The sequence below is a fragment of the Streptomyces sp. TSRI0107 genome (genome assembly GCF_001905845.1).
Taxonomy (GTDB): domain Bacteria; phylum Actinomycetota; class Actinomycetes; order Streptomycetales; family Streptomycetaceae; genus Streptomyces.
On sequence record NZ_LIVZ01000013.1, the window covers coordinates 111202 to 224905 of the forward strand.

The 113704-nt window shown below is 70.7% G+C and carries 102 protein-coding genes and 3 pseudogenes (2 of these 105 running past the window's edge); 51 read left to right on the plus strand and 54 right to left on the minus strand.

What is annotated here, in order from left to right; translation table 11 throughout:
* The 3 genes from AMK31_RS31275 to AMK31_RS31285 form a co-directional block, all read right to left on the minus strand.
* Nucleotides 1-484: the 5' end (the start) of an MFS transporter gene (locus AMK31_RS31275; RefSeq protein ID WP_198948604.1), read on the minus strand. It extends 890 nt beyond the left edge of the window; only the first 484 of its 1374 coding nucleotides appear in the window; it begins with the start codon at nt 482-484; the stop codon falls past the left edge of the window.
* A 106-nt stretch (nt 485-590) separates the two neighbouring features.
* Entirely contained in the window at nt 591-2156 is a 1566-nt protein-coding gene (locus tag AMK31_RS31280) for a mucoidy inhibitor MuiA family protein (RefSeq protein ID WP_073944075.1), read from the minus strand.
* Between the two features lie 8 nt (nt 2157-2164).
* A complete protein-coding gene (locus AMK31_RS31285; protein WP_073944076.1) occupies nt 2165-4273 on the minus strand; it encodes a DUF4139 domain-containing protein in 2109 nt (702 codons plus the stop codon).
* A 302-nt stretch (nt 4274-4575) separates the two neighbouring features.
* Between AMK31_RS31285 and AMK31_RS31290 the strand changes: the two genes are divergently transcribed.
* Nucleotides 4576-5457, plus strand: a complete 882-nt coding sequence (locus AMK31_RS31290; protein WP_073944077.1) for an SDR family oxidoreductase — start codon at nt 4576-4578, stop codon at nt 5455-5457.
* 49 nt (nt 5458-5506) lie between these two features.
* On the opposite strand, the gene AMK31_RS31295 is transcribed toward AMK31_RS31290, so the two are convergent.
* From AMK31_RS31295 to AMK31_RS31305, 3 genes are all read right to left on the minus strand, one after another.
* Nucleotides 5507-7069: a TROVE domain-containing protein gene (locus AMK31_RS31295; protein WP_241842792.1), complete on the minus strand. Its 1563-nt coding sequence runs from the start codon at nt 7067-7069 to the stop codon at nt 5507-5509.
* A 290-nt stretch (nt 7070-7359) separates the two neighbouring features.
* Entirely contained in the window at nt 7360-9777 is a 2418-nt protein-coding gene (locus AMK31_RS31300) for an ABC transporter permease (protein ID WP_073944078.1), read from the minus strand.
* Nucleotides 9774-10463: an ABC transporter ATP-binding protein gene (locus AMK31_RS31305; protein WP_073944079.1), complete on the minus strand. Its 690-nt coding sequence runs from the start codon at nt 10461-10463 to the stop codon at nt 9774-9776. Before AMK31_RS31305 ends, AMK31_RS31300 begins: the two co-directional genes overlap by 4 nt.
* Before the next feature lie 220 nt (nt 10464-10683).
* On the opposite strand from AMK31_RS31305, the gene AMK31_RS31310 reads away from it, so the two are divergent.
* On the plus strand, nt 10684-11982 hold the full coding sequence (locus AMK31_RS31310; protein ID WP_073944080.1) for a sensor histidine kinase: 1299 nt from the start codon (nt 10684-10686) through the stop codon (nt 11980-11982).
* Nucleotides 11979-12665: a response regulator gene (locus tag AMK31_RS31315; protein ID WP_073944081.1), complete on the plus strand. Its 687-nt coding sequence runs from the start codon at nt 11979-11981 to the stop codon at nt 12663-12665. The genes AMK31_RS31310 and AMK31_RS31315 overlap by 4 nt, the downstream gene beginning before the upstream one ends.
* 36 nt (nt 12666-12701) lie before the next feature.
* On the opposite strand, the gene AMK31_RS31320 is transcribed toward AMK31_RS31315, so the two are convergent.
* Nucleotides 12702-14465, minus strand: coding sequence for a carboxylesterase/lipase family protein (locus tag AMK31_RS31320; protein ID WP_241842772.1), 1764 nt, complete (start codon nt 14463-14465; stop codon nt 12702-12704).
* A gap of 200 nt (nt 14466-14665) precedes the next feature.
* Between AMK31_RS31320 and AMK31_RS31325 the strand changes: the two genes are divergently transcribed.
* On the plus strand, nt 14666-16102 hold the full coding sequence (locus tag AMK31_RS31325) for a hypothetical protein (RefSeq protein WP_073944082.1): 1437 nt from the start codon (nt 14666-14668) through the stop codon (nt 16100-16102).
* A gap of 46 nt (nt 16103-16148) precedes the next feature.
* The gene (locus tag AMK31_RS41130; protein WP_073944083.1) at nt 16149-17516 is read left to right on the plus strand and encodes a WD40 repeat domain-containing protein; all 1368 of its coding nucleotides are present in this window, start codon (nt 16149-16151) and stop codon (nt 17514-17516) included.
* Nucleotides 17517-17545: 29 nt separating this feature from the next.
* Here AMK31_RS41130 and AMK31_RS31335 read toward each other — a convergent pair whose 3' ends face one another.
* The 9 genes from AMK31_RS31335 to AMK31_RS31370 all read right to left on the minus strand — a co-directional run bounded on the left by AMK31_RS31335 (nt 17546) and on the right by AMK31_RS31370 (nt 29308).
* Nucleotides 17546-20818 carry an ATP-binding protein gene (locus AMK31_RS31335; protein ID WP_079187017.1) on the minus strand — a complete coding sequence of 1091 codons (3273 nt, stop codon included), beginning with the start codon at nt 20816-20818 and terminating at the stop codon, nt 17546-17548.
* Between the two features lie 183 nt (nt 20819-21001).
* The gene (gene xdhC, locus AMK31_RS31340) at nt 21002-21832 is read right to left on the minus strand and encodes a xanthine dehydrogenase accessory protein XdhC (RefSeq protein WP_107468778.1); all 831 of its coding nucleotides are present in this window, start codon (nt 21830-21832) and stop codon (nt 21002-21004) included.
* Nucleotide 21833: 1 nt separating this feature from the next.
* Nucleotides 21834-24245 carry a xanthine dehydrogenase molybdopterin binding subunit gene (gene xdhB, locus AMK31_RS31345; protein WP_073944085.1) on the minus strand — a complete coding sequence of 804 codons (2412 nt, stop codon included), beginning with the start codon at nt 24243-24245 and terminating at the stop codon, nt 21834-21836.
* Entirely contained in the window at nt 24242-25717 is a 1476-nt protein-coding gene (locus AMK31_RS31350; protein WP_073944086.1) for a xanthine dehydrogenase small subunit, read from the minus strand. Before AMK31_RS31350 ends, xdhB begins: the two co-directional genes overlap by 4 nt.
* Before the next feature lie 333 nt (nt 25718-26050).
* A complete protein-coding gene (locus AMK31_RS42450) occupies nt 26051-26437 on the minus strand; it encodes an alpha/beta fold hydrolase (RefSeq protein ID WP_385312038.1) in 387 nt (128 codons plus the stop codon).
* A complete protein-coding gene (locus AMK31_RS41755) occupies nt 26430-26672 on the minus strand; it encodes a hypothetical protein (RefSeq protein ID WP_241842774.1) in 243 nt (80 codons plus the stop codon). Before AMK31_RS41755 ends, AMK31_RS42450 begins: the two co-directional genes overlap by 8 nt.
* 90 nt (nt 26673-26762) lie before the next feature.
* Nucleotides 26763-27209, minus strand: coding sequence for a DUF6188 family protein (locus tag AMK31_RS31360; protein ID WP_338013055.1), 447 nt, complete (start codon nt 27207-27209; stop codon nt 26763-26765).
* A 30-nt stretch (nt 27210-27239) separates the two neighbouring features.
* Nucleotides 27240-28046: a hypothetical protein gene (locus tag AMK31_RS31365; protein ID WP_073944088.1), complete on the minus strand. Its 807-nt coding sequence runs from the start codon at nt 28044-28046 to the stop codon at nt 27240-27242.
* Nucleotides 28043-29308 (minus strand): glycosyltransferase family 4 protein, encoded by a 1266-nt coding sequence (locus AMK31_RS31370; RefSeq protein ID WP_073944089.1) that lies wholly within the window; start codon nt 29306-29308, stop codon nt 28043-28045. Before AMK31_RS31370 ends, AMK31_RS31365 begins: the two co-directional genes overlap by 4 nt.
* Nucleotides 29309-29636: 328 nt before the next feature.
* Between AMK31_RS31370 and AMK31_RS31375 the strand changes: the two genes are divergently transcribed.
* The 6 genes from AMK31_RS31375 to AMK31_RS31400 are packed head-to-tail and all read left to right on the plus strand — an operon-like array spanning nt 29637 to nt 35318.
* Nucleotides 29637-31523 carry an ATP-binding protein gene (locus AMK31_RS31375; RefSeq protein WP_073944090.1) on the plus strand — a complete coding sequence of 629 codons (1887 nt, stop codon included), beginning with the start codon at nt 29637-29639 and terminating at the stop codon, nt 31521-31523.
* Nucleotides 31520-31927, plus strand: coding sequence for a roadblock/LC7 domain-containing protein (locus tag AMK31_RS31380; RefSeq protein ID WP_073944091.1), 408 nt, complete (start codon nt 31520-31522; stop codon nt 31925-31927). The genes AMK31_RS31375 and AMK31_RS31380 overlap by 4 nt, the downstream gene beginning before the upstream one ends.
* Nucleotides 31924-32271 carry a DUF742 domain-containing protein gene (locus tag AMK31_RS31385; RefSeq protein WP_073944092.1) on the plus strand — a complete coding sequence of 116 codons (348 nt, stop codon included), beginning with the start codon at nt 31924-31926 and terminating at the stop codon, nt 32269-32271. The genes AMK31_RS31380 and AMK31_RS31385 overlap by 4 nt, the downstream gene beginning before the upstream one ends.
* Nucleotides 32252-32878: a GTP-binding protein gene (locus tag AMK31_RS31390; RefSeq protein ID WP_385312030.1), complete on the plus strand. Its 627-nt coding sequence runs from the start codon at nt 32252-32254 to the stop codon at nt 32876-32878. The genes AMK31_RS31385 and AMK31_RS31390 overlap by 20 nt, the downstream gene beginning before the upstream one ends.
* On the plus strand, nt 32875-34089 hold the full coding sequence (locus AMK31_RS31395) for a cytochrome P450 (protein WP_073944093.1): 1215 nt from the start codon (nt 32875-32877) through the stop codon (nt 34087-34089). Before AMK31_RS31390 ends, AMK31_RS31395 begins: the two co-directional genes overlap by 4 nt.
* 2 nt (nt 34090-34091) lie before the next feature.
* Nucleotides 34092-35318, plus strand: coding sequence for a cytochrome P450 family protein (locus tag AMK31_RS31400; protein ID WP_073944094.1), 1227 nt, complete (start codon nt 34092-34094; stop codon nt 35316-35318).
* A 95-nt stretch (nt 35319-35413) separates the two neighbouring features.
* On the opposite strand, the gene AMK31_RS31405 is transcribed toward AMK31_RS31400, so the two are convergent.
* The 6 genes from AMK31_RS31405 to AMK31_RS42200 all read right to left on the minus strand — a co-directional run bounded on the left by AMK31_RS31405 (nt 35414) and on the right by AMK31_RS42200 (nt 41449).
* The gene (locus AMK31_RS31405; protein ID WP_073944095.1) at nt 35414-36601 is read right to left on the minus strand and encodes a S1 family peptidase; all 1188 of its coding nucleotides are present in this window, start codon (nt 36599-36601) and stop codon (nt 35414-35416) included.
* A 158-nt stretch (nt 36602-36759) separates the two neighbouring features.
* A complete protein-coding gene (locus AMK31_RS31410; RefSeq protein ID WP_073944096.1) occupies nt 36760-37497 on the minus strand; it encodes a TetR/AcrR family transcriptional regulator in 738 nt (245 codons plus the stop codon).
* 100 nt (nt 37498-37597) lie between these two features.
* Complete coding sequence (locus AMK31_RS31415; RefSeq protein WP_073944097.1) at nt 37598-39244, minus strand: amidohydrolase; 1647 nt, start codon at nt 39242-39244, stop codon at nt 37598-37600.
* Between the two features lie 125 nt (nt 39245-39369).
* The gene (locus tag AMK31_RS31420) at nt 39370-40872 is read right to left on the minus strand and encodes an APC family permease (protein WP_073944098.1); all 1503 of its coding nucleotides are present in this window, start codon (nt 40870-40872) and stop codon (nt 39370-39372) included.
* A gap of 314 nt (nt 40873-41186) precedes the next feature.
* Nucleotides 41187-41357, minus strand: a complete 171-nt coding sequence (locus AMK31_RS41760; RefSeq protein ID WP_241842793.1) for a zinc-binding dehydrogenase — start codon at nt 41355-41357, stop codon at nt 41187-41189.
* Nucleotides 41318-41449, minus strand: a complete 132-nt coding sequence (locus AMK31_RS42200) for a hypothetical protein (protein WP_274535983.1) — start codon at nt 41447-41449, stop codon at nt 41318-41320. The genes AMK31_RS41760 and AMK31_RS42200 overlap by 40 nt, the downstream gene beginning before the upstream one ends.
* Before the next feature lie 355 nt (nt 41450-41804).
* On the opposite strand from AMK31_RS42200, the gene AMK31_RS31430 reads away from it, so the two are divergent.
* Nucleotides 41805-42122, plus strand: a complete 318-nt coding sequence (locus AMK31_RS31430) for an SDR family NAD(P)-dependent oxidoreductase (protein WP_241842775.1) — start codon at nt 41805-41807, stop codon at nt 42120-42122.
* A 319-nt stretch (nt 42123-42441) separates the two neighbouring features.
* On the opposite strand, the gene AMK31_RS31435 is transcribed toward AMK31_RS31430, so the two are convergent.
* Nucleotides 42442-43506, minus strand: coding sequence for an LLM class flavin-dependent oxidoreductase (locus tag AMK31_RS31435; protein WP_073944101.1), 1065 nt, complete (start codon nt 43504-43506; stop codon nt 42442-42444).
* Nucleotides 43506-44033, minus strand: coding sequence for an SRPBCC family protein (locus tag AMK31_RS31440; RefSeq protein WP_073944102.1), 528 nt, complete (start codon nt 44031-44033; stop codon nt 43506-43508). Before AMK31_RS31440 ends, AMK31_RS31435 begins: the two co-directional genes overlap by 1 nt.
* Nucleotides 44034-44217: 184 nt before the next feature.
* Between AMK31_RS31440 and AMK31_RS31445 the strand changes: the two genes are divergently transcribed.
* The 8 genes from AMK31_RS31445 to AMK31_RS31480 all read left to right on the plus strand — a co-directional run bounded on the left by AMK31_RS31445 (nt 44218) and on the right by AMK31_RS31480 (nt 52545).
* The gene (locus AMK31_RS31445) at nt 44218-44715 is read left to right on the plus strand and encodes a winged helix-turn-helix transcriptional regulator (RefSeq protein ID WP_073944103.1); all 498 of its coding nucleotides are present in this window, start codon (nt 44218-44220) and stop codon (nt 44713-44715) included.
* A gap of 53 nt (nt 44716-44768) precedes the next feature.
* Nucleotides 44769-45344, plus strand: coding sequence for an SMI1/KNR4 family protein (locus AMK31_RS31450; protein WP_073944104.1), 576 nt, complete (start codon nt 44769-44771; stop codon nt 45342-45344).
* A gap of 164 nt (nt 45345-45508) precedes the next feature.
* Complete coding sequence (locus AMK31_RS31455) at nt 45509-45973, plus strand: hypothetical protein (protein WP_143204274.1); 465 nt, start codon at nt 45509-45511, stop codon at nt 45971-45973.
* Complete coding sequence (locus AMK31_RS31460) at nt 45970-49245, plus strand: ATP-binding protein (protein WP_073944106.1); 3276 nt, start codon at nt 45970-45972, stop codon at nt 49243-49245. Before AMK31_RS31455 ends, AMK31_RS31460 begins: the two co-directional genes overlap by 4 nt.
* A gap of 98 nt (nt 49246-49343) precedes the next feature.
* A complete protein-coding gene (locus AMK31_RS31465; RefSeq protein ID WP_073944107.1) occupies nt 49344-49811 on the plus strand; it encodes a hypothetical protein in 468 nt (155 codons plus the stop codon).
* A 183-nt stretch (nt 49812-49994) separates the two neighbouring features.
* Nucleotides 49995-50276 (plus strand): polyprenyl synthetase, encoded by a 282-nt coding sequence (locus tag AMK31_RS31470; RefSeq protein ID WP_073944108.1) that lies wholly within the window; start codon nt 49995-49997, stop codon nt 50274-50276.
* Nucleotides 50269-51321 carry a polyprenyl synthetase family protein gene (locus AMK31_RS31475; protein ID WP_073944109.1) on the plus strand — a complete coding sequence of 351 codons (1053 nt, stop codon included), beginning with the start codon at nt 50269-50271 and terminating at the stop codon, nt 51319-51321. The genes AMK31_RS31470 and AMK31_RS31475 overlap by 8 nt, the downstream gene beginning before the upstream one ends.
* A 60-nt stretch (nt 51322-51381) precedes the next feature.
* Nucleotides 51382-52545 (plus strand): oxygenase MpaB family protein, encoded by a 1164-nt coding sequence (locus AMK31_RS31480; RefSeq protein ID WP_073944110.1) that lies wholly within the window; start codon nt 51382-51384, stop codon nt 52543-52545.
* Nucleotides 52546-52598: 53 nt separating this feature from the next.
* On the opposite strand, the gene glpK is transcribed toward AMK31_RS31480, so the two are convergent.
* Nucleotides 52599-54113 carry a glycerol kinase GlpK gene (gene glpK, locus AMK31_RS31485; protein WP_073944111.1) on the minus strand — a complete coding sequence of 505 codons (1515 nt, stop codon included), beginning with the start codon at nt 54111-54113 and terminating at the stop codon, nt 52599-52601.
* A gap of 44 nt (nt 54114-54157) precedes the next feature.
* Nucleotides 54158-54931: an IclR family transcriptional regulator gene (locus tag AMK31_RS31490; protein WP_073944112.1), complete on the minus strand. Its 774-nt coding sequence runs from the start codon at nt 54929-54931 to the stop codon at nt 54158-54160.
* A 272-nt stretch (nt 54932-55203) separates the two neighbouring features.
* On the opposite strand from AMK31_RS31490, the gene AMK31_RS31495 reads away from it, so the two are divergent.
* The 3 genes from AMK31_RS31495 (at nt 55204) to AMK31_RS31505 (ending at nt 57561) form a co-directional block, all read left to right on the plus strand.
* On the plus strand, nt 55204-55629 hold the full coding sequence (locus AMK31_RS31495; protein WP_073944224.1) for an ATP-binding protein: 426 nt from the start codon (nt 55204-55206) through the stop codon (nt 55627-55629).
* Nucleotides 55630-55757: 128 nt separating this feature from the next.
* Nucleotides 55758-56366, plus strand: a complete 609-nt coding sequence (locus tag AMK31_RS31500; RefSeq protein ID WP_073944113.1) for a DJ-1/PfpI family protein — start codon at nt 55758-55760, stop codon at nt 56364-56366.
* A gap of 73 nt (nt 56367-56439) precedes the next feature.
* Nucleotides 56440-57561 carry a PP2C family protein-serine/threonine phosphatase gene (locus tag AMK31_RS31505; RefSeq protein ID WP_073944114.1) on the plus strand — a complete coding sequence of 374 codons (1122 nt, stop codon included), beginning with the start codon at nt 56440-56442 and terminating at the stop codon, nt 57559-57561.
* A 43-nt stretch (nt 57562-57604) separates the two neighbouring features.
* Here AMK31_RS31505 and AMK31_RS31510 read toward each other — a convergent pair whose 3' ends face one another.
* The gene (locus tag AMK31_RS31510) at nt 57605-58207 is read right to left on the minus strand and encodes a GPP34 family phosphoprotein (RefSeq protein ID WP_073944225.1); all 603 of its coding nucleotides are present in this window, start codon (nt 58205-58207) and stop codon (nt 57605-57607) included.
* 260 nt (nt 58208-58467) lie between these two features.
* Nucleotides 58468-59016: a hypothetical protein gene (locus tag AMK31_RS31515; RefSeq protein ID WP_073944115.1), complete on the minus strand. Its 549-nt coding sequence runs from the start codon at nt 59014-59016 to the stop codon at nt 58468-58470.
* A gap of 95 nt (nt 59017-59111) precedes the next feature.
* Here AMK31_RS31515 and AMK31_RS31520 point away from each other — a divergent pair, with 95 nt between their 5' ends.
* A complete protein-coding gene (locus tag AMK31_RS31520) occupies nt 59112-59810 on the plus strand; it encodes a CPBP family intramembrane glutamic endopeptidase (protein WP_073944116.1) in 699 nt (232 codons plus the stop codon).
* A gap of 175 nt (nt 59811-59985) precedes the next feature.
* Nucleotides 59986-61053, plus strand: a complete 1068-nt coding sequence (locus AMK31_RS31525; protein WP_198948605.1) for a Vgb family protein — start codon at nt 59986-59988, stop codon at nt 61051-61053.
* Nucleotides 61054-61116: 63 nt separating this feature from the next.
* On the opposite strand, the gene AMK31_RS31530 is transcribed toward AMK31_RS31525, so the two are convergent.
* Both AMK31_RS31530 and AMK31_RS31535 read right to left on the minus strand, forming a co-directional pair.
* Entirely contained in the window at nt 61117-61650 is a 534-nt protein-coding gene (locus AMK31_RS31530; RefSeq protein ID WP_073944117.1) for a hypothetical protein, read from the minus strand.
* A 211-nt stretch (nt 61651-61861) separates the two neighbouring features.
* The gene (locus AMK31_RS31535; protein WP_073944118.1) at nt 61862-62332 is read right to left on the minus strand and encodes a MarR family winged helix-turn-helix transcriptional regulator; all 471 of its coding nucleotides are present in this window, start codon (nt 62330-62332) and stop codon (nt 61862-61864) included.
* Nucleotides 62333-62425: 93 nt separating this feature from the next.
* On the opposite strand from AMK31_RS31535, the gene AMK31_RS31540 reads away from it, so the two are divergent.
* Nucleotides 62426-62887, plus strand: a complete 462-nt coding sequence (locus tag AMK31_RS31540) for an ester cyclase (RefSeq protein ID WP_073944119.1) — start codon at nt 62426-62428, stop codon at nt 62885-62887.
* A gap of 51 nt (nt 62888-62938) precedes the next feature.
* On the opposite strand, the pseudogene AMK31_RS31545 reads toward AMK31_RS31540, so the two are convergent.
* Nucleotides 62939-63250 (minus strand): annotated as a pseudogene (locus AMK31_RS31545) (hypothetical protein); the annotation flags it as partial.
* Here AMK31_RS31545 and AMK31_RS41770 point away from each other — a divergent pair.
* A pseudogene (locus AMK31_RS41770) lies at nt 63243-63365 on the plus strand (VOC family protein); the annotation flags it as partial. The pseudogenes AMK31_RS31545 and AMK31_RS41770 overlap by 8 nt on opposite strands.
* 297 nt (nt 63366-63662) lie before the next feature.
* On the opposite strand, the gene AMK31_RS31555 reads toward AMK31_RS41770, so the two are convergent.
* Nucleotides 63663-64829, minus strand: coding sequence for an alpha/beta hydrolase family protein (locus AMK31_RS31555; protein WP_073944120.1), 1167 nt, complete (start codon nt 64827-64829; stop codon nt 63663-63665).
* 371 nt (nt 64830-65200) lie between these two features.
* Nucleotides 65201-65809, minus strand: coding sequence for a TetR/AcrR family transcriptional regulator (locus tag AMK31_RS31560; protein WP_241842777.1), 609 nt, complete (start codon nt 65807-65809; stop codon nt 65201-65203).
* A 177-nt stretch (nt 65810-65986) separates the two neighbouring features.
* Between AMK31_RS31560 and AMK31_RS31565 the strand changes: the two genes are divergently transcribed.
* The 4 genes from AMK31_RS31565 (at nt 65987) to AMK31_RS31585 (ending at nt 70122) form a co-directional block, all read left to right on the plus strand.
* The gene (locus AMK31_RS31565; protein WP_073944122.1) at nt 65987-66796 is read left to right on the plus strand and encodes an alpha/beta fold hydrolase; all 810 of its coding nucleotides are present in this window, start codon (nt 65987-65989) and stop codon (nt 66794-66796) included.
* Nucleotides 66797-67228: 432 nt separating this feature from the next.
* Nucleotides 67229-67897: a hypothetical protein gene (locus AMK31_RS31575; RefSeq protein ID WP_143204275.1), complete on the plus strand. Its 669-nt coding sequence runs from the start codon at nt 67229-67231 to the stop codon at nt 67895-67897.
* Nucleotides 67898-68362: 465 nt separating this feature from the next.
* Nucleotides 68363-69277: a YceI family protein gene (locus AMK31_RS31580; RefSeq protein ID WP_073944125.1), complete on the plus strand. Its 915-nt coding sequence runs from the start codon at nt 68363-68365 to the stop codon at nt 69275-69277.
* Nucleotides 69278-69468: 191 nt separating this feature from the next.
* Complete coding sequence (locus tag AMK31_RS31585; RefSeq protein WP_073944126.1) at nt 69469-70122, plus strand: YceI family protein; 654 nt, start codon at nt 69469-69471, stop codon at nt 70120-70122.
* Between the two features lie 77 nt (nt 70123-70199).
* Here AMK31_RS31585 and AMK31_RS31590 read toward each other — a convergent pair whose 3' ends face one another.
* Nucleotides 70200-71258 (minus strand): phosphotransferase family protein, encoded by a 1059-nt coding sequence (locus tag AMK31_RS31590; protein ID WP_073944127.1) that lies wholly within the window; start codon nt 71256-71258, stop codon nt 70200-70202.
* 764 nt (nt 71259-72022) lie between these two features.
* Between AMK31_RS31590 and AMK31_RS31595 the strand changes: the two genes are divergently transcribed.
* Both AMK31_RS31595 and AMK31_RS31600 read left to right on the plus strand, forming a co-directional pair.
* Entirely contained in the window at nt 72023-72793 is a 771-nt protein-coding gene (locus AMK31_RS31595; protein ID WP_073944128.1) for a hypothetical protein, read from the plus strand.
* 52 nt (nt 72794-72845) lie between these two features.
* Nucleotides 72846-73355, plus strand: a complete 510-nt coding sequence (locus AMK31_RS31600) for an SMI1/KNR4 family protein (RefSeq protein WP_143204276.1) — start codon at nt 72846-72848, stop codon at nt 73353-73355.
* A 732-nt stretch (nt 73356-74087) separates the two neighbouring features.
* Here AMK31_RS31600 and AMK31_RS31605 read toward each other — a convergent pair.
* Nucleotides 74088-74402, minus strand: a complete 315-nt coding sequence (locus AMK31_RS31605) for a hypothetical protein (protein WP_073944130.1) — start codon at nt 74400-74402, stop codon at nt 74088-74090.
* 337 nt (nt 74403-74739) lie between these two features.
* On the minus strand, nt 74740-75246 hold the full coding sequence (locus AMK31_RS31610) for a hypothetical protein (protein ID WP_241842778.1): 507 nt from the start codon (nt 75244-75246) through the stop codon (nt 74740-74742).
* Nucleotides 75247-75421: 175 nt separating this feature from the next.
* On the opposite strand from AMK31_RS31610, the gene AMK31_RS41775 reads away from it, so the two are divergent.
* Nucleotides 75422-75574 carry a hypothetical protein gene (locus AMK31_RS41775; RefSeq protein ID WP_241842779.1) on the plus strand — a complete coding sequence of 51 codons (153 nt, stop codon included), beginning with the start codon at nt 75422-75424 and terminating at the stop codon, nt 75572-75574.
* A 263-nt stretch (nt 75575-75837) separates the two neighbouring features.
* Here AMK31_RS41775 and AMK31_RS42455 read toward each other — a convergent pair.
* Nucleotides 75838-76008 (minus strand): annotated as a pseudogene (locus tag AMK31_RS42455) (transposase); the annotation flags it as partial.
* 490 nt (nt 76009-76498) lie between these two features.
* Between AMK31_RS42455 and AMK31_RS31625 the strand changes: the two are divergent.
* On the plus strand, nt 76499-77179 hold the full coding sequence (locus AMK31_RS31625) for an XRE family transcriptional regulator (protein ID WP_073944131.1): 681 nt from the start codon (nt 76499-76501) through the stop codon (nt 77177-77179).
* A 45-nt stretch (nt 77180-77224) separates the two neighbouring features.
* A complete protein-coding gene (locus AMK31_RS31630; protein WP_073944132.1) occupies nt 77225-77821 on the plus strand; it encodes a DinB family protein in 597 nt (198 codons plus the stop codon).
* 124 nt (nt 77822-77945) lie between these two features.
* On the opposite strand, the gene AMK31_RS31635 is transcribed toward AMK31_RS31630, so the two are convergent.
* From AMK31_RS31635 to AMK31_RS31645, 3 genes are all read right to left on the minus strand, one after another.
* On the minus strand, nt 77946-78332 hold the full coding sequence (locus tag AMK31_RS31635) for a hypothetical protein (RefSeq protein ID WP_241842780.1): 387 nt from the start codon (nt 78330-78332) through the stop codon (nt 77946-77948).
* A gap of 418 nt (nt 78333-78750) precedes the next feature.
* Nucleotides 78751-79020: a hypothetical protein gene (locus AMK31_RS31640; RefSeq protein ID WP_073944133.1), complete on the minus strand. Its 270-nt coding sequence runs from the start codon at nt 79018-79020 to the stop codon at nt 78751-78753.
* 317 nt (nt 79021-79337) lie between these two features.
* Nucleotides 79338-79883, minus strand: a complete 546-nt coding sequence (locus AMK31_RS31645) for a hypothetical protein (protein WP_143204277.1) — start codon at nt 79881-79883, stop codon at nt 79338-79340.
* A 24-nt stretch (nt 79884-79907) separates the two neighbouring features.
* Here AMK31_RS31645 and AMK31_RS31650 point away from each other — a divergent pair, with 24 nt between their 5' ends.
* The 4 genes from AMK31_RS31650 to AMK31_RS31670 all read left to right on the plus strand — a co-directional run bounded on the left by AMK31_RS31650 (nt 79908) and on the right by AMK31_RS31670 (nt 83338).
* Nucleotides 79908-80168: a DUF7660 family protein gene (locus AMK31_RS31650; RefSeq protein ID WP_241842781.1), complete on the plus strand. Its 261-nt coding sequence runs from the start codon at nt 79908-79910 to the stop codon at nt 80166-80168.
* Between the two features lie 829 nt (nt 80169-80997).
* A complete protein-coding gene (locus AMK31_RS31660) occupies nt 80998-81777 on the plus strand; it encodes a bestrophin-like domain (protein WP_073944135.1) in 780 nt (259 codons plus the stop codon).
* A 185-nt stretch (nt 81778-81962) separates the two neighbouring features.
* Entirely contained in the window at nt 81963-82751 is a 789-nt protein-coding gene (locus tag AMK31_RS31665) for a helix-turn-helix transcriptional regulator (protein WP_073944136.1), read from the plus strand.
* A gap of 32 nt (nt 82752-82783) precedes the next feature.
* Entirely contained in the window at nt 82784-83338 is a 555-nt protein-coding gene (locus tag AMK31_RS31670; protein WP_073944137.1) for a DUF3291 domain-containing protein, read from the plus strand.
* 684 nt (nt 83339-84022) lie between these two features.
* Here the strand turns inward: AMK31_RS31670 and AMK31_RS40775 are convergent.
* Nucleotides 84023-84187 carry a hypothetical protein gene (locus AMK31_RS40775; RefSeq protein WP_158074562.1) on the minus strand — a complete coding sequence of 55 codons (165 nt, stop codon included), beginning with the start codon at nt 84185-84187 and terminating at the stop codon, nt 84023-84025.
* A gap of 523 nt (nt 84188-84710) precedes the next feature.
* A complete protein-coding gene (locus AMK31_RS31685) occupies nt 84711-86114 on the minus strand; it encodes an NAD(P)-binding domain-containing protein (protein ID WP_073944140.1) in 1404 nt (467 codons plus the stop codon).
* A gap of 751 nt (nt 86115-86865) precedes the next feature.
* Here AMK31_RS31685 and AMK31_RS31690 point away from each other — a divergent pair.
* Nucleotides 86866-87240: an ArsR/SmtB family transcription factor gene (locus tag AMK31_RS31690; RefSeq protein ID WP_073944141.1), complete on the plus strand. Its 375-nt coding sequence runs from the start codon at nt 86866-86868 to the stop codon at nt 87238-87240.
* A 599-nt stretch (nt 87241-87839) separates the two neighbouring features.
* Here the strand turns inward: AMK31_RS31690 and arsB are convergent.
* Nucleotides 87840-88931, minus strand: coding sequence for an ACR3 family arsenite efflux transporter (gene arsB, locus AMK31_RS31695; protein WP_073944142.1), 1092 nt, complete (start codon nt 88929-88931; stop codon nt 87840-87842).
* A complete protein-coding gene (locus tag AMK31_RS31700; protein WP_073944143.1) occupies nt 88928-89236 on the minus strand; it encodes an ArsR/SmtB family transcription factor in 309 nt (102 codons plus the stop codon). Before AMK31_RS31700 ends, arsB begins: the two co-directional genes overlap by 4 nt.
* 37 nt (nt 89237-89273) lie before the next feature.
* Here AMK31_RS31700 and AMK31_RS42325 point away from each other — a divergent pair, with 37 nt between their 5' ends.
* From AMK31_RS42325 to AMK31_RS31720, 5 genes are all read left to right on the plus strand, one after another.
* Entirely contained in the window at nt 89274-89642 is a 369-nt protein-coding gene (locus AMK31_RS42325) for a hypothetical protein (protein ID WP_338013056.1), read from the plus strand.
* A gap of 43 nt (nt 89643-89685) precedes the next feature.
* Nucleotides 89686-90105, plus strand: coding sequence for an arsenate reductase ArsC (locus tag AMK31_RS31705; RefSeq protein ID WP_073944144.1), 420 nt, complete (start codon nt 89686-89688; stop codon nt 90103-90105).
* A gap of 429 nt (nt 90106-90534) precedes the next feature.
* Nucleotides 90535-90738 (plus strand): hypothetical protein, encoded by a 204-nt coding sequence (locus AMK31_RS31710; protein WP_073944145.1) that lies wholly within the window; start codon nt 90535-90537, stop codon nt 90736-90738.
* Complete coding sequence (locus AMK31_RS31715; RefSeq protein ID WP_079187004.1) at nt 90735-91319, plus strand: RNA polymerase sigma factor; 585 nt, start codon at nt 90735-90737, stop codon at nt 91317-91319. The genes AMK31_RS31710 and AMK31_RS31715 overlap by 4 nt, the downstream gene beginning before the upstream one ends.
* Nucleotides 91320-91354: 35 nt before the next feature.
* Complete coding sequence (locus AMK31_RS31720) at nt 91355-92134, plus strand: hypothetical protein (protein ID WP_143204278.1); 780 nt, start codon at nt 91355-91357, stop codon at nt 92132-92134.
* A 78-nt stretch (nt 92135-92212) separates the two neighbouring features.
* Here the strand turns inward: AMK31_RS31720 and AMK31_RS31725 are convergent, their stop codons facing one another.
* Nucleotides 92213-92773 (minus strand): putative immunity protein, encoded by a 561-nt coding sequence (locus AMK31_RS31725; protein WP_073944147.1) that lies wholly within the window; start codon nt 92771-92773, stop codon nt 92213-92215.
* A 277-nt stretch (nt 92774-93050) separates the two neighbouring features.
* Here AMK31_RS31725 and AMK31_RS31730 point away from each other — a divergent pair, with 277 nt between their 5' ends.
* The 3 genes from AMK31_RS31730 (at nt 93051) to AMK31_RS31740 (ending at nt 100841) form a co-directional block, all read left to right on the plus strand.
* Nucleotides 93051-99599, plus strand: a complete 6549-nt coding sequence (locus AMK31_RS31730; protein ID WP_241842782.1) for a non-ribosomal peptide synthetase — start codon at nt 93051-93053, stop codon at nt 99597-99599.
* A 151-nt stretch (nt 99600-99750) separates the two neighbouring features.
* Nucleotides 99751-99960, plus strand: a complete 210-nt coding sequence (locus AMK31_RS31735; RefSeq protein WP_073944149.1) for an MbtH family protein — start codon at nt 99751-99753, stop codon at nt 99958-99960.
* A gap of 65 nt (nt 99961-100025) precedes the next feature.
* The gene (locus AMK31_RS31740) at nt 100026-100841 is read left to right on the plus strand and encodes a methionyl-tRNA formyltransferase (protein ID WP_073944150.1); all 816 of its coding nucleotides are present in this window, start codon (nt 100026-100028) and stop codon (nt 100839-100841) included.
* 258 nt (nt 100842-101099) lie between these two features.
* On the opposite strand, the gene AMK31_RS31745 is transcribed toward AMK31_RS31740, so the two are convergent.
* From AMK31_RS31745 to AMK31_RS31780, 7 genes are all read right to left on the minus strand, one after another.
* Nucleotides 101100-101900 (minus strand): hypothetical protein, encoded by an 801-nt coding sequence (locus AMK31_RS31745; RefSeq protein ID WP_241842783.1) that lies wholly within the window; start codon nt 101898-101900, stop codon nt 101100-101102.
* Nucleotides 101901-102027: 127 nt separating this feature from the next.
* Nucleotides 102028-103050, minus strand: coding sequence for a hypothetical protein (locus AMK31_RS31750; protein ID WP_073944152.1), 1023 nt, complete (start codon nt 103048-103050; stop codon nt 102028-102030).
* 713 nt (nt 103051-103763) lie between these two features.
* Nucleotides 103764-104162: a PPOX class F420-dependent oxidoreductase gene (locus AMK31_RS31760; RefSeq protein ID WP_073944153.1), complete on the minus strand. Its 399-nt coding sequence runs from the start codon at nt 104160-104162 to the stop codon at nt 103764-103766.
* A gap of 99 nt (nt 104163-104261) precedes the next feature.
* Nucleotides 104262-105425 (minus strand): hypothetical protein, encoded by a 1164-nt coding sequence (locus AMK31_RS31765; protein ID WP_073944154.1) that lies wholly within the window; start codon nt 105423-105425, stop codon nt 104262-104264.
* Nucleotides 105422-106573, minus strand: coding sequence for a hypothetical protein (locus AMK31_RS31770; RefSeq protein ID WP_241842784.1), 1152 nt, complete (start codon nt 106571-106573; stop codon nt 105422-105424). Before AMK31_RS31770 ends, AMK31_RS31765 begins: the two co-directional genes overlap by 4 nt.
* Nucleotides 106574-107026: 453 nt before the next feature.
* Nucleotides 107027-107335 (minus strand): hypothetical protein, encoded by a 309-nt coding sequence (locus tag AMK31_RS40530; RefSeq protein WP_143204279.1) that lies wholly within the window; start codon nt 107333-107335, stop codon nt 107027-107029.
* A gap of 126 nt (nt 107336-107461) precedes the next feature.
* On the minus strand, nt 107462-107872 hold the full coding sequence (locus AMK31_RS31780; protein WP_073944155.1) for a DUF6069 family protein: 411 nt from the start codon (nt 107870-107872) through the stop codon (nt 107462-107464).
* A gap of 325 nt (nt 107873-108197) precedes the next feature.
* Here AMK31_RS31780 and AMK31_RS31785 point away from each other — a divergent pair, with 325 nt between their 5' ends.
* Nucleotides 108198-109127, plus strand: coding sequence for an SDR family oxidoreductase (locus AMK31_RS31785; protein WP_241842785.1), 930 nt, complete (start codon nt 108198-108200; stop codon nt 109125-109127).
* Between the two features lie 332 nt (nt 109128-109459).
* Here AMK31_RS31785 and AMK31_RS31790 read toward each other — a convergent pair whose 3' ends face one another.
* A complete protein-coding gene (locus tag AMK31_RS31790) occupies nt 109460-109864 on the minus strand; it encodes a Zn-ribbon domain-containing OB-fold protein (RefSeq protein WP_385312446.1) in 405 nt (134 codons plus the stop codon).
* A 260-nt stretch (nt 109865-110124) separates the two neighbouring features.
* Between AMK31_RS31790 and AMK31_RS31795 the strand changes: the two genes are divergently transcribed.
* Nucleotides 110125-112296, plus strand: a complete 2172-nt coding sequence (locus AMK31_RS31795; protein ID WP_073944157.1) for an ATP-binding SpoIIE family protein phosphatase — start codon at nt 110125-110127, stop codon at nt 112294-112296.
* Between the two features lie 59 nt (nt 112297-112355).
* On the opposite strand, the gene AMK31_RS31800 is transcribed toward AMK31_RS31795, so the two are convergent.
* On the minus strand, nt 112356-113704 hold the 3' portion of the coding sequence (locus tag AMK31_RS31800) for a glycoside hydrolase family 15 protein (RefSeq protein ID WP_073944158.1). Its footprint extends 547 nt past the window's final position; only the last 1349 of its 1896 coding nucleotides appear in the window; its start codon lies off the right edge, out of view — the gene reads right to left on this strand; its stop codon occupies nt 112356-112358.

Sequence of the window (113704 nt, forward strand, 5' to 3'; positions counted from 1 at the left end):
CGAGCACGCCGCCCAGCAGCGGTCCGGAGGAGGCCGCGATGCCCGCCATCGAACCCCACACCCCGAAGGCCCGGGAGCGCTCGGCCCGCGCGGGATAGGCCTGCTGGATGAGGGCCAGGGAACCCGGCACGATCAGCGCGGCGCCGAACCCTTCCACCAGCCGGGCCGCCACCAGCAAGGCAGCGCTCGGCGCGAGCGCGCACGCGGCCGAGGACACCGTGAACACCGCCACGCCCGCGCAGAAGACCCGGCGGTTGCCCAACCGGTCGCCCAGCGCGCCACCGGTGAGCAGGAAACCGGCGAACACCAGGGTGTAGCCGTCGGTGATCCACTGGATGCCGGTGAGCGAGGCCGACAGCTCCCTGCCGATCACCGGCACGGCGACGTTGATGACCGTCACGTCCAGGATCACCATGAAGTACCCGGCGCACACCGCGAGCAGTGGTGCCAAGGACCGCCGCTCGGATGCCACGACCGCTCCCATCCCCTTCGTACAGGAATGCACCGGTATACACGGTGAGTGCCGCCGTGTGCACGCAGGCGGGGCGGGGCGCTCCGCTGTCACCTCGTCATGCCGGCGGTCCGGGTGGCTACAGGCCGTTCACCTTGGCGTTCGCCGAGATCGTGTAGACCAGGGTGATGGAGCGCCGGCCTCCTGGAGGCAGCGGGACGTTCCAGCGGACGATGCCGTCCACGTCGACCTCGTCGGGTGCGGGCGAACACGCCTCCCCGCGCAGGCCCACCTCCACCGCCGACGTCTCCGAGACCGGTATGCGTTCCCGGACGACGACCATGTGCGCGTCGTGCTCGCCGGGCGCCGAGAAACGGGAGAGATGCAGCCGGACGGTTCGGGTGAGAACGGTTCGCTGGGTGAGCCCGGCCGTGTCCCGGGTCTCCTCGGTGTGCCGCAGGACCCGGTGGTCGTCACGGCTGCCGAAGGCGAGCTCGACTGAGGCGCCGGGCGCGGTGAAGTCCAGCGTGCCGCGACCGGTGAACCCGCTGCCGCTGACGAGGTCCACGGGCCCGGCGAGCAGCGCGTGCCCGGACCGGTTGTCGAACCGCACGACCTGACCGACCAGCGGGGAGAGCTCGGGCGCACAGGCGTACTCCCTGGCGGCCGATGTCGTGAAGGACGACAGCGGCACACGGTGGGCGCGCCCGTCCGACGGTACCGAGACCGACGCGTCGCAGTGCAGGACCCGGACCTCGCCGCCGTCGTCGACACCCGGCAGGCCCTGCACGGGGACGGGACCGAGGTCCGCGATCTCCTCCTCGCGCAACTCGACGTGGAGGGTACGGCGCTCGGCCGGGGAGCGGTCCTGGAGCGTCAGCCTGTCCTCCCCGAGCCGGGGCGGTTCGGTCGCCCGCGCGGAGCGGGCCGTCGACAGGGTCAGCCGTACGTTCGACCAGTCCTCGCCGGTGCGCTGCCAGACCATCGCGTCCGTGTCCAGCGTGAGCGAGTCCCCGTCGAGCACGGCCCGGTAGGCGGGCCGCCACAGCGCGCACGGGGTGAGGTGGGTCAGGCACAACGTGGCAGGTCCGGCGGCGGCCGCCCGGACGGTCAGCTCGACATGGGCGACCAGCTCGGCGGGCGCGGTCCCGGCGACGGCCAGGGCGCGCTGGACGTCCGCGAGTTCGGCGGCGAGCGAGGTCAGCCGGGCGTCCACCTCGCGCAGTTGCTCGCCGTAGGTGTCGCGTTCGGCGTCTACGCGGTCGAGTTCACGCGTCCAGCGGACACGCTCGGCCGCACCGAGCCCGGCGCCCTCGCCTATCTCCCGCAGGAGATCGGCGGCGAGACGCCCGAGGAGGTCCAGGCGGGCGAGCAGGCGCTCGCGCCGCTGCCCCAGCGAGACCTGTTCCTCTTCGAGGGCGGTCACGCGGTGGCGCAGCGCCGGGTCGTCGGCTGCGGGGCCGGGCCCGCGCGGTGTCCAGGCGCGGACGATCCTCGCGTCGAGGACCGTCGCCGGCCGGTCGGCGTTGGCCGACAGCTCGGCGTGCAGGCTTCGGTCGACGGCGAGGGCGCTGATCGGTCCGAGACGCAGCCGCTGCGTGCCGGCCTCCAGGTCGAGTACGACGGTGCGCTCGACGTGGGCCCGGTCCTCCATGCAGGTGACGGCGGTGACGGGGAGGGCGATCGGTTCGGGACTCGTGGCCATGAGATGTGTCAGCTCCTGCGGTTGCCGCCGGTCAGGGCCTTGCCGGCCGGGATGCGGATGACGTAGCCGCCGTCCAGGGCGGCGGTGGCGCGGGCGGGCAGCTCGATCCGCCACACCCGGGTGCCCGGCGCGTGCCGCTCGGCCTCCGCGCCGTCCGACGGAACCTTCCAGTCGGCCCTTTCCTCGATCCGTACCTCCGCCTCGGAGGTGACCGGCACCCGCTCGCGCACCTCCACGGTGACGGGAACCGTGAGCCGGTTGGCCAGTTCGACGTGGACGCGGTGGTCGAGCACGGTCACGTTGTTGCGCAGGCCCGAGGTCGACTCGTGCAGGCTCGTGCGGCGGGTGACCTTGATGGCCTCGTCCGGTCCGAGCCCCACCCGGCACACACCGCCGGGAGCGAGCGTGGGCAGCGAGGTGGTGAGCAGGAAGTCCCCGTCGCTCGCGACCTCCAGCGGCCCGGCCGGCAGTGCCTGTTCGGTGGTGTTGGAGAGCACCAGCGTCGTGTACACGGCCTGTTCCACCGACGGCACGCACAGGTACTCGGTGCGCAGACCCACCGGCACCTCGCCGACGGAGATCGTGTGCCACGAGCCGTCCGAGGGGATGTCGGCCCGGGCAGCGGCGTCATAGCGGTGGTCGAAGGAACCGGCCGACTCACGGGGACGTACGGCGCTCCCCGGCAAGGGCAGCGCGGCGACCTGCTCGGCGCGCCGGCGGTGCTCGGCCGTCACCGGGTCGTACGACGTGCCCGGAAACAGGCGTCCCCGGCGGTCTTCCCGCGCGTCGGGTCCGGACAGGACCAGCGCGGCGTAGTCGAGTTCGTCAGGGCCCGGCTGCGGGGGCCCGGCGAAGGAGACCGGCGGCGGGACGGGCGGAGCGGCCGCGCCGGGGGCTGCCGGAGTCATGGCGGGGGCGGCGACGGGCAGGGCGCCGGTGCGGGAGGCGCTTTCCGGCATGAACGCACGCGGCTGCCGGTATTCGACCGGTGGGCCGCCGGACACCGCGGGCGCGGGACTCGCCACCGCGCCGCCGGGTGCCGGAAGGACGGCGGGCGGTGCGCCGTACCCCGCGAGGGGCGAAGGCACAGGCGGGGGCGGAGGGGGAGGCGGAACAGGGCCGGGAGGAGAGCCGGCCACGACCGTCTCGGTGCCCGCTCCCCGTAGCGAAGTGCCGTCGGCCTCCGGACGCGGTCCGGCCGCGTCGTACGCGGCGAAGAGGTCGGTCAGCCCAGGCGCGGGCTCGCGCCAACCCGACGGCGCGGGGGCGGGCTGGCTGCGTCCGATGCGGATCGAGCGAAGCCGGGGCGCGTCGGTACGGCGTCGCAGGTCGGCCGTGGCCAGCGAGACGCGGACGCCGCTCCAGTCCTCGCCGGTGCGCTGGGCGATCGCCGCACGCATCAGCAGCCGTCCGGCGCTCTCACCTTGACGGTGGTTCAGACGGTAGGCCGGTACCCACAAGGCGCCCGGCACCCCGTACTCCACCTCCACCTCCACCTCGGCGTCCGTGCCACCGGCGCCGGCGAGGGTCACCAGCGCGCACAACGCGGTCTCCACGTGCGCCGCGGGCGCGTCGGTGGAGGCGCGGGACAGCCTGTCGGCGGCGATCTCCAGTTCGTGCTCGACGCCCTTCAGCTCCTCGTCCAGCTCGCGGAGGCGGGAGTGCAGCACGGCCAACCGGTCGTCGACGAAGTCGGCGAGCTCCAGCCAGGCGTCGACCGGAGTGGGACGGTGCGGATCCTCTTCCCCGCGGGGCGGCGGCACCGGGCGCACCGCCGCCACCTCCTGGATCAGCCCCCGCTGCCGGTCCCGGCGGGCTCGGACGGCCTGGCACGCGTCGCGGAGCCGTTCCACCTCACGCCGCAGCTCGCCGGTCGGGCGGCTGCCGGCCGGTTCGGCCTCGACCTCCACGCGGGCCTCGGTGACACGCACTCCGCTGCTGCCGACGACCCGCGCCCGCAGCGAGCCCGGGTCCATCGAACGGGGCAGGCCGGTCACCCGCACCCGGCCATCCAGGGGCACACCGCCGCGGGCGAGCCGGCGGCAGAGGGCGCCCTGCGCGTAGACCACCACCGAATCGAGTGCCGATGCCCACCTCGGGAACGTCTCAGCCGTCATGTGCCCCCCCACGTGCCGTGCCAGTGCCGAGGGAACTCTATGCCGGACGGCGCACGGCATCCCCACCACCGACGTACGGACCGGTTCACTCCGCCGGACGCGCTCACCAGCGTGGCGGTCCTCGCGGCGCCGGCCGCGGTGATTGGCTGCACCACGCGCCGGGCGGGCGGGGGATCGGGAGGGCGGCGTTCACGCCGGTCTCGACAGACATGATCGACATCGACGTGTCGTGGGTACTCGCTCGCAGGCCGTCGAGCACCGGGAACCACACCGGTCGTACCCGTGGACAAGGAGGCTGACCCGTGACCGAGCAGCAGCAGGACCCCACCGAGCAGCACCCGCAGCCGGACTTCCCCGGCCAGGACCAGCCGCACCCCGGCTGGACCGGGCCGATGGACCCGCCCCCGGACCACGGGGAGGAGTCGTACCGGGGGAGCGGCCGGCTGGCGGACCGCAAGGCCGTCATCACCGGCGGCGACTCCGGCATCGGACGGGCGGTCGCGCTGGCGTTCGCCCGGGAGGGGGCGGACGTCCTGTTCACCTATCTGGAGTCCGAGAAGGACGACGCCGCCGAGACCGTCCGGCTGGTCGAGGAGGCCGGGCGGCGGGCCGTGGCCGTCTCGTGCGACGTGCGCGAGGAGGACAACTGCCGGGCCCTGGTGGAAAGCGCCGTCGACGAGTTCGGCCGCATCGACGTCCTGGTGAACAACGCGGCGTACCAGATGTCCCAGCCGGACGGCATCGAGGCGATCTCCACCGAGCAGTTCGACCGGGTCATGCGGACCAACCTGTACGGCATGTTCTGGCTGTGCAAGTTCGCCCTGCCGCACATCCCGGAGGGCGGCAGCATCATCAACTCCACCTCGGTCCAGGCGTACAAGCCCAGTCCGCACCTGCTGGACTACGCGATGACGAAGGGCGCGATCGTCACCTTCACCCAGGGGCTGGCGCAGATGGTGATCGACCGGGGCGTGCGCGTCAACGCCGTGGCGCCGGGCCCGGTCTGGACGCCGCTGATCCCGGCGACCCTGCCGGACACGAAGGAGTTCGGCAAGCAGGCACCGATCGGACGGCCCGCCCAGCCCGCCGAGATGGCCCCCGCGTACGTCTTCCTCGCCTCCCAGGAGGCGTCGTACATCACCGCGGAGATCGTCAACGCGACGGGCGGTACGCCGCTGCCGTAGGGGGCGTCTCGCCGACACCGGCCGGCGTCCGGAGCCGTGTGCCGCTGGATCAGGCCGGTTCGGCGGTCCACGGCCAGGCGGACTCGCGGCCGGCCTCGATGAGGCCCACCATCCGGAACGCGGCGTCCGTGAGGCCGCCGAAGGTGTGCCGGTGGGGGCCCGTGGGGCCGTGGGCCGGCCGGTACCCCGCCAGGTTCCACGTGTACACCGGGACGTCGGTCGGGACCGGTTCGGCCGGTCCGCCGGGGTTGTAGGGGGCAGCCTGCTCGTCGGTCACGATCAGGACCCGGTCGTGCTCCCGGAAATGGGTCCGCACCGCCTGCATGGTGTAGGTGCCGCCGAGGCTGTGGAACCGCTTCAGCACCTCGAGCACCGGCTCGCCCGGCTCGAACGGCACCTTCTTGCTGTGCCAGCCGAACTCCACCAGATCCGCCTGCTCGGCACGCATGGCGAGCGCGGCGCCGAACACGGCGGCCGCGTCCGCCCGCGTGAGCTGGGACCGCTCGGAGACGGTGTCCCAGAACATGGAGTCGGACCGGTCGACCAGGATCAGCGTCCGGCCGGGCAGGGACGGCACGTTGGCCAGGGAGTGGCCCAGGGCCTGTTCCAGCGCGGCCGCCCAGCGCTGCGACGGCGCGTGCCGGTGGGCGGCCAGGTAGCGGAAGGGGAACTGCCGGGACCGGGCGACCTCCGAGGGATCGGAGAGCCGTGCGGCGACCTGGGCCGCGACGTCGTCCGAGACCCCCGACTCGTCGAAGTTCCGCAGGTTCCGAAGGAGCGCCATCGGCGCCATCGTGGGGATCACGGCCTCCCAGACGGCGGCGTCCATCGGTCCGTGGAGCCAGCCCGCCAGGGACTCCCACGTCATGCCGGCCGCGGCCAGACGCTCGGAGCCGCCCGGCTCGGTCACCACCGCCCGCCGCTCGTCCGCAGCCGTCTCCATCAGCGCCCGGTGGGCGGTCAGTACGTGGTCGGAAGCCGGCGGAACCGCGTGCTCCGGGCGGTGGCGGCGGTCCAGGGCGTACCGGAACAGCGCGCCCTGCCACGGCTTGTCAGGATCGGGGGAGGCGTGCACCAGATTCAGCACGTCCCCGAAACGGAACGCCTTGGACGCGGTGTCGTACTTGAGCAGGGACCGCGACGTGTACAGCCGGCGCACGCCGTCGGCGATGCCGCGCTTCACGGGCTGCGGCACCTTCCGGCCGTACACGGAGACCCAGTAGGCGAGGAGTTCGCCGGGCTCGTCGGCGCGCTGGAGCACCGAGTCGATCACGGACCGGTTCGACGGACCCGTGGACACCCCGGCCTCGAGCCGGGCCCGCACGTACGTGGCCGCGCCCACCAGGGACGCCGTGCGCATGTTGCCCTCGCCGCGAAGCCAGCGCAGCAGGCCGGCCGTCCACACGGGGTCCTGGACGGCGAGTTCACCGACGAGACGGACGTACCGGTCGTCCCGCTCCTCACCGCTCTCGTAGAAGGTCCGCTGGGAGACGAAGTTGCCGACCGCGAGAAGGAACAGTTCCTCCCGGGGCTCCCGGACGAAGGCCGGGCCGCCCTCATAGGTGAGCAAGCCCGGCCTGGCGGGGCTGTGGGAGTGCCGTTGCTGGGGCATGGAACGGGCAGCCGCCGAGATCTGCGGGGTCACGAGCATCTCGGACCAGACCTTCGACACGCGTTGGGTGTAGCGAGGCAGCGAATCCCCCCGGATTCGAAAGACGGGACGGCCCCGGCCAGAGGGGCCGACGGGGCGAAGACGCCCGCGCCTGCCGAGATCAAAAGGGGCGGCGGCGTCACTTGGTTGTCAGAGGAAGTAGCCGCAGCCGGGCGCATCGGAAGGCGCGGTCGCGATGCGAACCTACAAGATCCACCGGGCCGCACGCCAGCGAATTAGAACGGGCGGAACTACTCGGTGCGCAGCGCCGCGGCCGTACGGGCCCTGGCCGCCCAGCCGGCCGGCACCAGTGCGCCCACCATCGCGAGTACTACGCCGCCCAGTCCGGGGAGGAGCAGCTGGAGAGGACCGAACACATCGAGGACCGCCGGCGGCATACCGGTGCCCACGGCGCGCCCCATCACCGGCATGACGAGACGGTGCACCACGTAACCCGCCGGCACGCCCAACAGCCCGCCGGCCACGCCGATCGCGGCCACCGAGGAGAGCACGAGGCTCACGGTCTGCCGCGGCGTCATACCGATCGCCTTGCAGACGCCCAGGTCGTGGACGCGTTCCCGGGTGTCCAGGACGACGGAGTTGAGCACACCGAGACCGGCCACGGAGACCAGCATGAGGGTGAGCAGCACCGCCATCGCCTGCATGATCAGCAGGACGCCCTCCCGCTCCGGCGGGGAGACGGTCGTGGCGTCGCCGCCCAGCGGCCGCACCACCGACGCGAGCTTCCGGGCGCACTCCTCGGCCGGGACACCGGACTTCACGTCGACCAGGAACGAACTGGGCTCCGCCGACGGGAAGTCGGCCATGTCCGCGTGGATCTCCAGCGCGTCGCCCGAGGTGTCGAACGACTCACCCACGATCCGTACGTCGGCGGTCTCCTTCTCGTAGGTCAACCGGACCGTGTCCCCGATCTCGGTGCCGGTGCGCTCCAGGAAACGCGAGGGCACCACGACCTGGCCCGCACCGGTGATCCAGTGCCCGGACAGCATCTCTGGGCTGCCGGAACGCGCGTCGCCGTCGTAGAGGCTGGCCCGCACCGAACCGGAGACCCCGGCCACCGCGACCTCGGTCCGAAGCTTGCCGTAGTACGACTCCAGGCCCGGCTGGGACATGATGGCGGCCCGCACCTTCGACGGATCGGCGACCCTGGGCCCGGACGTGCCGGCCGTGCTGCCGCTCACGGGAGACGGGCTCGCCGTATCGCCCCCCACCGGAGGCGGCGGCGGGGGAGCGACAGCATCGAGCCCGACCGTCGTGACCGTGACCGCCGCACGGCTCTCGGGATCCTGCGAAGCGCCCACCGCGCCCAGGGACGAGGTCAGCCCCACCGCGAAGGTCACCGCGACCGTGCCGAGCGCCACCGCGAGCAGCATGGCGAGGGCACGGACCGGATGCGTGAACGGGGTGGCGAGACCGTAGGTCACCGGCCGTGGCAGCGGCAGCCGCCCCAACGCCCGGTGCGCCCACTGCCCGCGCCCCGTGCGCGGCGCCCGGCCCACCGCGATGGCCTCGACCGTGTTCAGCCTTCCGGCCCGCAGCGCGGGAACCAGCGCCGCGAGCCCCACGACGAGCAGGGCGGCGGCCGGCACCACGACGTCCACCCACCAGGCCACCGACAGCGAGACGGTGCCGTAGACCGACTCCGTGTCCGCCAGCAGCGGCACCGCCAGGAGGTTGCCCAGCACGACTCCCACGGCGATGCCGACGCCCGCCGGGATCAGCGCCTGGGCCACGTAGGCCCAGACGACCTCGCGTGGCGTGAAGCCGATCGCCTTGAGAATGCCGATCCTGCGCAGACCGGTACCGACCGCACCGCTGACCACACCGCTGATGGTGATCACCGACATTGCGATGCCGAGCACCCCGAAAGCCGTCACGAACGGAACGGTCGCGGCCGCACCCTGATCCGCGGCACGCTTGGTGTCCAGCCAGGACTGCGTACCCAGCAGCGCCCGTTGCCCCACCGACTCGGCGAGCCTCGCCCGGCCGGCGAGGATCTGCTGCTTCGTGGCCGCCGAGTCCAAGCGGTAGAGCATCTGACTCGTGACGGGGCCGCCCCGCGACGCCAGCGCGTCGACCTGCGCGGGGATCGCCCAGGCGTCGGCGGTCCTGCCGGCCGACACGGCGTACCCGACGACAACGAGAGCCGGGGCGTCCGCGGTGTCCGAGGCCCTCAGGGTGGAACCGATCTCGGTGGAGGGCCCCTCGAACGACGCGTCCAGCACGATCTCGCCCGGCTGCCGCGCCCACCGGCCGCTCTTCAGTTCCACCCGGTCCACGTCCGCGTCCGGACCGGACCGCCCGACCAGGGTCAGCGCCGGCATCCGGAAGCCCGCCCGGTCCACCGGGCGGAAGGCGACGGATGGGTACGGCCCCGCGCTCGCGGTGACGCCGGCCGGCTTCCCGGTCTCCGCCAGCCGCTCCGCACTCACCTCGGCCGGATCGAACTGCGCGGTGAGGTGCGGGCCCCGCTGCCTGTCGAAGGCACGGTCGAAGGGCGCTGCCGCGGCGACCATCAGCGCCCCGGCGACCACGGCAGAGGCCACCGCCATCAGCGTGGCCACGGCGATCACCACGGTCTGCACCCGCCGCCTTGCCACCCCGGAGCGTACGACCCGGACCAGCGCGCCGGTACCGAACAGGCTCATCGGACGCCCCGCGCGTGCGTGTCGAGGGCGAGACGACCGTCGACCAGGTGGATCGTGCGGCTCGCGCACGCCTCCGCCAGCGCCAGGTCATGCGTCACCAGCACGACGGTCTGGCCGGCCCGGTGCAGATCTGTCAGCAGTTCGCGCACGTCGTGACCCGAGGCGGTGTCGAGGGCACCGGTGGGCTCGTCGGCGAGCAGCAGCTCCGGCCGGTTGACCAACGCCCGTGCCACACCGACCCGTTGGCGTTCACCCCCGGACAGCCGGCCCGGGTAGGCGCGGGCGTGCTTCCGGATGCCCAGCATGTCCATCAGCTCGGCCGCGCGGGCAGCGGCCGAACGCCGGCCGGCCCCGGTCAGCTGTGCCGGGAGCAGGATGTTGTCCATGACGGTGAGGTCGTCGAGGAGGTTGAAGAACTGGAAGGCCATGCCGATGTGCTCACGGCGGAACTTGGCGAGGGCGTGCTCGCTCAACCGGTCGATCCGGCGCCCGGCCACGGTCACGGAGCCATCGGTCGGCTTGTCCAGGCCGGCGACGAGGTTCAGCAGCGTGGACTTGCCGCTGCCGGAGGGTCCCGTCACGGCAAGCGCCTCGCCCTTGGCGACGCTGAGCGTGAGCGGTCCCAGCGCCGGCGAGGCGTCGTCGTAGCGCTTCACCACACCCTCCACTGCGATCACTTCATTCATGCGGGTCGTCCGTCCTTACGGTCGAGAGAGGCACATGCCGTTGCCGACCCGGTGAACCTAGGACCGCTGCTTGCGGGGCGCATCGGCCGCGGAACCGACATGACGGCCTTCCCGCGGATGATCCGGCCGCAGGGTCCTACCTGAGAAGTAGGCCTCGCGGACGATGCCACGACCGGACAGGCGGACGCGGGCCGGGCACCGGGCGCAGCAGAATGTGCGGATGGAGACGGAAGACCGGCGCGGCAGACACCGACAGCTCATCGACGCGCTGCGCCCCGAGGCGAAAGCCGCCCCACTGTCCCGGCGAGCGGTGCGCGCCGACGCGGCGCTGGCGGTCCTGCTCACCGTCGTCGCCCTGTTCGTCGCGGTTCGCTACGCCGGTGACGGGCCGATGCAGGGCAACCCTCCCGGCGTCGACGTCGGCACCGGGACACCGGCCCCGCCCTCGCCGCCCGGCCCCGGCGAGGCACCCGTGGCGGAGGGGCCATCCCCCGCGCCCTGGGCCCTGGTCGTCCTGTCGACGCTGCCGCTGGCACTCCGGCGCCGGTACCCGCTGACCGTGTTCGCGACGGTACTGGCCGCGAGTCTGGCCATCGGCGGCTCCGCCACCTGGATCACCGTCCTGGCCTGTGTCGTCAGCGCCTACAGTGCCGTCGTGTACAGCCGGTACCGGATCCTGGCGATCGTCGTCCTGGTGATCGCCGCCGCGCTGTCCGGTATCGCCTTCCGCAACGCGGACCCCGTGCTGCCGGGATGGTCCAGCCCGGGATTCGTACTGCTGGTGGCCGGGATGCTCGCCAGCCTCGTCCGCTTCCTGCAACTGCGGCTGGCAGCCAGCCGGGACCGGGTCACCGAACTGCAGGCGGCTCAGGAGGAGGCCATGCGCCGGGCTGTCGAGGAGGAGCGAGCCCGCATCGCCGCCGAACTGCACGACGTCGTGACCCACAATGTGAGCGTGATGGTGATCCAGGCGGGCGCCGCCCGCAAGGTGATGGACGTGGTGCCCGAGCAGTCCAAGGAGGCGTTGCTGGCCGTCGAGGCGGGCGGTCGGGCCGCCATGGCCGAACTGCGCCACGTGATGGGCCTGTTGGCAGGACCGGACCACGACAGACCCGATGACCTGGAGCCCCAGCCGCAGCTCGCCAGGCTCGACGCGCTGGTCGCGCGGGTGCGCGCCGCCGGGACACCCGTCAGCGTCGAGATGTCGCTCCCACCGGAACCGCTGCCACCGGGAGTGGACCTCGCGGCGTACCGCGTCGTGCAGGAGGTGCTGACCAACACGATCAAACACGCGCGCGGCGCGGAGGCGTCCGTCGCCATCGGGTACACGGACGACTGTCTGCGGATCGAGGTCACGGACACCGGTGGCACGGCAGACTCCACGCCGGTGGAGAGCAACGGCCGTGGCCACATGGGGCTGCGCGAGCGGCTGGCCGTCTACGGGGGCGAGCTGACGGCCGGGCCGACCCCAACCGGTGGCTACCAGGTCACGGCCCTGATCCCGCGGAGCGCGGGATGACCGCGGCCCGGCCGCCGCTGCGCGCGGTCATCGCGGACGACCAGGCTCTCGTACGCACCGGTTTCAAGATGATCCTGGCCGCGGACGGCATCGAAGTGACGGCCGAGGCGGCCGACGGGGCCGAGGCCGTCGCGGCGGTCCGCCGCACGCGGCCCGACGTCGTCCTCATGGACATCCGGATGCCGGAGATGGACGGCATCGAGGCCACCAGGCGCATCCTCGCGAACGACGACCGGCAGGAGACCCGGGTCGTCATCCTCACCACATACGACCTCGACCACTACGTCTACGCCGCGCTCACGGCCGGCGCCAGCGGCTTCCTGCTCAAGGACGTCACCCCTGAACGCCTGGTCGCCGCCCTCCATCTGGTGCGGTCCGGTGACGCCCTCCTCGCGCCCTCGATCACCCGGCGGCTGATCGAGCGCTTCGCCCGGCACGACGAACCGCAGACCGTCGCCCCGCACCGTGATCTGTCCGGCCTGACCCCGCGTGAACTCGAAGTGCTCCGCCTGCTCGCCACGGGCCTCAGCAACGCCGAACTCGCCTCCCGGCTCTTCCTGAGCCCCACCACGGTCAAGACCCACGTCGGCCGCATCCTGTCGAAGCTGGACCTGCGCGACCGTGTCCAGGCCGTCGTCTTCGCCTACGAGACGGGCCTGATCGCCCCCGGCGGGGGCGCCTAGGCCCAGGATCTTCCCGTTCTCGCCGCACCGGACAGGTCAGTTCAGCTCGCTCCAGAACCCCAGATTGTGTCGGCGGTAGTAGTCGACGGGCCCGATCCGGTGCGGTGCCAGAGACTGGGTGTACGGCCGGACGGTGAGGGCCGGGCGGTGGCGGGGCCAGCTGGGCAGGCCGGGGCCGCGGGGCGCGCCGGTGCGGGCGAATGCCGCCCAGTACCCCGTCATCGTGGACGACAGGCGGCGCTGCGCCGGGGTGAACAGCGGCTCGGCCACTTCGTCCTCGAAGAGATAGGGGATGTCGCCGGCGTGGAAGGCGCCGAAGTCGAACTCGCCCGGCAGCGGCAGGAACATCGGCGCGTCCCGGTCGGCGAACTCGTACGCGTAGACCGGCACATGCCGTGCCAGCGAGTCGTGCTGGGCCTGCGTGCCGCGTGCCCACATACGGTCGGTGATCACGGTGGCCCAGGCCAGCGCGGGCGAGGGGAACGCCTCCACGGGGTACTCGGCCCGTACGCGCTTCGCCGTCCGCTCGCCGAACGCGGTGCGCAGCGCCTGGTCGTAGTCGGCCTCGGTGAACGGTTTGCCCACGGCGTCGTACAGCATCCCGACGAACGTGCGGTGTTCGTCGAGCGTCGCGCCCGACAGGACGGGCACCCGGTGGAAGCGTCCGGCGCGCAGCGCCTGGGGCGGCAGCTCGGGCAGGGTGGCGTTGCCGTACCCGAACGCCTGGAAGGCGTTCATGATGTACGGCACCTCGAGGATCGTCTCGACGGGCAGGGCCCGCAGGCAGGCGAGGACTCGCCCGGGACGGTCGTCACGGCACCCGAGGGGCGAGGTCATCTCGGCGGTGATGTCCTCCATCTCCCGCCCCGTCCGCCAGACGTACCACGGGTACCCCGGTACGCCGGGTCCCATGGCGCCGGCCGGCATGTCCATCACGGCCTCACCGCTCGCCATGACCGCCCGGTGGAAGAGCCCACGGGAAGCGGGGGACGTCAGGTGCCCCGCGACGGCGGACGCGCCGAACGACACCCCGGCCACGGTCACGTTGCCGGGGTCACCGCCGAAGGCGCGCGCGTTGTTCCGCACCCAGGTGAGTGCCGCCCGCTGGTCCTGGAGCCCGAAGGTGCCGGACCCTTCCAGGCCGGGCAGCGCGAGGCCGCCGAAGACGCCGAGACGGTAGTTGACGGTGACGACGACCAGGCCCCGCTCGGCCAGGCGGCGCCCGTCGAAGAAGGCGCCGCCGCCCACGGAGCCGTCCCCGTGGATCCATACGAGCACGGGCGCGGCCCCTCGCACGGCCGAGGCCGGCGGCGTGGTCACGTTCAGGACCAGGCAGTCCTCCTCCGTGCTGGAGATCGGCGCGTACTGTGACGGCACCTGCGGGCACAACGGCCCCGGTTCGGTGGCGTCCCGGACCCCCTTCCACGGCTGCACGGGGCGGGGCGGCGCCCACCGGTGCCGTCCCGTGGGAGCACCCGCGTAGGGGATGCCGTGGAAGATCCGGTACGGACCCGAGCGGATGCCGCGGACGAGGCCCGCGTCGGTGCGGACCGTGTCGCCGGTGGGGGTGGTGTCGGAAGCGGGTGCCGCGAGCCGGGCTTCGGTGGCTGTGGCTGTGGCTGTGGCTGTGGCTGTGGCTGTGGCCGTGGCCGTGGCCGTGGCTGCGGGTGGCGGTGTGGCTGTGGGTGCGGGTGCCGGGCCCGGAGGCGCGGCACCGGTGAGCGGCACGGACACCAGCACGGCGAGCGCCAGGGCGGTGGCCCGGTGAGGGGTTCGGCGAAAGGTTCGGCGATTCGTCACGGCGGCAAGCCTTTCTCGTGACCGTCGGCGTCGGCGCGCGGACGCACCGGAGGCGACCTGATCGGACGCCGGTCCAGGCCCGGACGGCCCGGCCACGAGAAGGGCGCGTGATCGGATCGCGCCGCCGCCAGATGCGATCACGCGCACCACTGGTTGCGACCCTCGCGACAGGCGAGGGAACCAGGCTGAAGGAGCCCTCCATGGCACCCACCACACCCGATTTCGGCCCCGACATCGACCCGTACGCGCCCTACGACCCGCAGCGCGACTGCGACCCCGAGGCCAAGCCCGGTCTGCTCGACTTCCGCGACCTGGTGCTCGCCGCCTACCCCGGTACGTCCAACATGGGCATCAGCAGGGCCTGCGGCAGCGGAGGCCAGAGCGAACACAAGGAAGGCCGCGCCTGGGACTGGGGCGTGAGCGTCCACAGCCAGGGGCACCTCGCCGACGACCTGATCAACTGGCTTCACGCCACCGACCGGCACGGCAACACCCACGCCCTGGCCCGCCGCTTCGGCATCATGTACATGATCTGGAACCGGCGCATCTGGATGGCCAACCGCCCCAACGCCGGCTGGCAGCCCTACAAGGGCGCCAACCCCCACACCGACCACATCCACTTCAGCTTCTCGCGGGCCGGGGCCCGCAAGGAGACGAGCTGGTGGAACGGTCCGGTGGTGCCGGATCGGCGGCAGCGGCTGGCGGTGGGGATGTCGGCGGACGGGCGGCTTGAGGTCTTCCATGCGGCGATCGACCAGATCTACCACACCTACCAGCATCAGCCGGGAGGGACCTGGTCGGGCTGGCAGCCGTTCGGCGGACCGTCGTCGGCGACGATCGCGTTGTCGGCGTCTTCGGACGGGCGGCTGGAGTTGTTCGCGATGAACGGTGACACGTTCATGCACCGGTATCAGGTGAAGGTGTCGGGGGAGTGGGCCGACTGGTACGCCTTCGGTGGTGGGGGAGACCACTTGGCCGTGGCCGCCAACCATGATGGGCGGTTGGAGGTGTTCGCCAGCAACTCATCGGGTGTGCATCACCGTTGGCACAACACGCCGGGTGGGACGTGGCACGACTGGCGTCCGCTGGGCGGTCCGGCGAACGCTCGGCTCGCGGCGGTGCCCGCGTCGGACGGTCGTATCGAAGTGTTCGCGCTGACCGATGACATCTTCCGCCACACCTGCCAGACCGACCTGAACGGCACCTGGCGGCAATGGGTGGACTTCGGACTGGGCGGGGCGCACCTGGCCGTGGCGAAGAACCGTGACGGCCGCCTGGAAGTGTTCGCATCGAACCCTTCGGGCGTGCACCACCGCTGGCAGAACGTCCCCGCCGGAGACTGGCACGAATGGCAGCCGCTCGGCGGCCCAGCCGACTCCCGCTTGGCGACCGTCGCGTCACATGACCAGCGGATCGAGGTGTTCGCCATGAACGACGACGTCCTCCAGCACAACTACCAGGTCGACGCAACCGGCGCCTGGCGAACCTGGCAGGACTTCGGCGGTGGGGGCTACTTCATCCAGGCCCTGCGCAATCGTGACGGTCGGCTGGAGATCTTCGCCAACAACGCCGGTGGCGTACACCACCGCTGGCAGCACCAGCCCGGCAGCACCTGGCATGACTGGCAGCCCCTCTGACATCTCCCACCCCCCAACCACCCCTCTCACAGACAGGAACAGTTCCATGGCACCCTGCCGTGTCCCACCGGACCGAGACCTCGACGTCACCAAGGCCGTCTACACCGTCGGCCGCGACCTGGGCGTGTCCGACAAAGTGATGCTGGCCGGCTTCGAAGCCGGCTGGGTCGAGTCACACATGAACAACCTCGACTGCGGAGACCGCGACTCACTGGGGGTCTTCCAGCAGCGTCCCAGCCAGGGCTGGGGCACACCGCAACAGATCATGCACGTGCCCTATGCCGCCGAGCAGTTCTTCACCCGCGCGATCCGCGTCGAGGAACAGCACCCACACCTGACGGCCGGGCAGACGGCGCAGAAAGTGCAGCGTTCCGCGTTCCCCGACCGCTACGACCAGGCCGAGACCAAGGCGCGGGCGCTGCTCGCCGAAGCGAAGGAAGCGGTCGGTCCGGTGGTGCCGGATCGGCGGCAGCGGTTGGCGGTGGGGATGTCGGCGGACGGGCGGCTTGAGGTCTTCCATGCGGCGATCGACCAGATCTACCACACCTACCAGCATCAGCCGGGAGGGACCTGGTCGGGCTGGCAGCCGTTCGGCGGACCGTCGTCGGCGACGATCGCGTTGTCGGCGTCTTCGGACGGGCGGCTGGAGTTGTTCGCGATGAACGGTGACACGTTCATGCACCGGTATCAGGTGAAGGTGTCGGGGGAGTGGGCCGACTGGTACGCCTTCGGTGGTGGGGGAGACCACTTGGCCGTGGCCGCCAACCATGATGGGCGGTTGGAGGTGTTCGCCAGCAACTCATCGGGTGTGCATCACCGTTGGCACAACACGCCGGGTGGGACGTGGCACGACTGGCGTCCGCTGGGCGGTCCGGCGAACGCTCGGCTCGCGGCGGTGCCCGCGTCGGATGGCCGTATCGAAGTGTTCGCGCTGACCGATGACATCTTCCGCCACACCTGCCAGACCGACCTGAACGGAACCTGGCGGCAATGGGTGGACTTCGGGCTCGGCGGAGACCATCTGGCGGTGGCGACCAACCACGACGGGCGACTGGAGGTCTTCGCCACCAACGCCTCCGGCGTGCACCATCGCTGGCAGAACGTCCCCGCCGGAGACTGGCATGAATGGCAGCCGCTCGGCGGACCGGCGGGCGCACGGCCGGCGACCGTCGAGTCGCATGACCGGCGGATCGAGGTGTTCGCCATGAACGACGAGGTCCTCCAGCACAACTATCAGGTCGACGCAACCGGCGCCTGGCGAACCTGGCAGGACTTCGGCGGTGGGGGCTACTTCATCCGAGCAGTCCGCAATCGTGACGGCCGGCTGGAGATCTTCGCCAACAACGCCGGTGGCGTGCACCACCGCTGGCAGCACCAGCCCGGCAGCACCTGGCACGACTGGCAGCCCCTGTGACAGACGCGCTCGGTCACACGGGTCCCCTGTCACAGCTGCCAGCGAATGTCCTGGTCGGGGGTGTAGCGGCACATCGTGCCGGTGGAGACCGTATCGCGCAGGTGGGCCGCCAGGGCCGGGTGTTGTTCGTCCAGTCTGCGCAGGGTGTCACGGATGCGGGCGGTGACGTTCTTCCGGGCGCGTTCGCGCGGGTCGCCCAGGCGGCGGGAGCGGCCTGCGAGGCCCGTGTACCGGCGCAGCTCCTCCAGCAGGGCGGCCCGCTCCCGGTCATGGGCGGCGGCTGCCTCGTCGTCCCCGCGTTCGACCGCCCGGTCGATCTCCGTCTCCAGCCGCTCCAGATGACGGCGGTAGCGCCTGCGGGCCTCGTCGTCCAGGACCTCGTCGGCCCCCATGCCGTGCACCACGGCGACGGCGTCGTCGTCCGGGTTCAGCAGCCGGACGGCGGAGATGTCCCCGCCGGGCCGGCTCAGCAGCCGGTGCAGGTCCCGCAGGCCTTTCGCGTCGGGCATGTGAACCGTGCGGCCCTCGTACGTCAGCCGCCACACCGCGCCGTTACGGCGGAACTCGTACGCGGCACCGGGCGGTGGGCCGTCACCGGCGGGCCGGGCGCTCGTGTGCCGCGCGGTGAGGTGCTCGACACGGGCGAGCAGATGCGTCATGCCCAGCTCATGCGCCTGCGCCGTGGCCTCGTCGAGCAGGGCGGCGATGTACCGCTCGTCGCGCGCGCCCTGTCCCGCGAGCGCGGCGGCCAGTTCGAGGCGTGCCCGCAGCGACCAGGCCAGCGCTTGCAACCGGTCGGCCGACCGGCACGCGTCGGTGAGGTGGCGGACCGCGGAGTCCCACCGCTGCTGTGCGGCGTCGAGGAGCCCCAGCCACAGGGTCGCCGGGCCGCTGATGTCCCACCCGAAGAGGGACACCAGCCACTGCCCCGCGTAGGGGGTCAGGCCGGCGCGGGCGTTGTCGCACCACGCCGGATCGCCCGACGCCGCTGCCGCCTGGGCCTGATAGCGCAGCCACAGGGGGGTGACGCTGAGGTGCAGCACCGTGTCCCCGCCGGCTCCCGCCCCCGGCCGGAGGGCGGGCGCGGCCGGGCGTTCGCCGGCTTCGAGTTCGGTGAGGGCCTCGACGAGTTCGAAGTAGGGGTGCTGCTGGGTCCGCAGCTCGTTCAGCAGCCGCCTCGCCTCGGCGAACCTGCCTTGCAGCACGAGCAGTGTCCAGCGGTGGTGGGTGACGAAGTACCGGTAGTAGTTGGCTCCCGGAGCACTCATGGCCTCCGAGGCGTCGAGCAGTTCGGTCGCCTCGGCGAACCTGCCCATCACGCCGTGGACGACGCTGCGGTCGATGACGGCGGTCAGTCGCAGGCGGGGTGAGCCGTCGGCGTCGGCCATGGCCACCATGGCGTGGAAGTCCTCCAGGTACCGCGGGTCGTCCGATTCGAGCGCGGCGACCCACCGCATGGACATCGCCACGTGTTCGGTCCAGCGGTCGCCGCGGCGATGGGACACGGCGACCAGTTCCGTCGCCAGCGCGTGTCTGTCTCCCGCCGCCCGGGGCCCCCACTCCGCCTGCAGCCGCGCCCACAGCCCGATGTGCAGGGTGTCGTCGTCACCCGCCGCGCGGGCGCCGGCGATCACCCCGGCCGCGACGCGCTGGGCGAGGTGGGACTGCGAAAGCATCAGTTCGCCGGTGTCTGTGACCGGCACGGCGCTGCTTGCCTGCGGGGGACGTGGTCCCACTCCGGGCGCCCCGGCCCCACCGTGCGCCGCGGTCTTCGCGCCGGAGGCGACGAGTCGTGCGTGCGCCCAATGCAGGGCGCGCGGTTTCAGCAGTGCCGTGTCACCGCGTCCGTCGGCGCCGTACAGGGTCAGTGCGGTACGCCCCAGCAGCAGCGGGTCGTCCAACTCTCTGGCCGATGCGGCGGCTTCGCCGAACACGCGCCAGGAGCGTTCGTGTTCACCGCACAGCTGGAGCGCCAGCCCCAAGTCCAGCCCGACCAGCACCCGCCGCGCGGAGGCGGCGTCACCGAGCCGGTCCAGGGCGCGGCCGTAGTGTCCCACCGCCTCGTCGTGCGCCAGGCGGTTCTCCGCGTGGCGTGCGGCGGACAGCAGCAGGTCCACGGCCTCGTCACAGTCCAGTTCCTCGTAGGCGTGATGGGCGTGGCGGGCCAGCTCGACCGGCAGGGTCACGTCCGGCGTCGTCGCCGTGCCGCGCAGCGCGCGTACGGCGGCCGCGTGCAGCCGGCGTACGGACCGCGAGTCCAGGCCGCCGTACAGCGTCTCGCGCACCAGGTCGTGCTTGAAGAGGACTGTTCCCGACCGTTCGTGCTCCACCAGGGCCGCGTCCTCGGCCTGCGCCAGCCACCGGCGCACCTGGCCCGGCGAGGCACCGGTGACGCTCGCAAGTGTCTCGGTTGCGAACCGGCGCCCCAGCACGGATGCGGCACCGAGGCAGGCCACCACGGCGTCGTCGAGCAGTTCCAACCGCTGCTGCAGAGCGGCATGCAGGCTCGCCGACATGTCCGTCACCTCGTGACCGTCCGCCCACAGGCGCGCGGCCTCCTGAACGAAGAAGGGGTTGCCGGCCGTCCTCCCCAGGACCTCGGCGACGAGCCGGTCGTCCGGTGCCCTCCCTACCGTACGGTGCATCAACTCGGCGACGTCGGCTGCTCCCAGGCCCGTCAGCGCCAGCGTCGTGGCCCGCGACATGAGCGCGCGCAACCGGTCCCGCAAGGGGTGGTCCGGCCGCTCGATCTCCACGTCCCGGCACGTCGCCACGATGAGGGCGGGCTCCAGGGACATGTGCTGCGCCGCGAACTCCAGCAGGGCGACCGACGCCGCGTCGGCCCAGTGCACGTCCTCCAGCACGATCAGCAACGGCTGGTGCTGCGCGGCGGTGATGAGCAGGGTGGTGACCGCGTCGAACAGCAGGAACTGCTCCGTCTCCTCCGCCTTGGCCTCACCGCCCATCAGAGCCTGCCAGGCCGCTCCGGCACCGTCCGACGCGGCTTTCCAGGCTTCGGCGCGCGCGGTTCTGCGCAGGCCCCGGATGACCTGCGTCCACGGCCAGTAGCCAGGAGTGCCGTCGGCGCCCCAGCACGAGCCGCGCACCACGGTCATGCCCTGCCGGCGTGCTTCCCGCATCGCGTGTCCGGTGAGGGAGGTCTTGCCGATGCCCGCCTCACCGGTGATCAGCAGCAGTCCGCCGTGGCCGGTGCCCGCGCGCTCGATGTGAAGGCGCACGGCGCGCAGGAAGCCGTCACGGCCCAGCAGCGCGGGCCGGGCCCCGCTCGGCGGCACGGTCACGTCCGGCACCGGCCCTCGCAGGCAATCCCCGACCGCCCCATGCCCACCCACTCCCGCGCAGCGTCCGGCCCCGGCCACAGCCGTGGTCCCGTCCAGAAGCGTAGGACGTGTTCGAAAAGTGGATCAAGGCCACATCCTGGGGCACCTCCGGCTCGGGGCTGCCCGGCGATCCGGTCCGGCGAGTCAGTCCCGCTCGGCGGCGAGTGGGTCCCCCTCGCTCTCGAAGGTGCGCAGCAGATCGGCGGCGACGCTCACGGCGATGGTCGCCGGTTCCTTGCCGTTGATGTCGGCCAGCCCGATCGGGGTCTTGATCCGCTCGATGGCGGCATCGTCGTGCCCGCCCTCGTCGGCGAGCACCTTGCGGAACCGCGCCCACTTGGCCGCCGACCCGATCAGCCCGATGGAGCCGAGATGCGCGGTACGCAAGGAGGCGTCGCACAGAGCGGCGTCCTCGGCGTGATCGTGGGTCATGATCAGGACGTGGGTGCCGCGCGGCAGCTCCGCCAGCACCTCCTCGGGCAGCAGCGGCGTGTGATGCACGTGCACCTGCGCCACCGCGTCCGCCAGCACGCCGAGCCGCCCCTCGGCCAGGACATCGGACCGGGAGTCGACGAGGTGCAGGTCGAGGTCCTGCCGTGCCAGGATGCGCGCCAGTTCCAGCCCGACGTGCCCCACCCCGAAGATCGCCACCGCCCGTACCACCGGCAGCGGTTCGAGCAGTACCGAGACCGTGCCGCCGCAGCACTGCACGCCGTGCCGGTTGGTGACCTTGTCGTTCAGGGCGAAATCGATCAGTTCCGGTCGCGACTCGGCCGCGGCGATCATCTCACGGGCCCGGTCGATCGCGACGGCCTCGACGTTGCCGCCACCGATCGAGCCCCACGTCTCGGTCCGCCCCACGACGAGCTTCGCACCGGCGTCGCGCGGGGCATGGCCCCGCACGGTCGCGACGGTCACGAGCACGCCGGGCTCCCGGCGTGCTCGCAGCCGCGCGACCGCGCCGACCCAGGACATGTCAGGCACCGCTCAACGCTTCCGTGTCCGTGCGGATCCCGCCGTTCACGGCGAACCCCGTGCTCACACGACCGTTCCGGGAGGCACCGGCCTCGCGGGCCGTCTGGATCGCCCAGTACACCGCCTCCGGCGTCGCGGGCGAGGTCAACTCGACGCTGACCCCGCTCGGCCCGAACGCGGCGGCGGCCTGCCGCAACGCCTCCCGCACCGAGAACGCCAGCATCAGCGGAGGCTCGCCCACCGCCTTGGACCCGTATACCGCGCCCTCCTCGGCGGCGTTCTCCAGCAGCGTCACGTTGAATTCCTCGGGCATCTCCGAAAAGCTCGGCAGCTTGTAGGTGCTCGCGGCCTGCGTCAGCAGCCGGCCACGGTTCGGCCCGTCACTCGTGTCCCAGCGCAGGTCCTCCAGCGTCAGCCAGCCCGCGCCCTGCACGAAACCACCCTCGACCTGCCCGATGTCGATCATCGGGGACAGGCTGTCGCCGACATCGTGCACGATGTCCACCCGCCGGATGCGGTACGCGCCGGTGAAGCCGTCCACCTCCACCTCGGTCGCGGCGGCACCATGGGCGAAGTACTTGAACGGCGTGCCGGTGAACCGCTTCGCGTCCCAGTGCAGCCCCTCGGTCCGGTAGAACCCGGCCGCCGACAACTGAACTCGCTGGAAGTACGCGGTGCGCACCAGCTCGTCCCAGGCCAGCTCCTTGTCGCTGCCCAGGGTGCGTGCGACGCCGTCGACGATGCGCACGTCCGAGGCGCTCGAACCCAGTTGGGTGGCGGCCACCTGCAGCAGCCGTTCGCGCAACTGCTCGCAGGCGTTCTTCACCGCCGCACCGTTCAGATCCGCTCCCGCACTGGCCGCGGTGGCGGAGGTGTTGGGCACCTTGTCGGTCCGGGTCGGGGCCAGCCGCACCTTGTGCAGCGGGATGCCCAGCGTGGTCGCGGCCACCTGCAGCATCTTCGTGTGCAGGCCCTGGCCCATCTCGGTGCCGCCGTGGTTGATCAGGACGGAGCCGTCCTTGTAGATCAGGACCAGCGCGCCACCCTGGTTGAAGGCCGTGAGGTTGAAGGAGATCCCGAACTTGAGGCCGGTGACCGCGAGTGCCCGCTTCGTATGCGGGTGCGCGGCGTTGAAGGCGGCGATCTCGCGCTTGCGATCGGCGACGCCGGCGTCGTCCTGCACCTGCTGCCAGACGGCGGAGATCCGTTCGGGCTGCACGACCGGCTGTCCGTACGGCGTGCACTGACCCCGCCGGTAGAAGTTGCGCTCCCGCAATTCCATGGGATCCAGGCCGAGCAGCGGCGCGCACCGGCCCATGATGTCCTCGATCACCAGCATGCCCTGCGGTCCGCCGAAGCCCCGGAAGGCGGTGTTGGAGACCTTGTTGGTCTTCGCGATGCGACCGGCGACGCGCGCGTTGGGAATCCAGTAGGTGTTGTCGATGTGGCACAGCGCGCGGGCCACGACCGGCTCGGACAGATCCAGGCTCCAGCCGCCGTCCGCGGTCAGGGTGGCGTCCAGGGCCCGGATACGGCCGTCGGCGTCGAAGCCGATCTTCCACTTCGCGTGGAACCCGTGCCGCTTCCCGGACATGGTCAGGTCCTGCGTCCGGTTGAGCCGCAGCCGGACCGGCCGGCCGGTCAGCTTGGCGCCGAGCGCGGCGACGGCCGCGAACCCGTGCGGCTGCATCTCCTTGCCGCCGAAGCCGCCACCCATCCGCAGGCACTGCACGGTCACCTCGTGACTGTGCAGGCCGAGCACGTGCGCGACGATCTCCTGGGTCTCCGACGGATGCTGGGTGCTGCTCTGGACGAACACCTGCTCGGCCTCGTCGACGTAGGCCAGCGCCGAGTGCGTCTCCAGGTAGAAGTGCTCCTGATCGGAGAACTGCAGCTCGCCGGTGAACACATGCGCGGAGTCGGCGAAGCCGGCGTCGACGTCACCGGTCAGCATCACGGGCTGAGCGCCGTGAAAACTGCTCGCCGCCATCGCTTCCCGCAGCGTGACCACGGAGGGCAGCTCTTCGAGTTCCACCTCCACGGCCGCCGCACCGAGCCGGGCCGCCTCCAGGGTCTCGCCGAGCACCCAGGCGACCGCGTGGCCGTGGAACATGACCTCGTCGGGGAACAGCGGCTCGTCATGCTTCATCCCGGCGTCGTTGACGCCGGGCACATCGGCACCGGTCAGCACGCGAACCACCCCCGGCACGGCGAGCGCGGGCCCGGTGCGCAGCGCGGTGATCCTGCCGTGGGCCTTCATGACCTGGACCGGGTAGGCGTGCAGCACGTCCTTGGTGCGGTGCACCAGGTCGTCGGTGTAGAGCGCGGTGCCGGTGACGTGCAGCGCGGCACTCTCGTGCGGCATCGGGAGGCCGACAACGGGCTTCTCGGGACGCTGGGACAAGTGGCTCATGACGGCACCGCCTCGGTGGTTCGCGCGTACAGCTTCAGCAGGCTCTGGCCGAGCATCGCGGAGCGGTAACCGGCGCTGGCGCGGTGATCGCTCATCGGCGTGCCCTCGCCCTTCAGCACCAGGGCCGCGGCCTCGACGGTCTCGGCCGCCCACGGCCTGCCCTCCAGGGCCGCCTCGGTGGCGAGCGCGCGGATCGGGGTGGCCGCCACCCCGCCCAGGCCGATGCGTGCCTTGCGGACGACCCCGTCCTCGATGTCGAGCGCGAAAGCGGCGGCCACGCTCGAGATGTCGTCGAAACGCCGCTTGGCGATCTTGTGGAAGGCCACGACCGGCGACAGCGGCAGCGGAACGCGCACCGCGCGGATCAGCTCGCCGGGACGGCGCACGCTCTGCCGGTAACCGGTGAAGTAGTCCGCCAGCGGGACCTCACGCTCACCGTCGGCGTCGGCGAGCACCACCGACGCCTCCAGCGCCAGCAGCGCCGGCGGGCTGTCACCGATGGGGGAGCCGGTACCCAGGTTGCCGCCGAGGGTCGCGCTGTTGCGGATGAGCCGGGACGCGAACTGCGGGAACAGCTCCGCCAGCAGCGGGACACTGCCGTCCAGACGGCGTTCGGTCTCGGTGAGCGTCAGCGCCGCCCCGATCTCGACGCAGTCGGATTCGACGCGCAGCTCCCGCAGTTCCGGCAGCCGGTCGATCGCGACCACGCAATCCGCCCGGCGGGAACGGATGTTCACCTCCACGCCCCAGTCGGTGGAGCCGGCGACCACCACCGCGTCGGGCCGCTCGCGCAGCAGCTCCAGCGTTTCGGCAAGGGTGCTCTTCCGCAGGAACGCGCCGTCGTCCCGGACGTATTCGGTGGCGACCGGTACGGGCGGTGACTGCTCGCGGCGCCGCGCCAGCGGGTCCTCATCGGTCGGCGTACCGACGGCGAACGCGGCGTCGCGGATGGGGCGGTAGCCGGTGCAGCGGCAGAGGTTGCCGCTCAGCGCGTGCAGATCGAAACCGTTCGGACCGTGCTCCGCGTCGGTGCTGTCGGCACGGTCCGAGTCCGAGTCGGCGTGCGGGCAGCGGTCGGGCCGGTAGTACTCGGCGGCCATGCTGCAGACGAAACCCGGTGTGCAGTAACCGCATTGGGAGCCGCCGCGGACCGCCATCTCCTCCTGCACCGGGTGCAGGGTGGGCGGCATCCCGGGTCCGCCGGCGGTGGCGAGACCTTCGGAGGTGACGATCTCCTGACCGTCGAGCGCCGCCACCGGGACCAGGCAGGCGTTGACCGCCACCCAGTCGGTGGGCTTGTTCACCCCGGGACGGGCCACGAGCACCGAACAGGCACCGCATTCACCCTCGGCGCAGCCCTCCTTGGTGCCGGTGAGACCGCGCTCGCGCAGGAATTCCAGCACCGTGGTGTGGGGCGCGGACGGTGAGATCGGTGCTTCTTTCCCGTTGACCGTGATCCGCGCCGCTACCATGACAGGACTTCGTTTCGGTGCGTGATCGATCGATTCATCATGTTCGCCAACTTCAGGCAGCTTTCTGTGATCAGACGCGCCACATCAGACGGGCAGGCGCACAACGGCACGCGACGCGACGGCGGCGTGTCGGAAGACGGTGGTGATAAACCCCGGAGAAATCCTGGAGGAACCCGGAAGTACCGGGAAGAACCCGGAATGTGCCTCGACGGGCACATCAGAACGGCGTACTCAGCAGCCGTGCGCGATTCGACCCGGAACCCAGACCGTGCACTGGGCGAGGCGACCGAGATCAGAAATGGCGTACATCCGCTGGTCGCCTCCTTTCGGCAGTCATGGGTCGACGTCCACCGCAAAGTAGTGGCAGGGGCCACCGAGGTCAAGACATCGACCTCGGTTTCTCACGAGGCGGCGCTCGCGGCCTCTTCGATGAGGCCGGTGATTGGTCGCGGCTGCGAGGCCAAGGGCGTGGCCAGCGTCGAGGTCGACGACCTTGCGAGCGTTCATGCGCTGGGCCATGCGGCGCTGGTCGTCGGGGTGGATCATGCGGTCGGCCGTGGAGACCTGGTACCAGGCCGGCTTCGCGCGCCAGGCCGGCGCGGTGACGGAGTCACCGAAGGTGGACGCCGGCGGGGCCTTCTGCGTCACCGCCATCACCAGGGCTTCGTCCTCCGGGAGGTCCTGGGCGAAGCTCTCGTGGAACTTGTCTTGCTCACCCACAGATAGCCGTCGGAGTCCGGGGCGAACGCCGCGAACTAGACCAGTCCGCCGATCCCTCGATCCGCCGGACCATTTTGCGTGTGCGCTCGGCGTCGTCGGCCAGCGACGTCAACGGATTCTCGACCGCGTGCAGCTCGCCGAATCCGCGCCGGTGGAGTTCGGTGATCACTTTCGCCCAGTGGGCGGCGCCACCCCAGAAGCCGTGGACCAGAACGATTGCAGGCTTGTCCGCCATCGACCCGTACCCTTCAGCAGCGCGCCGACGAAATCTTCTCATCACACGCCCATGCAGGAGCGCTCGCATGTCCACACGCCGCCGGATCGGTTACCGCCGAGCCACCACCGCAGGCTCGGACTCGCTTGCTCCCGAGTCGGTCCAGACGGCGAGTTCGCCCCCTGGCAGCGAGGCGAAGCGCCATCCCGCCGGGCCGGTGACCTGCCATGCTTCGAAGGACGGATCGGACGAGCAGGTCAGTTGGTGGCCTGTGTCGAAAACGAGTCGCAGGGTGCCGGACTCGAACGCGACCGCCGACAGAACATTCGCTCGGAAGAGAACGAGGGCCGCTGCGACGTCCTGCGATTCCGGTTTCAGGAGCACGGACGGTTCGGCGTGGACTGTCCCGTGCGACAGGCTGACCGGTGCCTCCAACGCCACTTCCCAGTCCGAGTCGAGGACCAGCACGAGCCGGAAGTCCACAGCCGAGAGCCATGGGGTTTCCGGCGCCAGGGCGGCATGGCTCGAAGCCGAGGAACCGCGGACGGCGCCCGCCACCGTGCAGGTGGCGGGCCCCCGTCCGTCGTCTCAGTGGCGCCGCGTCACCTCCACCGACAGGTCGTTGTCGACGGTGTAGTAGGGGTGTACGGCGGCGTCGCCGACCGGGACCGCCGGGAAGACGAACACCTCCTTGCGGTCCGCGACGTCGTCGAGGAGCCTGGCGAGCCGGATCAGGGGGGCCTCGGCGGCGGGCTGGAGGAAGACGTCCCACACGCCGGTGTGGGCGGCCAGTTCCTCGTGGCCGACCGTGACGGAGAAGTCGTGGCCGTCGGGCCCGGCGACGGGTCGCACCGTGTGCACGGTGCCGCTCCCGCCCCGCAGCCGCAGCCGCACGGCGGCCTCCTCCTGGAGCGTGACGCCGTGCAGACGCGCGCGGACCGTCACCGCCCGGTCCGTGACGTCGATCCGGTCGACCTCCGCATGGGCGGGCCGCACCCAGGCCCGTATCGCGAGATGGCCGTCCGTGGTGACGTAGGGGATCCGTACGGCCAGCGGCGCCCGCCGGTCGCGGGGCCGGCCGTCGACGAGGGCGCGCAGATCGCGCGGGCCGGGCCGCAGCCGCTGCCGCTCGGCACCGGGCTCCCGCAGCAGGAACACGTCCCACCGGCCCTCCGCGAGGACGGGGTCGGACCCGAGGACGGCGCGTCGGCGACCGTCGTCGTCGGCCTCCAGGGCGAGTTCGTGCAGGACCTGCTCGGGCTGTCCCTTCTTCGGCCGCAGCCGCAGCAGCAGCCGCGCTCCGTCGGCTGCCCCGGTGCCCGCCTCGAAGACGATCCCGCCGTCGTCGTCGACCACGCAGCCCACCCGGGGCACCGTCTCGTGCGCCGTGCTCATCCTCGCCCCTTCCGTATGGTGCGCAGTACGCCGTGGGCCGCGGCGTGGGCCGCGTCCCGGGCGGCGAAGCCGTGGCCGGTCAGGACGTGCTGGACGCGGGAACGCTCCCGTACGCCCGCTCGGCCCGCGCGGCGCGCCGCGACCGCGTCCGTGAACAGCCGCTCGGCCTGCTCGACCACCGGGCCGGGAGCGAAACGCCGCGCGTTGCGCTCGGCCGCGCGGCCCATACGGCGGCGCAGCTCGTCGTCGCGGACCAGCTCCAGCAGGGCCGTGGCCAGCGCGTCCCGGTCGCCGACCGGCACCAACCGCCCGTCCACCCGGTCCTCGATGATCTCGCCGGGCCCGTAGGGGCAGTCGGTGCTCACCACGGGCAGGCCGCAGCGCATCGCCTCGACGATGGTCATGCCGAACGGCTCGAAGTCGGCGGCTGTGGCGCCGATCGAGCCCTTCACCCACTCGGCCTCCATGGGGGCCGCCGCACCCATCAGGAAGACGTTGTTCCACAGGCCGAGTTCGTTGACGAGCCGCCGCAGCCGCTCCTGTTCCTCGCCCTTGCCGTAGATGCGCAGCTGCCAGTCCGGATGCTCGGCGGCGACCGCGGCGAAGGCTTCGACGAGCAGGTCGTAGCGCTTGACCGGGACCAGCCGCCCCGCCGCGACGACCACCTTCGCCGTACCGTCCGAGGTGGGCAGCACGGGGTCCGGCACGCTGTTGGGCAGGGCCTGGACGCGTACGTCCGGCAGCCTCATCTTGCGCCGGTAGGCGGCGGCGTCCGCCTCGGTGACGGTCGTGATCACGTCGAGCCTGCGGTAGGCGCGGCGCAGCGTCTGACGCAGTCGCGGCGGATGGTTGTCCAGGGTGAGGTGCTCCTGTCCGACGCGCACCACATGGTCCGGGGCTTGCAGCGCGAGGTGCACGTTCAGTCCCGGCCGGGTGCCGATCACCACGTCGGCGTCGATGGCGGCGAGGCAGTCGCCGATCCGCTCGTCCGTCAGTTCGCTGTACTGCCCGTACCGGTACTCGGCGTGCGGGAAGACCCGGGCCGGCCTCCGGTGCGCCGGATGGTCCTTCTCCTTCCGGAGATCCACCAGCGGTCGCAGCGACACTCTCGGGTCGAGCAGGAAGTTGGGACGCTCCCGGTGCCGCAGCACGGAGACGATCTCCACCTCGTGCCGCTCGGCCAGGGCTTGGGCCAGGTTGAACGTGGTGGTGATCGTCCCTCCGATGCCGTAGGCGTTGTGAAGCAGGAAAGAGATCTTCATGGCGGACTAGACCATGGCGACTTCCGTGAGGTTGCCGCCCGTTACCACTTCGTAGTCCTCCTGGATACCTGCTGTGCGTGGGCCGTTCACAACGGGACCACGCGGTGCCGGCTCCCGGACGGGCGGGGTGGGAGCGCTCCTGGCCTTCTCGCACAGCGCTCACGAACAGCGTCGAAACAAGTACCGGACCCTTGTCTTATCGATCACGAACTCTCGTATAGTGACCGTCGGTTGATCAGCCTTCACACTCAACTGCGCAACCACGCACACGTTCCCCCCTGGACGACGTCAAGGCCGCACTCGAAGCGGCCGCCCGAGGACCTGATTGATGACCGCGCAAGCCCGTCCCGGCGACCGACCCGCCGCACGACCTCTGCTCCTCATCGCGCTGACGGCCGCGGCCGTGTCGGCCCTCGTCGTCGGCTGGGCGGTGTCCGTGGCACCCCCCTCCGCGCGCGGCCCGATCGGCTGGGGCGGCGGCGCCGGTGCCGTCCTGCTGTGCGCCGCCGTCACCGTCGCCGCGCACGGGCTGCGCAGCACGAAGGCGCTGCGTGCCCGGCTGCGGTCCGCCGACGCCGAAGCGGCACGCCTGGCCGGCGAACGGGAGGCACTCGGCGCGCGGTGGCGACAGGAACACCAGCGGCTGACCGAGGCCACCGCCCACGACCGCGCCGTCCTGCTGGACGAATTCGCCCGGGAGCGGGACCGCCTGGCCCAGGAGCACCAGGCCGAGCGCACCCGGCTCGAACAGGAGGTGCGGCGGCTGTCCGCGCAGGTCGACCGCGCCGTCGCCGACCGGGCCGCGGCGATCTCCGCGACCGCCAACGCCGCCGCCCGCATGCAGGCGCTCGCCACCGGCACCCTCGCCGACCTCAGGGCCATGGAGGAACGGCACAGCGACGAGGACGTACTGGCCGACCTGCTGCACCTGGACCACCGCACCGCGCAGGCCGGCCGCCTCGCCGACTCCATCGCCGTGCTCGCGGGTGCCCGCTCCGGCCGCCGCTGGGCACGCCCCATCGGGATGGAGTCCATCCTGCGGGGGGCGATGGGCCGTATCAGCGGCTACCAGCGCGTCCGGCTGCACGCGGCCAGCAGCACGGCGGTGGTCGGGCACGCGGCGGAGGGCGTCATGCACGCCCTGGCCGAACTCCTCGACAACGCCGCGAACTTCTCGCCGCCCAGCGCCGAGGTGCACGTCTACGTCGAGGAGGTCCCGGCGGGCGTCATCGTCTCCGTCGAGGACAGCGGCCTGGTCATGGGCGACATCCAGCTGCGCCGGGCGGAGGAGGCCGTCTCCGGCGGCGGCACGGGGCTGGGCGGCCTCACCGGCACTCGGCTGGGCCTCGCCGTCGTGGGCCGCCTCGCCCGCAAGCACGGCCTGAAGGTCTCGTTCCGGCCCTCGGCACGCGGTGGCACCGGCGTTCTGGTCCTCATCCCGCAGGACATCCTCACCGAGGCGCCCGCCGAATCGCGGCCGAGCCGGGGCGGCCGGCCGCCGCGCCCCCTGCCCGCGGCCCGGCCCGCCGAGGCCGCCCCGGCCCACGAACACGGCGACGGCGAGAGCGAGCAGCCCGCACGCTCGGTCGGCGGGCTGCCCAAGCGCCGCCGCGGCCACACCCTGGCCTCCGCGGAGCGGGCCCGCACCACCTCCCGAGCCGACGCGCCCCGCACCGACGCGGCCGACGACCTGAAGGCCAGGGCCGCACGCTTCGGTGAATTCCGCCGCGCCGTCCGCTCGGCGGACTCCGCCGCGGAGACGACGGGCCGTCACGCGCTGCCGTCGTCGGCGGACACCGCGGCGGAGGCCACGGGCTGTCACGCGCTGCCGTCGTCGGCGGACTCCGCGGCGGAGGCGACGGGCCGTCACGCGCTGCCGTCGTCGGCGGACACCGCGGCGGAGGCGACGGGCCGTCACGCGCTGCCGTCGTCGGCGGACACCGCGGCGGAGACGACGGGCCGTCACCCGTTGCCGTCACCTGCCGACTCCGCCGCGGAGAGCACCGGCCGTCACCCCCTGCCGCCGGCGGCCGACTCCGCCGCGGAGACCACCGGCCGCCACCCCCTGCCGCCGGCGGCCGATTCCGCCGCGCGGACGCCCGGCCGCCACCCCCTGCCGTCACCCGCCGACGAGCCCATCGCGCGCACCCGTCCCACCGAGACGTCACTCGACGTACCGACCCCCTCGCACCCGGAAGGCGACACCACCTCATGACCGGCACGACCACCGTCGACGAGAAGCTCACCTGGCTCATCGAAGGGCTCCTGGAGCGCACGCCGGGCGCGCGGCACGCACTCGTGCTCTCCCGCGACGGGCTCAAGCTGTGCCGCACCCCCGAGCTGACGGTCGACCAGGCGGACCAGCTCGCCGCGATCGCGGCCGGAATCCAGTCCCTGTCGCACGGCGCCTCGATGGAGTTCGGCGACGGCAGCGGTGGGGTGCGCTCGTCGATGACCGAGTTCTACGGCGGCACCCTCTTCATCGTCGAGGCCGGTGAAGGCGCCCACCTCGCCGTCGTCACCACCGAGGACGCCGAGCCGGGCCTGGTCGGGCACAACATGAGCGAGCTGGTGGAGCAGCTGGGCGAGCACCTGACGGCCCAGCCGCGCACCTCATGAGGCGGCCCGGCAGGGACGACGCTCCCGACCGTCTCTACACGCTGACCGGGGGCCGCAGCCGCTCCGGCCCGGACAGCCCGTTCGACCTGGTCACCCTGGTGGTGGCGGAGAGCGAACCGGCCCCCGGCATGCAGTCGGAGCACACGGCGATCCTGCGGATGGCCCGGACACCCATCGCCGTGGTGGAGGTGGCCGCCGAGCTGGGGCTGCCGGTGAGCATCACCAAGGTCCTGCTGTCCGACCTCCTCGCCGCGGGACGGGTCAGCGCCCGCCACCCCCGCACGTCCGCCCTTCCCGACCCCGACATCCTGGAGCAGGTGCTCGTTGGACTCCGCAGCCTCTGACGCGCGCACCCCACTGGGTGCCTCCGCCGACAACGGTCTGAAGATCGTCGTCGTGGGCGGTTTCGGCGTCGGCAAGACGACCATGGTCCGGTCCGTCAGCGAGATCCGTCCCCTCAACACCGAGGAGACGATGACCCGGGCCGGCGAGACGGTCGACGACATCAGCGAGGTACGCGGGAAGACCGCGACCACCGTGGCCTTCGACTTCGGCCGCATCACCCTCGACGCACGCAACGTGCTCTACCTGTTCGGGGCACCGGGGCAGGAGCGCTTCTGGTTCCTGTGGGACCGGCTGTTCTCCGGCACGCTCGGCGCGGTCGTTCTGCTCGACACCCGGCGCATCGAGGACTCCTGGTACGCGATCGACCGCCTGGAGCGGCACGGCACGCCGTTCATCGTGGCCTGCAACGACTTCGGCGGTCCCCGGCACACCGCCGCGGACGTCCGGGACGCACTCGACCTCGACCCCCAGGTGCCGGTCATCGACTGCGACGCCCGCTCCCGTGCGTCCAGCAAGCAGGTCCTGATCACCTTGGTCCAGCACATCCAGCAGCACCTCGGCGACCGGCCCGCCCGAACCGCCCCGTCCCTCCGGGAGACCGTGTGACCACCGAAGCCGTTCCGCTCAGCGGCTCCCGCTTCCAGACCGAACCGGCCCAGCTCTACCGGGAGATGCGCCGCGACCACGGCCCCGTCGCCCCCGTCCTGCTCGACGGCGGCGTACCGGCGTGGCTGGTGCTCGGCTACCGCGAGCTGCACCAGGTGACGGGGGACCCGGTCCTCTACAGCCGTGACTCGGGCCTGTCGAACCAGTGGGACAGCATCCCCGACGACTGGCCGCTGCTGCCGATGATCGGCCGTGAGCAGCCGTCCATCCTCTACACCGTCGGCGAGCGGCACCACCAGCGCGCCGGCATGATCGGCAAAGCCCTGGAGGCGGTGGATCCGTCCGCGCTGCGCCGCCATTCCGAGCGGTTCGCCGACGAGTTGATCGACGCCGTCTGCACCACCGGTACGGCGGATCTCGTCGGCCAGTACGCGATGCTGCTGCCGGTGCGGGTACTGGCCAAGCTCTACGGCTTCCCCGACGACCAGGGAACCGGACTGGTCACCGCGCTCAACGACATGATCGACGGACGGGAGCGGGCCCTCGACGGCCAGCGGCACCTCGCCCAGTCCATGGCCGAGCTGGTGGCGCAGCGCCACGCGGAGCCCGCCGACGACGTCGTCTCCCGCATGCTGGCGGACGGCGGCTTCACCGAGGAGGAGGTCATGCAGGACCTCATGGTGATGACCGCCGCCGGACACCAGCCGACCGCCGACTGGATCGGCAACTCGCTGCGCCTGATGCTCACCGACGACCGTTTCGCCGCCTCCCTGTTCGGCGGGCGCAACAGCGTCGCCGAGGCCATGAACGAGGTCCTCTGGGAGGACACCCCGACGCAGAACGTGGCCGGCCGCTGGGCGTCGCGCGACACCCAGCTCGCCGGACGCCAGATCCGGGCAGGCGACCTCGTCCTGCTCGGTCTCCAGGCCGCCAACGCCGACCCGCAGGTGCGGACCGACGCCTCCGCGTTCACCGGCGGGAACAGCGCGCACTTCTCGTTCGGCCACGGCGATCACCGGTGCCCCTTCCCCGCGCAGGAGATCGCCGAGGTGATCGCCCGGACGGCCATCGAGGTCGTCCTCGACCGGCTGCCCGACATCGACCTGGCGGTCCCGGCCGAGTCCCTGACCCGTCGCCCCTCGCCCTGGCTGCGCGGACTGACGGAGCTGCCCGTGCGGTTCACACCCACCCCTGCTCTGGGAGGCAACTGACCATGACGTCCGGCACCGCAGACGTGCGGATCCCCCTGGACCCCTTCGTCACCGACCTGGACGGCGAGAGCGCGAAGCTGCGCGCAGCGGGACCCCTGGCGGCGGTCGAGCTGCCCGGCGGTGTCCCCGTGTGGGCCGTCACCCGGCACGCCGAGGCGAAGGCCCTGCTGACGGACCCCCGGCTGGTCAAGGACATCAACCGGTGGGGTGCCTGGCAGCGCGGCGAGATCCCGGCGGACTGGCCGCTGATCGGCCTGGCCAACCCGGGCCGCTCGATGCTGACCGTGGACGGCGCCGACCACCGGCGGCTGCGCACGCTCGTCGCCCAGGCCCTCACCCCCCGGCGGGTCGAGGAGATGCGCGCCCGTATCACCGAGCTCACCGAGGGGCTGCTGGACGCGCTCCCCGCGGACGCCGGTGTCGTCGACCTCAAGGCGGCCTTCGCCTACCCGCTGCCGATGTACGTCGTCGCCGACCTCATGGGCATCGACGAGGCCCGTCTGCCCCGGCTCAAGGTGCTGTTCGAGAAGTTCTTCTCGACCCAGACCCCGCCGGACGAGGTCGTCGCCACCCTCGTGGAACTGGCCGCGATCATGGCCGAGACGGTCGCGGCGAAGCGGGCGGCACCCGGTGACGACCTGACCAGCGCGCTCGTACTGGCCTCCGAGGACGGCGACCGGCTGACCGACGAGGAGATCGTCTCCACCCTCCAGCTGATGGTCGCCGCCGGGCACGAGACCACCATCTCGCTCATCGTCAACGCCGTCGTCAACCTCTCCACCCACCCCGACCAGCGGGCGCTCGTGCTGTCCGGAGAGGTCCCCTGGTCGGCGGTGATCGAGGAAACGCTGCGCTACGCGACCCCGACCTCGCACGTCCTCATCCGGTTCGCGACCGAGGACGTCCCGGTAGGCGACAAGGTGATCCCCGCCGGGGACGCGCTCATCGTGTCGTACGGCGCGATAGGCCGCGACGAACTGGCGCACGGCCCGACGGCGGGCGACTTCGACATCACCCGCGAGACGCGGACCCGGCACATCTCCTTCGGCCACGGCCCGCACGTGTGCCCCGGCGCGGCGCTCTCCCGGCTGGAGGCGGGGGTGGCCCTGCCCGCGCTGTACGCCCGTTTCCCGAGGCTCGACCTCGCGGTGCCGGCGTCGGCACTGCGCAACAAGCCGGTGGTCACCCAGAACGACCTCTTCGAGCTGCCGGTACGGCTCGACGGCTGACCGAGGTCCGCGGGAAGCCCAACTGCCGTGGATATACGCGGCGGGCCCCGCCGGTCGCCCGGCGGGGCCCGCGCACGTCGGAGGCTCCTGTCCGGTCAGGTGGTGTGCAGCGTCAGCCCGTAACGGCCGAGGATCTCGTTCACCGGCTGGAACCAGGTCTCACCCCCGCCGGAGCAGTTGCCCCAGCCGCCGGAGGTGACGCCCTGAGCCTGGTCACCGCTGATGAACGAGCCGCCCGAGTCGCCCGGTTCGGCGCACACGCTGGTCTTCGTCATCTGACGCACGGCGCCCTGGCTGTAGTTGACCGTCTCGTTCTTGGCCAGTACGGCACCGCAGTGCCAGCGGGTCGTCGACCCCGAGCGGCAGATCGAGGCACCGATCGGCGCCTCGGCCGAGCCGCGCACCAACTGGTCCGGGACGGTGCCCCAGCCGAGCACCACCGGCACGGTCCACCAGCCGCTGCCGACGTTGACCCACGCGTAGTCGTTCTCGGGGAACGAGGAGCCCTGGAAGTTGCCGATGTAGGAGCCGTCCCAGCCCCTGACCCCGGCACCCGCGCCGCCGCAGTGTCCGGCGGTGACGAAACCACCGTGCACCGAGAAGCCGATGGAGCAGCGGACGTTGCCGGTGTAGTACGGGTCGCCGCCCACGGTTCCCGCCGCGAAAGTCCGCGCGGCGGCCCGCACGGTGCGCACGGTCACGGGTCCGGCCTCGCGGGCCTGGTCCACGAACCGGCGGACATCGTTGTCGGCTCGCTCGCCGCGAACGACGTTCACGACCACCGTGTTCGCGATCGGATCGACCGACCAACTGCTCACACCCGCAGGTGCGTCCAGGCGGTCGATTCGCGATTTGGCCGCGTCGAGCCGGCGTTCGCTGTGCTCGACGGTGCGGACGGCGGCGCCGGACGAGCGCAGGGCGCGGACCGTCGAGGCCTCGGCGTCCGCGGTGACGGCGACGGTCAGCTTCCCGCTCGCCGCGTCGAACCAGGCGCCGCCGTACGCGGATCCGGCAGCCTTGCGTGCCTGGGGCGCGAGGCCGGTGGCGCGGCGTTCGGCGGCGAGGCGTGCCTCGGCCTCGGACCGCGACAAGCCGAAGTCCCTCTGCATCGCCTTCAGCAGCCCGGCGGAGGCCGGAGCGGAATCGGCCGAGCGGGTGGTGGAGTGCGAAGGGGCGGAACCGGCGGTGTCGCTGGCCGAGGCGGGCAGCGTGCCGGCCGCGGCCCAACTGCCGATCAGGAGCATCGCGGCCACGCCGACATGCCTGAGTCTGGTGCGTCTCATGGAAGTTGCCCTTCGTCGTTCCCTTGAGGTGGGGGTGGAACAACCGCAGACTGAGAGCGCTCTCACAGGATTTGGGCAGATCCTAGCGACTCGCGACGGTCAGGTCCATGCCAACGCGGAGATTGGCGCGTTCACGAGTGCGACGACGAAGTCGTCGGTCACGGGCTCGTCGCTCTCCTCAACGCCGCTTCCAGCCCGTCGAGGAACACTTCCAACGCACCTGGATAAGCACTGTCGTTCATGGTCTCCGCCAGCGCGTCCACGGACGCGGCGATATGCGGGTACCGGTCCGCGTCCAGGCAGGCGTACGTCTGATGCCACGCCGCGCGGTCGGCAGCCGAGGCCTCGGCGGGAAGAGCCATCGCCGCCGCGTCGATGGCGGCGAAGCCCAGCGTGAAGTCGATGAAGCGGTGGTAGTGGCGGGCGGCGTCGGCCGGGGGGAACCCGGCGCCGCGCAGGATTCCCAGGCCGATCTCCACCCCCTTCATCTCGTTGGGGCGGCGCGTGACCCTGGACGCCGCCAGCACCGCGGCCTGCGGATGCGCCGTGTAGGTGCGATGCAGGCTGGTCCCCACGCGGCGCACGTCCTCCCGCCAGTCACCCGTGACGCGCACGTCGCGCAGGCTCATGCCGATCAGTTCGTCCGCCACCGCGAGCACCAGGTCGTCGGTGCTGCGGAAGTAGCGGTAGAGGGACGAGGGGTCCGCCCCGAGTGCCGTACCCAGCCGCCGCACGCTCAGCGCGTCACTGCCGTGCTGGCTGAGCAGACGGATCGCGGTGCTCACGATCAGCTCATGGCTGAGCGTGGTCCCCGCCTTCGTGGTGCGGCGTCGGCGCCCGGTCGCGAGCCGCCCCGGGGGAGCGGCACCGTCCGAATCACCGGTCAGGGCGTCCATGCGTACTCCAGGAGGGTGGCGGCAGGAGGCGGGGCTGAGGCGCGGCGACTATGACAACATCGTTGACCAGCGGTGTCCAGGGGTGTTCCGCGTACTGCGGTCAGGCGTCCGGCGCCGCGTGGACCCGGCGGCCGTCGACGTAGGTGAGGTGCACGCGGGTCTCGGCGATCGCCTCCTGCGGGATGGCGAACGGGTCGCGGTCGAGGACGACGAGGTCGGCCCGGTTGCCGGGGCGCAGGCTGCCGGTGTCGTCCAGGTGGTTCACGTATGCGCTGCCGGCCGTGTACGCCGCGAGGGCGGTGGTGAGGTCGAGGGCCTGCTCGGGGAGGAACGGCTTCGCGGTGGAGTCCGGCAGCACACGGTTGACCGCCACGTGGATGCCGGCGAGGGGGTCGGGGCTGGACACGGGCCAGTCGCTGCCCGCGGCGAGGGCGGTGCCCGCGCGCAGCAGATCTCCGAACGGGTACTGCCACGCGGCGCGTTCCGGGCCGAGGAAGGGAATGGTCAGGTCGTCCATCTGCGGTTCGTGGGCGGCCCACAGGGCCTGGATGTTCGCCGTGGCGCCCAACTCCCGGAAACGGCCGATGTCGTCGGGGTGGACGACCTGGAGGTGGGCCAGATGCGGACGGGTGTCGCGCCGGCCGTTGGCGGCGCGCGCGGCGGCCACCGCGTCGAGGGCCTCGCGGACCGCGCGGTCGCCCAAGGCGTGGAAGTGGACCTGGAAGTCCTCGGCGTCGAGAGCCGCGACGTACCGCTTGAGGGCGTCGGGATCGATGAAGCTGAGACCGCTGTTCGCCGTGGCGCAGCCGCAGCCGTCCAGATACGGAGCGGTCATGGCGGCGGTGTGGTTCTCCGCCACCCCGTCCTGCATGATCTTGACCGTGGAGCAGCGCAGCCTGCCGTGGGTGAGGCGCTCGCGCTTGGCCATGAGGTCGGGGATCTGCTCCTCTCCGGCCGTCCGGTGCCACCACAGGGAGCCGACCACCGAGGCGGTCAGCGAGCCGTCCCGGGCGGCGGTGAGGTAGGCGTCGGAGGGGTCGGGGTAGCCGTCCGAGCCGCACAGCAGGGCGTCCTGCCAGGCCGTGATGCCCAGGCTGTGCAGCAGTTCCTGCGCGCGCAGCAGTCCGGTCAGCCGGTCCGCGGGGGTCTGGGGCGGCAGGTGCCGGCCCACCAGGCCGACCGCGCCCTCCTGGAGCATGCCGACGGGCTCGCCGTCGGCGTCGCGTTCGATGCGGCCGTCCACCGGGTCGGGGCTGTCGGCGGTGATGCCGGCGATCTCCAGGGCGCGCGAGTTGACCCAGGCGCCGTGATGGTCGCGGTTGAGCAGGTGGACGGGCCGGTCGGGGATCACCGTGTCGAGGGCCTGCCGGGTCGGTATGCCACCGTCGAAGCTCTCCATCGACCAGCCGCCCCCGGTGATCCACTCCTTCTCCGGGTGGGCGTCGGCGTATGCGCGCACACGGCGCAGGTACTCGTCCGGGTCGACGGTCCCCGTCAGGTCGCATTCACCGAGTTCCAGGCCGCCCATGACGGCGTGGATGTGCGCGTCCTGGAAGCCGGGCAGCAGCAACCGGCCGCGCAGGTCGACCACTTCGGTGTGGTCTCCGACGAGCTCCTCGACCTCGGAGTGGCCGACGGCGGTGATCCGGCCGTCGGTCACGGCGAGGCAGGTGGCCCGGCTCCGGGACGGGTCCATCGTGAGGACCGGGCCGTTGGTGAAGACGAGATCTGCGGCGGGGTGAGACATGGGAGACGGGCTTCCAATCGTGGGTCTACGGGTTGGGTTTCCGGGAAAGGCCGTGACCGTGTCCGTGGGTGCCTGTGCCTGTGCACGGGACAGGTACGGCCGGTGAGGCGCGTGGTCGTGAGCCGTCAGGGCAGCGGCTGGGCTTCGGGCTCCGCGGCGGTGGGGGCGGGGGCCTGTGGCGTGAAGTAGGGTGCCCGCCGGTGCCACTTGGCGACGGCGCTCACGATCAGGCCGATGACGACCATGACCGCCGGGCACAGAAGGTTGAACCAGCCGTTGTCCACGCTGACGGCGAAGGTGTTGCTGAGCGTGGCGTAGTAGAACGCGAGATAGGCGCCGAGAGCGAGCAGGAGCAGTCCGCACACGGCGGGGACGAGGACGGCGCCCACTGCCTGCCGTGGATCGGTGCGGAAGGAGCGGACCGTGCCGCGGAACCGGGCCGCACAGGCGAGTGCGACGAGGCCGTAGTAGAGGGCGACGAGCAGGCCGATCGCGTTGACCGCGGCGAGGATGGCCTCGTTGAGCTTGGGGATCACCAGCATGAGCACCGCGATGACCGCCGAGATCAGGGTGATGAGGACGGTGCCCGCGGTCGGACCGCCGTGCCGCTCACTGACGCGGCTCCAGACCGGTCCGAGAGTGCGCTCCCGGCTCATGGCCAGCGTGAGACGGGCGGTGGGGATGATTCCCGCCTGGAGGGAGGCCACGGCGGAGAACATCAGAGCGATCAGCGGGAGAGTGGCCAGCGGCTCGTCGGCGAGACGGGAGGCGAAGTAGGTCAGACCCTCGGCGCCGGTCCCGCTCATCTCGGGCTCCGTCATCACCCGCTGGAAGGCTGCGGCGCCCAGCAGGAACAGGCCGAGCATGGTGAACAGCGCGATATGGCTGCCACGGGCGGCGTCGCCGGTGTTCTCGGTCTCCTCGGTGACGGAGAAGGCGGCGTCCCAGCCCCAGTAGAAGAAGACCGCCAGGACCAGCCCCTGGGCCAGACCGCTCACCGAGTCGACGGCGAGCGGGTCGAACCAGGAGAACGAGAACGGCTGGTCCCCGGCGACAAGGCCCCAGCAGCAGAAGACGAGCAGGACCACGTACTCGAACACGAGCAGCCAGGTCTGGAAGCGGGTCGCCTTCTGCACCCCGGTGACGGCGGTGATGGTGACGGCGGCCAGGACGAACAGACCGACGAGAGTGCACTGGAGCGTCGAGTTGGCGTCGAGCTGCCGGCCGAACAGACTGTCCAACCCCGCCTTGTGGGCGCACTGGATGAGCACGGAGCCCGTGACGGACGTGGTGTAGGCGAGGAAGACGACACCGGCCGCCAGAGGCACCCAGCCCGCGATCATCCCGAGCCAGGGCCCCAGGGTGCGCCCGACCCACGCGTACGCGGTGCCGCAGTTGGGTTCCGACTTGTTCAGCCGCGCGTAGGCGCCGACGATGCCGAGCATCGGCAGGAACGCCAGCAGGAGGATCACGGGAGTCTGCCGCCCGGTGATGGAGGCGAGCGCGCCGAGCCCGATGCCGATGCTGGTCGTGGCGGCCGTGCTGGAGGCGGCGAGGGCGATCCCGTCGATGATGCCCAGGGACTTTCTCAGCTCGACGGGCGGTGGGGTGGTGCTGGTGTCTGCCATGGGCAACCGGTCCTCGGGGACGGGACGCACAGCGTCCGTGGGCGGCTGGAAGGAGTTCCGACGCGGGCGGCGCGGGCAGACCGGATCCTGAGCGATCCGCACCGCGCGGTCGGGTGAACAGGGGCGGCCAACGCGGAGGTGCCGCGCTGACGGAGCCACATGAAACCGCCGGCGAAAGTTATCGTCAATCCTGTTGTCATAAGCCAGGCGACCGCGGACACGGCAGCGCCCCGGACCTGTCGGCGGTCCGGGGCGCTGCGCGGTGCCCGAAGGGCGGCGCCGAGGTGCGTCGCCGTCGTCACACGAGTCCGGTGTCAGTCCACCACGAGGACGATCTTGCCGGTGCCGGGCTTGGTGGACTGGGCCGTGGCCGCCTGTTCCAGGGGGAACGTGGCGGCGACGGAGGGCGTGAGGCGGCCGGCGGAGGCGAGAGCGGCCAGTTCGGTCATGCCGAGCCGGTCGGCCTCGACGAAGAGCCCTGCCAGACGTACTCCGCGTCCGGCGCGGCCGGGGCCAGGGTCGGAGGCAGGGTGGAGACCAGGATGCCGCCGGGCTTGAGCGCCTTGACCGCCTGCACCGGGTAGTCGCCGCCGACGGGGATCGCGCCGCCCCCGTTGGCCGCGATCGTCGGTTCGAGAGCTCACGACATGGGCCAGGATCCCCCCGCTGGCGCTGGCGCTGGACGTCACCGACGCCGACAGCGTCGCGGCCGCGGCGGCCGCGGCCGGTGACGTGACCGTACTGATCAACAACGCGGGCTCGCACACGGGCGTGGACGTCCACGCCGGGCAGGTCCACCGTCTCGGGGCGGCGGGCCCCGGCGTAGACCTTGGCGCCGCGCGTCAGGAACTCCTGTGCGAGGCGACGGCCCAGGCCCCGGTTCTCGAGAACGGCGTCCAGGTCCGCGACGGCTTCCGTTCAACGTGCTGTCCGTGCTGGCCTGGGTCAACTATCCGCCGGTCGGGGCCTATGGGGCGGCGAAGTCCGCCGCCTGGTCGATGACCAATGTGGTACGCCAGCAGCTGGCACCCGAAGGCATACGGGTGTCCGCCCTGCACGTCGGATGGATGGACACGGACATGGCCGCGGGCGTCACCGGCGCGAAGAGCGACCCGGGCGAGGTCGCGCGCCTCGCCGTCGACGGCCTGCGTGACGGCGCCGACGAAATCGTCATCGACGAGCTGAGCCGTCGTGTGCGGGCGGCGCTGTCGGGCGGTGTCGCCGCGCTGTACCCCCAGCTCTCGCACTGAGGCCGAGGAAGGTGACGGCACGGGCCCCCGACGGGCCGGCCGTCTCCCGCCGCGCCGACTGGCCGCCGCGCGAGGTCAATCGGCTGCCCGGGCGCGTGCGCGCGCCGGACCCCAGCCTCGTTCCAGGCCGCCAGGCGGCGCCAGCTGTTGGAGCCCGCTAGGGGGTGCCTCGCCGATCATGCCGGGCTCGCGGCGCCTGGCACCGCGCCTCGCCGCGTTGTCGTCACTCCCCGATGCGCCGCATCGGCTCCCTCCTCCGCCTTGCGATGCACGGCACCAGACGCCGCTCCCTGATCCGGCCTGATCGACGAGACACCCCCTAGAGGGCCGTCTGCTCTGCGTCGACAGCCCGCACCAGGTCGAGGGCGCGGCCGAGGGTGGTTAGGCGGGCCTCCAGGGTGTCGCCGGATGGGTAGAAGCGCACTGTGTCCACGCCCGCGTCCCGCCAGACGCGCAAGCGATCGCGCACCATCTCCTCGGTGCCGATCAGGGTGGTGGCCAGCACCATCTCATCGGTGACGAGATCGGCGGCGCCGGCGCGGTCGCCGGACTGCCAGCGGTCACGTACCGCCGCCGCGATCTCGGACCAGCCCTGGCGGCTGTAGGCGTTGTTGTAGAAGTTGGTACCGGCCGATCCCATCCCGCCGAGACTGAAGGCGAGCTCCTTCTTCCGCGGCGCGATGATCGAGCGCAGCCGGTCCTCGTCCTCGGCGAAGTTCACCTCGGCGCCCTGACAGATGTCGAGATCGCTCCGGGTCCGTCCGGACGCTTCCAGCCCCGCGTCGAGGTGGTCGAAGTAGGCCTCCTTGGAGCCCTCCGGGACGAAGCTGGTACCCAGCCACCCATCGGCCACCTGCCCGGTGAGTTCCAGCATCTTCGGCGAGAGGGTGGCGAGGTAGACGGGGATGTCGTGTTCGGCGCGCGCGGACAGCCGCATCGGCTTGCCCTCTCCACCGGGGAGCGGGATCTGGAACTCCCGCCCCGAGTAGGCGATCCGGTCACCGGTCATGGCTTGCCGGACGATGTCCACCGTCTCACGCATACGGGACAGCGGGCGGGCGAAGGGCACTCCGTGCAGGCCTTCGACGACCTGGGGTCCGGAAGGGCCGAGGCCCAGCAGGAAGCGGCCTTCGGACATCTGGGAGAGGGTGATCGCCGTGCGGGCGAGGAGGACGGGGCTGCGCGTGGCCAGCTGCATGATCCCGGAGCCGAGCAGCAGGCGTTCGGTCCGGGCGGCGAGGAAGCCCAGGGGAGAGGGCGCGTCGGAGCCCCAGGCCTCTGCCACCCAGCAGATGTCCATGCCCAGTTTCTCCGCCTCGGTGACGAAGGTGACGGTCTCCTGCCAGTTTCCGCCCGAGGCCTCGACGGTGGTCGCCGTACGCATCAGCCGTCCGCCTTCCCGTCGCGGGCTTCGGCGAGCTGCTTGATCGCTGCCAGGGTGGCGGTCATGTTGTGCTCGAACTCTCGCATCCGGACGAAGACGATCTTCTGCTCCTTGTCCGGCATCCGGTCGATGGCGAAGGACAGCCCCGAAGGCGCCGGCCCCATCTGCATCCACTGACGGAGCCGTGTGCCGTGCTCCACGGGCTGGAGGGTGAAGCGCCAGACCGCGCTGGGATGCCGTGGGTCGTCCACGGCCCAGGCGAACGTACGTGGCGGTTCGAACTCCACGATGTGCGAGGTCGTTCGCCACTCACCGAGTGCCTGATGCCTGCTGTGTCCCGTGAACCGAGCGCCCAGCGCCGGGCCCGAGGCGCCGTCCTGCCACTCGACCGACTGCAGCTCGTCGCTCGTGCTCGGCATCAGCTCGACGTCCGAGACCAGCTCCCAGACCCGCTCGGGTGGGGCGTCGATCCAGGTTTCCACCTCGACGGTCGGTGTGTCCGCATAGCGGGCCCCTGTCCATTCCATCGCTGCTCGTTCCCCTCGCTCCATGCTTCTGACCTTCAAAGTTGCGTAGATAGACTTACCTGTCAATCCCCTGCGGAGGTTCCGGACGCGATCCGCCGTGGCGACGGCCGGAGGGCAGGCCCTGCGGCGATGCCCTTCCTGTCACGCTGCTGGGTCTCATGTCGAGACCCAATATCCTGACGGCATGAGGCGGACATCCTTCGCGCACTGGCCCTGCTCGGTGGCGCGCACCATGGACTTGCTCGGCGACTGGTGGACGCCGTTGGTGCTGCGGGAGGCGTTCTACGGGATCCGGCAGTTCGACGCGTTCCAGGCGTCGCTGGGAATCGCCCGCAACACCCTCGCCGACCGCCTGCGCCGCCTGGTGGACGAAGGGCTGCTGGAGAAAGAGCCGTATCAGACCGAGCCCGTGCGCTACCACTACACCCTCACCGAGAAGGGCCGCGACTTCTTCTCCGTGCTGCTGGCGATGAGCCGCTGGGGCGACCGCTGGCTGGCCGACGAGGCGGGCCCGCCGGTGGCCCACTACCACGACGTCTGTGGCCAGGAGAGCCACGCGGAGGTGGTGTGCGCGGCGTGCGGCGAGCCGATGACGGCCGAGAACACCCACCCCCGGATGGGGCCGGGCTACCCGCCGCACCTGGCCGAACGGCCAGAGGTACGGGAGCGGTTCTCGGGCTGAGCCGGCACCCGTGATCGGGGCGGATCATCGAACGTGCGTCTTACGATCAGGGGGTGAAGAGACGGACGAACGCGAGCACGGACCTGACCGAGGCGGAGGTCCAGGAAGCGGAGCGGGCCCTCGGCATCACGTTCCCGGCCGCGTACCGGGCCCATCTGCTGCGCCCGGCCCCCGGCCGCCGCCGGCCGCGCGCGCTGCGCCGGGGGCCGGACGGCTGGGGCTGGGAGGGCGACGGCGCCACCAACCACGCGCTGCTCGCCACGCCGTTCCCGCATCCCGCCTCGTATCTCGCCGAGGACGAGGCGCTCGCCGCGCGCGAACCGCGCCGGGAGGACTACCCGGACCCGGGCTCCTTCCAGGACGCCTGGCGGGCCTGGGACGACGCGTGCGAGGAGCCCGAGGAGCGCAAGACGGCGGGGGCCGTGTACCTCCAGGACGACAACCCCTTCACCACGCTGTACGTCGTGACGGGCCCGTACCGCGACACCATGTGGCTCGACCGCAGGGCCATCAGCGACGACATCGTGCCGATCGCCCACCCCGACGGCCGGTTCCTCACCTTCGCCGAGTGGTACGACTGGCCGACGGACCCGGCGAGCTGGGCGGCCTTCGCGTCGGCCGTCAGCTGAGCGTCTTCAACCGGGACCAGGTCGAGGCGGCCCGGGACCAAGTGCCGCGTCCGACGGCCGTCCACAGGCACCCTTTGTGCGCTGTCGGGCCATGGGAACGAGGGTGGGCGATATCTTCGTTACCGAAGTGGTCCACGTCACTCATCGTGTCCGAGGGGGACTTGATGCCGGATCCGGAAGCGGCACTGGCGATGACCGCGGCGACGACGATCGTCGCGGCGATGGCGACCAGCGCCTGGGAGGCCACGAAGGCCGGGGTCGCGCGGATATTCGGGCGGGCCGGCGGCGCCGAGCCGGGGCAGGAGACCAGTGCCGGCGTCGAGGCGCGGCTGGAGCGCAGCGCGGCACGGATCGCGGTCGCCGCCGACCCGGACGAGGTGCGGCAGGCGCAGATCGTCCGCTGGTGTGAGGACCTCGAGGACCTGATGCGGGATCATCCCGATGCGGAGGCCGAGTTGCGGACGCTCGTCGAGGCGGTCCGGCAGCAGCTTCCGCCGGTCCGGCAGCAGTGGATCATGCGCGTCGAGGCGCGCGACGGCGGGTTGGCCGTCGGGGCGCAGGGGCCGGGCAGCAGGGTCGTCGTCCACCACCACGACGGGGACACGCCGCCCACCGCGGACGCCCGTTGAACCCCGACCAGCACCAGACCGTGCAGGCGGTCAACGGCTTCGCCTACGGCTGCGTCGGCGCGGACATCCACGTCTTCGGCAACGGCGTGCCGCTGTACGTCCTCCAGCGATGGCGCCCCGAGGCCCGGCCCGACCGGACCTGGCTGCTGGACCTGCCCAGCCGCATGCTGAACGCGCGGTTCGAGGTCGTCGACTTCACCGGGCGCGAGGAGGAACTGGCAGAGCTGCGCCGCTGGCGCGATCACGGTCCACGGCTGTCGGTCCAGTGGCTGCACGCGCCGGGCGGCCAGGGCAAGAGCCGACTGGCCGCGCAGTTCGCGAAGGAGTCGGAGGCCGCCGGCTGGACCGTGGCGACGGCCGCGCGCGGCCCCGGCGTCGCGCACCCGCCACCCGGCAGCCAGGACCTGCGCACCGACACCCGCGCCGGCGTGCTCCTGGTCGTCGACTACGCCGACCGGTGGCCGGTGGCCCACCTGACGTGGCTGCTCAGCAACACGTTCCTGCACCGGGCCACCGACCAGGCGCGCGTACTGCTGCTGGCCCGCAGCCGAGACCCCTGGCCTGCCGTCCGAGCCTCCATCGCCGACCTCCGGGCCGACGCCTTGACACACGCCCTGCCCCCACTGGCCGATGCCGACCGCCGGGTGGGTGTCAGCGAGCGCCACGGAATGTTCCTCGCCGCGCGCGATGCCTTCGCCGCTCTCTACGGGGTGCCCGCGCACGCCGTCGAACCACCCGACGAACTGAGCGGACCCGACTTCGGTCTGACACTCGCGGTTCACATGGCCGCGCTGGCGGCCGTGGACCGCCACGCCCATGCCGCCACCGCGGCCCCGGCGGCGGACATGACCGGCCTGACCGCCTACCTGCTGGACCGGGAACGACGCCACTGGCACACACTGCACGAGACCGGGGCGCTCAGCACCACACCAGCGGAGATGTCCCGCGCCGCCTTCGTCGCGGCGCTCACGGGACCGCTCCCTTACCGGGAGGCGAAGGCGGCGCTCGAGACGGCCGGGCTCGGTGCCGGCGCCGACCGCCTGCTGACCGACCACGCGTACTGCTACCCACCCGGTGCCTCCACGACCGTCCTGGAACCCCTCTACCCCGACCGCCTCGCCGAGGACTTCCTGGCGCTCTCCCTCCCGGGCCACCACCTCCCCGAGCACACCGCCGACCCCTGGGCCGTGGATGTCCCCGAACTCCTCATGCCCGCGCCGCCCGCTGCCGGGTCCGCCGGCTCGGAAAGCGGTACGAGCCGGGCCGCGGACGGCGGCGACGGGCTGCCGTCGTACGCGCCGCGGGTCCTCACGTTCCTCACCGCCGCCAGCCATCGCTGGGAGCATGTGCTCGCCACACTGGAAGCCCTCGACGCACGCCTGCCGGACGACGTCTCCTCGAACGAGGTGCTTGCCGCGGCAGCGGCCGGCCTCACCGAACGCCTTGCCCCGCACCGCCTGTCGGTGGCATCCGGCCTCGCGGAACGCGCCCGGATCCACAGCGGGTTGGGGCAGCGGCTCCACCAGGCGCACCAGGCCGAGAAGGCGGCGTCCGCATACGCGGAGGCCGTGCGGCTGTATCGCGGGCTTTCCGCCTCGAACCCGCGGGATTTCGAACCCGACTTCGCCGAGTCGTCGTTCGAGCTGGCCATGACGCTGGTGTTCGCGGAGCTGGAGCCCTGGGCGCGAGACCCACTCGCGAACCTCGCGGTGGACACCGCACGGCTCGGTGAGGCGGCGGCAGCCTTCCGGGACGCGATCGAGGTCTTCCGCCGGCTGGCGGAGGAAGACCCCGCCGAGCACCAGGAGAACCTGGCCGCGGCACTGACTGTGGCCTCCGTCCTCGTACCGCGCCTGGGGCAGTCCGACCTGGCGGTGGCAGCGGCGCTGGAGGCGGTCGACATGGTCCGCCACCTGACGCACGAGGAGCCCGAGGAATGGGCTCACCAACTGCCCTATGTGCTGGTGGCCTCTGCCGTGGCCCTGGCCGGGGCACACCCCGAGCGGGCATGGGCCCTCGCCGACGAGGCTGTCGGTATCGCCCGCCGGATGGCCCACGAGGCCCCGGCGGAGAACGTGGAGCACTTGGTCTTCACGCTCACCACCCAAGGGTCGGTCCTGCTGAGACTGGAGCGGGCCGAGGAGGCCATCGACGCGCTCAGCGAGGCCGCGGAGCTCCGCGGCCGAGGATCAGGGGCGGGCCAGGGCGAAGACGCCTGGTTCGGCGTCATGGCCCACGCGCTCAGCTTCGTCTGGGTGCAGGAACGGGCCACCGGCGCGACGAAGGGGCGCAGCATGGCCGTGGAAGTGCTGAGCCGACTCGCCCACGGCGACACTTCCGGCCGCGCGCCCGCGCTGCTGACAGCGCTGACCGCATTCGTCGGCATGCTCGGAGCGTCCGCCTCCGTGGAGGACGCGCTCGCGGTCCGGCGCGCCATGATCCACCTCCTCAGGACGTCGGACGAGATCCCGTACGCCGGGGGCGACGGCCTCATCGGGCGGTCCGACGTTCATGCCGTGCTGATCGAAGCGGGCGTCCTCCTGGCGAGGACGGGGCGGTGGGACGAAGCCCTGGTGTACCTGGACGAGGCGGGCCGGGAACTGTGGGCCAACGGAACCGACCCTCTGGCAGCGTGTTTCGGGAGTGCGCTCACGTTCATGACCGCCATGCTCGCCGGCCTGGATCCGAACGAGAACGGAGATCCCTACCGGCGAATGGCCCGGCCCGAGGCCGTGCGCGTGCTGGAGCGGATAGCCGAGACCTACCGCCGCCTCGCGCAGGACGACCCCACGGCACACGAACCCGGCCTCGCGTCCACAGTGAAGATCCTGTCCGAGGCGCTCTGGTACCTGGGACGGGGCCGGGAAGCCGTGGACGCGGGCCGGGAATCGGTCCGGACCTGGCGTAGCTGCGCCGCCCGGGACGGCGCCGCCGAACACCGTGACCAACTCGCCCTGGCCCTCAGCCGCCTCGCGGACAAACTGACAGACACCGAAGAAGCGGAAGAAGCCGCCATGGCAGGGCGGGAGGCCGCCGCCCTCTGGCGCGCGCTGTCCCGCGACGACCCCGCCGACCACCGGCGCGCCGCGACGGCCCTCTTTCTCGTCGCCCTGAACCTGCGGCGGCTCCGCCCGGCCGAGGCCCTGTCCGCCGCGGAGGAATCAGCCGGCCTCCTCGCACGCTTCCCCGCCGACGACCCCGCAAAGCACCACTCCAGCCTCGCCGCGGTCGACCAGCTCATCACCGAGATCCGGCAGGAGCTGCGCGAGTAGACGAAGTCCGGAACCGGAAAGGAGCCCTCTTCCGGGACACGCCGCGTCCCGCTGCGAGACTGAGGACGCCCAGCCTCGGACAGCGAGAGAGAAATACCGTGAACGACGTCCAAGAAGGTCTCTGCTTCGCGGGCCCCGCCGTCGTGACGGTTTTCGTCATCGGCGCGGGCAACGAACCGCTGCCGCCGGAGGCCTTCCGGCTCGCCGGACTCACGCCCGACGAGGTGCGTCCCTTCATGCTGCAGGACCAGCCGGCAGAGATCGCCTCGCGCGGCCTCATGTCGTACGACCTCACCTTCCACGACACCTCTGCGGCCCTGTCCGCCTACACGCGCGAGGTCCTGCGCCGCCTGTGCGCGGACGGCCGGGCCGTGGCCTGGGCCGCGTTCGAGGGGTCGTTCCACTACGACCACCTCCTCACCGAGGACATCGCCGCCTCGGTCTACGGGTACTGTGCGAGCGGCGCCGAGCCCGTCGTCGCATGGGACTTCACCACCCTGCGCAGCGCAGCCTGGCGGCAGCGGACAGCCGAAGCCCGCGAGACCCTGCGGGAACTGCTGCGTTGACTTCCGGCCACTACGAGCCGCCGCCCTCGCGAGCCGACAGGTCGGACGCGTGTTCCCGCCTGTCACTCGATGGGGAAATGCCGGCAAGGCGGATGGATCACGTCGTCATGCTGTGAGCGGCACATGGTCCGTGCGACCGGTCGGCTGTGCCGCACATGTCGGACAGTGAAGGGGGCACGTCACATGACTCCTACGCAGGGCAGCCGGGGCTTGGACGAGCAGGCGGTCCTGCTCGTCGCGGGGCTGGCGGACCTGGCCGTGAGCACGATCAGCTCGGCTGTGGGCACGCTGCAGGGATTGGTCCGCCGCTCCGACGGGCCCGACATCGCGCGCGACGCCCAGCAGGACCTGATGGCCCGCGGCCGTATCGCCCTCGATCGCTCCGCTGCCGCGCCCGCCGCCCACCTCGAGGTGCTGGCCCAGCACGCGAGGGTCCGGCGGACGGCGCCCGGCGGCGATGTCTGAGCGCTTCGGCCTCGCCGAGTTCAAGGACCGTGTCGACACGGTCCTGGCCGCGGTTCTCGCGGAGGAAGCGGAGCAGTTCCTCGCGATCGACGACGCGCTGCATCCGGTGGCCGAGCAGTTGCGGGAGGCGGCCCGGCACGGCAAGCGGCTGCGCGCCGCGTTCTGCTACTGGGGGTGGCGTGCGGCCGGCCAGCCCGACAGCGACGCTCTGGTGCGCGCGGCGGCATCCATGGAACTGGTGCACGCGGCCGCGGTGGTGCACGACGACCTCATCGACGACAGCCCGCTGCGCCACAACCTGCCCACGGCCCACATAGCCTTACGGGCGGCCGTACCCGGCCGTCCCCGGGCCCGCGCCGCAGCCCGCTCGCTGGCCATGCTGGTCGGGGATCACCTGATGGCCCTGGCGGGGCAGCTGTTCGCCACCAGCGGCCTGCCCGCCGCCTTCCTGGCCCGCGCGCGGCCGGTCTGGGCGGACCTCGCGCGGGAGCTGATCGCAGGCGAGTGCCTGGAGATCCTCAGCACGGGCGCACACCCGGACCCCGATGTGTCGCTGAAGGTGGTGCGCTACAAGACCGCGAAGTACACCGTCGAACAGCCTCTGCTCATCGGCGGCCTGCTCGCCGGCGCCGCACCGCGGCTGCGGGCCGGCCTGTCCGCGTACGGGCTCCCGCTCGGCGAGGCGTTCCAGCTGCGCGACGACCTGCTGGGCCTGTTCGGCGAGTCCCGCCGCACGGGCAAGGCGAGCCTGGACGACATCCGCGGACAGCGGCCCACCGCCCTGCTGGCCACGACCTGGCAGGCCGCCCTGCCCGCCCAGCGCGAGCACCTCGCCGGTGTACTGGGCCGCCGCGACCTCACCGAGGAGCACCTGCGCGACGTACGCGAGCTGATGACCGCGCTCAAGGCGCCGGAGCGGGTCGAGGACATGATCGCCTCCCGGGTGCGCGAGGCCGTCGGCTGCCTGGACGGCCTCGACATGCCACACCCGGCCCGGCGGGCTCTGACCGATCTCGCCCGCCTGGCCACCGACCGCCACCACTGACCCGCCTTCCCCGACGGCTCACCGTCGAAGCCGTGCGGCTCACCGAGAGGGACTGCCCACATGAGCTACACCGATGCGTCCATGGACGCCCTGCGCCAGGAAGGAGACGACCTCGCCGACGCCGTCGTCGCCACACTGTTCGAGCGCGGCGAGGTGGGCACGTTCAACACCCTCATGCGCTACGTGTCCAACGCCGGCTCACCCCTGCCGGACGGGCTGCCCGACGTCGCCCGTGAGTACCTTCAGGCCACCAGCGTGCCGCCGGCCTGGGTGGACTGGGCGGAGATGGAGAAGGCCCGGCTGTTCTTCATCGACAACAACGTGCACATCTCCACCGCGCTGTCCTTCGCCTCCATGCCCGCCTGCTACGTCGTCCCCCACGTGGCGAAGCTGCTGTCGGCCACCCATGGGCTGGACTACCCCTCCAAACGGATGGCGGAGACCGGCCAGTTCACCGTCTACCTCATGCAGCCCGACGCCTTCGAAGCAGGCAGCCGGTTCATCCCCGCCGCGCAGAAGGTACGCCTGCTGCACGCCTCCATCCGCCACCACCTCATGCGCGAGGGCCGCTGGGACACCGCGACGCTGGGGACGCCGATCTGCCAGGAGGACATGATCGGCGGGCAGATGTTCTTCTCCATGCTCGTCCTGGACAGTCTGCACCGGCTCGGCATCCACATGAGCACCGAAGGGGCGGAGGCCTACTTCTACGCATGGCGCGTCGTCGGCGCCATCCTCGGCGTCGACCAGACGGCGGGGCCGAAGACCCTGGAAGAGGCCCGGCAGTTCCTCGACCTGTACATGATCCGCCACATGGGCCCCTCCGACGAAGGCGCCCACCTGACCCGGCAGCTCATCGACCTCTACGAGGAGGTCGTCCCCGGAACCCTCTTCGACCCCATCGTCTCCGCCCTGATCCGCTACCTGATCGGCGACACCTGTGCCGACTGGCTCCAGGTCCCGCGCACAGCCTGGGACAGCGTGGTCAAGGTCGTCCCCAGCCTGCTCGGCGTGCTGGAGACCATCGAGGACCGCTCACCCCTCGGAGCGTGGGCGCTGGACCGTCTCGGGCACCTCACCACCGTCTTCGAGCTGTCCTCGCTGACCCGCGGCCGTGTCATGCACTACGCCATCCCCGAGCAGCTGAAGAAGGACTTCGGCGTCACCGGCACCGTGCCCCGCACCCACCGCTGGACACCGCCCGCGCCCACGGTCGGGTCCTGACACGCCCGGCCGGACGGAGGTCCCGCTCCGCGCCGGAGACCGGCGGGGCCGTGTCAGGGAGCTCGCGGTGGTCTGACCCAGCCCAGGGACCGTTCGACGGCCCGCTGCCAGTTCTCGTACTCCGCCTCCCGCCGCTCGGGATCCATCGCGGGCATCCACTGGGCGGCCCGGTGCCAGTTGCGGCGCAGCACCTCCAGGCCGGGCCAGTAGCCGGCGGCGAGCCCGGCCGCGTAGGCGGCCCCGAGGGAGACCGTCTCGGCGACCATGGGCCGCACCACGGGCACGTCGAGCACATCGGCCACGAACTGCATGAGCAGGTTGTCGGCGGTCATGCCCCCGTCCACCTTCAGCTGCTGGAGGGGGACGGAGGAATCGGCGTTCATGGCGTCGACCACCTCCCGGGTCTGCCATCCGGTGGCCTCCAGGACGGCACGCGCCAGGTGCCCCTTGGTGATGTAGGAGGTCAGGCCGACGATGACCCCGCGCGCGTCGCTGCGCCAGCGGGGCGCGAACAGACCCGAGAAGGCGGGCACGATGTAGCAGCCGCCGTTGTCCTCGACCGTCCGCGCGAGGGTCTCGATCTCCGGGGCGCTGCTGATCAGTCCCAGGCGGTCGCGGAACCACTGCACGAGGGCGCCGGTGACGGCGATCGACCCCTCCAGCGCGTACACCGGCGGCTGGTCCCCGATCTGGTACGCCACGGTCGTCAGCAGCCCGTGCCGGGACCGCACGAGGTCGAGACCGGTGTTGAGCAGCAGGAAGCTGCCCGTCCCATAGGTGCACTTGGCCTCGCCCGGGGAGAAGCAGGTCTGGCCGAAGAGGGCGGCCTGCTGGTCCCCGAGGGCTGCCGTGATGGAGACACCGGGCAGCAGCGCGCGGGCCTCGCCGTACGGCTCCGCGGACGACCTGATCTCGGGCAGCATCGAACGCGGCACCCCGAAGAAGGCCAGCAGCTCTTCGTCCCAGGTGAGGGTGCGGATGTTCATCAGCATCGTGCGGCTGGCGTTGGTGGCGTCGGTGATGTGCAGGCCGCCGTCGGCGCCACCGGTGAGATTCCAGATCAGCCAGCTCTCCATCGTCCCGAACAGCACCTCGCCGTCCTTGGCACGCTGCTCGATGCCCTTGACGTGGTCGAACAGCCAGCGGATCCGCAGCGCGGAGAAGTACGTCGACGGCGGCAGGGCGCACCGGTCCAGGAAGAACTCCTCTCCGGGGCTCTCTCGCAGCTCCTCGACCAGCGGTGCCGTGCGGGTGTCCTGCCAGACGATCGCCCGGCACAGCGGCGCGCCGGTCCGCCGGTCCCACAGCACCGTCGTCTCGCGCTGGTTGGCCAGGCCGACGGCGGCGACCTGCTCCCGCTCCACACCGGCGTCGGACAGGGCCTCGGGCACGACGCGCCGCAGGTCCTGCCAGATCTCGGCGGCGTCGTGCTCGACCCACCCCGGCCGGGGGAAGTGCTGCTGGTGCGCCTTCTGCGCGACCGAGACCAGCCGCCCGCGGTGGTCGAACAGGATGCATCGGGTCGAGTTGGTGCCCTGATCGATGGACATTACGTACCGTTCAACCATGATCGGCTCTGCCTTCCGACGGGTCGGGGGGCGGCTGTCCTGGCCTACCAGCGGGCGGCTCCCAGGTCTCTGGAGATCGCCCGGGCGGCTTCCCGGATCAGACTGATCAGCTGCGGGCGGGGCTTTCCCTGGCTGTCGCAGATCCGCTCGACCGATCCGGACAGCCCGATCGCGCCGACGACGAGACCGCCGTGCCCGCGGATCGGCGCGGCGAGCCCGGCCTCGCCCATGCTCATCTCCTGGACCTCGGCGGCCCAGCCGACTTCCCTGACCTCGACGAGCGCCCGGGCGAGCCGCTCGGGATCGATCAGAGTGTGCCGGGTGTACGCCTCCAGCTCCTGCACCTGCTCCCGGTCCGGTTCCACGGCCGCGGTCCCGAAGGCCAGCAGCACCTTGCCGAGCGAGGAGGCGTGCAGGGGCAGCAGCGCGCCCACGTCCATCGTCTGGAACGTGTCGTCCGGTCGGAACACGTGGTGGACGATGAGCACCTGGCCCTCCAGCGGAGTCCCCAGGCGCACCGCCTCACCGCTGCGCGCGGCCAGCGCGTCGGCCCAGTTCAGCGAGCGCGAGCGCAGCTCGTTGACGTCCAGATAGCTGGTGCCGAGGTGCAGCAGGGCGGCTCCGAGCTGGTACTTTCCGGTCGCCGCGTCCTGTTCCACGAAGTCCACGTGCTGGAGCGTGCGCAGAATGCCGTGGGCGGTGCCCTTGGCGAGGCCGAGCGACGCCGCCACCTCGCCGAGCCCGAGTCGGCGGGGCCCACCGGCGAGCAGACGCAGGATCGCCGCCGCCCGTTCGATCGACTGGACTGGGCCGGCCATGAGGCGAGCCTATTACCGCCGCGGACGCTTCGCCCCGCGGGCGGACGACGTTCGCGGACCGGGCGGACGGCCCGCGCGTCCGGGGGCGGATGACCTGCGTGGACAGGGCGGATGACCTGCGCGGACGGGGGCGGGATGACCTGCGCGGACGAGGGGCGTTCGGTAATGCCGACCGCTGTTCATTGACCAGCCCGATTTGTCTCCATACGTTGCTCTGAGGCCCGGTAGGTGACGAGAGCGCCGGCCGGCAGCACAGACCCACGGGAGTGAACATGGCGGCACAGCTCAACACGCTGCTACGGGCGGCATGCGAACACGTGTGTCCGGTGCCGCCCGTAGCAGGTGCGGCCTCGGCCATACGCCGACGTGTGGCGGCGGTCCTCGCCGACTGGGAGGTCTGCCCGGCGATCGTCGAGGACTCGCTGCTCGTGGTCTCGGAGCTGGCCACCAACGCGATCATTCACGCCCGGCCCCCGGCGGAGCTGCGGCTGTCGTGGGCGGGCGGCGACGGCGACGGGGTCCTCAGGGTCGAGGTCACCGACTCGGGACCCGCGCGTCCGCCGGGTCAGCCGCTCGACGGGATCGACCCCGACGAGCACGGCCGGGGCGAGGCCATCGTCCACGCCCTGGCGACGCGTCACGGCATACGGGTCCACCCCGGCGGGGTCACCCGCTGGGCGGAAGTCGCCGCGGTGTGAAGCACGGCCCGCTTCCTTGCCGCGGCGGGAGTGGGTGTGGGCATGCCATGCCACCAGCCGCTGATTGGCTCTCGCGCCGGACCGGCGTACCGGGCGAGACTGCAGACCCGATGCAGTGAAGGAGTGTCATGCAGGTAGCCGTGGTCACCTTCGACGGGTTCAACGAGCTCGACAGTTTCATCGCCTCCGCCCTGATCAACCGGTGCCGCAAGGACGGCCTGGAAGCCTTCATCACGACGCCGACGCCGGTGGTCACGTCGATGAACGGCGTCGAGGTGACAGGACAGCGCCCCATGGAATTCGTGACCGAGGCCGACGTCGTGCTGATCGGCAGCGGCGTGAAGACACGAGACGTGGTCGCCGACGACCAGCTGATCTCCCGGCTGCGGCTCGATCCCTCGCGGCAGCTGATCGGCGCGCAGTGCTCCGGCGCGCTCGTACTCGCCCGACTGGGGTTGCTGGAAGGCATGCCGGCCTGCACGGACATGAGGACCCGGCCCTTCGTGGAAGCCTGCGGCGTCGACGTGCTGGACACGCCGTTCCACGCCGAGGGCAACATCGCCACAGCGGGCGGTTGCCTGGCGTCCCAGTACCTCGCCACATGGGTGATCACCCGAACGCTCGGCGAGGAAGCCGCCCGCGACGTCCTCGACTACGTCGCTCCGGTCGGCGAGAACCAGGAGACCGTCGAGCGGGCCCTGCGCGCCGTCCGCACGGACGCGGTCGCACTGCGCTGACGCCTCGGCGAGGCCGGCCGACACGAGCCTTCCGCCTGCGGCGCCTCGCAGGCGGAAGGAGCAGAGTGGACGTATGCGCCTTGGGCAGAACCTCGTCCTGACCCGGTCGCGGAGGCGGTCCACCCCGGGGCTGGTGGTGCTCCCTCTGGTGCTGATCGTCGCGATCGCCGTCATGGACGTACATACGCCGGAATCGATCCATCTCGGTCCGCTGCTTGTCGTAGCGCCGGCCATCACCGTTTCGTTCGGGACCGCATTGCTGACCGGACTGATCGGCGCGCTCGCGGTGGCGGCCCAGGTGGTGATCGCCGTGTTCCACGGGGGCCTGACGACGCCCAACCACCTGTCGCAGATCGTGGGGCTGGCGGTCCTCTCGATCCTGGCCGTGGTCGTCTGCCTGACACGTGACCGGCGCACGGCCGAGCTGGCCCAGGTGCGCACCGTTTCCGAGGCCGCCCAACGGGCGCTGCTACGCCCGCTGCCGCGCCGGCTCGGACCCCTGCACATCTCGTCCACGTACCTGGCCGCCGAGAAGGAGGCGAACATCGGCGGTGACCTGTACGCCGTGGCCCGCACCGGCGACCGCACGCGCGTGCTCATCGGCGACGTCAGGGGAAAGGGGCTGGCCGCGGTCGGGGAAGCGGCGGCGCTCATGGGGGCGTTCCACGAGGCCGCATACCGGCACGCCACGCTCCCGGCCCTGGCCAGCGCCATGGATCACAGTCTGTGCCGCTACCTGACCCAGTTCCCCGGTACGGACGACGAGGTTCAGGAACACTTCATCACCGCGCTGTTCCTGGAGATCCCCGACCATGACCTCGTGGCGCGGCTGACGCACTGCGGGCACCCGCCACCCCTGCTCATCAGCCGAGGGCGGGTGACGCGCGTGCCGAGCCACCCCGCGCCACCACTGGGCATGTGCGGGCTGGAGCAGGACATCCGTACGTCCCACACGTTCTCGTTCGAGCCCGGTGACACGCTCCTGCTCTACACCGACGGCCTGGTGGAGGCCCGTGACGCCGACGGCGCCTTCTACCCACTGGAAAGACGCCTCGCCCGCTGGCCCAGGTGCAGTCCCGACACGCTCGTCGAACACGTGCGGCGGGACCTCCTCACCCACACCGACGGCGCCCTCGGCGACGACGCGGCCATACTCGCCGTACGGCGAACGGCAGCCTCGGCGGCGAGCGGGTAGGTGGCGGTGGCCGCCGAGGGCCGGAGCCGTCCGGCGTACCGCGTCAGGGCTGCCGCCAGATGTTGTCGAACGCCGCCTCTTCGATGCTCCGCCGCTGCCGTTCACCCGCGAGCTCCGTCACCGCGTCGTGGACGGCGGCCACCACGGTCACGACCGCCTCGTCGTCGAGGCCTTCGAAGTCTTCCGCCGGCTCATCGTGCATCACGGCGGCGGACGCGAGGGCGGCGAGGACGGGCTCGCCCGAGCTCCAGCGGTCGGCGGCGCGGCGACGGGCCGGTGAGTCGGCCACTGCCGCCCGCTCCTTCCGGCCGGGAATCCAGCGGTGCCTCTGTGGGGTCGTCCGCTCTTCCTCCTCCAGTCCGTTGACGTAGGCCTCCGACAGGCCGCGGCCCCGGCGCCACAGCCAGTCCTGGACGGACTCGTACGGCGCCTCGCGGTTGAGTGACGCCACCGACGCGTCCAGCAGGCGGTCGTCCATCGCCCGCTGCGGGCCGGGCACGATGCGATCTCCGTCCAGGGTGACGACCTGGGCGTCGACGAGGTCGATGAGTTCCGCACCCGCGAGGGCCAGCGCGAGGTCGCCCTGGTCGACGGGACGGTCGGCGACGTCCAGTGTGACGATCAAGAGGTCCTGTGCTGTGGTCATGCCGGACTCCATCTCAGTGGCATCGGTGGTTGCACCCCGCCGAGGAGCCGTACCGGCACGGCTCTCACCGGGCGCGGAATGCCGCACCACCACCATGTGGCGCGGGAGGCCGGCGCGCAGCACGGAGGGGACGGCGGAGACCCTTGGTGGCACGAGAGCCCAAGTCCGTCCGGGCAGGCGCGAGGCCGGCGCTCGGCACGACGCCGGAGCCGACGAGCAGGTCGGTCATCGGTGGCGTTCGGGTGGTCGACCGAACGGTGTCAGGTGGTTTCCTCCGTCGCTACGGGGCCGGCGTCGGGGCCCTGGGCCCTGACCCGCTGGACGTGTTCGAGTGAGTCGCGCAGCTCGTTGAGCCAGTCGTCGGCGTGCTGCCGGACCAGCCGGACGCACCAGCCGAGCGCGTCGCTGCGACTGCGGGCCACACCACTGGCGACCAGGGTGTCCAGCACCTGCCGCTCGGGTTGCCGCAGGCGCGTCATGACGGGGGCCGCGACATGCGTGAACAGGGCGCGGGTCCCGTCGCACTCCACGCCCCACGACACTTTCTTGCCGAAGCGCTGCTCGGCCTCCTGGGCCACGCCGATGCGTGCGTCGCGGGTCCGGGTGCGGAACTCCTGGATGCGTCCCTGGACGGCCGCCTCGCGCTCGGTGGGGGAGGCGTCGTCGGCCAGGTGGGGGGAGGGGATGAACCCGATGACGGTGATCTCCTCGCGGTCCACGGTGACGTCGATGAGCCGTTCGTAGACATCCTCCGGCAGGCGGCCGGCGAACCAGCCGCGAAGCTTTTCGCGCTGTTCCTTTGTAAGCATGTAATCAGCGTTACTCGCTTCCAGGCGACATGCAAGAGTGTGGCGGCGGCGCGTTGCGGGCCCTCGCCGTCGCCCCTGGGTGATCCTGGGCGACCATGCGGATGCTGCTCCTGGCCGTCCTGGTGCTCGTGGCCGCGAACGCGGTCAACAACCAGCTGGCACCCGGCCTCTACGTGCCGGTCTGCGTCACCACGGCGGCCCTCTTCCTGCTGATCGCCCGGCGTTCCGGCCTGACGGCGGACGATCTCGGCCTCGGCCGCGATTCCGCCCGTCGGGGACTGCGCTGGGGACTGCTCCTGGCCGCGGCCGTCGTCGCGGTGTACGCGGCGGGCCTCGCCGCGCCCTTCACCCGGGGGGCCTTCCATGACGAGCGTGCCGCGGGGCTGACCGCCGGAGAGCTGGTGTACCGCGTCCTGGTCCGCGTACCGCTCGGCACGGTGCTGTTGGAGGAGTTCGCCTTCCGCGGTGTGCTGTGGGCCCTGGCGGAACGAAGGTGGGGGCCCCTGAGGGCGACCGTCCTCTCCTCCGCCCTCTTCGGCCTCTGGCACGTCCTGCCGTCACGCGGGCTGACGCGTGCCAACACGGCGGCGGAGGCGCTTTTCGGCACCGCCCCGGCCGGCGTGGCGCTCGCGGTGACGACAGCCGTCGTCGGTACGGCCCTCGCCGGGGCGGTGCTGTGCGAACTCCGGCGGCGGTCGGGCAGCCTGATCCCGCCGATCGCGCTGCACTACGCGCTCAACAGCACGGGATACGTGCTGGCCTGGTCGGCGGGCCGCTGGCGGGGCTTCCCGTAGCCGGCTCGCCCGTCCCGCTTCCAAGGCCGCGAGCGCCGACCGCCCGGAAGCGGCCACACCCATTCCGTCGGGCATCGAGCCGTCCGCAACCGCCACCTGATCCGCGTACAAGAGAACCCGTTTGACGGCCCGTCATCACGCATCGCGGACCGGTGGCGCTCCTACTCTGAGCTCCATGTCTGAGACCGTTCTGTCTCCTTCGCGCCGCCGCCCGCTGACCCGGTTCCGCCGCTTCGGCGTGCTGCTGGCCTGCGGTCTGCTCGGCCTGACCGCCCCCGCGCTAGCCCCCGTCCCGGCCTTCGCCGGGCAGCAGGACACCGATGCCGTACGCATCACCGAGTTCCCGCTGCCCACCCCGCCCAGGAGTCCGGTCGGCATCACTCGTGGCCCGGACGGCAATGTGTGGTTCACCGAGAATGGAAGCAACAGCATCGGGCGGATCACCCCGAGGGGCCGGATCACCGAGTTCCCCCTGCCCACGCCCGACAGCTTCCCCGACGACATCACCGCGGGTGCCGACGGCCGTCTGTGGTTCACCGAGCCTTTCCGCAACCGCATCGGGCGGATCACGACGCGCGGCCGGGTCACCGAGTACTCGCTGCCCACGCCGGACGCCTTCCCCCTCGGCATCACCCGTGGCCCGGACGGCAATGTGTGGTTCACCGAGAACGGAAGCAACAGCATCGGGCGGATCACCCCGAGGGGCCGGATCACCGAGTTCCCCCTGCCCACCCCCGACAGCTTCCCCTACCGGATCACGGCCGGCCCGGACGGCAACCTGTGGTTCACCCTGCCCTTCGTCAACCGCATCGGGCGGATCACCCCGCACGGGAAGGTGACGGAATTCCCGCTGCCGAACCCCGACGGAGCCCCCTTCAACATCACAGCGGGCCCGGACGGGAACCTCTGGTTCACGGATTCGGGAGGCCTCGCCCACGAGATCGGCCGGATCACGCCGCGCGGCAAGGTCACCCGGTATCCGCTGCCGACTCCCGACAGCGGCCCGATCGGCATCACCGCCGGCCCGGACGGAAACCTCTGGTTCACCGAGTCCAACGTCGACCGGATCGGCCGGATCACCCCGCATGGCCGGCTCACCGAGTTCCCGCTGCCCACCGCCCCCGGCGAGAGCAGAACGCCCTTCCACATCGCCGCGGGCCCCGGTGGCACGCTGTGGTTCACAGAGCTTCTGGGAAACCGGGTGGGCCGGGTGACGGTCGGCGGTCGGCACGACATCCCTTAGGCCTCAGCCGCCGCACTTGTCGACGGCTTGCCCACCTCGCCGGCGCGGCATCCGGCGCCCCGGCTACTCGATCAGGGCGTTCGCACCGATGATCACCAGGCCGATCAGCATGTCCAGGCTTCCTGCCCGGCACGAGGACGGCCATCCGTACCCGGCGGAGCGGGCAGCCGCCACGCCCAAGCTGAACAGGGCGATGGTGTTGAAGAGCAGGGCCGCGTCCACAGCCGCGGCCTCTGCCCACCAGCCGGCCAGCGCGGCAAGCAGCATCCCCACCGTGGGCAGCACGGCGGCGGCCAGTGGCCACTCGGCGAGTACCGACCGCAGTCTGCTCCTTCTGACTGCCCCGTCGGACGGACGCTGGGCGATGACCTGCGCGTACCCGTGGGCGGTGACCGACGCCAGCGCGGTGAGCAATACCCACAGCGCGTCCGAACCGGGATCGGCCTCCTCGCCCGACGGGTCCAGCGCGGCCACCATGGCGCTGGCCAGCACCAGTCCGTAGATGCCCCCGAACAGCGAATGCTGGGGCGGCCGGTGCCGCAAGGTCCATCTTTCTGCGGCGCCCTCGGGGCGGACATGGTCGGCGCGGTCGGGCATCGCATCGCCTCGGTGCGGGAAGGGGGCGGGGTCCGCACATGCTCACCCGCGTGGTGTGAGGGAACCCGACGCCACGCGGGTGAGCATGCTTGTTGTGCCCCAAAGGAGGCAGGACACCGGTGGTTGGACGAGGCCTGCAGTCCCGCTGACCAGTGGCAGTCCCGTCCAGGCGACGCAATTAGACGCCCCACCTGTACGGGACTCCCTCTGGTCAGCCCCTCCGCATACGTTCGGTCTGTTCGCTGCCGACTTCGGTGATGCGCTGCAGATACCGCTCGATCACCCCGAGTTCGTCGTCGGTGAAATCATCGAGAGCCTGGGCGAAGGCACGGCCGGGCGTCTCCCAGGCGGCTTCGAGTTCCGGGTTCCGGCGAGCGGTGAGGGAAACGAGCATCTTCCGCCGGTCGCCGGCATCGGGCCGCCGTTCGACGAGCCCGGCCCGTTCCAGCCGGTCCACCAGGCGGCTGGCCGACCCGGAGGTGAGCCCGGTCAGCTCCGCGATCTCGCCGGTGGTCCGCGGCCGGGGCTCCAGACCGAGCAGGCTGACGCACTGCAGATCGGTCGGGTGCAGGCCGAGCTGTTCGGCCATGGCTTGGTTGAACAGGGTGTAGGCGGCGTGGTGCCGACGCGCGGCCGCAGTGACCGCGGCCACCGTCTCCGGGCGGGTGCGGCGGTTTGACATGAGCTGATCCTTATGGCCTACAGTGGCGAATGTCTGCGTCGCGCAGCTAATGTGTGACGCAGATTATTTCTATCACGTCACCCAGGAGCGTCCATGACCACCCAGCCCCCCGAGCAACTGCGCGCCCTCTACGACCGCTGGAGCGCGTTATGGCGCGGCGACTTCAGCCACGCCGAGGACATTCTCGACCCCGGCTTCGTCGTCCATCAGGCACGCCCCGACGGCAGCGACTCCGAAGCGGTCACCGGCCCGGCACGGCTGCTGCCCGAGATCGAACAGACCATGGCCGCCTTCGGCGACATCACCATCACCGTCGACCTCGGCCCGATCGTCGAAGGCGACCTGATCGCCGCGCGCTGGACCATGCGGGCCGTCTACACCGGTGGCATCCCCCACGCCACCGCCCCCACCGGCACGAAGATCGCCTTCAGCGGCCACGACATCCTGCGCGTCGCCGACGGCAAGTTCGTCGAGTACTGGACCTGCACCGACATCCTGGACGGTCTGGCCCAGCTCGGAGCCGTCTCCGGACCCAACGGCCCGGCCCAGCACTGAAGCCCCTGCGAGCTGGTGGGATTGCAAGAGCCTGCCAGGGGCGGCGGTGCGTTAGCCCATGACCGCGCGGGCTGCGTCCAGAAACGCCAGCCGGTTGTCCTCCAGGTAGTCCCGCACGCTCTCGCCATCGGGCAAGCCTTGCCACACCGTCCGGTTGAGGTCGAGGCAGTACGCGCGTGCCGCGTCGTGCACGGGCAGGGGAAACCGGGCGCGGATGAGCCGTTCCGCGACCCACAGCCTGTCCATGACGTCCCGGGTCGCCAGGAACCAGTCGTCGGTGTCGTCCCACGCGGAAGGCCGGCTGAAGGCCGAGCGTTCGGCCTTGGCCCCCGCCTCGATGAACCGCTCCAGCAGCGCCATCTTTGTGACCAGTCACCGGAATCCCGGCGGCTCCGGCTGGGCAGTCCTCGCCGACCCTGAGGGCAACGAATTCTGTGTCCTTCGCAGCGAGTCCGACCGGGCCGCGACGACTTCCTGAACCCCGAGTCCATCCTGGCCGCGTCCCGCCGGCAGCCGATCAAAGCGCCGGCGGGATGCGGCCTGCGGTGGTTCGGCCACCCTGCCCGGGTCTGGGCGAGGCTGCGCGGATGCGCCGGGCGCCGGCGTCGTGCTGGTCCTGGCCGTCCCTGCCCGCCGGGGCCTGGCGGCTGCTTCGGCTCGCGACCGCCCTGAGCGCCCCCGCAGCGGGGCCACGCCAGGAGCAGGGTGCCGGGCACGCCCGCCCTGCCCTGTCCTGGCCTGCCCTGCCCTGCCCTGGCCTGGCCCCTCCAGGCGGTCAGCCTGTCTTGTGGATGACCACCTCAGGGTGCTCGGCGGTCGGCCCGTCCAGCAGCTTCCGGTCCACGCCCTTCAGGTGCAGGTCGAAGAACGCCGTCACGTACGCGCGGGTGATCTCCTGCGACCGCTTGCCCGACAACGGCTCATCCGGCGACAGGAGCCCGAGCTGGTCACCGAGGACGGGCACGTCCGTGAACGTGAAGTGCTCCGCGCCGGTGACGTTGATCCAGCGCTTCCAGCCGTCGAGGAGCGGCCAGTCGCGTATCCAGGAGGGGTCGTCGTCGCCGGTGCCCAGCATCATGAAGGGACGCCCGCCCAGGCCCTCCGCCGGGACCGGCTCCATGAAGGAACCGTCCATGTTGGCTCCGGCCCGGACCCGCTCGTCTCCCGCCATGGTCGTCGCGGCGGAGGCGCCGCCGATGGAATGGCCGGCCATGCCGATCCTCGTGGGGTCGATCATGCGGGCGTGCCGCCAGGCGGGGTGCCGTTCGGCGAGCAGCCGGTCGAGGAGGAAGGACACGTCCTTGGCCCGGCCCTTGGGCACCACGCCGTACCCACCGGGGCCGACCTTCTCGCAGGCGACGCAGTTCAGGAGGCGCCCACCGGGAAATGCGGTGCCGACCGACTCGTAGGCGTGGTCGACGGCGGCGACGACGTACCCCTGGCTGGCGAGTTCCTCCGCGAGCAGGGACAGGGTGGAGCGGTTGACGGTGAACCCGGGCGACAGCACGACGAGCGGGAACTTCCCTCGTACGGGCGTGGCGGCGGGGCGGGCGTTGGTGCGGGTGCCGCTGAGCGTTCTGGCGGACACCACATCGGTCAGTTCCCGGTCGTCGATGAAGGCTTGTGCCTCGGCGTCGGTCATGTACGGAGCCGTCCGGCCGCCACCGGGCCGCGCCGGGTAGTACATCGAGACCATCAGTTCACGCGCTCCGGCCTCCGGCACCCAGGGGTCCGGACGGCTCTTGTCGACGAGGTGCAAGGTGTCACGGCCCACCGCGTACGACCCGGTGGGCGGCGGCAGTTCGAGGCGTACGCGGGCGGCCTCGGCGGCCGACGACTCCGCGGTGGGCGAGGGCGGCGCGGCTTGGGCCACGCCCGTGCCGAGGAGGGCGAGAGACAGACCGAGTAAGGCGGCGGCTGCGCCGCGAGGCAGATGATTCATACCGGTGAGGCTAGGCAGCGGGTCACGCCCAGGCGTCCCCCCACGGCCTGAACGATGTCGGACCCTGGGCCTATGCCGATCTCCACCCGTGGACGGACAGGGCACGCTCGTATCCCTAGGGGGGTGTCTCGTCGATCAGGCCGGATCAGGGAGCGGCGTCTGGTGCCGTGCATCGCAAGGCGGAGGAGGGAGCCGATGCGGCGCATCGGGGACCGACGACAACGCGGCGAGGCGCGGTGCCAGGCGCCGCGAGCCCGGCCTGATCGGCGAGACACCCCCTAGGGGGCGCGGGCCCGATCGATAGGAGTCTCGTGAAACGGCAACGCCTTTTGTGACTGCGCGAATTGGCGAGGAGAGGGCGCTTTCCCCGATCAGGCGTAGGCGGCGAGGAAGGCGCGGATGCCGCCTACGGCGTAGCGGTCGAGGTCGGCCTCGCTGTGCTGGGCGCCGCCGTGGAACATGGCCTGGTTCACTGGGATCCACAGCAGCAGCCCGGCGAAGTGATGGGCGGCCAGCATGGGGTCGTCGGTCTTGAGCAGCCCCTGGTCGGTGAGGCGCTGAAAGGTGGCCGCCAGGGTTGCGAGGACCCGTTCGAAGCCCTGCTCGTACCAGGCCGCGCCCAGTTCGGGGAAGGTGTCGGCGTTGGCGATGATGAGGCGGCGCAGCTGGATCACCTGGGGCTGGGTGAGAGCTGCCAGGAACTGGCGGGCGAGGCGGGTCAGGTTCTCTTCCAGACCCTCTGCGTCGGCGGGGACGTCGGCCACCAGGTCCACCATCGCGTCGATGCGGTCGGTGGTGGCCAGCACGATCTCGGCGAACAGCTTCTCCTTGTCCGCGAAATGCTTGTAGACGGTCTGCTTGGACACCGCGGCCAGCTTCGCGATGTCGTCCATGCTCGTCCCCGCGTAGCCCTTGTTCAGGAACACGGTGGTCGCCGCGTCCAGGATCGCCTGATGCTTGCGCGCTGACCGGCTGTCCATCATCAGCTTCCTCTTCTGTTCGATCCGCCGCCTACTGCTCGTGCCCGAAGAGAGTACTGGACTGATCAGTACCCGTGTGAGTACTGTACCGTCTAGTTCCGATTCCGAGTGCAAGCGCAGGCCGGTGGAGCGCCTGCTCTGGGCTGCACATCGCTGCACATCAATGGGGGTTTTCACATGGACAAGGCGTTCTCTGCTGACGGCACGGCCATCGCCTACGAGCAGCAGGGCTCGGGCCCCGCGGTCGTACTCGTCGGCGGTGCCTTCATGACCCGCGGCGACTCCGCCGAACTCGCCGGTCTGCTGGCCGAGCACTTCACGGTGATCACGTACGACCGCCGGGGCCGCGGCGACAGCGGGGACAGCCCCGCGTACGAGGTGCAGCGCGAGATCGAGGACCTGGACGCGCTGATCGAGGGCCCGGGCGGCGGCTCGGCCATGGTCTTCGGCATGTCCTCGGGCGCCGTCCTCGCCCTGGAGGCCACCGCCCGCGGCAGCGCCGTATCGCGCCTCGCGCTGTACGAGCCGCCGTTCGTCACCGACGACAGCCGGCCGGCGCTGCCCGCCGACTATGTGGAGCACCTGACGGAACTCGTGGGTCGCGAGGCGTACGGGGATGCCGTCGCCTACTTCATGACGGCGGCGATCGGCCTGCCCGACGAGGTCGTCGCGGGCATGCGGCAGGCCCCGTTCTGGGCGGGCATGGAAACCGTCGCCCGCACCCTCCCCTACGACGGCCGGATCATGGGCGACACCATGTCCGGCCGCCCCCTGCCGGTCGACCGATGGGCGTCCGTGACCGTTCCCGTCCTCGTCGGCAGCGGAGACGCGGGCGCGCCGCACATGCTGACCGGCGCGCGGGAACTCGCCGCGGCGGGCGACAACTTCACCCTGCGGATCTTTCCGGGCCAGGAGCACGCCATTGCGGCAGAGGTTCTGGCCCCGGCCCTCGCCGGCTTCTTCGCCGAGACGCAGCAGTCGGCGTGAGTACGGTCTTCGCGAGTCTGGGGATATCCCTCAACAGTTTCGTCGCGGGCCCGAACGCCGACTGAGCCAAGTGCCCGCGGCGGCGCGCCGGTTCAGTTCAGCAAGTTCCAGACGACAGGCAAGCGGGCCACAGCGAAGCGCGGCCGGGGAGGGCGGCGACAGCCGGGAAACGCAGATCACCAGTGGAAGAGGCCGGCTACAGGCCGTGCCGCCGCTGAGGGTCACCCGAGTACGGGCCTGGCCTGGCCCAAGCCCCCGCCTCGCGGGTCGAGGTCCGGTCTGCTGGCGGCACCGCTCAGCTCCTGCAAGTCGACGACGCAGAGGTCGAGTTCACTTTCGCCCTCTATGGCATGCAGCGAAGGCTCGTACGGGGTTTCACCTTCCAGCGATCTCGCCCGCCTGGCGAGGCGGGCAAGGCCTAGTGTGATGAGCATGTCCAACGGGATCACATGGATAGGCGCACACAGCAGCACACAAGGACAGGCCGCCCAGCCCGGAATGCTCGGCGGGATATCACTGACCTGCGCCCGCGGTCTCGACGCGGACGAGTTCCTCATCGCACTGGGCGCCGACCTCGATGAGCTTGCCGCACGCACCCCGTACAAGGATCTTGCTGTGCCGGTCGGGCGGCCGGGGATGCCGTCGCCCCGTGTCAATCCCGTCATGTACGGGACGTGCGGGGACTGGGTGTACGTACTGGAGGACTGGGGGACGGCGACGTGGGCGACTGGGTATCAGGGGGTCGAATCGATGCGGCCCTGGCCGGACGAGGAGATCGTCTGCGTGACGATGAACCGCTGGAGCCCACCGTCGATGATCATCCATGCGCCAGGTGACGGGCGTGCCTGGCGGGCCGACTTCGGACAGGACACAGGTCAGTCGTCCGCTCTGGATGCGGCACTGCATGCAGCGGGCGCAGTGTTCCCGTCTCTGCCGGACGAAGACGAAGACGAAGCCGAAGTGGTGGCCTGTTACGAGGAGCACAGGTGGCGACTCTCCACGGCTGTGTTCACCGCCATCGGCGACTACTGTGACCTGTCCATCGACCCGGTTGACGTCCAGGCCGGCGACCTGCCGTCGGTCTTGATTCCGATGGTGTGATGAGCAACGGGTGTCCATCCAGTACATGCACGGCCGTGCCCTGCTTCTTCTGCGCTCGGGCTCCGGAATTGAACAGTCCCGTGGCCGGGACGCGCAGCCGACCCGACCCGACCCGACCCTGCCCGGCCCGCCTGTGTCAGGTCCGTGGTGAATCCGCAGACCGCTTGTGAACATCTCGCTCCTCTTCCGTGCGCTTCACCACAGCATTGCTGCAAAGCAATGAAGCTGAGGTGCGGCGATATGGCCTGTCGATGTACTGATTTGTGACCCCGTATCCGCAGACAAATGGGGTGGACAGATCCAGCACCAGGCCGACTTACCGGCACGTGGGCGCCCCTATGATCGTCAACGAGCCACTGACTCCGCGCCCGCTCGCCCTCCTGCCACCGACGGTCCTTAGCGACCGCGAACGCAACCGGCTGGGCGGGCAGCGTGAAGCTGACGCACGTGAAGAAAGGTGAACTCATGGCCCTCGGGCTACTCCGACGCCGGCGCCCCCGCGGCGCCTCCGGTGCCGGACCGAGCATCTCCGTCCCCCTGCCGCCCGATGCCGGGGCGTTCGGCTTCGAGGTCGTCGATCCCATGGGGCTGCCGATGGGCGGAGCCGAGGTCACCGTGACCGCGCTGGACAGCCACCGGGTTGTGACGCATGGCATCACGGATCCCTACGGCTACTTCATAGCGACGCTGCCACCGGGCTCCTACAGCGTGATGACTGTGGCCGAGGGCTTGTCGCCTTCCCGGGAGAACCTGGACATCGCCGCGGGGGTGGCTCTGCCGCCGGTGCGCATCGCCCTGGAGTCCGCCCGCCAGCTGGAACTTCCGACAGCCGGAACCTGGCTGTTCGATCCTCCGCACACCGCGATCCGGTTCATCGCCAAGCACGTGGGCATGGCCCACGTCCACGGCCGGTTCACCCGCTTCCAGGGCGGCATCCGCGTCGCACCGAACATGGCCGACTCGCACGTCTCGGTGCGCATCGACGCCTCCAGCATCACCACGGGCAACAACACCCGTGACAACCACCTGCGTTCCGCCGACTTCCTGGACGTCGAACGCTACCCCTACATCGACTTCACCAGCACGCGGTTCGCGCACCGCGGCGGCTCCAAGTGGACCCTGCACGGCACGCTCACCATGCACGGCACCAGCCGCTCCGTCGGCCTCGACACGTCCTACCTCGGGATGGTCAACGGAGGCTACGACCAGGAACTGCGCTGCGCGGCTCTCGCGAAGGCGGAACTCCACCGGGAGGACTTCACCCTCAACTGGCGTTCCATGCTGGCCCGCGGCATCGCGGTCGTCGGTCCGACCGTCCAACTGGAGCTGGACGTACAGGCGATGTACCGCACCCACGACACGCCCACGCCCCCGGAGTAGGCCCCCGCAGGGAGCAGAGGCATGGCGCGGGCTGCGCTCCGAAGGAGCTTGCCTTGGTGCCACAACATGTTGATCTTGTGCAGCTTTGCAGTCGACCGCATGGAACCCGGACGAGGCCACCCATCTTGCTGGGCAGCGCCCGGCGACGCCGTGATAGCACGGAGCGATCAGATGGGAAAGGGATCACGATCATGGGTATCTTCAGCCGTCGCCAGACCGCCGCTTACGAGTCGACCCCGGCTGTCGGCACAGGCGCTTCTGTCGCGGAGAACTCGCCCCGAAGTACCGCTCTGGACCCGGCACTTCGAGCGCTGACCGGCCGATGGACCATCGATCGCCCGCACAGCCGCATCGGATTCTCCGTGCGGCACGCCATGGTCACGACGGTGCGGGGAGCCTTCACCGACTACGACAGCACGCTGTACTTCGACGGAGCCCGGCCGGCCGAGTCGCGGGCCGAGCTCGTCATCCGCGTCGCCAGCGTCGACACGGGCGTGGAACAGCGGGACGCGCACCTCGTAGGCCGGGACTTCTTCGACGCGCGCCGCTACCCGGAGATGACCTTCCGCAGCACCTCCACCTTCCACGAGGGCGGAGAGAGCTTCCGCATGACCGGGGACCTGACCATCCGCGACGTCACCCGGCCCGTCGAACTGCAACTCGACTACCTCGGCTCGGTCATGGACCCGTTCGGCTACGAACGAGCCGGTTTCGACGGCACCACCACCATCGACCGCACCGAGTGGGGCCTGGTCTACAACCAGCGCCTCAAGGCGGGCGGCACCATGGTGAGCGAGAAGGTCCGACTGCAGTTCGACATCTCCGCGATCCGGTCGACGTCATAGGCGGTGTTGAGGTGCCGGTTCGCCTTGTCGGCCGGCACGCCACGTCCGCCGACCGGGCACAGTGATCAGTCAGGCTGTCAGTACCAGGGCCGTGTGTTATGTGTCGGCAGTGCGCGCAGTGTGGGCCACCGCTCCATCAGGCGCACGGCCAAAGCCGCGCTGAGGCGGCCGAGTGCGTGCAAGTGGTCGTGATCGCGGGTGAGGTCGGCGACCACGCCGAGTCGGTGGACGAGGCGTTCCCGGGCGGAAACATAGCCCCACTCGAAGTCCTCGACGGGTACCCGTGCGAGGTGGTCGACGGACTCGCGGTGGGCGCGCTCGACGAGTGCGTCGCCACGGATCAGCCAACCGGCACAGGCGTCGGCAAGATCGCCGGGCACGTCCCTGCCGGTGAGGCCACGCCAGGTGGCACGGTAGACGGCCTCGGCTTCCGCGAGCGGAGCAGCCGTGACCGACATCGCACACCAGCAGGTCGGGAAACCGATGCGGAAGTAGGCGAGTTCGACCAGGCCGTTGCCCAGCGACGCCTGCTCGAAGTCGACGAAGTGGACGCCGGTGGCGGTGCGCAGGTCGTTGCCGGGGCAGGGATCTCCGTGCAGCAGCGCATGGTGGGGTGCCGGATCGAGCCGGTCGATCAGGTCGGCGAGTTCGTTCGGAACCGTGGGTGGGACGGGGGCGTCGAGGGCCTTGGCGAGTGCGAGGAAGGACTCGGCATCGGCGACCGTCGGCCCGGACCAGGCGGGAAGCGTTCCCTTGTCGGCCGGCCCGGTGAGCGCGTGCAGCCGGGCGAGGGACTCGGCGTAGCCGGGCATCCAGTCATCGGTCGCGTCGAGGTCGTCCAGATGCTCCAGGACCATCACCCGTGACGCCACGTCCGTTCCGAGCAGTGCGGGCGCGACGCTCGGTCGCATCGCCCGTGCGGCGAGCCGCAACGCGGTGACCTCCCGCGCATAGCGCGCATCCCCGTCGGCCCCGGTCCCACCTCCGTCGGTGATCTGCTTGACGATCACCCGGCCCCCACCGCGCAACTCGACCCGCCACACCCTGGACCGCGGGCTGCTGTCCAGCAGCGTCGCCTCCGTGGGGGAGCCCAACGCGGAACGCAACTCGTCGGTGATGGGCACCTGGATTGACATGATGGTCAGCGTAGGGCCTCCGCAGCACGGTGTACGGAAACCCCGCCAAGGCCAGCCGCCACCGTGGTCCCGCCGGTCCGTCGGCGCCGCATCGTGCTGCCGGCTCGGCCCGAGGCGCCCCAGCAGCACAGAGGCGTCCACGCCGGCCGGCCGAGTACAAGAGCAACCTCCTCGCACCCGTCGCCAGCGACCACTTGGAGGCGATCGGCACCGTCCTCGCGAAAGCCGGTTGCCAACGGCCAACAAGTCCCGATCTGAGTGCACAGGCGCGAAGCGACCCTTTGCCAGGACGAGCGGTTGTGCCCGCCGTGACTGACGTGGTGGCAGTGGCCGATCACTCCTTGCCCTGGCACCGGACTCGGGAGCAAGCGAGGACGGGGCTTACCTAGCACGCAGAGCAGTTGCGGCAGTTCCCCCGCCTACGGGGTGTTCAGAATGGTGCGAAGCACGTTCAAGTGCTCCCCACGGGCACGGAACGCCGTCGTCCCGCAGGTTGGCCGCCCACTTGTCGTCCTGCGTGCGCTTCACCGGCCGCTCCTCCTCGGTGGCAGAGGCTAGGGAGAACGGGGTGCAGCCGGAGGGGGGACGCAGCTGCCACAGTATGAGGACGTGCGGGACGTGGCTGACCATCGGCGCGGCCGTCGGGATGTGCCCGTCAGGCCCTTGACCGGGTACCGCTTCGACGGAGGATGGGGGCAGAGAGCGGGTCTGCGTGGTGAAGTGTGGGCCTCTGACAACTCCGACAGTAGGGAGCGTTCCTTCCGATGACCACACAGCCCGCACGCGCTGAGCACAGCGGTCCCGAGACCGGCTCGGTCATGGATGTCCCGCCGTTCAAGCCGTCTCTCGTCAAGGCGGTGTTCAGGGACGTGACCTCGATGCATGTATCTCGGTCGGCCGCGTGGGCTGCCGCGTCGGTGACGCGGACAGTGCTGACGGAGATCATCGACGGCGCGAGGAGAGCGGCGGCGGAGGAGGCCCGGAAGAAGCTGATTCCAGGGGACCTTCTCTCTGCGATCGACCGGAACGTCGAGCTCGAGGTGGGGACCAAGTGGTACGACCACAGCCCGACGTTTCAAGGCCTGACAGGTGTCATGTACGACGCCCAGAGAGTCACCGTGCGTTCTCGCAAGCACAGCAGGTCGCGCAAACCGAGTGCTGTGGTCGGTGCCCACAGGTTCGAGGCTGGGGTCAAGAAGCTGCTGCGGAGCCAGGGGGCGAGGGCCGTCCCAGCGATGGTCCGCGACCTGGACGGAATCGCGAGCGCGTTCCTGACCGACCTCGCCCGGGACGCGGCCATGGTCGTCCGCGAGGGCGGGGTCAAACGATTCGGTACGGTCACCCTAGGAATGTCGGGCGAACCGGCCCCACCCCCGTTCCTCAAGGATTCCCACCGGGCCCTGTCCACCCGCACGGGGGACGGGCGGACCATCGGCAGGAACGACATCCTGGCCGCCACCACGATTCAGTTGTTCGGCGGCAACCTCAGGCAGCGAGCCCTCACCGAAGCACGCGAGGCGACACAGAACAGTTAGTCCGGCTGAGCGGGTGCAAGACAGCTGTGGCGTTGACCTTGATCATAAATGGGTGACCGACGACGAGATCGTGGAACGAGTCCGGGCCTACGCAAGAGCCCACGAGCTACCGCCACCCGCGCCTGCGCAGGCAGTTGTCGAGGTCGAGGCCGCTGTGGGACATCCCATGCCGGCGTTGCTGCGGCGCTTGTACCTGGAGGTCGCCAACGGCGGCTTCGGCCCAGACGGGAGCATCCTGTCCCTGACCGACACGGGTGAGTGGTACAGCGATGAGGAGTCGCTTCTCCAGCTCGTGCGTGACTGGCGTCCGGCATCCGAGCCGGAAGCTCTGTCCCATCCGCTTCATGTGCCGCCGCTGGTGACACTCGGCTGCGCGATCTGGTGGCACGTCGACTTCAGCACGCCGGAGGGCCGCATGTGGGGGTGGGACCCGAACGCGCGCTGCGAACGCCACCGGTTCTTCGTCGAACGGTTCGACCTGGCGGAGTGGTTGGCGGACTGGCTGGAGGGCAACCGAACCTTCCCGCACCCGCCGCCCGTGGTGGACTGCCCCGACTGCTGAAAGACGGCCCCACCGGGCCGGCCGACGGTAATCGATTAGGGTCGCGTCACGGAGTGCGAGAACAGCGCCTCGGCCGTCGTCGGTTCGGGCGCGTGTGTCGCTGGTTCCTTCCCGGCCCCCAGTTCGGGCTGACCGTCGTAGGCGAGCACTGCGAGCAGTTGGGAGAGGGAGGCGTGTACGAGAGGGCGGGCGCATCCCGCCATCCTTGCCTGAGCACAGAGCAGCGCGGCCGTTGGCGGCACGAACGAGCTGACGCGGGCGATCCCGCAGCGTCTGCTCGGTCCCCGCATCTTGTACCTGCTGCGCGGGATGCTCGCCTTCTCCACCCCACGTGTCCCGTTCTACCTCGAACCAGGGACACCGGAAGTGTTCTGGGTCAGCTGTGTCGGTTTGGCGTCCCGCGCGATGCCATGCGCCGAGCCTTGCCGTGACGTGGCCGGGCACCGTCTCATGCACTGCTTCTGCGGGCACTGCCGCCAACAGCAGCGCGCTCATGACGACGGCGAATCAGGAGCTCTCCCGGTCTCCATCCGCCGCGCAGTACGTGTCCTTCACTACGAACTCGCCCCCCTCGCATACGACGCACCTGGCGTGCGCCGCAGTCAGGGAATCGTAATGAGCCATCTACCTTTGATTGCCCAGCTCCTCGACTGCTGAGCGAAGCCCTGGCCTGATCTCGACTCGACCGTCTGCGATGTCAGTGCCGCCGGGCTCGGATGCGGCACCCTGGCGTCACTGGTCGCATGGTGCATCCACGGCGACAGAGGTGAGGATGACTCCTCGCTCCAGAACTGCAACTGCCTCACCTGACAGGCGGACTATGGCACTGTGCGGCGGATCCACGAAGTCCACGCGCTTGCCGTAGCGACAGATCCAGTCGAGTGTCACATGCACAGGACGGGCGGCTGGATCCAGCGCCGAACCGACGAGAAAACGCTGCCCAGTCCGGGGAATGCCGCCTACGCAACGAACGATGCATGTGGCTGCTGCTGTTTCTCTTTCCTCCACCGAGTAGATCTGCAACTCCCCGGCATCAACGTCAACCATCCCTGCATCACGAGTGGATCAGTCCGTTGCCCGTCATAGACACACGACCAGGCGCGGTGGCGTCGTTCCTGTGGCGTAGCTGCAAGAGGCTCGCTCATTGATCTTACTTGTGACCTTGGTAAGTGGGCTGAGCTGGCTGCTTGTGCTGCCTCAGCGTTGTCCCATGAGTGATCTGTGACATGCCAGTTGGCCATGGTCACTGCTTCTCACCCGACCAGTGCGAGGTTGCGCAGGTGGGCGATGCTGAGCATGGTGTGGTGGACGCCGTCGCCTTTGGGAGCGCGTCTGGGATCTCGGGCATGCACAGGTTGGCTGGGTGACAGATCTAGGGCGAGGCTCAGTTCAGCAGTCGGATCGCGGGAGCGTCTTTGCTGGTGGCGAGCAGGTGGTCGCAGTGGCCGCACGTGTCGCGTACCGGCCGGACCATGTTGGTCTGGATGCTGAGCGTTCCGGACTGCCGGGCCTGAGGGCAGTAGTAGCCGAGATGCAGGCGGACCCACGGTGTATGCGAGAGTGCGGTAGCCGCATGGTTGCCCTTCGCATCGCGGAACGGTGCCCACCAGTAGTCGACGACGGCCCGCAGCGCCGTCCGCTCCCGCTCGTCGGTGACGTCGAAGGCGGCGATCCGGGCCGCGGTGGGGTGCTCGGGGGACTCGTCGTCGGCCGAGCACAGGGCGTGCTCCAGCCCGTACTGGAAGGCGGTCGTGCGCCGGCCGCGGCCGCAGATGAAGCAGTCCAGGCTGAGCTCCAGCCTCTTTTGCCAGTGCAGGTTGTGAAAGCCCTCGTCTCGCAAGGGGCCGGTCAGTTCAGCAGTGATCTCAACGCTTCGTAGCACCGAGATCACCCCACCACCGCGGCCGGAACCTCATCTTCGTCGGCGGCCCCGTGCACATGGGACCTCGCCTGCGTTGTTTGGTTCGGCCTGTGGACCGCGAGCAGATCGTGATTGCCCTGACAACGGATGAGGCCTTGGTGCTCTCGGGCTGGCTGGAGCGGGTGCAGATGACCGACCTGAGTCAGTGGCCGACGACCCCGCCGTATGGGCGCCGGTCCACAAGATCATGGGCACGTTGGACAAGAAACTCACGGGAATCTTCGCCCCGGACTACGTCGATCGTCTGGAAGCCGCACGGCGCCGCCTGCGCGAATCCACTGGTCCTTCGGACGCCTGATGGCGCTTCATGCAAGCAGTTGCCCACCGCCTCATGAAGCCGCTCGGAAGAGAGGACGGGGACTTGGTCGGGTGGCCGGTCCGCCCACTGCTTGCGCTGGACTTGGAAGCCGCGCTGGCCGGGATCCTTGCGGACGATCCCCAGCTCGCGGCCGAGGAACTGTGCGGTCGGCTCGACCAGGCAACCGGCGAAGCCCCGATCAGCCCAGACCCTCCGTATGGACGGGTGGTCCAGCCGGGCCCACAGCAGCAGGCGCGTTCTCCGTCGTTCGGCAGTTGCCGCCAGGCGCAGCCGGTCCGCACCACGTAGAAGATCGCGTTAACGATCCGTCGGCGCGGGTGCGCCTCACGCCTCCCGCCCTTCGGCCTCCCTCTGCAGCGGCGGAAGCAGCGGCTCCCCAGCGCCTACCGCTCACCGGACAGGTCCGACGGATACCCCCAGCACCGGTCACAGCAGGCTCAACGACCGCTTCCGCACAGGACATGGCAGATCCCAAAACCCGCTCTTGGTGAGCTGAGTATGGTGCCGCCTGCGCGACGGACACCTGCACGCTGCCGCCGGCCACACCTCCGTGGCGCCCGCGACACTGCTGTGCCCTACCCGCGCGCCTGGCCGTCAGCCGAACCCAGCTCGGAGGCATCCAGAAGCGCGAGGGGCTGCCCGGTGGACAGACTTACGAGCATCGTCCAGCCGTGACCACGGCGGGGCCGGCGGGGTCGACGGGGTCGGGCAGGTACGGCGAGACCTTGACCGAGTACACGTCGGCATGGGGCAGGCTGCGGGGTAGTGGATGACGTCACCGCCGCCGGGCAGGTCGACCACGAACTGGTTCGGTGCTGGTGCCGGTGCCGGTGCCGGTGTCGTACGGAGGGAGGGGGCCCTGAATGCGTCGCGCAGAGGGGCGAGAACGGTCTGCTCGGAGACGTGGGGAGAGCTGATCACCCGCATGGTGGGCAGGCGCTGCCGCGCCGGTGCCGGCGCATTCGCGCGCTGCGCAAACAGTGCGGCTGGGCTGTTCAGCAACTCGCCGACGCCGCCAAGCTCAGCAGGCGGATGCTCACAGACATCGAACTCGGCAAGGCCAGCCCCAGCCTCGCCACCGTCGACCGGGTCGCCCGCACTCTGGACACCGACTTCGCTGCCCTCGCCCTGCCCGAGAACGACGCTCAAGGCGCGGATGCCGAAGGCACCCGCGTATGGCAGTCCCCCGACGGCAGCACCACCCTCCTGCTGGGCACCACCGAGAACCCGCAGGCCGAACTGTGGCGCTGGACCCTCGCCCCCGGCGGCCGATACGACGCCGAACCCGACCGCCCCGGAGCGCAGGAGCTCCATCACGTCCTGTCCGGTCGACTCACCCTCGCCCTGGAAGCCGGACGCCAGGAGTTCGGGCCGGGGCAGAGTGCCGTCATCGCCAGCGATCAGCAGGACGCCTACCTCAACGAATATGCCGAACCGGCTGTCTTCATGCGGGTCTCACCGGCGCCTGATGCCGCCAGCGCGGGCGCTGGCTCGCCCGGTCCAAGCGTGATGGATCCGGGGCGGGACGGGCGGTACATAGGCCCCTCGGCCGTCCGTCCGCGGAGCGCTGCCGCGCCGCTGTGACGGGGTGATGGGGTGGCGTCAGTGCCGGCTGGAAGACTGCCCGGCATGATCGAACCGAACCCGAAAGCAGACCTTCTCCGATACCTGCAAGAGGCGCGTGATGCCCTCGTGTGGAAGCTCGATGGGCTCTCGGACTACGACATCCGCCGCCCGCTGACCCCGACTGGAACAAACCTGTTGGGGCTGGTCAAGCATGCCGCCGGCGTGGAGCTGGGGTACTTCGGTGACACGTTCGCGCGGCCGTTCTTCGACGAGGAGCCGCCGTCCTGGTGGTATACCGAGGACGCAGAGCCCAACTCGGACATGTGGGCCGCGGCGGACGAGTCACGTGAAGACATCGTCGGGCTGTATCGGCAGGCGTGGGAGCACTCCGACAGCACGATTGCGGAACTCACGCTGGATACGGTCGGCCGTGTCCCGTGGTGGCCGGAGGAACGCCAAGAGGTGACACTGCACCACCTCCTGGTGCGCGTCATCTCTGATACTCAGCGGCATGCCGGCCACGCGGACATCGTGCGCGAGCTCATCGACGGATCCGTCGGGTCCTTGCAGGGCAGGGACAGCATGCCGCCAGGTGATGAGGGCTGGTGGGAGGACTACCGAAGCCGACTGGAGCGCGTGGCGCGGGAAGCCGGCGGTTGAGTGATTCAGATCCGCGCGGCGCTGCCGCGTAGTCTCGATTAATGGCCCCAGCTACCGGCTCCAGAATCGGCTCGCTGCCACCACAACGGCCAAGTAACCGGATCAGCGAGAACAGTGGAGCCCGTCACCGGATGACAGAAATTACCGGGAGTGGTTGCTGCCATCCACCCAGCTCGGCAACAAGGACCCGGCGGGACAGCCGCCGGGTCCGGCTCCATCCCTCATCTACGGACAACGCCTCCCTCGTCCAGCGATCAGCGTTCTCCGCACCGCTCATCTCGCTGAGAATGGCATCGATCTCCAGCAGGTCAGGTAGGACATCACGACCGAGATGTCCTTCCTCCACCAGGGCCTCAACCATGCCGACAGCATGATCGAAGTCCAGGGCGATCTCATCCGCCACCACACGGTGCCTGTCCAGCCAGGCGACTTGGGACTGGGCATCAGCCGCCAACACGGTCAGCGACTCGATCAGCAGAAGCCGACGAAACGAAGAATCAGGGGTCTCCACACCACGATCGTCGCATGCAACCCACCTGCCCGAGCCCACAAATGAACACCCGTCTCAGCACGTTCACGGGTATGCCGACGCCGTACAGTTCCTTCGCTGTCGGCGGTTGCCAGGCCAGTGCCTTGTCTCGCACTGCGGCGGACGGTGAAGCGTGGGTCGGCGAAGGCGTGCCTGGCGAGCACGGTTAAGGGAGTGGGCAGTGCGCCGATCGACGTGCACCGGCCGTCGCAGTCCAACGGTCGTCAGATCACTGTGAACCGGCGCGGTCGGGAGGAGGTCCTGGTCCGTGCGTACTCCGGTCACGGCCTACAGCAGGGCCGACCTGCTGTGCGTCGGGACCGCCGCCCGATCAGTCATGGTCGGTGGCGCGGCGGCTCAGTGGGCGATCACAGATCGGCGCCGATTGCTAGCAGAGTGCTTAGGACCCCTTGGCTTGGCGTGCCAGGCGGAACAGGACCCGGGAGTACACGGCGGTCGCTGCCGCGATGATCGTCGGGATGACCGCGAGCGCGAGGACGCCCACCAGTGCATAGCTGTCGTCGGTGTATCCGCCGAACTCCTGATCTTCGTCGCTCAGTAGTCGGTAGCCGAACCATCCCCACAACGCCAGCGACAGGACCATCCAGCCAATCGACCACTTCTCGACCCGATGCCCGTCGCGGCGCAACTGCTCTATGTCGATTGCCATCCCTACATCTCCCCGTTCACCTTTGTGACCTGTGGTCACAGTTCATCACAACGCTCGCCGGCAGCGGGTGCTAGATCTGTAGGCGGCGGACGTATGCCCGCAGCCAGAGGCACGCCGCATGACCGCCTCATGTCCCATCCTCGCGCCTCTTCTATCTAGGACGCCCTCCGCGTGGAGCATGGGGCGGTGACGGGAACTGCGCGTCGGTTGAGCAGTGCCTCAAAGCGATGCGTCCCCACCCTGAAGGCGGTCGTCCGCGGGTCAGAGAGGCGTGTCCGCCCGAGCGTCAACTACTCGCACTCAAGGAATGGTTCCCCTCAGCGGACGGATACGCCCAGATAGTCGAGGGCTGCGCGGGCGAAGCCCGGGGCGGTACGCGGGCACTGCCAGCGGGCGAGGATCTCGGGTCCGGAGAGGTTCGCGGGTTCGGCATCCTCGTCCTCGATTTCATCCAGGTAGATCTCGGGAAGCAGGTCCTCAGGGAGCAGGCCGTCGAGGGCTTGGGCCACCGGGGAGCTCAATACCTCCAGGCAGTCGGGAAGGTGCTCGAGCACATCGTCCACGTCGGCCTCGTACGGATGCCAGCCGTGCGCGCACGTCCTGCCTTCGTCGCCGCGTGCGACCCGGCTCAATGCCGTGATGACCTCGTCCTCGACTCCCGGACCGGGGTTGCCGAAGGCCACGTAGGGGGCGAGCGTCAGCAGGCCCAGTGTCCAGAACAGCACGGGATCACCGTCCGACCCCGGCGCCGTCGCGTCGAGCTGGCGAGCGCAGCCGCGTACCGTCTCGTCCTTGTCTCCGGCGTGGTAGCCGTGCCGGAGCTCGTCCCAACTGCCGGACAAAGAGCGCCAGTTGTCGGGCACCGGTATGATCGTCGACACGCCTTCGTGCTCCCTTCGCGAGGTCCTGGCTCCGCGGCCATTGGATCACACCGGCAGCTGGTCGCATTCGTCCGCGAGCTGCACCAGGACTACGTCCGGCGAGGACATGACTGGGAGAACCACACCCTCGACCGCTTCCTCGAGGCCCTCGCCGCGTGGATAGCCAGCTCGGACGGCTGGTACCGGAACTTTGGCAAGGAACCCCCGGCCAACGGCGACTGGACCTTCATCGCACGAGCCCTCAGCGCGGCAACCGTTTACGAGTAGGCGAACAGGCCCCAATGCCGATTGGATGGGTGGCCCGGGACAGGCGGTCGATTTCCCATGCCTGGGTGCCTGTCTCCGGACGCGTTGGGAGATCTCCAGCCCGGCTGCCTGCGCGGTGTGGGCGATCCGTACGGCAGCCTCGCAGCTTTCGGCCTCGCCGCTGATCGCAGGACCTGCTGGCGTTGACAGATCTGCCGCCTGCGACAATGCGCCTGTGAGTTGTGACCTTGCTGTGTGGGACAGCGACCGTCCACTCGACAACCACCAGGCGGGCTAGACGTATGACGAGCTCTACGAGCGCTACTTGGAGTCGGACGATGTCGTCGTGCCTCCGGCGCTGCGCATCGTGGCGTACGTGGAAGCCCTTGTCGCGCGGTACCCAGATGGCTTCGACCGCAACTCGTGTGGCGTCACCGCCGGTCATCGATGAGGCATCGGCGGCGGTAGACGAAGAGGCGCTCATGTTGTCAGTGCGTCTTCGCCCACTGACAACGCCCGCGCCGCTCATTGGCGCCCAGCATGGCGAACGGCTCGGAGCCCGCGGCCACCAGCGGTTACGGGACAGCCTTTAGCCCGCTTGTACAAGCCGTGCAGCGACTGTGGGACTCACCTGGCACTGATTTCCCTGGGCTCACCCCCCGGTATGCACCTGCCTGGATCCACAGGGCAACTTCAGGGTGTCCTTTCCGATCGGCTCGGCCAGCGTGGTATCTGACGGCCTGACCGGGAGACGTGCTCTCATGAGCATGAGGGCGAAGCGCGGGCTTAATGCGATGTCCGCGCCGGCCACGCGCGTCGGTTGCCGCAACTGTGAAGAAGGGCTGTTGAAGTGAGTCGATGGCTGTTGAGCCATATGCCCGGGCCGGCACTCGTCTTGCTGGTCGTCGGAGTCTTCGCCCTGGCAGGGGCCATTCTGCTCGCCGTCGTGCGTCGATTTGTCAAGCCATATCTCCCTAAGTGGAACGGAGGGCTGCCGGTTGCTTTGGGTCTATATGGAGCTATTTATGGCGTGATTCTGGCTTTCAGTATCGTTGTGCTGTGGCAGGAACTTCAGACGGCACAGACGGACGTGGCAGAGGAGGCAACGGCACTTTCACAGCTAGTCCGGAACGCGCAAGTTTTCGACGGCGAGGCGCGCGCGGCCGTCGACGGTGCCGTGGATCGCTATGTTCATGATGTCGTGGAGGATGAGTGGCCAACCATGAAAGCTGGGAAAAAAGTAACCGTGGCCAGTCAGCCGCTCGAGAATCTAATCGCCACAATTCAACGGCTGACGCCTGATTCAGCCAAGGAATCCGTATTCTACGGAGACATGGTCAAGAATCTGGACGAGCTAATCCTCAACCGGCGTGAACGGATCGAGCGGAGCGACCATAGCCTGCCTCCGATCTTTTACGCCCTGGTTCTTGGCGGCGGCCTGGCGGTCACACTCCTCGTCTGCATGCTCGAGATTGAGAGTCTCGTCGCTCACCTTTTTCTGGTGATGGCAGTGAGTGTATTGCTCGGCTTCAGCACCACCCTCATCGTAACGCTGGATTACCCTTTTATGGGTGACTTGGCGGTGAGCCCTCATGTGTTCAAGGAAGGAGTTCTCCAGCGTTTCTGGTAACGCTTGGGCCGCCTGGGATGCGGTTTGCTGGCTCTGTGGCTGGCGCACGGTGCCGGCGATGGTGGGCTGTCCTTGCATGGGCGCGTGATCTTTGCCGATCCGGCCGTCGTATCGGACGCATTGGTGAGCGCCGGGATCGAGGCCCGTCTTCTATCTCCAATCTGTGTTGTTACTAGAATGGCCGGATGGAAGACATCGATGCGATCGCGGTGTTGCAAGATCCGGTGCGACGTCGCCTGTATGAGTATGTGGCGGCGCAAGGTCGCGAGGTTGGCCGAAACGAGGCCGCCGAGGCGGCGGGGGTGGCGCGCACGCTTGCTGCCCACCATCTGGACAAGCTGGCGGAGGTCGGGCTGCTGGAGACCGGTAGTCGCCGCCTGACGGGCCGCTCAGGGCCGGGGGCGGGCCGCCCCGCCAAGGTCTACACGCGGGCACGCGCCGAGCGGTCGGTGTCGCTGCCCGCCCGCGATTACCGCACCGCCGCCGAGTTGCTCGCCGAGACTGTCGAGCAGGCCGGCCTGGACGTCGAGCTCTGCGCGGCCGCGCATCGTCGGGGTGAGGCTCTGCGCGGCTCGGCGGCGCCCTGCGGTGGCCTTGAGGAGGCCATGGCGATGCTGGCTGCCCGCGGTTACGAACCGCACCTGGAAGACGCCGAAGATGCCGAAGACGCCGAAGACGCCGAAGATGCCGAAGACGCCGAAGACGCCGAAGGTGTCGAAGGTGTCGACGACGTGAAGGGTGTCCAGGGCTCCGAAAGAGGCAGGGGGTTGTCGGGGGGTGCGGCGACTGTCATCCGTATGCGCAACTGCCCCTTTCATGCCGTAGCCGAGCGCTTCCCGCCGCTCGTTTGTGGCATGAACCTTGCGCTGCTGGAGGGGCTGCTCGGCTCGGGTGGCCAGGTGCGTGCGCGCATGGAACCGCGACCGGGGGAGTGCTGTGTGGTGGTCGAAGCTTCTAAAAACAATGCTGATTGACATAGAAGAGAGGGGCGTGTTGGGATGAGGTCATGACCTCATCCGCGCATGCCGCCCACCTTGCCCAGCTCAACGTCGCCACGCTGCGCTACCCCCTCGACGACCCGCGTATGTCGCCGTTCGTCGAGATGCTCGACCCGGTCAACGCCGCCGCCGACGGCGCGCCCGGCTTCGTGTGGCGGCTCGTGGAGGAGGGGACTGGCGACGCCACCGGGCTGCGCCCGGCGGGCGAGGACGTCATCGTGAATCTGACCGTGTGGGAGACCCAGGAAGCCCTATGGGACTTCACCTACCGCAGCGGGCATCTGGAGGTGATGCGACGGCGCCGCGAATGGTTCGAGCGGCACATCGAGGCCCACCTGGTGCTCTGGTGGGTCCCCGTCGGTCACCTCCCCACCGTCGACGAGGCCTTGGAACGGCTGGCGGACCTGCGGGCGCACGGCCCGTCCCCACGCGCGTTCACCTTCGCCTCCCCCTACACCGCAGCAGAGGCCGCCCAGCACATTCAGGCCGCGCCGCCGCTGCAGCCCGAACAGGCCGTCCGGAGCTCGCGGCGGACGCCGGCGGGGGACGCAGCGGCGGTGTAGGACAGGGGCGCCTGGGCCGGCAGGGTCGCGGCCCCGGTACTCCGTGACCGCGCAGGCGACGGACTCGGAGTCTGTCGAGCAAGGGGAACCGGCCGGGCTGCGGTGCGGTGGTCGATGTGGATGCGGTGCCGTACACCGACTCTCGGAAACGGTCAGCGAGGGAACCGCTCTCCTCTTCACCTCACTGCCGACGGCGTGGGCCAGTGTCAACGCCTTCTACATCAGTGGCGGGCTGCGGAACTGGTACGTCAACTTTGAGCGCCTTACTCGCCGTACCACGGAGGGGGTCGACACCTTCACCGTGGACCTGGCCATCGAGTCGGCCTGGCCGCCTGGCAGCGGAAGGACGTAGACGAGTACGCGCACGTGCGGCGGCTCGGCATCGTCACCGAGCACCAGGCCGTGGAGCGAGCCCGCGGTCAAGCCCTGGCAATGCTCGCCGAGACTCCGGCCCGTTCGCCGACGTCACCGCATGGACGGTTTGGCGATGGAATGCGTCCTGGTCCGCCCGGCGGCTGCGCCTGGCAGAGAGGAGTGGAGGGGGATGCGCCGATGGGTGTCCGACGGCGACAGTCCCCCTGCGATAGCCCAGGGAAGAGGTCGACGCTGGACCGACCGGCTGGGGCTGCGGGGTGTGGGCGAGCCCGGGGGCGTGGGCGGTGCACCGGTCGACCGCGCTTTCCCCTACATGGCGAGAGTGAGCTCAGTCCTTGGAGCGTCGAGTGCGGATGCCGACACGGCGACGGCGGCTGTGGTGACTACTGATTCGGGTCCGGTCACGGCGACGGGGGTGACGATTGCGGCGACGATGGCGAGGACGGCGGTGGCACGCAGGGTCCACTTGAGCACGGTGAGGCTCCTGTCTCGGCGAGTGATGGCATGCGTCTTGATCGTCGCCACCCACCCGGTTTCTGGCATCGTCCGCAGGTTGTAACCGCCTCCGCCGCACGGCGGAGGCGGCTGCCTGTGCTCGCGACCACCCGCGGAGTCCCCTGGATCCGCGCCACATGGGTACGGCGGGGCGATGAGCAGGGCGTACGGGCTGGAGGCGGCGGCGAAGGCGGCGGTGGTCAGTCCGCCGAGTGTGACCAAGATGGTTGTGCGGGCTGTGGCGGCGGGGCGAGCGCGGCGTACAGGGTGCAGCCAGGGTCTGGCCGACGCCGATGACGCCGATGACGCCGATGACGCAGAGGGCCCAGGCGGCCTGGCCGGTGGTGTACCCGCCTTTCAGGAGGCGCGGGACGAGGGCGGCGACTACGGCGTACATCGCGAAGCCGGACAGGGTGAAGGCGGTCGTGAGCGGGAGGGACGGTCGGTCGCGCATGGTCCCCTGTTCCGGTCGGGGTCCCACGTGTGGGCGTGCCCAGGTCGGTCACGAGTCGCAGCAGCCGCCCGCCGGGGCCCGCTCGGCAGTCGCCCCGGTCGCGGTGGGGGCGCCGAGTTGGACGAGCTGGAGTGCGGGGGTGCAGCAGCCTCCGCCGTCGCCCTGGGCGGCGTCGGGGGCGTCGAACAGGCCCGCGCCTCCGCAGACTCCGGTTTCGGGCAGGGTGAGTTCCACGCGGTCGGCGGAGGCTAGGTCGCCGGCGAGCGCGGCGGCGACGGAGCGGACCTGCTCGTAGCCGGTCATCGCCAGGAACGTCGGGGCGCGGCCGTAGGACTTCATCCCGACCAGATACACGCCCTGTTCCGGGTGGGAGAGCTGGCGGTGGCCGTGCGGGTAGACGGTGCCGCAGGAGTGCTGGTTGGGGTCGATCAGCGGAGCCAGCGCGACCGGCGCCTGCAGGCGCTCGTCCAGGCCCAGGCGCAGTTCGTTCAGGAAAGACAGGTCGGGGCGGAAGCCGGTCAGCACGATCACCTCGTCGACCGGATCCAGGCGGCGTCCGTCCTCGCCGACCAGGATCAGGCGGCCGTTGTCGGCGCGCTCGATCGCCTCGGTACGGAAGCCGGTGACCGCATCCGCGTGGCCCTCGTCGACGGCGGTCTTCGCCGCCAGGCCCAGGGCCCCGCGCGCCGGGAGCTGGTCGGCCTCTCCGCCGCCGAAGGTGGAGCCTGAGATGCCCCGGCGCAGGATCCACACTCCCTTCGTCCCCGCGCCGTCGCCGGACTTCGCCAGGTCGGCGAGGTAGGCGAGGGCGGTGAACGCGGAGGCGCCCGCGCCGATGACAGCGGTGCGCTTGCCCGCGTACCGGGCGCGGACGGCCGGGTCCTTGAGGTTTGGGACGCGGTAGGTGATCCGGTCCGCGGCGGCCTTCTCTCCGAGCGCGGGCAGTCCGCTGCCGCCAGCCGGAGACGGCGTGCTCCAGGTGCCAGAGGCGTCGATGACTGCGCGGGCGAAGACGCGCTCCTCACGGCCGTCGGCGTGGGCAACGTGCACGACGAACGGCTGCTGCTCGCGGTCGGCGTCGACGATTCGGTCCCGGCCGGTGCGCGAGACACCGGTGACGGTGGCGCCGAGGCGGACGCGGTCGCCGAGGACCTCGGCGAGCGGCTGGAGGTAGAGGTCGGCCCAGTCGCCGCCGGTGGGGTAGGTGGCCGGGTCGGGCCTGGTCCAGCCGGTGGGGGCGAGGAGCTTCTCGGCGGCCGGGTCGACGACCTCGCCCCAGGTGGAGAACAGGCGCACGTGCGACCACTCGCGTACTGCGGCGCCGGCAGTGGGTCCCGCCTCCAATACCAGGGGTTCGATGCCCTGGTCGATCAGGTGCGCGGCGGCGGCCAGACCGGCGGGTCCGGCTCCGATCACGACGACGGGCAGCTCGGTGATGGCGGGCGCGGTCACGGCGACTCCTTGCATGTTTCGACATCTGTCGATGGATTGCGCCACCCAGCATGGCGCCTGCATTGACGAACGTCAACATAGACGTTCGTCGATCTGTGAGGGCGGGGAGGGTGAGACTGCTGATGGAGCGCCTCCACGTCGCCGTGATCGGTGGTGGCAGTCTGGACTCGCCATCACTCATGCCTTCCAGCGGCGCGGTGTGCGGCCGGTGATGCTTCAGGCATCCAACCGTGCGGCCAGGTCGTGGTCGGGGGCCGACGGCTCCGCGGTGCAGATCGCTGCCGAATTTGCCGAAACGGCAAGTGTCACGCTCGCCCCCCCCTGCGGGCCGGTGATGCTCGCGGCTCAGCGCGTCCTGGTCACGACCTGCACTTCTGGCTGACCCGCACCGGCCTGGATGCCGCGCCCCTCGGTCGGCGCGTTGAGGGGGCCGAGTTCGCTTGGTCGGGCGGGGGGCGGGAGGGGGTCGACGCGAACGCACTCGCCACCGGCTACCGCCCCCGACCTGCCGTGCCTCGCCCCCTCGGATGGCGCCTGGGTGCCGACGGGAACCCTCGGCACCGCGATGGCCCCGCGACTGGGGTGCCGGGGCTCGCGTATGCCGGGCCGGAGGTGCGGCGCAGCCTGTCGTCGAGAGTCCCTGTGTGGCGTCGACCGGGATGCGGACCGCGTGGCTCGGTTTCTGGCTGTCCACCTTGCGAGTCGGTGACGGGCCTCCCCGCTCTGGTTCGACGTGTGTCAACATAGACGCATGTCGAATGCGAAGGTGCTGCCGCTGCTCGAAGCCGAGGGCCGGAGCGTGGCGCCGTGCTGCCCGCCACTGACCGAGCGCCCGATGACCGCCGAGGAGGCCGAGACGGCCGCGCGGATGTTCAAGGCGCTCGGTGACCCGGTCCGTCTTCGGCTGTTCTCCGCGGTGGCCTCGCACGAGGGCGGCGAGGCGTGCGTATGCGACATCTCCGACGTCGGCGTCTCCCAGCCCACGGTGTCCCACCACCTGAAGAAGTTGAAGGAGGCGGGGCTGCTGACTTCCGAGCGGCGAGGCACCTGGGTGTACTACCGGGTTCAGCCGTCCGTGCTCGCCGTCATGGGCCAGCTGCTCGTGGGTGCCTCGGCTGCGGGATGACCCCACCCGGGCTCCTGCTCGTCACGTCCGGGGACGCTGCGGCGGCGAGCGGTCGCAAGAAGTGGTAGTGGACGAGGCGGGCGGTTGCCATGCGAGTGGCCGAGGCCGGGCCGGTCCAGGCGCCGTAGCCGAGCAAGTGCGGCCGCGGCGCTCCAAGGGCGCGCCTGCCGTCGGTGGGGATGTGTCCGCGCGCGCCGCGCAGGTTCAGCAGGGCGAGTTGGGCCAACACCGGGTGGCATCCGGTTCACCAGATCACCGCAACCGCGCGGGTCTGGCTGCCGTCGGCCCGCCGGACGTCGTCGGAGGTGAGCCGGGCGAACATCGGTTTCGCGGTCACGAGTCCCGCGTCGAGGGCGGCGCGGACGGGCGGCGCAGCGACGATGTCGCCGAGCGAGGCATCCCGCCGGTGTCGCTGCGTTCGGCATCGAGGGGCGGCCGTCGATGTCTTCAGCCAGGAAGAGTTGCGGGCACAGGGGCACCTCGAAACCGCTGTCCAGCCCGAGGTCGGCGACGATCTGAGCGCCGGAGTTCCCGCTGGCCGCCGATCACGACGACGCGCTGGCGCCTGGTGCCGGATCGCCTCCCAGGATCGTGCTGCGTCATGCACCCGGCTGCGCGACCGTGAACGTCCGCCGCCATGCCAGCGAGACATACACCAGCGCGACGAGCACCGGCACCTCGATGAGCGGGCCCACGACGCCCGAGAGGGCCTGGCCGGAGGTTACGCCGAGGGTGGCGATGGCGACCGCGATGGCCGGCTCGAAGTTGTTGCCGGCGGCGGTGAAGGCGAGGGTGGCGGTGCGGTCGTAGGGGAGGCCGATGGCCTTGCCCAGCGTGAACGTGCCGAACCGCATCACCGCGAAGTACACCAGCAGCGGCAGCGCGATCCGGGCGACGTCCAGCGGCTGCGAGGTGATCGTCTTTCCCTGCAGGGCGAAGAGGATGACGATCGTGAACAGCAGCCCATACAGCGCCCACGGCCCGATCTTCGGCAGGAACTTCTGCTCGTAGCTCTCGCGGCCCATCTTCTGCTCGCCGATCCGGCGGGTCAGGAAGCCGGCCGGCAGCGGGACGCCGAGGAAGATGACGACGTTCGCTGCGATTTTCCACATGGAGATGTCCAGGTGCTCGCCGTCGCCGAGGCCCAGCCAGCCGGGCAGCAAGTCGAGGTAGAACCAGCCGAGCAGGCCGAAGGCCAGGACCTGGAAGACCGAGTTCAGCGCGACGAGGACGGCGGCTGCTTCGCGATGGCCGCAGGCGAGGTCGTTCCAGATGATGACCATGGCGATGCAGCGGGCCAGGCCGACGATGATCAGGCCGGTGCGGTATTCGGGCAGGTCCGGCAGGAAAATCCACGCCAGCGCGAACATCACCGCAGGTCCGAGGATCCAGTTGATGATCAGCGAGGAGATCACCAGCTTCCTGTCGCCTGTGACGGTGTCGAGCTTGTCGTAGCGGACCTTGGCCAGGACCGGATACATCATGATCAGCAGGCCGAGCGCGATCGGCAGGGAGATGCCGCCGATCTCCACCTTCGCCAGCGCGTCGTCCAGTCCGGGGATCACCCGCCCGAGCCCGAGGCCGACGGCCATGGCGATGAGGATCCATACGGCGAGGTAGCGGTCGAGCGTGGAGAGCTTGGCGACGACGGATGCTTCCTGTGCCGTCGCGGGCGCTCCAGTGCGGGTCACGGGCAGGCCCTCTTGTTGTCGGCGGCGGTGCGGGCCCGCTCGGCCAGGTCGGCGAACTGCCCGGCGAGCGAGGCGACGACGTCCGGGCGGAGCTTGTAGTAGGTGAAGCGTCCGCACGGCTCGGTATCGACGACTCCGGCCTCGCGCAGGACCTTCAGGTGGTTGGAGAGGTTCGTCTGCTTGGCGCCGGTCTCCTCCACCAGGTGGGTGGTGCACAGCGTTTCGTGGGCGAGCAGGGCCACGATCTGGAGCCTGAGCGGGTCGGCCAGCGCCCGGATCAGGTCAGCGTCGACTGACGGCATCATGGGCTGATAGTGTCACATCACCTGATGCTGATATCAGTTGGGGCTGACCTGTGACCCGTCGAAAGGGTCTGTCCATGTCCGCCGTTCCCACCCCCGCCCTTCTCTTCCCCGTCCGACGAGCGTCTGGCCGCCGGCGTCGCACGTCTCGGCCCGAACCGTCAAGGGTCTGCTCACCGGCTCCTACCAGCGCCCGGCTGGCGCCGCCTCCGTCACCACGCACCTGGTCGAGCCGGCCGAGCGCTTCACCGCCGAACGCCTCGACACCCTCGCCTACGTCCAGGGCGTGCCGGGCGCAGTGCTGCAGCGGGTGCCGGCGGCGTTCCGATCGGAGTCGTCCGTCAGTCCGGGACGACATCGACATCGACCGCGCATCACCGACTCGATCGCCAGCCTGCCGAGCACCTGAAACCCTGCAGTACCTGCCACTCACCCTTGTGAAGGAAGAACGCATGTCCTCCGCTCCGCTCGCCTCCGTGCTGTTCGTCTGCGTCCACAACGCCGGCCGTTCGCAGATGGCCGCCGGTTTCCTCCGGCATCTCGCGGGCGACCGCGTCGAGGTTCGCTCTGCCGGTTCCATCCCCGGCGACCAGGTCAACCCTGCGGCTGTTGAGGCGATGCAGGAGGTCGGCATCGATATCTCCACCGCCAAGCCGAAGATCCTCACCACTGAGGCCGTCCAGGCGTCCGACTACGTCATCACGATGGGCTGCGGCGACGCCTGCCCGATCTTCCCCGGCAAGAAGTACCTCGACTGGGCACTGGAAGACCCGGCAGGCAAGGGCGTCGACGCCGTCCGCCCGATCCGCGACGAGATCAAGACCCGCATCGAGGCCCTCATCGCCGAGATCGACGCCCAACAGGAGGCGTGAACTCCGCGACACAGCCCGACGAGGCACGCGAGGTCATCGTCATCGGTTCCGGCCCCAGCCCCTGCTGTTCGCCACCCCGGACACGGACGACGAACCGGCGTCGGCAGTCGTCCCCGCCCCCGTTGGCTCGCTGTCGGGATCGCCGTCTCCGCCGGTGACGCGCGGAGGGAGTCGGCCCTGCCTGTCTGGCAGCGCCCGCTCCGGTGTTGTGCGGCCGCTGTCGGGCGCGGGGAGGGACGGCGCACGCGCTCTACAGGGGCGCGTGAGTAATGGAATGCATACGGTTCCCAAGAATTTCTGGGTTCGGCGTGCACACTTGCCTTCCCTTTTCGGTTGGCTGATCGATGAGGGCGCTACCGCTCTTCCGTGTCGACGGCGGGGGCCGGCCGGCCCGGCACCGGTCACCGAACGGGAAGGATTTCGAGGCAAGTGGATCTCGACATGGCTGCTCATGTGCTGACAGGGGTGGTCGCGGTCCGGGTTGTCGCAGGTGACATCCGTCCACTGGGCAAGCGCCTGCCGAGTGCAGGCGTGCGGGTCGGCGCGGTGCAGCTTGCCGCACAGTGCCGGCGGGGGGAGCCCGCGAGCCGGCGCAGCGGCGTCGGTGACGAGCGCCTGAAGGAGAGCCTGTGAGCGATCAGCAGCCCGACCCGTGGGCGGATCAGGCAGTGCGGGATGACCTGGCCGCTGTGCTGCCGAACACCTTCGTCGCGTTCTACAGCAGGCAGCACAAGGCGTATCTGCGCTATGCGCATGTCCAGTTGGGCAGCCGTGCAGAGGCCGAGCAGGTCGTCGAGGACGTCTTCGTTCAACTGGCGCGGGCTTGGACGCATGTGCTGCAACAGCCCAATGTCGATGCGTATGCCTGGGCAGCCCTCAAAGGAGAGGTGGTCCGCCGCCTGGACATAGAGGGACGGAGCCTGGCACTCGTGGAGACGGCCGCATTCGCCGCTGTGCGCCGGGCGAGCCGGGCCCGGTTCACCGTCCTGGAGTCCAAACTGGGCCTGTACGCAGCGATAGCTCGGCTGCCGGAGCGTCAGTACGACGTGATTCTGCTGCGCTTCGTGCTTGGTCACCCCATGCGGCGAGTGGCGGAGCTGATGGGCATCTCCTATGGGACGGTGCGAAGCCACCTGCGCGGAGCGCGTCGGCGCCTCTCCCGCGATCTGGGGATCGACTGGGCAGCGGAAGGCATGGAAGAGGAGGAAGGATGAACCGGGGGAGTACCAGGCAGCCGCCTGTCGATGAGGTGCTGGCCGACGCCGAGGTCCTGACGGACGAGTACGCGGACTTCGACGAGCGCGCCGCGCTGGACCGGATCGCCCGTCGCGTGGTGTGGGACAGCGCCACCGACCTCGAAGACCGCGCCCGTTGGATCCGTACCGCCAGCGGCGCCGCAGGCCGCACCTCGGACGACATCCGCTGCGCTGTTCCAGCGGCCCTGCATGAGCGCGCCGCCCACGAGTTGCAGGCCCTGTGCTCACACGTCGTCCACGATCCGGCTGCGATCGCGGCGATGGCGCTCCTGGTCGATGACCGAGCCACCATCGAACCCGGTGGCGCCTTGGCATTTGCATGCCTGCTGTACCTCGCCGATCGGCACGAAGCCGCGCAGTTCTGGTGGCAGTTCGCCGCCGGCGCCGACTCCTCCACCGCCGCTCACTGCCTCTACCTGCACCATCTGCAGCACAGCGAACTTCGGGACGCGAGGCTCTGGTACGACCAGACAAGCGAGCTGCGTCGGCTGGACGAGAACCCGAAGCTCCAAGTCACGCCGTCGCCATGGCGGGACGACGCTTGGCCCCCGCCCTCGCGGAGCGTGACCTTCCTCACCGTCTACGAGGTCGACGACTCGGCGGCGGTCATCGATGACACCACTACACCGCTGTTGGTGGTCCCACTTTCCGACTCCCTCGCCGAGGCCGTCCGCCGCCTGGACGTCGACAACGACGCCGATTTCGGCACCATCCCCAAGCCCGATCCTGATCTGGCCGCGCATCTGGAGGACTGCGTCACCTCGGAAGCCTGACGAGCGCATGCGTCGGCTTGGAACTGGTCCCGCCCCCGACAGAACGCGGTCACGTCACGTCGCCCCGCTGACGTCACCTCAAGGTGACGACGGCTCACTGAAGTTGCGGGAACGAAGGTCAGCGTCCAGCATGCGCGTCAATTCACCAACCCGTCCACCACCTCCCGGTGCCGCTGGGAAGCGTTTGAGTACTTCCACGACCACCGGCATTGCGCGATGCCCTGCCCGCTCGACGTGTTCGGCACCAATGGCTGGATCATCGCCGGCAGCGAGTTCCGCTGCCCTGGCCGCGTGAGCGGCGGCTCCGAGAATGTGCTTGACCTGGGTGGCCTTGGCCAGCGGATGCAGGTAGGCGGCGCCTGCCGCGGACATCGCTGCCCGCGCTGCCTCTCGCGCAGCATCAGTGTCCGCGCTCTTGGCTGCCTTGAGGGCCGCCCACGCCGTGTCGCGCAGGGACTTTCCTCGCCGACCACCCCGGGCGAACTCCCACGCGGCACCGATGGCATCCTGAGGCCGCGAGTCGTCAGGCTGATCGGCCTCGAATACCTCCAGCACCACTTCCGCGCACGCCGCCGCGAACGCGGTGACCTCACGCAGGTCTTGCATACTCAGAGCGATCTCGCCCTCGTCTGTTGGCATGCGTCCATCATCGTCCATTGCGCTGTACAGCACGGTGGCAAGGGTGATGGCCGCGATGTTCGCGGAACAGGCGCTCGACCAGCGGGCGAACGAGGTGGGCGGGCCTCGTGCGCAGCTCGCACTGCCACGCACGCCCTACAACCTGCCCAACACCACGCACTACAAGAAGACTTGTAATCCGATCGAGCGGCGAGACTACGCCATTCGGATTACGCCCTGCGAGGCCGGCCGCGCAGTGCGTTTGGATGGTTTGGTGATCGTTTCAGCGACCGCAGACATGCAGCCAGGCGCGCCACGTGAGCACGCCATCCCCTTGCCAGTGCATCGAGCTTTCGCGGCTTCCGCACATAACCGGCCGGATGCGACCGCCCTCGTGGAGGAGGGCGGTCAACGCTGGTCGTACCGTGAACTCTCCTGCTGGGCGGCCGCGGTGGCGGCCCGGTTGCGCGAGAGCGGAGCGGGCCCGGGAAGTACGGTCGCGTTGAGGATGCCTCGCTCGGCTGGGCTGGTTGCCTCGCTGCTGGCGGTCTTCGAGGTCGGCGGCGCCGCCGTGGTCCTCGACCCGCGTACCCCCGCCGAACGGCTGGAGGCCATCCAGGCGGACGCCCGTTGCTCGGCCGTCCTCGTCCCGACCGGGACGGACACTGGCGGCCCCGGCCCCGGCCCCAGCCCCGGCCCCGTGATCATCCCGGTACCCGGCCTGCCCGAGACCCTCCGCGCTCAGCTGTCTCCGGACGGACCGGACGGACCGGACGGACCGGACGGTCCAGACGGTGAATGCGACCGTGTCGCCTGCGTGTTCTACACCTCGGGCTCGACCGGGCGGCCCAAGGGCGTCCAGCTCACCCATCGCAACCTCGGGCGCTTCGCCGCCGACCCGCACTGGGACGGGCCCGGTCACCGCGTCACCGCGTTGGTTTCGGCACTGGGCTTCGACGCCCTCAGCTACGACCTGTGGGTGCCGCTCACCCGAGGCGGCACCGTCGTCGTCCCCGCCGAGGACCGGGTGGATGCGCACCGGCTGGCCGCTCTGGTCTCCGCCCACGGCGTCACCGGCGTCTTCCTCACCGCCGCCTGGTTCGGTCAGATCGCCGCTGACGCCCCGGGCACGCTGCGCGGGCTGCACACCGTGCTCACCGGCGGCGAGGCGGCCGACCCGCGGGCATTCGCCCGAGTCCGCGCCGCCTGCCCGCAGTTGGTGCTCGGTCACGTCTACGGCCCGACCGAGTGCACCACGTTCACCACTCGACACCTGCTGGCTCCCGGCGAGCCGGTGGGAACGGGCCGGGTGCCGATCGGCGACGGTCTGCCCGGTGCCGCGGTGCGGTTGCTGGGCCCGGATCTGGCCGAGGTCCCCGCCGGCGAACCCGGCGAGGTGTATGTCGCGGGGGAGCAGGTCGCACTCGGGTATCTGAACCAGCCCGCGATGACCGCCGAACGCTTCGTCGCCGACCCGTACGGCCCGGCCGGTGCCCGCATGTACCGCACCGGCGACCTCGCCGTACGGGGCCCGAGCGGGGCGTTGGAGTACCTGCGGCGCGACGACGACCAGGTCAAGATCCGAGGCCACCGGGTGGAGCCGGGTGAGGTGCGCGCCGCCCTGGCCGCGCTGCCCGGGGTGGCACAGGCAGCCGTAGTGGTCCGCGAAGGGCGGTTGATCGGGTATGCGGTCCCCGAGCACGGCCGCGCCACCGCCGGCGCGGAGGGGCTTCGCGCGGAGTTGGCCCGACGGCTGCCCGACTACCTGGTGCCCTCAGCGGTGGTGCTGCTCGACGCACTGCCGCTGACGGTGAACGGCAAGGTCGACCGGGCGGCGTTGCCCGCGCCCGCTGCCTTGCGCGCCGGTGCAGTCGGTGCGGGTGTGCCGAGCACGGCCGCGGAGAAGGCCCTGTGCGCCGCCTTCGCGGAGCTGCTCGGCCTGCCCGCGGTCGGCACCGAGGACGACTTCTTCGCCCTCGGCGGCGACAGCATCGTCGCGATGCGGTTGGTCAGCCGGGTGCGGCGGGAGAACGTGGCGATCAGCTCGCAGGACGTGTTCCGGCTGCGCACCCCCGGTGCCCTGGCCGCCGCAGCGCAGGCGGCGGCCCCGGCCGCGGACCTGTTGCACCTCTCGGCCACCGGGCCCCTCGACCTGCCGCCGATCGCCCTGTGGCTGCGGGAACAGGGCGCGGGAACAGCCGAGTTCGTCCAGTCGATGCTGGTGGAGACGCCCCCCGGACTGGAGCACCAGGCGCTCGTGGCGGCACTTGGGACAGTGCTCGACCGGCACGACGCGCTGCGCACCCGGTTGCCCGACCCGTCCCCGGAGGCGGTGTGGCAGCCCGAGGTGCTGCCACCGGGCGAGGTGGACGCGGCGCGGCTGCTGGCCACAGTGGACCTGCGGACTGTGCCCGACGGACCTTCGGCGGCCGACGTCCAGGCCGAGGTCCTGCGCGCCATGCGTGCGTTGGATCCGCCCGCCGGGGAACTGCTGCGCGCGGTCTGGTGGGACCGGGGCCCCGGGCGGCCCGGCCGACTGCTGCTGGCCGTGCATCACCTCGTGATCGACGGCGTCTCGTGGCAGGTACTCCTGCCGGACCTGGCCAGGGCCGCCGAGGACCCGCAGGCGCTCGGCGCCTGGGGAACGAGCACCCCCTACCGGCAATGGGTGCAGCGGCACAACGCCCGGGCCACGTCCCCGGAGGTGCTGGCCACGCTGCCGCACTGGCGGGCCGCTAGCCTCGCGGCGCCCACGGCCTGCCCCGTCGGCGGGTCCCTGAACGCCGAGTCGGACACTATCGCCACCTCGCGGACCATGGAGTCCGTACTGCCGCCCGAGGTCGGCCGGGCGCTGCTGACCGGCGCCCCGGCGCACTTCGGTGCCACCCCGCAGGAGCTGCTGCTGACCGCGCTGGCCGTCGCCTCGGCCCGGCGCGGCGGCTCACGCGTCCTGGTGCTCGACACGGAGGGACACGGCCGGGACGCGGCCGGGCCGCCCGCTGACGCCTCCGCCACCGTCGGATGGTTCACCTGCATGTTCCCGGTCCGGCTCGAGTGCCCCGAGAGGGCGGCCCGCCCCGCGGCCGACCCCGCCGAGGAGGAAGCGGCGCTGGCAGAGGCAGTGCGCGAGATCCGTCGGCAGTGGCAGGAACTGCCGGCGGACCGCTCCTCCTACGGCCTGCTGCGCCACCTGCACCCGCAGGCCGCGGGACTGCTGGCCGCGGCCCCGGCCCGGCCGTTGCTCTTCAACTACCTCGGTCGGTACGGCGCGCCGGGCCGCGACCCGTGGCCGTACGCCGCCGAGGCACCCGTGCTCGGCATCCACCGGGCCGCTCGGCAGCCGCTGTCGCACCCGCTGGAGATCAACGCGGTGGTCGACGAACGCTCCGGCGAACCCCTGCTCACGGCCGTCTGGCGCTGGTCGGCGCGGTTGGTCGACGGCCGGGACGTGGCGGGCCTGGCGCAGGAGTGGGCCGATGTCCTGCCCGCGTTCGCCCGAGCCTCTGCCGCCGCCGCTCCTCGGGAGCAGACCGGGAGAGCGGCCGTACCTGCACAACGTACGGAGGAGCAGTGGCCGTGCTCGCCGCTCCAGGAGGGACTGCTCTACCACGCCCACCGGGCGGACGGCGCGAGCGACCCGTACCACGTCCAGACGGTCCTGGACCTGGACGGGCCGGTGGACGCCGGGGCACTGCGCGCCGCGGTGGCCGCGCTGACGACCCAGCACCCGGCGCTGAGGGCCGGATTCCGGTGGAACTGCCAGGGGCAGGCGGTGCAGACCGTGCCTGCGGCGGTCGAGGTGCCGCTGCGGGAAGCCGACCTGTCCCGGCTCCCGCGGGACGAGCGTGAGCGGGCCGCCGAGGAGGAGGCCCGCCGGGACCGGGACGAGCCGTTCGACCTGGCCTCGCCCCCGCTGCTGCGAGCGGTGCTGCTGCGCCTTGGCCCAGGACGATCCCGGCTGCTTCTCAGCTACCACCACATCCTCATGGACGGCTGGTCGATGCAGGTGGCCCTGGCCGACCTGGCCGAGCTGTACGGCTCGGCCGCGTCCGGCGCCGCGCCGGCCCCCGCCCCGCGGCCCTCGGCGCTCGCCTACCTGCGCCACGTCGCAAGGCAGGACGTCGAGCTGGCCGGCAAGACGTGGCAGGAACTGCTGGCCGGCGTGACCGAGCCGACGCTGCTGACCTCCCCGGTCCCCGGTGAACACGGCCGTCCGCGCACGGTCCTGCTGGAGCTGTCAGCGCAGCGTACGGCCGCCCTGCGGGCCCGGGCCCGGGAGCGGGAGCTGTCGCTCAACACCGTGATCCTGGGCGCCTGGGGGCTGGTGCTGGCACAGCTGACCGGCCGTACCGACGTGGTCTTCGGCACGGTCGTGGCCGACCGCCCGCCACACCTGTCCGGGGTCGAGTCCATGGTCGGCCTGATGAACAACGCGGTGCCGGTGAGGGTGGACACCGCCGCGGCGGCCGACCGGGGCGACTTGCTGGCGGCCCTCCAGGAGCAGCGGACCGCGATGATGCCGCACCAGCACCTCGGACTGGCGCAGATCACCCGGTCCACGGGGCTGCGCGAACTGTTCGACACCGTCGCCGTGCTGGAGACGTACACCGACGCCTTCGCGACCCGCTGGGGCCCGGACCTGCGGGTCACCTCCAGCCGGGTGGAGAACGGCACCCACTACCCGCTGTGCCTGCTGATCTCGCCCGGCGAGCGCATCACCGTCCGGGTCCAGTACCGGCCGGGGCGGCTGACGGAGGACGGTGCGCGGGTAGTCGGCGCCCGGCTTCTGGCGGCGCTGGACGCGCTGGCGGCCGACCTGTCCGTACCCTCGGCGCAGCCGATCGGCACGGTGCCGACGGCGGCCCGGCCCCCGGCCGCGGAGCACAGGGATCGACCGGCGACGGCCGTACCCGTACCCGTACTGGAGCGGTTCGCCGCGCAGGTGCGGTCGGCACCCGGACGGGCGGCTGTGGTGGACACCGCGGGCACCCTTGACTACCAGGGCCTCGACCTGGCCTCCGAGAGGCTGGCCGAGGAGCTGGCCGACCGGGGCGTGGGGCCCGAGGACGTGGTCGCTCTGTGCCTGCGCCGCGGGCGGGACGCGGTCGCGGCGATGCTGGCGGTCCTGAAGGCCGGTGCCGCCTACCTGTGGCTCGACCCCCGCCACCCCGCCCAGCGGGTGGCGGCACTGGCGGCCGAGGGCCGACCGAAGCTTCTGCTGTGGCAGGCCGAGTTCGCCGACGCCTTGGCACTTATCCCGGACGGGACGACCCGGATGCTGCTGGAGCCGCATCACGTCCCTCCCGAGGCTCATCACGTCCCTCCCGAGCCGCATCACGTCCCTCCCGAGCCGCATCACGTCCCTCCCGAGCCGCTGCCCGGCACCACCGGCCGCCGAACCCGGCCGCCGCGCCTACCCGGCCACCCCGCCTACGTGGTGCACACCTCCGGAACGCAGGGCGTGCCCAAGGCCGTGGTCATGCCCGGTGCCGCCCTGGACCGGCTGGTGGACTGGCACGAGCGGCGTCTGCCCGCCGAAACCGGCTCGGTGACCGCACAGTTCACCTCCATGGCGTTCGACGTCGCCACCCAGGAGGTCCTCACCGCGCTGTGCACCGGGCGGACCCTCGCGGTGCCGGACGCGGACACCCGCGCCGACGCCGCCGCGTGGACCGCATGGCTGCGTGCGCACCGGGTGACCGAGCTGTTCGCCCCCACCCCCGTGCTCGCCGCACTGTGCGAGTTCGCCGACGGTGAGCGTGAGTCGCTGCCCGACCTGCGCCACCTCGTGCAGGCAGGCGAGGCGCTCGTGGTCGGCCGGCGGCTGCGCGCGCTGTGCGAGCGGGGCGGCAAGCGACTGCACAACCACTACGGCCCGGCCGAGACCCACGTCGTGACCGCGGGCGAGGTTCCCGGCGAGCCCGCCGACTGGCCGGCCCGCCCCGGCATCGGCCAACCGGTGCCCGGCACCCGGGCGATGCTGCTCGACACCGGGCTGTGCCCGGTCCCCGACGGACTGACCGGAGAGCTCTACCTGTCGGGGGACCAGCTGGCCCGCGGCTACCTGGGCCGGCCGGGGCTGACCTCCGTGCGGTTCGTCGCCGACCCGTACGGACCACCCGGCTCACGGATGTACCGCACCGGCGACCTAGCCCGCCGACACCCGGACGGCACTTTCGAGTTCATCGGCCGCAACGACGACCAGGTGAAGATCCGCGGTCACCGGATCGAGCCGGACGAGGTACGGGCCGCCCTGGCCGCCCTGCCCGGTGTGGTCCAGGCAGCCGTGGTGGCCCGCCCGGACGGACGCGGCGGCAAAGAGCTGACCGGCTACGCGGCCGGATCCGGCGCAACCGGAACGCCCCTGGACGGCACCGCACTGCGCGAGGAACTCGCACATGTCCTGCCGGACTTCATGCTGCCCTCCCAGATCGTGGTGCTCGACGCCATGCCGCTGACGGTCAACGGCAAGGTCGACCGCCGCGCCCTGCCCGAGCCGACGCGCCGGCCGGCCGAGGTACGCGAGCCGCGAACGCCCGCCGAGCGCGTGGTGACCGACGCGTTCGCCGAAGTGCTGGGCCTGGACCGCGTGAGCGTGGACGACGACTTCTTCGCCCTGGGCGGGCACTCGCTGCTCGCCGCCCGACTGCTCCAGCGGCTGCGCGAGCAACTGAACCCGGCGGCCACCCTGGCCCAGGTGATGGAACGCGCGACTCCCGTGGCCCTGGCCGCCGTCCTCGCGCCGAAGCCTGACGCGACGCCAGCGACGCCAGCGACGCCAGCGACGCCAGCGACACCGGCGACACCGGACGACGCCGTCGCCGAACACGCGACCACCGAGGCCTGAGCGCGGGCCCCCGGCCGTCAACGGGACCGGGGACCGCGCCTCCTCACCGTCACCGGGGACCGCGCCTCTCCACCGTCCAACCCCCTGGATTGCTGCCGGCACGCACCCCGCCCCGGCGATCCGGCGTGCCTCCGACCTCCCGAGGAAACCCATGAACCCCTTCGACGATCCCGACGGCGTCTTCATCGTGCTGGCCAACGACGAGGACCAGCACAGCCTCTGGCCCGCCCACATCACCGTCCCCGAGGGCTGGCGCGAAGCACACCCCCGAGCCGACCGCGCCACCTGCCTGGCCTGGATCGAGGCCACCTGGACCGACCTGCGCCCGCGCTCCCTGCGGACCGCCGAGGCCGAACGATGACCGCCCAGCCGACGGCATCCGCCGAAACCGCCCCGGACGCCGCCCCACCGCTGAGGATGGCCGTAGTGGCGGCGCTGCCACAGACGGCACCGCCACTCGTCGAGGCAATCCAGGCCCTCGGGCACGAGGTGCCGGTGGTGATCGGCTACCGGCGCCCGGCCGACTGGCCCGGGCACGTGCTCGGCGAACACGACCTCCCACCCGGAGTGGACCTGGCCATCCCCGCCACCCCGAAGCGGATCGGCGAACTGCTGCGCGCCTACGCCCCGGACGCGGCGGTGAGCTACGGATACCCCAGGAAGCTGCCCGCCGCCGCGGTGACCGCCCCCCGGCTGGGCACGGTCAACTGCCACCCCTCCGACCTGCCCGCCTACCGAGGCCCGAACCCGGTCGGCTGGGCAGTGCGCAACGGGGAACGCGAGATCGGCGTGACCTGGCACCGGATGGACACCGAACTCGACACCGGGGCCGTGCTGGCCCGTACACGCATCCCGCTGGACGGCTCGGTGTGGTCCTTCACCGGCATCAACTCACTCGTCCTCAAAGCCGCTTCGTCCCTCCTGCCGCACGTGCTCGGGCGGCTGGTACGCGGCGAGGCCGGCGAGCCGCAGCCGAAGCAGACGGACAGCTGGGCCGGCTTTTTCGGCGAGGACTACGCCACGGTGGACTGGTCTGCCCCGGCCACCCACATCCACACCCAAGTGCGGGCGTGGAACATCGCAGGCCACCACCCTCGCTGCGAGGGGCCGATCGCGCTGATCGACGGAAAACGATGGCGCCTGCGTCGCACGACGTTGGAACGGCCCCCGTCCGGCACCGGCCGCCGGATCGCCTGCGGCACCGGCGATCTGTGGGTACTGGCCGCCGACTCGGTCGACTGAACTGGGGAGACGGCCCTGCGGCTGCCCAACAGGCCGCCTCGGCCGCACGGTCTGCCCGTGGTCGTGCTGGGTCACGGTTCGTGATGTGCCGCGACTTGGTCCCAGCCCGGCTAGTACCGGGCTGGGAGGGGGAGGAAAGCCCGGCCGCCGGGCCCGCCTGGGCGGCCGCAGTGCTGGAGCCGCGGTGGCCTGGACGTTGAAGAACTGCCGGACACCGTGGGGCAACAGGCAGGCTGGGCCGGCCGTCGCTCGCAGGAGTTACTTCAGTGCTACCGCGTCGCCCGCTGACACGACGCGCGCGGTGGTCGTGGTGCCGGGGAAGTACCAGCGCCAACTGCCGGCCGACGTGGCGGTCACCTTGGTGCTCAGCTTGCCGTGATCGCCGGTCGTGACGGTCTTTACGGTGCTGTAGTGGGCGGCGCCTGCGGGACGGAACTGCAGCTTGACCGTTTGGCCGGTGTACCCGTGATACTCGAGGCTCTCCCAGTTCGCTCGGGTCAGCTTGCCGGTGACGGTGAGCGAGGCGCCCTTGGCGACGGGCTCGGGCGTGGCGTTGGTCGTCAGCTTGGAGGCTCGCTTGACCTTGTAACGGGCGATGTCGTCGGAGATCCAGTAGTCACCGTCGTTGGCCTTGACGGTGGCGTTCACCTGCCACACGCCGGCGGCCTTGTTGCTGTCGCTGTCGCTGCTGTCGGCGATCCAGGCCGGGACAATGGTCATCGTGGCGGTGCACACCGAGGTCGTCGACGACTTCTTGACGCAGTCGGTGTCGGTCCACTCGGCGAAATTGCCGCCACTGGTGCTGCCTGTGTAGAAGGTGCTGGCGTGGCTGAGACCCTTCACACCCGAGTCGTCCTTGATGGTGATGGCGACTGGGTATTTGACGGTCTTGGACGTACCGACGATGACGTTGTTGCCGCCGTTGACGACCGTCTTGGTGACCCGGACATCTCCCTCGCCTTCGGCGTGGGCACTGGTAGTTGTGACGAGCACGAGGATCGCGGCCCCGCCGGCCACAGCCCACTTTCCGCTTCGCCCCTGCCGTGTTCTGTTCTTCATGACCCTCCCCTTGTAGTTCCGCGATCTTACGATCACCGTGCGCCGCGCGAGGGTGAGATTCCGCGCCGGTCAGACACCTCGGCATTGAGTACGCCACCGTCCTGCCGGGACCCGGCTCCGGCGGGGCTCACTGAGTGACGAGGCGGAACGGGTGGTGCGAGTCGCGGGGGCAGACGGCGATGATCAGTCGGCCCCGGCCCGGTGAGACCCCCGTCGGCACGTTGGCGCCCATGACCCGGATGTCCTGCCGGTCCTCGCAGGGGACCCAGCTGGTGGTGGCGGGGTCCCATTCGCGTTGGTCAGCGGTGACCAGTGCGGTGAGCTTCGTGCCGCAGACCGAGCAGGTCAGACGCGCGGGTCCGGTGAGGTTCCAGGCGATGTGGCCTCCGACCTTCCAGCCGGGGGCCGTGGACAGGTCGTAGATGTACTGTTCGCCCTCGCCCTCATCCTCTTCCTCGTCCTGGTCCTCGTCTGCCGGCCCCGCCCATGCTTCGACGCGCTCCCACAAGTTCGCGGGGAGCTCTTCGAACCACGGGTACTCGATGACCTCCTCGGGGTGCACGACGCACGCGGACGGAACGAGTTCGGGACGGTCGACGACCTCGGGAACCGGCTGCTCGGTCAGCGGCGTGCCGATGTCCCGCGAGCGACGCCACCTCAGTTCTACGTGCATCTCGTGGCGGCTCTCGCCGTGCCGTTCGAAGGGGCACCAGAACACCTGGAGAAGATCCCCGTCCCCGGTGTCGGGCAGGCCGGGGACGTCCCGCCGGTACAACTGGGCGACGCCGATCAGCGGAATGGGGTCGGTATCGGCCAGATGAGGCGCGTGCCGACCGCGCTTGAAGCCGGCCAGCTCGTCGGCCTCCTCGGCGTTCGGGCCTGAGCGTGGATCGCGCCGCCAGGCCTGTTCCAGGATTTCCCGCGTGCGCAGCACATCGGCGTAGTGGTGGCCGCTGCCGCGCTTGTGCGCGAGCGTGCATACGGGCCAGGGGTCGTCGGCCGGCCACAGCATCGGTCCGCCGACCGAGCTGTCCTGAGCCGTGGGTGTGCCGCGGCGCGGGTGCAGCCGGGTCGCGGTGCGGCGCAGGACGGCCAGTTCGGGAAGGGCCGCTTCCACGTCGATGGGGCGGGGAGGGGTGGTACGGGGCATGAGCCGATGCGTCGCCTAGGTCGTAGGGCGGATATGGACAGCGGGCCGGAGGCGGGGGCCGAGGGCAGGCGGCCGGGGAGACTCTATCGAGGGGTTGACGACCACGCACTTGGCCAGCGGGCGCTGCTTCGATCACCTCGTAGGCGCGGGATCCCAGGTGCCAGACGGCCACCGAGTTGTACCGCGCAGGCCCCGACGCTCAGCAACCCGCCGGCGAGGAGGGCGCCTCGCACCCCGGCGTACGGCAGGACCAGTGCCCCGAGTGCGGCGCCGGACGCGATACCGGCGTGGTAGGCGCCGGAGTTGGCCGCGAGGGCGATGTCCGTGCGGCCCGGCGCGCAGTGCAGCATCTCGTTCTGGGTGACCATGACACCGGCCCGAGCGCACCGCCCATCAGGACCAAGCACGCGACCGCCGCCACCGGATGGGTGCCGACGGAGTACAGGCCGAGCATGCCCGCCGCCTGCGTGGCTGCGGCTGTGGGCAGCGCGCACTGCGGGAAGCGGTCCAGCAACGCCCCGGTGATGCTCACCCCGGCCAGACAGGCGACACCGAAAACCACGAGCAGGACGCTGACCGTGCCCGGCGAGAACCCGCTCACGTCGCCCAGGAACTTAACGACGCGACGACACTGGACAGGACCAGCGCGGTCAGTAGCCCTGTCGGCACGTGACGCCTGGGCCGGCGAGACCGGCCGGGGCAGTGCGTCAGGTTCAGAGGCTTCCGACGACCTTGCGCGGGGTGATGCGGACGACGACCCGTTGTGCATCGTCCTTGGCAGCGGGATTGAAGTCGGCGTAGTCCTTGCCGGTGTAATGGCGGGAGAGCTCGTTGATCAGCTCCTGGCCGCCCTCCGTGGTCAGTGTGGCGCTGCCTCGGACCTCGGCGTACGTGTAGGGGGCGTTCGGAGGGTTGATCATGACAGTCACGCGCGGGTCCCTGCGCATGTTCTGTTCCTTCCGCCGTCCCACGGTCGTGGAGACCAAGAGGTCGTCACCGTCTCGCTTGAGCCATACGACCGACAGCTGCGGGCTGCCATCGGGCTGGGTGGTGGCGAGGACCGCAAAGACTTGGTTGTTGTCGATGAAGTTCTTCAGGTCCCATGACAGCACGGGCTGCTCCTTCTTTTCATGCGGCAAGGACCTACTCACCCTACGCGATCAAGTCATTACTGAGGGTTATTTCACTTTGGGTCGGGCTTGCCGCAGGAGTCAGCGGCTCCCGCTCGGCCGTGGCAGTTCCAGGTTCAGCGGGCCGCAGCCGAGGCGGGCGGCCTCGGCTTCGACGTAGCGGGGGAAGAGGGTGCGTAGGTCCGTGCTCATTCCGCTCTCGTTGGCCTGTACGAGGAACACCGTCGGGCCCGCCTGGCAACGGGCCTCGAAGATGCCGAGGTTGGGGCCGAGGCCGCCGAAGCCGAAGTCGGAGTGCACCCGGTCGCCTTCGTTCAGCGTCATTCTCGTGAAGAGCGCTGCGAGCCGCGGGTCCTCGACGGTCATCAGGCGCTGTTCCGGCTGCGAGCCGGTGATGTCCCGGTCGCAGGTGCGCACTGGGCCGTGCCCGTCGGTGATCATGGGGTACTGGTCCGGCTTGCGCTTCTTCCCCAGGGTCAGTCCCTTGACGCCGCAGAGCGCGTCCGGCTTCTCCGTGCGGGTGTAGCGGGCGGCCTTGGGCAGGCGTTCGACCGGGTCGGCGATCGTGCCGGTGCAGCCCAGGTCCGTGCTGACCTTGTTGACGAGCTTCACGACCACGCGGGCCATCCAGTCCCGATCCTCGGTACGCGGCTCCAGGTCGCTGATCCAGTCGCCCCGGGTGATGTCCACGACGGTCGGCCCGTCGAGGGTGCCGGGGCGGCCCAGGCAGCCGTCCGGGATGGCGAGCCAGGCGCGGTTGTCCGAGGCCATGCCCAGGAGGCCGCCGCCGAGCGGGGTGAGGCGGGCGGAGAGGAACTCGTCGACCCACTTGCTGTTGTCGCCGGTCCGGTCGTTCAGTTGGTGCACCCGGGCGGTGAGCGCCCATTGGTCGCCGTCGCTGTTCGTCAACTGGCAGTTGCCGGTGGGGCCTTCCGAGTGGTCACCGAGCACGGGCGCCTCGACCGCCTTGACGTCCTCGGGCTCGCGGAACACCGGAGCGAGGTCGTCGCGGGACAGCGCGCCCCAGCACACTTCATCCGGCGCGAACGGCCCGGCCTGCGCCTGCCAGGCCATACCGCCGACGCCCAGCAGCGTCCCGGCGAGGCCTGAGGCCAGCAGCGGCCGGACCCGGCCGCGCAGCAGTCTGCGCCAGTGCCACCGGGGCAGGCGCGGTTCGCTGAGCTGCTCCCGGTCCGCGGGCAGGGGCTGCTCGTATCGGTTCGACTCGTCCGCGGTGCTGGTCACCGGGCGGCTCCCTTGGGTGCGATGGGGGCGCAGCCCAGGCGGGCGGCGGCCGCGTTGGCGAACGCGGCGAGGTGGTCGGGGTCCGTGGAGACGCCCATCAGGAAGGTGGCGGGCCGGCCGGCGCAGTCGGCGCGTACGATCGCGTGCTCCTTGCCGATCCTGCCCGTGCCGCGCCAGCCGCGGGCCACGGGGCGTTCGCCGACGATGCCGTCGAACACCGCGGCCAGCCGGGGCTGCGCGACCATCGCCAGCTGCAGGTACGCCAAGCCGTCGCGACTGCCTTGGACGCTGCACGTCTGCAGGTCACGGGTGGCCGCGCCGGTCTGGTCCTCGATGTCGTCCGTGTCGAGGTGCAGGCCCCGGATGCCGCAGACGTCGCCGGCGCTGAAGATGAGCTCCCGCTCGCCAGGCAGGTCGTAGACCGGCGAGCTGACCTTCAGCGGCTCGTCCGGCGCGCAACCGGCTGCCTCCATGCCGTGGTTGGCCACCGCGACGAGCAGCACCGCAGCCTGACGGACACCGCCCAGATCGGCCGGATCGCTCTGGGCGGACGAGGAGTCGCTGGTGTACGTGCCGGACGCGCGCATGGTGACGACGGTCGGCCGGCCGTCCCGCGTATCACAGGATTCCGGGAGCACCAGCAGGCCGCCGCGCCCGTTCACCGTGCCCGGCAGGCCGTCCGGGAGCGGGACCATGTTGCCGCCCAGAAAACCGTCCTGGATCATCTTGAGCCGGGCTTCCGCGGCCTTGGGGACCGGGCCGTACTCGACGGACACCTGCTGATCGACGGTTACCTTGTCGCCGTCGTAGCTGCTCTCGAAGTCGCTGGCGATGGAGACCTTGCACGTGCCGATCGGGCGCTCGCGGGTGGGCGTCGTCTCCTCGCTGGTGCGTGACCCGTCGTCATCGTCGCCGAAGGCCTCGTCGCCGAGGAAGCCCGGGCCGCTGTCCTCCTCCCATGCGCCCCAGCAATAGCGGTCCTTCGGCCACGGCCAGGTGTCCGCCGCCCACGTGCCGAACCCGGCGCCCGCAAGCGCGAGCACCAGCGCGGATACCAGCGACAAGCGGCCGCGCCTGCTGTGCGGCAGCGCCCGGCGCAGCCGACCGGGCGCCGCGGGCGCCGCGGACGCTTCCTCTGTCTCACTCACCCCGTGATCCCCCTCCGGCGCAGGCAGACGCCGCGAACCCGCCCCCCAGTGCGCCCTTTCCCGTAACCACACACTCACCCACGGGCACACCAAACAGCGCGTGCCCTGCCCGTCCGAGCGGGCACCCGCGGATCTTGGCCAGCAGTGTAGTCATTTGTTGACAGCAGCAAAGGCGCTGCCAGCCTCGGACACCGAATCGACCGGTGAAACATTCCCCGTCGGTCCGACTCACCCCTCAATCTCGCCAAGGCCAGTCAACGCCCTGAAACACGGCATCGATGTCGCAACAGGAGAGCCTGCGGCTCCCAAGTTCAGGAACCACCGGCCCTCTTGCGGCAGAGGCTTGCCCTGTACGTCGGTGCGTGCCGGGCGGCGGCTTTTGTTCGGATGGCAGTCGCCTTCTCGACAACGGCCTCACGCACCTTCGCGTACGCGACGGCTCTGTCCACTCGGCTACCCGGAAAACGCTGCTATGTCGGCCAGACTTGCAAACGGCGTTGTCATCGGCCACGGTGCACGTTCTTCGCGGCCCGTCCATGTCAGGTGGACCACAGCCCGGGGGTACGGCCTGTTCGCGACGCTGAACAGGACATCGTCACACCCTTCGCATCGCGCCACAGCGGTGGCCTTCGCCCCGTGCAGTGGGTGACCAAAGGAAAGCTCACGCTGCAGTTCAAGTTCGAAGCCGTGCATGCCGTTGCCGTCGTCGGGCACCCACCATGGAGCGGGCAGGAGGGACGGGTCTTCCGGCATGTGCTGCATCACGGCATCCTTGCAGAACCCACTGGGGCGACATCGAACGGCCGGACAGTCCTAGATAGCCGTCTGTCTTTGATAGCCGTCTGTCTTTACTGGTGCTGTGCGTGGGCGGCGCACTTGGTGCTGCGGTCACCCCCCAACGGCATCGGCTTCCACCCCGGGAGACCTGCCACCCAGCCCGGGTATCAGCACCGCCGCCACCGCTAGGTGCATCAATGCGAGGGAGATCCGGGTGCCGCCGTCCATGCCGTCGCCGATGAACGGCAGGAAGGACGCGGCCAGTACGACGCCGGCCACCCCGGTCCAGATGGCGCGGGCGTGCCGTGCCCCGAACCGCTCCAGGGCGGCCAGCAGTCCCCAGCCGGAGAGCGACGCGAGCAGTGCGACGGCCGCCACGGGCACGGCGCCGATGTCGAGCGTCTGCTCGCCGTCGGTGATCCGCAGCCGGTGCCCCAGCAGAGGGTCCGCGACCAGCCACACCAGGACGGGGACCAGGACGGCCAGGGCCGTAACCCCCAGGCGCCTTCTCCGCGCACTCACTCGGCGCGCCCCGAGACCGCCCCGTCTCGTTGGGTTCTGTCATGAGTGCGACACTGCGGAGTGAGTGCTCACTCCGTCAATGGATGACCGCTCTCACGGCGAGCAGAAGCTGGTACAGCTACATGCCGTCGGTGGCCGTCGCCGAGGGATCAGCTCACGCCCCTCCGCCTCATCGAGATCTGCTGCCGTGCCGGCTGCCACGCTCGTGGAGCCCGACCCAGCGACTCGACTGTTTGGCCTCATCTGTCACGGACACGCGTGTTGGGGCGCTACCGGACCGGTGGCGCGAGAGGTACACCCACTTGCTTGCGAAGGGATTCGATCGATGCCGCAGGAGAAGGCTATGGGCCGGGCGCCGGACGAGCCGCCGACGATGCCGCAGGAGGAAGCGGAGATTACGCCGCCCTACCGGTTCCAGCGCCAACAGCGCCCTGGCCTGGAGGCGGAGATGGAGGTGAGGCCGCGCTACCTCGCCCCGAACTACCGCGGCTCCGGAAAACTTCAGGGGAAAGTCGCTCTCATCACGGGAGGCGACTCCGGTATCGGTCGCTCCGTCGCCGTGCTCTACGCCCGTGAGGGAGCCGACGTGGCTGTCGTCTACCTCCCCGAGGAGGAACGGGACGCCGCCGAGACGCGCGAGGCGGTGGAGAAGGAGGGGCGCACCTGCCTGCTGCTGCCCGGTGACCTGTGCGATCCGTCGTTCTGCGCCGACGTGGTGGAACGCACCGTCGCCGAATTGGGCGGCCTCAACATCCTGGTGAGCAACGCCGCTTACCTCAACAGTCAGAACGATGTCACGGACCTGACGGCCGAGGACTTCGACCGCGTCTTCAAGACGAACGTGTACGCCTACTTCCACCTGGTCATGGCAGCCTTCCCGCATCTCTCCCATGGCGACGCCGTGATTGCCACGGCCTCCGAGGAAGCGCTCAAGGGCAGCGAGATGATGATGGACTATGCGGCTTCCAAGGCCGCCATGGTCCTCTTCACCAAATCCATCGCCTCGCACCTGGCCGGCCGCGGTATCCGCGCCAACGTCGTGTCCCCTGGCCCCACCTGGACCGTGCTCAATGTGGCGGGTCAGCGATTTCCCGATGACTACCTCACCAACCTGGGCAGTTCGGCCCCCATGGGCCGCGTCGCCCAGCCGGAGGAGGTCGCTCCCGCCTACGTCTACCTGGCCTCGGATGCCGACTCCAGCTTCACGGTCGGAGAAGTGATCGCCGTCACCGGTGGCCTCACCGACACTCGTTGAGGTCCAACGCGGCTCCCGCGCCCGGGGGTTGAGACGTCGAACACCTTCCGAGTCACGGGAGTCAAGGGAGTTATCGCCTCGCGAGAAAGCCCCAGGCCGGGAAGCCGTCCCGGTCCAGGACCATCTCGTGATTCCGTTGTCGGCTGTCGGCTGCGGCTGTGGGACCGCCGGAACGCCATCTGGCCGCCTGGCCTAGCGGGCAAGGAGCCCCTTGGCGACGTGTGTCACCTGGATCTTCGTCGTCGGAATGCGACCGTGCCGCTGGGCCGACGCCCGGAAGTTCCGCACCGGCGGCGGCTCCTGCGGCCTGTGAGACTCAATGGCGGCACTGCTCATTTATGCCTGTCGTCCAGCAACCTGAAGAGCGGTTCCTGCCGAACCGAATCCTTGGTCGTGAACAACTGGACCCGGGACCCGGTGGGGATGCCCACGGACACTCCCATCACGCGGCCACGCACCACGAACCCTTCGGCCATTTCGACCAGCGACACATTGCGCGCGGAGGGCGTGTTGCACAGGATCGCTCGGGAGTGTCGCACCGTGCCGATGCCCTGGCTGGGTTCCGTGCGCAGCTCCGTACTCTGGCACGCCGGACACAGGAGCCGGTTGTAGGAGACCGTGCCGCACCACGTGCAGCGTTGGAAGTACAGGGTCGTTGCCTCGGCCTCATCGGACTTCCGGAGACCTGCGGCCATGCCTGTCGTCGGATGACTGGTGTCTTCTGCGCGCTCGTACACGCGGTCAGCTCCCTCGGTTCATCTGTCGTACCTCGTACCTCGTGCCGCGGCACCCCGCCGTTGAGGACAGTCGGGAGACCGAGGCCGCGCGAGACCTGGATGCCGATGCACAGGAGGTCATGACCGCGACAGGCCTGTGACGATGATCGGAACTGCCGCTCCGCTTGACCGAAACGCTCATCCGTTGTCACACCGGGGCTAGCGGAGGAGCTGGGTCGGCCCCGGTGGCACGCGACCTCGCGCGTGCGGACAATGCACTTATGAGGACCGATGTCGACGCGTTCCTCCGCCGCCTGGCTCAGGAAATCAGACCGCGGACGAACGACTCGGTCGACGCCTTGCTGCAGCGTTTGCGCAGTGAGTTTCCCCAGCCATGGCAGTACGAGGACTTCGCCGCCATCGCGCGGGAGGACGCGGCCCAGCACGTCGCCAGGTTTCTGGACGTACTCGAGCACGGCCTCGACGCTGCCGACGTCGCCGCGGCGCCGCCGCATGCCATGGAGGTCTCGCGGAAGCTGGTACGGAGCGGCGTGCCCCTCAGCACGCTTCTGCGCGCCCACCGGCTGGGCCACGTCGTCATGTTCCAGCTGATCTGGGCGGAGGTCCCCAGGCTCACCGCCGACCCGGAACTGATCAACGCCGCGGCGATGCGCCTGATGGAGGCGGGTTCCGCCTATGTCGACCGCACCGCCGAACACATCGTCGCGTCCTACCAGGAGGAGCGTGACCGCTGGCTGCAGCGGCGGCTCGTACTGACCAGCGAGGCAGGCCGACGGATCGGGACCACACTCGACATCAGCCACACCGCTCAGGAACTGGCGGACGTCGGCACCGGCGACTTCGCCGACCGCGTCACCGTCGACCTCCTGGTCTCCGCCCTCCCGGACTCCGGCGCGCACCCTCCGCCGGACCCGACGCTGCTCTGCCGTGTCGCACAGCAGTCCGCATCGGGCGGCGCCCCTTCGCAGCTCCCCCTGACGCCGGGCAGCACGCACACCTATCCACCGGAGTCGGAGCCGGCCCGTGCGCTCGCCACTGGCCGGCCGGGGCTGCACCGCGTCATGGCCTCCGACGCCCCCACATGGTGGGCGCGGTCCCCGGACGGCGTCCACTCGGTGCTGCTGGTGCCCCTGCTGGCCCGCGGAGACACCCTGGGCCTCGTCCAGTTCTTCCGTACGGGAAGCAGTACGCCCTTCGACGACGACGATCTTCTCCTCGCCCAGGAAATCGCGGCCAGAGCGGCGGTGCACCTCGACAACGCGCGGCGGTACACCCACGAGCACGCCACCGCGCTCACCCTCCAGCGCAGTCTGCTGCCGCAGCACATGGTGGAGCAGTCCGCCGTCCTCGCCGCCTCCCGCTATCTCCCCAGCGGGTCCCGCGCGGGTGTGGGAGGGGACTGGTACGACGTGATCCCGCTGTCCGGAGCCCGCGTCGCCCTCGTCGTGGGCGACGTCGTCGGCCGAGGCCTGCACGCCTCTGCCACCATGGGCCGCCTGCGCACGGCCGTCCGTGCCTTCGCCGACATCGACCTGATGCCCGACGAACTGCTCACCCACCTCGACGACGTGGTCATCCGGCTGCAACGCGAGGAGGGCCAGGACGCGGGTGAGACCAGCGCCACCTGCCTGTACGCGGTCTACGACCCCATCTCCCGCGTGTGCTCCCTGGCCAGCGCCGGACACGTGCTGCCGGCCGTGGCGAGTCCGCCGGCACCCGACAGCGACGGCCCGGCCCTCAGATCGGTCGACCTCCCTGACATGCCGATCGGGCCGCCCCTCGGCCTGGGAGGGCTGCCCTTCGAGACCACGCAGTTCACCCTGCGGGAGGGCAGCCTGCTCACCCTGTACACCGACGGCCTCATCGAGAGCCGCACGCGTGACGTGGACGTCACCCGGACGACTCTGTGTGACGTCCTCGCCTCGGCCCCGGAGTCGCCGGACGAAATCTGCGACCGTCTCCTCGCCTCGCTGCTGCCCACCCGTCCCGCGGACGACGTGGCTCTTCTGGTGGCGCGCACACTGGCGCTCGATCCCGGTCGTGTCGCCACGCTCGACCTCCCGTCCGACCCCGCGACGGTCTCCACAGCCCGCAGATTCACCTCCGACACACTGACCTCCTGGGGACTGGACGACCTGTCCTTCATCGCGGAACTCGTGGTCAGCGAGCTCGTGACGAACGCGGTCCGCTACGGCGAGAGCCCGATCCAGCTGCGGCTGATCCGTCAGCCCACCCTCACCTGCGAGGTCTACGACGCCGGAAGCACCGCTCCCCACATGCGGCGAGCCAGGACCTTCGACGAGGGCGGCCGTGGCCTGCTCCTCGTCGCCCAGCTGACCGAGCGCTGGGGCACACGGCACGGCCGCGAGGGCAAGGTGATCTGGGCGGAGCAGCGCCTCTCCGCCGAAGGGCCCGACCGCTTCGGCCTGTGATCGCCGGGCCGCCCGCCTTCCGCGCACGAGCCCGGAAAAACCGCGACGTGGATGAAGGCTCACAGGAGGCGAAGTGCAGTGTCGATGAGGGGCACGTGGCTGAAGGCCTGAGGGAAGTTGCCCACCTGGCGCTTGCGGCGAGGGTCCCATTCCTCGGCGAGGAGGCCGACGTCGTTACGGATGGCGAGGAGCCTTTCGAAGAGCTCACGCGCCTCCTCGACTCGGCCGATCAGCGCCAGGTCGTCGGCGAGCCAGAAGGAGCAGGCCAGGAAGGCACCCTCGTCGCCGGGGAGACCGTCAACGCCCGCCTCCCCGCCGGAGGTCGGGTAGCGGAGGACGAACCCATCGGGGGTGAGAAGCTCGCGCTGGATGGCCTCGATGGTGCCGATGACGCGCTTGTCGTCGGGTGGCAGGAAGCCGACCTGGGGGATCAGGAGAAGGGCGGCGTCCAGTTCCTCGGAGCCGTAGGACTGGGTGAAGGTGTTGCGGTCGGGGTCGTAGCCGCGTGCGCAGACGTCCTGGTGGATCTCGTCGCGCAGCAGTCGCCAACGGTCCAGGGGGCCGTCGGTGGCGGTGGTTTCGAGGAGCTTGACCGTGCGGTCGACGGCGACCCAGGCCATCACCTTGGAGTGGACGAAGTGCCGGCGCGGGCCGCGGATCTCCCAGATGCCCTCGTCCGGTTCACGCCAGTGCTGCTCGAGATAGGCGATCAGGCGCAGTTGGAGGAGGTTGGCGTAGCTGTTGGGCGCCAAGCCGGACAGCTGGGCGAGATGGAGGGCCTCCACCGCCTCGCCGTACACGTCGAGTTGCAGCTGTGTCGCCGCGCCGTTGCCCAGGCGGACCGGAGTGGAGTTCTCGTAGCCGGGCAGCCAGTCGAGTTGCGTCTCCGTCAGCTCTCTTTCGCCGGCGATGCCGTACATGATCTGGAGGTTCTCCGGGTCGCCTGCGACCGCGCGCAGCAGCCAGTCGCGCCAGTCGCGGGCCTCGTCCCGGTATCCGGTGCGCAGCAGCGAGGAGAGGGTGATGGCGGCGTCGCGGAGCCAGGTGTAGCGGTAGTCCCAGTTGCGCACACCGCCGATGTCCTCCGGCAGGGAGGTGGTGGGCGCGGCGACGATGCCGCCGGTGGGCGCGTAGGTGAGGGCTTTGAGCGTGATCAGGGAACGGATCACGGCCTCTCGGTAGGGGCCCCGGTAGGTGCAGTGCGCGACCCATTCGCGCCAGAAGTCCTCGGTCGCGGTGAGCGCGGCCTCGGCGTCCGTGCGCACGGGCGGGGGCAGATGGGAGGCCTGCCAGGTCAGCGCGAAGGCGACACGTTCACCGGAGCCGACGGTGAAGTCGGCATAGGTGGTCAGGTCCCGGCCGTAGGTCTCGGCCTCGCCGTCCAGCCAGACCGAGTCGGGCCCGGCCA

Excerpts from the sequence above, each read along its gene's own strand:
- AMK31_RS31280 (WP_073944075.1), bottom strand. The coding sequence starts at position 2,156 with ATGGCCACGAGTCCCGAACCGATCGCCCTCCCCGTCACCGCCGTCACC.
- AMK31_RS31285 (WP_073944076.1), bottom strand. The coding sequence starts at position 4,273 with ATGACGGCTGAGACGTTCCCGAGGTGGGCATCGGCACTCGATTCGGTG.
- AMK31_RS31295 (WP_241842792.1), bottom strand. The coding sequence starts at position 7,069 with ATGCCCCAGCAACGGCACTCCCACAGCCCCGCCAGGCCGGGCTTGCTC.
- AMK31_RS31300 (WP_073944078.1), bottom strand. The coding sequence starts at position 9,777 with ATGAGCCTGTTCGGTACCGGCGCGCTGGTCCGGGTCGTACGCTCCGGG.
- AMK31_RS31305 (WP_073944079.1), bottom strand. The coding sequence starts at position 10,463 with ATGAATGAAGTGATCGCAGTGGAGGGTGTGGTGAAGCGCTACGACGAC.
- AMK31_RS31310 (WP_073944080.1), top strand. The coding sequence starts at position 10,684 with ATGGAGACGGAAGACCGGCGCGGCAGACACCGACAGCTCATCGACGCG.
- AMK31_RS31315 (WP_073944081.1), top strand. The coding sequence starts at position 11,979 with ATGACCGCGGCCCGGCCGCCGCTGCGCGCGGTCATCGCGGACGACCAG.
- AMK31_RS31325 (WP_073944082.1), top strand. The coding sequence starts at position 14,666 with ATGGCACCCACCACACCCGATTTCGGCCCCGACATCGACCCGTACGCG.
- AMK31_RS41130 (WP_073944083.1), top strand. The coding sequence starts at position 16,149 with ATGGCACCCTGCCGTGTCCCACCGGACCGAGACCTCGACGTCACCAAG.
- xdhC (WP_107468778.1), bottom strand. The coding sequence starts at position 21,832 with ATGTCCTGGGTCGGCGCGGTCGCGCGGCTGCGAGCACGCCGGGAGCCC.
- xdhB (WP_073944085.1), bottom strand. The coding sequence starts at position 24,245 with ATGAGCCACTTGTCCCAGCGTCCCGAGAAGCCCGTTGTCGGCCTCCCG.
- AMK31_RS31350 (WP_073944086.1), bottom strand. The coding sequence starts at position 25,717 with ATGGTAGCGGCGCGGATCACGGTCAACGGGAAAGAAGCACCGATCTCA.
- AMK31_RS41755 (WP_241842774.1), bottom strand. The coding sequence starts at position 26,672 with ATGGCGGACAAGCCTGCAATCGTTCTGGTCCACGGCTTCTGGGGTGGC.
- AMK31_RS31365 (WP_073944088.1), bottom strand. The coding sequence starts at position 28,046 with ATGAGCACGGCGCACGAGACGGTGCCCCGGGTGGGCTGCGTGGTCGAC.
- AMK31_RS31370 (WP_073944089.1), bottom strand. The coding sequence starts at position 29,308 with ATGAAGATCTCTTTCCTGCTTCACAACGCCTACGGCATCGGAGGGACG.
- AMK31_RS31375 (WP_073944090.1), top strand. The coding sequence starts at position 29,637 with ATGACCGCGCAAGCCCGTCCCGGCGACCGACCCGCCGCACGACCTCTG.
- AMK31_RS31380 (WP_073944091.1), top strand. The coding sequence starts at position 31,520 with ATGACCGGCACGACCACCGTCGACGAGAAGCTCACCTGGCTCATCGAA.
- AMK31_RS31385 (WP_073944092.1), top strand. The coding sequence starts at position 31,924 with ATGAGGCGGCCCGGCAGGGACGACGCTCCCGACCGTCTCTACACGCTG.
- AMK31_RS31400 (WP_073944094.1), top strand. The coding sequence starts at position 34,092 with ATGACGTCCGGCACCGCAGACGTGCGGATCCCCCTGGACCCCTTCGTC.
- AMK31_RS31405 (WP_073944095.1), bottom strand. The coding sequence starts at position 36,601 with ATGAGACGCACCAGACTCAGGCATGTCGGCGTGGCCGCGATGCTCCTG.
- AMK31_RS31410 (WP_073944096.1), bottom strand. The coding sequence starts at position 37,497 with ATGGACGCCCTGACCGGTGATTCGGACGGTGCCGCTCCCCCGGGGCGG.
- AMK31_RS31415 (WP_073944097.1), bottom strand. The coding sequence starts at position 39,244 with ATGTCTCACCCCGCCGCAGATCTCGTCTTCACCAACGGCCCGGTCCTC.
- AMK31_RS31420 (WP_073944098.1), bottom strand. The coding sequence starts at position 40,872 with ATGGCAGACACCAGCACCACCCCACCGCCCGTCGAGCTGAGAAAGTCC.
- AMK31_RS31435 (WP_073944101.1), bottom strand. The coding sequence starts at position 43,506 with ATGCGTACGGCGACCACCGTCGAGGCCTCGGGCGGAAACTGGCAGGAG.
- AMK31_RS31440 (WP_073944102.1), bottom strand. The coding sequence starts at position 44,033 with ATGGAATGGACAGGGGCCCGCTATGCGGACACACCGACCGTCGAGGTG.
- AMK31_RS31445 (WP_073944103.1), top strand. The coding sequence starts at position 44,218 with ATGAGGCGGACATCCTTCGCGCACTGGCCCTGCTCGGTGGCGCGCACC.
- AMK31_RS31455 (WP_143204274.1), top strand. The coding sequence starts at position 45,509 with ATGCCGGATCCGGAAGCGGCACTGGCGATGACCGCGGCGACGACGATC.
- AMK31_RS31470 (WP_073944108.1), top strand. The coding sequence starts at position 49,995 with ATGACTCCTACGCAGGGCAGCCGGGGCTTGGACGAGCAGGCGGTCCTG.
- AMK31_RS31475 (WP_073944109.1), top strand. The coding sequence starts at position 50,269 with ATGTCTGAGCGCTTCGGCCTCGCCGAGTTCAAGGACCGTGTCGACACG.
- AMK31_RS31480 (WP_073944110.1), top strand. The coding sequence starts at position 51,382 with ATGAGCTACACCGATGCGTCCATGGACGCCCTGCGCCAGGAAGGAGAC.
- glpK (WP_073944111.1), bottom strand. The coding sequence starts at position 54,113 with ATGGTTGAACGGTACGTAATGTCCATCGATCAGGGCACCAACTCGACC.
- AMK31_RS31490 (WP_073944112.1), bottom strand. The coding sequence starts at position 54,931 with ATGGCCGGCCCAGTCCAGTCGATCGAACGGGCGGCGGCGATCCTGCGT.
- AMK31_RS31495 (WP_073944224.1), top strand. The coding sequence starts at position 55,204 with ATGGCGGCACAGCTCAACACGCTGCTACGGGCGGCATGCGAACACGTG.
- AMK31_RS31500 (WP_073944113.1), top strand. The coding sequence starts at position 55,758 with ATGCAGGTAGCCGTGGTCACCTTCGACGGGTTCAACGAGCTCGACAGT.
- AMK31_RS31505 (WP_073944114.1), top strand. The coding sequence starts at position 56,440 with ATGCGCCTTGGGCAGAACCTCGTCCTGACCCGGTCGCGGAGGCGGTCC.
- AMK31_RS31510 (WP_073944225.1), bottom strand. The coding sequence starts at position 58,207 with ATGACCACAGCACAGGACCTCTTGATCGTCACACTGGACGTCGCCGAC.
- AMK31_RS31515 (WP_073944115.1), bottom strand. The coding sequence starts at position 59,016 with ATGCTTACAAAGGAACAGCGCGAAAAGCTTCGCGGCTGGTTCGCCGGC.
- AMK31_RS31520 (WP_073944116.1), top strand. The coding sequence starts at position 59,112 with ATGCGGATGCTGCTCCTGGCCGTCCTGGTGCTCGTGGCCGCGAACGCG.
- AMK31_RS31525 (WP_198948605.1), top strand. The coding sequence starts at position 59,986 with ATGTCTGAGACCGTTCTGTCTCCTTCGCGCCGCCGCCCGCTGACCCGG.
- AMK31_RS31530 (WP_073944117.1), bottom strand. The coding sequence starts at position 61,650 with ATGCCCGACCGCGCCGACCATGTCCGCCCCGAGGGCGCCGCAGAAAGA.
- AMK31_RS31535 (WP_073944118.1), bottom strand. The coding sequence starts at position 62,332 with ATGTCAAACCGCCGCACCCGCCCGGAGACGGTGGCCGCGGTCACTGCG.
- AMK31_RS31540 (WP_073944119.1), top strand. The coding sequence starts at position 62,426 with ATGACCACCCAGCCCCCCGAGCAACTGCGCGCCCTCTACGACCGCTGG.
- AMK31_RS31555 (WP_073944120.1), bottom strand. The coding sequence starts at position 64,829 with ATGAATCATCTGCCTCGCGGCGCAGCCGCCGCCTTACTCGGTCTGTCT.
- AMK31_RS31560 (WP_241842777.1), bottom strand. The coding sequence starts at position 65,809 with ATGGACAGCCGGTCAGCGCGCAAGCATCAGGCGATCCTGGACGCGGCG.
- AMK31_RS31565 (WP_073944122.1), top strand. The coding sequence starts at position 65,987 with ATGGACAAGGCGTTCTCTGCTGACGGCACGGCCATCGCCTACGAGCAG.
- AMK31_RS31575 (WP_143204275.1), top strand. The coding sequence starts at position 67,229 with ATGTCCAACGGGATCACATGGATAGGCGCACACAGCAGCACACAAGGA.
- AMK31_RS31580 (WP_073944125.1), top strand. The coding sequence starts at position 68,363 with ATGGCCCTCGGGCTACTCCGACGCCGGCGCCCCCGCGGCGCCTCCGGT.
- AMK31_RS31585 (WP_073944126.1), top strand. The coding sequence starts at position 69,469 with ATGGGTATCTTCAGCCGTCGCCAGACCGCCGCTTACGAGTCGACCCCG.
- AMK31_RS31590 (WP_073944127.1), bottom strand. The coding sequence starts at position 71,258 with ATGTCAATCCAGGTGCCCATCACCGACGAGTTGCGTTCCGCGTTGGGC.
- AMK31_RS31595 (WP_073944128.1), top strand. The coding sequence starts at position 72,023 with ATGACCACACAGCCCGCACGCGCTGAGCACAGCGGTCCCGAGACCGGC.
- AMK31_RS31605 (WP_073944130.1), bottom strand. The coding sequence starts at position 74,402 with ATGGTTGACGTTGATGCCGGGGAGTTGCAGATCTACTCGGTGGAGGAA.
- AMK31_RS31630 (WP_073944132.1), top strand. The coding sequence starts at position 77,225 with ATGATCGAACCGAACCCGAAAGCAGACCTTCTCCGATACCTGCAAGAG.
- AMK31_RS31640 (WP_073944133.1), bottom strand. The coding sequence starts at position 79,020 with ATGGCAATCGACATAGAGCAGTTGCGCCGCGACGGGCATCGGGTCGAG.
- AMK31_RS31665 (WP_073944136.1), top strand. The coding sequence starts at position 81,963 with ATGGAAGACATCGATGCGATCGCGGTGTTGCAAGATCCGGTGCGACGT.
- AMK31_RS31670 (WP_073944137.1), top strand. The coding sequence starts at position 82,784 with ATGACCTCATCCGCGCATGCCGCCCACCTTGCCCAGCTCAACGTCGCC.
- AMK31_RS31690 (WP_073944141.1), top strand. The coding sequence starts at position 86,866 with ATGTCGAATGCGAAGGTGCTGCCGCTGCTCGAAGCCGAGGGCCGGAGC.
- AMK31_RS31700 (WP_073944143.1), bottom strand. The coding sequence starts at position 89,236 with ATGATGCCGTCAGTCGACGCTGACCTGATCCGGGCGCTGGCCGACCCG.
- AMK31_RS31705 (WP_073944144.1), top strand. The coding sequence starts at position 89,686 with ATGTCCTCCGCTCCGCTCGCCTCCGTGCTGTTCGTCTGCGTCCACAAC.
- AMK31_RS31725 (WP_073944147.1), bottom strand. The coding sequence starts at position 92,773 with ATGCCAACAGACGAGGGCGAGATCGCTCTGAGTATGCAAGACCTGCGT.
- AMK31_RS31730 (WP_241842782.1), top strand. The coding sequence starts at position 93,051 with ATGCAGCCAGGCGCGCCACGTGAGCACGCCATCCCCTTGCCAGTGCAT.
- AMK31_RS31735 (WP_073944149.1), top strand. The coding sequence starts at position 99,751 with ATGAACCCCTTCGACGATCCCGACGGCGTCTTCATCGTGCTGGCCAAC.
- AMK31_RS31745 (WP_241842783.1), bottom strand. The coding sequence starts at position 101,900 with ATGAAGAACAGAACACGGCAGGGGCGAAGCGGAAAGTGGGCTGTGGCC.
- AMK31_RS31750 (WP_073944152.1), bottom strand. The coding sequence starts at position 103,050 with ATGCCCCGTACCACCCCTCCCCGCCCCATCGACGTGGAAGCGGCCCTT.
- AMK31_RS40530 (WP_143204279.1), bottom strand. The coding sequence starts at position 107,335 with ATGCAGCACATGCCGGAAGACCCGTCCCTCCTGCCCGCTCCATGGTGG.
- AMK31_RS31785 (WP_241842785.1), top strand. The coding sequence starts at position 108,198 with ATGCCGCAGGAGAAGGCTATGGGCCGGGCGCCGGACGAGCCGCCGACG.
- AMK31_RS31795 (WP_073944157.1), top strand. The coding sequence starts at position 110,125 with ATGAGGACCGATGTCGACGCGTTCCTCCGCCGCCTGGCTCAGGAAATC.